The following is a 115,343-nucleotide window of genomic DNA, read 5'->3' on the forward strand; positions in this document are numbered from 1 at the left end:
GAACCGGGGAAATGCTACGCCAAATGTTTGATCCCGGATGAGTATGAAAATATTACGGAGGAAATTTTGGTCAAGCAAGCCACCCAAAGAATAGAAATTGTGCCCGCCACTTTTGAAGAAATAGAGGAGCGGGTTGAGGTTAAAGCTGCCTCTACTCGAATTGAGGTGATTCCGGCCGTATTTGAAAGCCAAGAGGAAAAGGTCGAAGTGAAGGCCGCTAGCATTCGCCTAGAGCCTGTTCCCGCTCGTTATGAACAGATTGAAGAAGAGGTGGAAATTCGCCCTTCTGAGGTGAAACTGGAAGAAGTGCCTGCGGAGTACGAAACCGTAACCGAGCAAATTCAAGTAGCCCCTGCCACTACCAAATGGGTGCGCAGAAAAGGAGATAAAAACTGTTTGTCGGCCAATCCTGAAGATTGTATGGTTTGGTGTTTGGTCGAGGTGCCCGCAGAGTACGAAACCCTGACCAAAACGGTGCTCAAAACACCCCCTACCACCAAAGAAACGGTGATTCCCGCCGAGTATAAAACCGTGAAAAAAACAGTGATGGTAGAAGGCCCTACCACCAAAGAAATTGAGGTGCCTGCCGAGTATGTGACCATCAAGAAAACGATTATGGTCAAACCACCAGAAACTCGAGTGATTGAGTTGCCCGCAGAGTACAAAACGATTAAGCGCCGACTCATGACCGCTCCCGCTCAGACCAAAGTAGTGGAAGTGCCCAGCGAGTTTAAGACGGTGACCAACCGCCGCCTAGTTACTCCCGGCGGTTACTCTGATTGGAGAGAGGTGCTTTGCCAAAATAAAATTGATGAGGTGAAAATTCAGGAAATCCAAACCGCTCTTCGTAGAAAGGGCTATGATCCTGGTCCCTCAGACAATATTTTTGGAATCAAAACCAAAACGGCCCTGATCCAATTCCAAAAAGATAATGGCTTGCCTGTAGGACAACTAGACTTTGAAACCCTCAAGGCCCTAGGCGTTTCTTATTAGGCCTTGGCGCTAGAGAAACAAAAAAAGCTCCCTCAGGGAGCTTTTTTTGGGCCATTAAGAAGAGTTTGCGATAAAATCCTTTTTAAGGACCAAGATAATCTCTTATATTTGTTTAGAATAGATCTAAATAAAATACAATATGAGCACTATAAAAGTAGAGCAAACGGTTTTAGAGAGTATTAAAAACCGTCGTTCCGTTTATCCCGAAGTATTTACAGATGAGTTAGTGACAAAAGAAGAGCTAGAGCAGCTGTTGGAGATGGCCAATTATGCGCCCAATCATAAATTGACGCAACCCTGGCGCTTTAAGGTAGCTGCGGGCGATCGAAAAACAGATTTTGCCGAGGCCATGGTGGCAGCCTATGAGGCTGCTGTTCCTGCAGAAAAGCAATTGCCCAAAAAACCAAGGACGATTCGTAAGCGGGCCCAAAAAAGTAGCTTTATGCTGGCTATTTGTATGCAGCGAGACCCCAAAGCCAGCTTGCCCGAATGGGAGGAGTTAGCGGCGATGTCTATGGCGGTTCAAAACATTTGGTTGGCTGGAGAAGCTATGGGGATCGGCATGTATTGGGGCAGCCCAGGCTTTATGGTTCGTCCCGAAATCCGAGAGTTTTTACAGTTGGCAGAAGGAGAAACTTGCTATGGTTTGCTTTTTATTGGCCGTAAGCCCGAGGGACTTGAGTTGGTCTCTAGCCGAACGCCAATTAGCGAAAAAGTTAGCTGGCTATAATCTGGTCCAGCTAAAACGGCCCAAAAGCACGCTTTTGGGCCGTTTTACTTTTCTCTTGGACTCGACAGAAAAAAATTGGCAGTTAAAAAGCAAAAACTTACCTTTATAAGGCACTACCACAGCTGATTTTTTCCTTCAGAATATCCACTATGAGAGCCTTTTATATCTTACTGCCCATTTTAGCTATTAGCCTAGCTAGTAGTTCTTGTATTTTTAGTGACCTTTTTGGAGCAGGCAAACAGGAGTTTGTTGCCGATACCGTGGTTGCTGTTCCTTCTATCAAAGACATTCGCGTTCAATTCTTATTGACCGATACGACCAATGATGTGGTTCGCTATTGGAGCGACCGCTCTGGCCGCCCAATCTATCAGCGATCAGAAGAAAGCTTTATTGGCCAAAAAAGAGATGGCTTTCAGCGAGAATGGAATGAAGACGGTATCCTTATTCTAGAGGCCCAATGGAATAAAGGCCTGCCCATTGAGTATCGTATCGAACGCTATGACGATGGCTCGCTCAAACGAAAGGTGCTCTACAATAGCCAAAAAGGTTATGCCCGCTATGAGGTGAATTTCCACCCCAATGGCCGCCTAAAAACAGATACGATCCTCTATAATGAGGGCGTAAAAGAAGGTAAAATCAATTATTATGATACGGCCGGCGTTTTGGTCGAACAACATATTTTTGCCGATAATGAATTGGTCGGTATCGAGATCTTTAGAGCAGAGTTCGAAAATGTCTTTAATAAGGTGGCTTATCTAGAACGCTCTTTGGTCCAAGATTCTATTGATGCCATTCGCCAAGATTCTGTCTTTAGAGCCGTTTTAGGCGATGTGGACCCCGCCGCCGCTAAGGCTGGTGCCGGAATCGCCTGGAAGAATGATTATAATGAACTGGAAAATCTCCGCTATCTAGAAGGCCTGATGAATCCCGAAAAACGCCTAGCCGATAGCGCTCGGGCAGATAGCCTAAGAAATATAAATTCAAAAGATGAAAAATAAACAAATTGCCATTATGGGCTGCGGCTGGCTGGGGGCTCCCTTGGCCGAAAAACTTTTGGCCGAAGGCTGGGAGGTTTATGGCAGCAGCCGCTCTTTGGCCAATTTAGAAGGGCTTCAGGCTTTGGGCCTGAAGCCCTTTCGTATGGAGCTACCCAAAACGCTTCCCGCTGCAGAGGATCCCATCTGGCAGCTGCCTTATTATATGGTCAATATGCCGCCTACACCTTTTATGGCGCTGGGTCCGCTGGCTTATGCCCAAAGTATGGCCCTTTTGGCCGAGCGAATACCGGTCGGCGCAACGCTATTTTTTGTCTCTAGCACTGGGGTCTATGGTCCTCAAAAAGGAGCTGTTTTGGAGACGAATGATTGCCAGCCAGCTCATGCTCGTTCTCAGGCTGTTTTGGCCGCAGAAAAGGCCCTGGCCCCTTATCGCGCTAAGCTCAATTTGAGTATTTTGCGCTTTGCTGGACTCATCGGCGGGCAACGGAAGGCCGGCCGCTTTTTGGCGGGAAAAAAGGAGGTTCCTCAGCCTTTTCGCCGCCTCAATTTGATTCACCGCAGCGATTGCCTGGGTATTTTATCGGCTCTTTTGGCCAAAGAAAATTGCCCTGCTTTGCTAAATGTTGCTGCGCCTAAACACCCTTTTGCCCAAGATTTTTATCCCAAACGGGCCAAAATGTTGGGTCTAGAGCCGCCTAGCTTTTTGCCGCCCGCTTCCCAAGAAAAAGAGCAGGCTAGTTATATTTCTACGGCTGCACTACAAGCTTTTTTGCCCGATTATATCTGGCAATATCCCGATCCCAACGATTTTCCTTAAGGTTTTTATTTGGGGCTGCCCCGTCCGCCGGGTTGAAACCCAGCGCAAAGCGGTATCGCTTTGCGAACTTATATAAAATGAGGGTTAAAACCCTCATGAGTTCTTGGGCGGGTCGCTCCCTCCGCAGCTCGCAGGTCTGCTCGGCCCTGCACGGGCTTCGCCCGCTAGGTCTGCCGCCTTTGGCGGCCCTGCTCTGGCAGCTCAGCCTGCGGCGGCTTCGCCGCCTGCAAAACCGCAAAAATGGTATTCGTCGCTGCGCTCCTCATGCCTACTGATTAACCCGCCCACCCTCCCCTCTGCGGGATTCCCTAAGGAATCCCTCGGGGGAGCTTGGGCCATTTTTTTACTGCCCCAAAGCCTGATAACAAGCATTCAACCGGCCCCTAATAGCGGGATTTTCTGGGGCCAGCTTTTTGGCTGCCTGAAAATACTGAATGGCCGCAGCATACTGCTTCTCTTCGGCCAAAAGTACTCCCAAACCAAAGAGCGACTCCAAGTTTTCGGGCGCTAGGGCTAGCGCTTGCTCAAAGGCTACTTTTCCTGTTTTAAAGGCCTGGGCCTTTTGCTCCGCTGTACTTTTGGGGTCCAAATATTGGCGGGCGGCCAAACGGCCCTGCACGCTATAAGCCATAGCCTTATCTGGATGTTGCAAGGCTTTTTCTAGGGCCTTTTGGGCCAATTCCTGCTCATTCAAAGCATAATAGAGATGAGCGCCAATGGCCCATTGATTGACTTCGGGATTCTCCTCATTTTTAAAAAATGGGTAAAGCATTTTGCTCAGGACCAAAGGAACCGCTGAAGAACTAGAACTCCCCCAAGCTTCAAAAACAGCCTTTTTAGCGGTCTTTGTCAAGCCCTTTTCGGCAATGAGCTGCTCATATTTGGGCAGGCGCTTTACATATACCATGGCCACGGGGTCGGCATAGACCAAAACGTAATTAGGACTATCATGCAAATGCACATAAAGAGTGGGAATCTGCTCAATTGGGCGGCGGAGCAAGACCACATACTCAAAATTGTATTTTTGGTCCTCGGCATCAAAGAGAGCGGGATTTTGCAGCAGCTTTTCGTATTGGGCAAAAAAATCGGCCGGAAAAATATCGAGGTCTCTAAGGTCAATATAAGTCTTGAAGTCGGGCTGTAGCCGCCAAAGCAAATAAGCAGAGCTCAGATAATCGGCAAAGCCGCGGCCATTGATGTTTTCTTGGACCATAAATTCGGCCGCTTTGATGGGGTTATGGCTATTAAGGACCTGCAAGCCAAATTGGTCGCGGCTCTCTATCCATTTATGATAGTTTCCAGAAACGATTAGGCCATAACAACTAGCCAAACTTAGAGCGAGCCCAAGACTGAGGGCCATTTTCCAGCTTTTTTGGACCAAAGGACGGAGCAGGCGCTCCAAGAGGGCCAAAAGAAAAGGAGCAGAGGCCAAAAGGAAGAAAGGAATATTTCTGTAGGCCGTCAAGCTAAGGTAAAAGAGTAGGGCGGGCAAGACCAAATTTGGCCAGCCGAGCAACTGCCCAAGTTTGGGCCGGCCCTCTTTGGAGCCAAAGAGCAAAAGGCCCAAAAACAGCAGGGCAGCGCCCAGAAAAAACAAATTGATATAGGCCTCTTTCATCCAGTAGCTGGCCTCTAAATAAGAATTGAGCTCACTGGTATATTTGTTATTCTGAAGTTGCCCAAAAATATTGAAGGGGTGGGCCCACATACTGATGCCTCTGGGGTTGATTGGAATCACTAGTAGGGCGCCTAAGATGGCCAGGGTTTGTTTTTTGGGCAGGGCTGTTTTTTTGCCCATTAAAAAGTATTGGGCCCAACTACTGCCCAAAACGGCAAACATCAGGACCATCCCGATACCAAAGGCTTCATGCAAATTGGTCCAAAGCAGTTGTAAAGGGATCAGCCAAAAGATGCCATTATGAGCTGTTTTTTGGCTTTGGCGCAAAAAGAGGAAAAGATAAACGGCCACCAAAAGGTGCGAGCTCATTTCGGGCCGACCAATAAGGCGAAAATCCAGCCCAAAAAGCAAGATCGGCAAGCCGATAGCAAAGGCCCAAGCCATACTTAATCCATTGCGCTTAGGCGCAAGTAGGCGAGCCGAAGCGGCAGAAAAATACATCAGGCCCAAACTTACTAGAGCTTGGAGTACAAAGACCATTTCTGGCCCTCCCATCTTTTTGAAGGCGACAATAATGACCTCAAACAGCCATTTGACGTTAATCCAGTCTCGGCCCTCTTGGGTATAGGAAAAAGGGTCGGAATAAGTCACGGCTCCATTTTCCCAGATCCATTCTCCGGTGCGGTACATCCACCACAAATCGGGTTCGCGGATAGATTTAAAAGAAAGGGCCATGCCCAATAAAAACAGAAGGAAAAAGAGTAGCCATTTGGGCCCATGCTGTTTCCAGTTCATTGTTCCATTAAGTTTAAGGTCTCAAAATAGTGGTAGAGGGGGGGACTTAGAGCAGAGAGGGACCCCAAGGCCCAGCGCTGCGGAGCGGGTGGCCGAAGGCCAGACCGAGTTTTTTTGAGCAAAGCGAAAAAAAACGAAGGGCCGAGCAGACTTGCGAGCCCCGCAGCATAGCGGCGGCCGAGCTAGGCGAAGCCTAGCCGGCCGCGGGCCCCCAAAATACAAGTTCGTGACAAAAACAAAGGAGATAAAAGGGCCAAATCTTTAATGTTTGTGTTCATCTTCTGGGGCAAAACGCTCTTCTAGCCATTCTTGCATGGCTTTTAGGACCTCGGGGGCAAAGGTTTCCTCCAGCAGTTGGTACTCGGCAATTGTGCAGCTCTCGCAATGCTGAAAAAGGTGGTTGAGGCGGGGTAGTAAAACCACCGCAGTGGGGTATTTTTCCTTTTGTAAAAGCAATTGAGAGATGCGCTCGAGGTTTTCGGGGCCTGCTACCTGAATATCTTCGCCGCCATTGAGGGCCAGCAAAGGGCAGCGCAGGCGCTTGAGGTACTTTTTGGGGTCTATGCGTAGAAAACTGCGAAACCAAGGGGCATAGAGGGCCTTTCCCAGTTGTTTTACGCCCGTTTCTACTAGGCCAATTTCGGCCAATTGCAGGCGTTCTTTTTTGGGGAGACCGCGCCAAATATCGAGAATATCAGCCACAAACTTATCCTCACTTTTGCGGTCTTTTTTGACCGCCCTAGCATAGCAACTGATCAAGAAATTGCGCTGCGTTTCTAGGGTTTTTTCGGCAATACCGGCCTGTTTGCCCAAATCGTAATTTTGCTGCAACATCAGCTCCTTGATAGGCAGGGCGGGCCCTGCTAGCGAGACCAGCGCGCCTAGTTTTTTGCCCCATTTGGCGCCAAGCATAAAGCCAATCAGGCCGCCTTCGCTATGGCCCATAACGACCAACTGCTCCTTATTGATTCTGGGGTCTTGGCTGAGGTATTTCAGGCAAGCATCGGCATCTTGGGCCAAATCATGGGTCGTACTGCCTGCAAATTGGCCTTCGGATTTTCCTGTGCCTCGCTCATCGTAGCGAAAAACGGCAAAGCCACGGCGGCTAAAATGGTCAGCAATCACGGCAAAAGGCTGATGGCCAAAAATCTCGGAATTTCGATCTTGTGGTCCACTGCCCGAAATGAGCAAAATGGCCGGGACCTGGCTGCTATCGGTGGCATTGGGCGGAAGCGTCAGCGTCCCTTCCAAGCGGATATTCGTTTTGGGCGTAATGACATAATGTTGCTCCTCGATATAGGGAAAAGGCGGTTGAGGCGTTTGGGGGCGCTTGGGTGCCTGCGGCAGCTCATCGGCCCCTACCTTTTTAAACTGCAGCGGAAGGCTAAGGCCGTTTTGCTTCCATTGGCCTTTGATGCCTTCAGCTGACCATTGACCCTCATAAACAATATTGGCCAAGGCCCAGCTCGCTTTGAGCTTAGGCCCATCAATCTCTATTTTATCAAATTTGAGATCAAACTGCCCCTGCTTGGGGCTATCCATCAAGAGCGCTAACTCCCCCGCTTCTAGGCGAATATGAAAAACAACCGGAATTTCCATGCCTTGCACCTCTAGCGTTCCGCTCCAATCCCCCAGCCAATCGGTTTGAGTTTGAGCAGTGAGCAAAAAAGGAAGAGACAGGCATAGAAGAAATAAGCCGATCTGTCTGAAAAAACTAAAAATATATGCGTGCATTTTTGTCAATTTTAAACAAAATAGTACTTTTTGAGCCCCTCGAGAAATAAAAAAAGGCAATCGCCTAGCAGCTCCAAACATAGAATGCAGTATCTTAAGCAGAGAAAGCAAAATTTAGGGAAAGGATCCCCAACAGTTCAGGATGGCCAAAGGCTATCCTTTCAATTTTATATAAACAACGGCTGGCATCCTCTTTTGGCCGCCCGTTAAAAAACGAAATTCTTAAAGAGTATGAGAAAATACGCCTTACTATTCCTCTTTGCCTTTTTGGCCCAGATGAGTATTGCGCAGCCTATGCAAAAAACGCTGGTAGATGAAGATACCGACATCTCCTTCTACCCCGTAGATAAGCAAATTGACCTGCGCTTTACGCCTACCTCCAACTTTATTCAGAGCATCGTTTTTGCCTCTTTTAAAGTGAAAAACCGCTACGATTATTACTCGCAAAAGGAGCGAGAGGATGGCAATAAGTACAAGTACTTTGTCAAAGTAGAAGATTCTACCAGCTACCACAGCCAAAAGGCAGAAGGGGGCGGAGGCTTCATCGAGATGTCGCCCGAAGGTAAGCAGTATTTTGTGGCCCTAGGCGGAAAAAAAGCCGCAGAGAAGTTTGCCGCCGCCAAAAAGGAAGGCAAAGAGGGCGTTCAGCAAATTAAGCGCAAACGCAGCTATATGGATCAGTCGCCTTATGAGGTGACCACCGAGCTAGCCGATGGTACCGAGTTTAGCATCAAGTACCTCAATGAAAATAGCTTTAATCTGAGCTATCAGCTAACGGAAAATGGCAAAACCTATAGCATTAGCCAGAATATGAATTTTGGCGAAACCTATAAGGTCAAAGTTATGGAAGATGATCCTGGTGCTGATTTTAGCCTAAAATTGACCAATAAAGAATTAGCCGCCCAACAAACAGAACCTATCGTTTTGGTCGCTAGTAGTATCAATATGCCTTTTGTGCTTTTGATTTTGCTCTTGGGGGCCCTCTTCTTTACGGTCTATTTTAAGTTTCCCAATATTACCCGCATTGGCTTGGCCATTAACACGGTAAGAGGAAAGTATTATAGCCCAGAAAATCATATGGATGAGGATAACCCCGATACCATCAAAGATGAGTCTGTAGATGGAGAGGTAACTCCTTTTCAAGCTCTTTCTGCCGCTCTTTCGGCTACGGTGGGGCTCGGAAATATCGCCGGGGTGGCTATTGCCATTTCTTTGGGTGGACCAGGCGCTACGCTCTGGATGATCGTCGCGGGCTTGCTCGGTATGGCTTCTAAGTTTACCGAATGTACGCTTGGTGTAAAATATAGAGAAATTGATGCCGAAGGGACCATCCATGGCGGACCTATGTATTATCTCTCTAAAGGACTAGCCGATAAGGGCCTTGCTGGCCTCGGAAAGGTATTCGCCGTTTTCTTCGCTATTATGTGCGTAGGCGGCTCTTTTGGTGGCGGAAATATGTTCCAGGCTAACCAAGCGGCTTCTCAGGTCTTGGGCACTTTTGGCATTGAAGGCGGTGCCGGTGGCTTTATCTTTGGCCTGATTACCGCCGTTTTGGTGGCAATCGTGATCATTGGTGGGATTAAGCGAATTGGTAAAGTGGCCGAAACAATCGTTCCTTTTATGGCGGTCCTTTATGTCGGTAGCGCTATTATCGTAATTGCAATGAATGCTGGCCAGATTCCTACCGCTTTCGGCCTTATTTTCGACGAGGCGCTCAATCCCCCCGCTATGTTTGGTGGTTTTGTTGGCGTTCTCATTACGGGTTTCCAACGAGCGGCTTTCTCTAATGAAGCTGGCGTAGGTTCTGCCGCAATTGCTCACTCTGCCGTAAAAACAGCTTATCCCGCTAGTGAAGGGGTGGTGGCTCTCCTCGAGCCTTTTATCGATACTGTGATTATTTGTACTATCACCGCTTTGGTCATTATCATTACAGGCCAATACGAAAACCTAGATGGCATAGATGGGGTGAGTATGACTTCTAACGCCTTTGCTACGGCCTTGCCTTGGTTCCCCTATGTACTTACTTTGGCGGTGGCTCTTTTTGCCTTTTCTACCATGCTCTCTTGGTCTTATTATGGCCTGCAAGCCTGGAAGTTCCTCTTTGGTAAGTCTAAGGCGATGGACCTTACCTATAAGGTGCTATTTTGCATTTTTGTTGTCATTGGCGCTTCTGCCAGCCTTGGCTCGGTGATCGGTTTTTCCGATGCCATGATTTTTGCCATGGTGTTCCCCAATATGATCGGCCTGATCATTTTGGCGCCCACGGTTCGCAAGGAGGTAAAACGCTATGTGGCCGATATTAAAGCTGGTAAATTGGGCTAAATCATTAGCTTGATGTTTACGGTAAACGTCTCTTTCCAATTTCGGGAAGAGACGTTTTTTTTGGGGCCTCCGCTGCGGCTTCGCCTTGCGGCGCTACGCTTTGGGGCTCGCAGGTCTGCTCGGCCCTTCGCAGGCTTCGCCTGCTCGGTCTGGCCTTCGGCCACCCCGCCGCATCGCTAGGCCAGTTTGGCCTGCGGCCAAAGGCGGCCAAGCCGCCTAGCGCTGCCCCAAATACAACCATTTGATTTAGCTGTTGTTTCTAAAGCATCAATAAGCTTAAAACAATCTATTATGCAAGGAAAATCAATACTCATTATTGGCGCTAGTCGTGGCATTGGCGCGGCCTTGGCCCAAAAACTCCAAGCCGCAGGGGCCCAAGTGTATAATGCCAGCCGCTCGGCAGAAGGCCTGGGCAAAAATATTAGCTACGATGCCCTACAGGATGATCCCAAGGCGCTTTTGGCCCAATTGCCCAGCCAACTAGATGGCCTGGTCTATTGCCCCGGAAGCATCAATTTACGGCCCTTCCACCGCATCAAAGAAGAACAGTTTAATCAAGAGTTTGAGCTGAATGTCATGGGGGCGGTTCGTCTGCTACAAGCGGCTTTGCCCCAACTCAAAAAGGCCGAAGCAGGCGCTTCTGTGGTCCTTTTTAGTACGGTGGCGGTAAAGCTGGGCATGCCCTTTCATAGCGCTATTGCTATGGCCAAAGGCGCCCTAGAGGGCCTCACCAAATCTTTGGCAGCAGAATGGGCCAGCCATAATATTCGCCTCAATGCAATTGCTCCTTCTCTAACTCATACCGATTTGGCCGAGCGCTTACTCAATACGGAGGCCAAGCAGGAGTCCGCCGCCAAACGCCACCCTTTGGGCCGCATCGGCCAGCCCCAAGATATTGCTAGCTTGGCCTATTATCTTCTGGACCAAAATAGCCAATGGATGACGGGCCAAATTTTAGGCTTAGATGGCGGCATGGGTAACCTAAAGGTCTAAAGTGGCTTAAAAATGCGATGAATTTTAATGGAGAGATCCAAAAAAAGAACCTTGGGATGAGCGTTCCGCTCAATAAAATACAGATGATCGTTAAAGAGCTGTTGCAGCTTATCAATAGCAGGTAAGGGAAGCAATTTTGCTAGGCCCTGGGCCGCCTTTTGGTCCTGCGCCGATAGGCGCAAACCACTAGGGGGGAAACCCGCCTGCAATAGGCTGAGCTCTCTAAGGAAAAATAGGCCGTATTCCAAAAAGAGCAGCTGCTCTTTACGGCCTGTTTTACTGCCCTTTTTGCCCTCTTTGGGGTGCTTGCCCGTTACAAATTGCTCTACCCAATAGACCATAGGGCCGCGGCCCTGATAACAGGCGCGGAGCCAGCCCGCAAAGGCTTGCCCCAGTTGCTGTTCTTCTTGGTTTTGGCCACTGGCCAGCTGTTTGGCTTTTCGGTAGTTGCCCTCCGAAAGATAGGCTACCTCTTTGGCCGTTTGTGTAGGAACGCCCTCTTGGACCAAGGCCTCGGCAATTAGCTCATCGTCTAAGGCGGGTAGTTTGAGCAACTGGCAGCGAGAGAGGATGGTGTTGAGAATAAGCTCGGCTCGTTCGGCCACTAAGAGAAAGACGGTATTGGGCTCGGGCTCTTCAATGAGTTTGAGCAGGCGGTTGCCCTCCTTGTCCAAATATTCGGGCATCCAGAGCAAAAGGATTTTAAAGCGGCCTTCTACCCGGGTAAAGCTAAATTTGCGCACAATATCTACACACTCCCGCTTATTGATATTGCCCCTTTGGTTATTGGCCCCCAAATAAAAAAGCCAATCGTTCATATTGACATAAGGGCCTTTTTCTTCTAGCATTTTGCGCCATTCCTTAATATGGTCGCTGCTGACGGCTTTACTATCAATATTGGGATAAGAAAAGTGGAGATCTGGATGAATATTTCTCTGCACCTTTTTGCAGGCATTACATTGCCCACAGGCATCGGCAATGCCAGACTCATTTTTCTCGCAAAGGAGGTATTGGCTATAGGCGAGGGCGAGGGCCAGGCCACCCGCCCCTTCTGGTCCCACAAAAATTTGGGCATGAGCGGTGCGCTCATGTTCATAAGAAACTTTGAGTTGCTCTATAGCGGCCTTCTGGCCCAATACATCCTTAAATTGCATAGTACAAATTTCTTTTTGGGCAATCGGCCCGCTTTATACGGCCGAAGGCCGTAAATGGCCTAGCGATGTGCAGCAGTGGCCGTTAGGCCAGACCGAGCCGCTGAAAGCGGCGAAGGGCCGAGCGAATAGCGAGCTGCGGAACGTAGCGCCTGCCGCAGGCAGGAGGCCCCAAAGCAGCAGCGAGCTGCGACAACAAGGACTTTAGTCCGCAGTTCGACGACCAAAGGGAGTAAACGTAGCGCCGAGGCGCGAAGCGAGGCGGAGGCCCAAAAACCATCTACTACTCCTTCTTCAATCGGATTTTATTGCCTGTTTGGGGAAGCGTTTTTCGGTAGATTTTATTCAGCTTTTCGAGTGATTTTAGGCGGATGCCATAATACTGAGAAACGGCCCGCAAATCTTGTCCTTTTCGGAGGATATGAAAATGCTGCTCGCCCTTATAGCGTTTCTTTTTGCGTTGGAGAAAGACATATTGTCCCGCCCTAGGGCGGCCCTGCTCGGCAAAATCGTTATAGCGCTCTAGCTTTTTGAGCTTAATATCGGCTCTTTGGGCCAGCTCGTGGAGGCTTTCGCCAACTTGTAGAACCATCGCTTTGCGGCCATTGACCTCAATAATGCCCTTGGGCAATTCGAGCTCTACGGTATCCTTAATTTCACCGAAGGGGTCGGGAATGCGAATCGCCAGCCGTTCTTCTGGTCCCTTGACGCTATCTTTGGGTGGTGGTTGCAGATTGAAAATACTGTCTAATTCGCCTGGGGCCAGTTGTAAATCCTGAAAAGAGAGGTGGTCCAAACGATAAAGCTCATAGCGCTCAATGATGCTAATGAGATTTTTGCTATAGGTTTTTGCTGTGGCATAACCCGCCTTTTGCAGCCCTTTGGCCCAGGCTTTATAATCCGTTTTATCGAGATCGAAGAGAAAGCCGTAGCGCCAAGCTTTTTTAGGGTTGCGCAAAAACTCGCTATGAGCGATATAAGATTTTTCGGCTTGGTCATAAACTCGAAAGCAAGACTTGACCGTCTCATCATCCCAGAGATAAAAACTGGGGCCATCCCAATGCTTTTTTCCGCCGCATTTGATTCCAAAATGGTTATTGGCCTGAATGGCCAGTTGGCTAGCGCCAGAGCCTGATTCTAGAATACCTTGGGCCATTTTGATACTGGCAGGAATACCCGCTCGGTCCATTTCTGCAATAGCGATATGCTGAAACTGCAAGATATAAGCCTGCGTTTTGGCGGGGTCCAAATCCTCTATAGAAAAAGGTTTGGCCCAACTACTGGCTAAGGAAAAAAGGCAGAGAAAAAAAGCAAGGGATTTCATGGCGCATTAGTGTTGGCGTTGCATGATGAAATTGAGAAACTGATAAAGAGGAGCTTTATCCGTTTGGTCTTTGGGGAGTTGGTCCAAGAAAGCAACCGCCTTGAGTCGGTAAGCCTCTACGGCTTGGCCAAGGGCGGCTTTGGCGCCAGAGCGCTCAAAAATAGCCTTAACGGTTTCGATTTTCTCCTCTTCTTTATCGGCTGGACAAGCTTGCTGATAAAGGGCCAATAACTGTTCTTTATCGGCGGCTGTACCTAGCTCTAGGGCCTTAATATAAAGGACCGTCTTTTTATTTTGCAGAATATCTCCGCCGATGCGTTTGCCAAAGGTGGCGGCATCGCCAAAGCTATCGAGATAATCGTCTTGGAGTTGGAAGGCGATGCCCATATTTCGGCCAAATTCGCCTAGTAGTTCGGCCTCTTCGGCTGGGGCTTGGCCAATGAGGGCGCCCATTTTCATGGCGCCATAGAGCAGCACTGAGGTTTTGAGCTCAATCATTTTGAGGTAGCTTTCTAGGGCTACGCTCTGCATTTGCTCAAAGTTCATATCCATTTGTTGGCCTTCACAAACGCCAATGGCCGTTTCATTGTAGCAATCGAGCAAGGCGGCTAAATTTCCGCTGGCCGATTGGGCCAGGTACTTATAGCTATAGACCAGCATCACATCTCCAGAGAGGATAGCGGTATTGGTATCAAACTTTTTGTGCACCGTGGCCTTTCCCCTGCGCAAATCGGCCTGGTCCATAATATCGTCATGCATAAGCGAGAAATTATGGAAAAGCTCTATGGCATAGGCGGCGGGCAGGGCCGTTTCAATATTTTGGCCCAGATAGAGTTCTGCGGCCATTAATAGCAAAATGGGCCGCATTTGCTTGCCGCCCAAAGAAAGAATATAATCTAGGGGCTGATAAAGCTCCTGAGGTTGACCTTGGCCAAATTGTTCTTGGGCTGCATAGGCCCGATAAGCATTTTGGAGGCGTTGAAAAGCCTGCATAAGCGATTGGATTGAGGAAAGCTGTTTAGTAATTGTCTAAGTTGGCGACCACTAGCCATTTGCCTTCTCTTTGGACCATTTCAATATCTACGGCCTCCTGATTGGCATTACAGCAGAGTTGGCAGCTGGTGCTGCCGTCTTTTTCTTGGCAGTCCAGTTGGCTAAAATCAAAACGGACCTTATCGAGCAGGGCCTCTTTTTGTGTGGGCTTAGCCGACTTAAACTGTAGCTCGGTGGCAAAGTAGCGCAATTGTTCTTGGCTAGAGGGCTCGCAGAAGGCCTCGGCTTTGGCAAAGTCTTCTGCGGCTACAGCCGTATAAAAGGCTTTGATTGCCGCTTGAGGAGTTTGTTGTTCTTGGCTATAATCTGGGCCTTCCCCCTGACAAGCGGTCAAGAGAGAAAGGCCCAAAATAAATAGCAACATAGGCGTCCAATTAGGCATTGAGCACAGGATTAAATTGCTTGAGAAAACGCTGATCGTTTTCAAAAAATAGGCGGATATCATCTACCTCATATTTGAAAAGGGCAATGCGCTCAATTCCAATACCAAAGGCAAAACCAGTATATTCTTCGGGATCAATGCCACAGTTTTCCAACACTTTGGGGTCTACCATACCACAACCCAACACTTCTAGCCAACCTGTGCCCTTAGTTAGGCGGCGGTCCCGCTCAGTCTCTAGGCCCAAATAAACGTCCATTTCGGCGCTAGGCTCTGTAAATGGAAAATAAGAGGGACGCAGGCGGATATTGGTGGCGCCAAACATTTCTTTGGCAAAATAGTAAAGCGTTTGGCGAAGGTCGGCAAAGCTGACATCCTTGGCCACATAAAGGCCCTCAATTTGGTGGAATTGGCAGTGTGAGCGAGCCGAAACAGTTTCGTTGCGGTACACTCGGCCGGGGGCCACAATGCGCAAAGGGGGCTTTTGCTTGAGCATGCTTCGGATCTGTACGGGCGAAGTATGCGTGCGCAAAACCATTTTTTCAGGATCTTTGACATAAAAAGTATCCTGCATATCGCGGGCGGGATGGTCCTCGGGGGTGCCCAAAGCCGTAAAGTTGGTCCAATCGTCCTCAATTTCACGTTCTTCGGCTACCGAAAAGCCAATGCGCTCAAAAATTTGCAACATTTCCTCCATGACCAAGGCCACAGGATGGCGGCTACCCCAGTTTTCTGGCTGGGCAGGAGCGGTCAGGTCAATGCGCTCATAGTTTTTCAATTCGGCTCGTTCTAGCGCTTCTTTTTTAGCATAAAACTTAGCTTCTGCGGCCTGCTTGATTTCATTGAGCAGTTGGCCATATTCTTTTTTGCGTTCGTTGGGGACATTTCGCATCTCGCCAAAAAGGGGCTTGAGTTGGTTTTTGGTCCCTAAAAATTTTAAACGAAACTGCTCTAGTTCTTCTTTATTTTGAGGCGCTGCTGCGGCCACTTCTTGGGCCAGCAGATTGGCCTTCTCAAAAGCCTCGATTTGCATTTTTTCTGGTATTTGGTTACTTCTTGCGAAGATAATGAACTTGTGTTAAAACTTGAGGGCCTTGGGGCTAAATCTAGTTTTTGCCTGTTTTTCTGGGCTGAAAACCAGGGAGCTTTTCTTTTTTATTAGGATTTGGGGCCCGCGGCCGGCTAGGCCTTTGGCCTAGGTCGGCCGCCGCTATGCTGCGCCGCTCGCAGCTCTGCTCGGCCCTTCACAAAACTTCGCTAACGCTCGTTTTGTTTGGTCTGGCCTGCGGCCACGGCTGCGCAGCGCTGGGCCAAGAAGCGGCTAGGGCCTGGGGGCATTTTGGGCGCTTCAGAAAAGTGCGGTTGTTGTTTAATCGGGCGGTTTGGGGGATTGGAGAGGGCCAAAACAACAACAACCGCCCTAGGGCGGTTGCTGTCCATAACAAACATCAAATAAACATTAAACAAAGCTAGCCTTGCTTAATTTTTTTAGAAATGATTTTTTTATCACCACAATTAAAAATACCTAAAATTCATTTTTCATTAATGATAGAGCCCGTAGCGCCTAGCATCCTTTAGGGGGATAAGCGGAAACTACCCCCAATTACTACAGCGAATAAAGCTAGGCGATAGGTCTCCAATTTTTTTATCGCTTAGTGCAAATCAAGAATATAGAAGAAATAAAAGGCCGCAATTCGCCATCTGGCTGCTCCTCGAGCATTGCCCACCTTGGAGCCTCTATAATAAACATCTCCGTCTGATTCTACTTCGCCAATTTTAGAGCCCTTGTAATAGACATCTCCATCCGACTCAATTTCTCCGATTTTGGAGCCTTTATAATAAACATCTCCGTCTGATTCCACTTCGCCAATTTTAGAGCCCTTATAATAGACGTCTCCATCCGACTCAAATTCAGCAATTTTAGAACCTTTGTAGTAGACATCTCCATCGGACTCAATAACGCCAATTTTGGAGCCTTTGTAGTAGACAGATTGGGCCTGTGTAGCCGTGAACGATAGGGCCAGCAAAAGGGCCATGAAAAAAATACGCTTGAGCATAAAATATGGGTTGATGAATGAATTGGTCCTGCCATTAAAGGAAAAAAGACCAAGGAAATAATTTATAATAAGATAGGGATTAAGCCGCAGCTTTGCTTAAAAAGTTGCTTCTATTTTGTTGTGTATTGTAAAGATAGTAAACTAAATAATAAACGCAAATATTTTTAAGCATTTTTCCTCCTTTTTATCTTATTGAGCAGTTAGTTTTGGATGTAGGGCAGGCGGCGAAGCCGCCTGCAAAGGGCCGAAGGCCCGCGGCCTAGGGGCCTGAAAGGGTGGCCGCAGGCCAGACCGAGCCGCTGAAAGCGGCGAAGGGCCGAGCAGCCCTGCGAGCCCTGCAAGGGCCCGGCCGCCGAAGGCGGCAGGCCCCAAAAAGGCATAAAAAAAGCCAGTCAAGCATAAAGCAGACTGGCGGAAGGGGGTTATTTTTTGGCCTTCGCCTCATTGAGTTGGAGTAAAAACTGCAGGAGGTCGGGATGTTTTTCTAGGTAATACTTCCAGTAATGGCTACGGATAAAAGAGACCGATTTGCCGAACTGGCCCTTTTCTTTAAAATGCAGCGTAACTCGGCTAAAGAGGAAGAGGTTGCTTTCCTCGAAATGTTCGAGACTGCCGTAGCTATACTTGACCGATTTGAAATAATTGGAGACATAGATATGTTCATTATCTAGGCCCACCCAGAGGTTGCGCATAAAAAAGAGGTAGAACAGCCCCAGCATAGAGATAAAAAAAGAGCTGAGGATAAGTTTTGCGCTTAGGGGGGAGAGGGGCTCTTGAATATCTTGGAGTGGCGAGAGCCAGACCACAAGGGTAAAGCCCCCGAAGAGGATCGTCCAGAGAAAGGGGAGAATAATTTTGGACAGGAAGGTCCAGCGAGAAGAAACAGTTTGTATAGCCATAATAGTGGGTAGTCTGCTAAATAGGGGGCAAAGATAAGAAGAATTGCATAAAAAAAGGCCAGCTACCAAAGTAGCCAACCTTTTAGTTGGGGGGAACTTATAGTCTGCGTCTTTCCAAGGCGCTAATTAGTATTGGACCGAGCCCGCAGGGCGGGGCAGCCCCAAAAAATGCGTATAATTACAGTCGTCTACAGATTATATATTAACAGCAACTGTAAAATGAAATTACCTCATCTCCCCCTATTAGTTGTTTGTCTTTGTTGTTTTGGGTCTAGTTTATTGGCTCAGAATGGATTAGACAGTTTGTATCGGGCCTATTACAGCTTATCTTTTGAGGAGGATCGGGCCATCAAGACGCAGATACTGGCTGATATTATTAATCAGGAAACCTATAGAAACCCTGATTTGGCGCTTCGGCAAATTGATAGTTTGACGGCAATACAGTGCAAGTATGGGAGTTATCAGCAGTGCATGGATGCCAATTATCGGATTCGGGGCAGCTATTATGCGGCCTTAGGGCAAAAACTGCAGGCCCTTAAATATTATCGGACCTATATTGATTCGGCTGAGATTAGTGGCTGGGGTGGGGGGTATTTCCTTATAGATGTGGGCAATATTTACTACAGCTTCAATTTGAATCCTTTGGCCAGAAAACTCTACCAAAGGGCCGAGCAAATATTTAGAAAAGAAAAGCATCTAAAGGGCTTATCTACCGTTTATGGCAACTATGGCTTATTGGCTCAGCGGCAAGATAGTTTGCAGGCGGCTATTGGCTATACCCAGCAAGCCATTTTTTATCAGTTGCAGGCCGATACGATTCCTATGCAGCTAGCTCATGCCTATACTATTTTGGGGAAGATGTATGAGAAAGCGGGGGATTATGAGCAGGCCGAAAAAGCCCTCGATAACGGCATTCAAACCTTTGAGAATCATCAGGATATTAGCGAGTACCAGCAGTTTAAGTCCTATCATTTGAGGGCCTATGCTTACCTGATGGGGGTTTATGAGCAGCAGGGTAAAAAGGAAAAGGCCCGCTATATTTTGGAGGAAGTGCTGCCGACTATGGAGCAAAAGATTGCAGGTGTAGAAAATATTGACTACTACCTTTCTATTGCGCAGACCCATATGCAGGCGAACAACTTGGCCAAGGCTCATTTAAGTTTGCAGCAGGCTGAAAGTCTGTTGAAGGGAGGGGAGAGCAATTCGGTACGCCTGAGTCTGGACCAAGCCTGGGCCAAATACTATAATCTTTCTGGCGAGGATAAGTTGGCGGCGAAAAAGTGGCAGGCCAACTTTAACCAACTGAAGGAGATGCGCAAACAAGATAGCCGCTCGCTTTCGCTAAGCGAGCTGCTGTTGCAGCAGGAAAAAGACCATATGATCCAGCTGCAAAAGCAAAGCCTAAGAAGTGCAGAAAAGCAGGGCTATTATTTGTTCCTTATTGTTATCATTAGTTTGTTGGCGCTTCTCTCTACTAGCCTTTTTTTATGGAAAATCAAGGCCAAAAACAAAATACTGAGCAATTACGCCCAAATCATTAGCCGCTCCAATGAGAATAAAAAAACCTTGCTGTCGGTCATTGGGCACGACCTGCGCAACCCCTTCAATTATTTGCTCCACCAAAGCCATATTCTGCTCGAACGCTTTCAGCATGAGGATGGCCTTGTTACTTATGCCGACCTACAACAGCTAGAACAAAGCAGTAAGCAAATTTACCTGATGATGGAGGAGCTGCTCCAATGGGTCCGCTTAGAAGACCGAGACCTCAGCGCCAATTACCAAAAAGAAAATCTCAGCCAGTTGCTGCATGAAGTCTTGGCGCAAGAAGAGGATCTGCTGCAGCAGTCGGTCCTCCATATAAATGTAGAGCTGCCCAAAGCGATTTATCTAGAAACAGATGCCAATCTGCTCAAAATTATTTTCCGAAATATGCTGATGAATGCCGCTAAGCATAGCCAGGCCCATGAGCAAATTCGCCTCAAGGCGACTATAGAGCAGAACCAGCTTGTAGTCTCTATCCAAAACCCTGGCTCACTGCCTAAGCAAACGGTAGAGAATCTGCGCAAAGAAGAACAGCTCGATCGAGTGTTTAAGGGCCAAGGCCTTGGCCTGAGAATCATTAAGCAGCTGAGCCAGCAATTAGGACTGAGCTTTGAAATTGGCCAAGGCGAAACGGGCTATGTGGCGGCTAGCCTCCTTTGGCCCCCGCATACCCCCATCAAATTAGAAGAGGCTGCCCGCCAAGCGCATCAACTTGAAGACCCCAAAGAAACCTACTCTCCAGGATTTTTAAGTACTTTGCAGCAGCAAAACCTCTTGCAATTCGAAATCTACGAGGCCCAACCGCTTTATGCCGCCTTGCAAAAGGTAGAGCAAGAACAAGCCAATCCCGCAGATCGACGATTGTTTCAACTCCTAGAAGATGCAGTCTATGAAGGCGATCGCCAAAAACTAGAAGAACTTTACGAAATTATCAATCATGCCCACTAACAATCACCAGATCTTAGCTGGAAAAACTATTCTGATTGCCGAAGATGACCCCCGAAATCGACGGGCAATTATTCAACTCTTTGCCAATTGGTGTCCCTCTACCGAAATCCTGATGGCCCTAGATGGCCAACAATGCCTCGATATTATGGCCCAAAGGTCCGTAGATCTCATTTTACTGGATTGGGATATGCCCCGAATGAATGGCCTCGACTTGCTAAAAGAACTCCAAAAAGAACAATATCTGCCCTATAAAAATATTCCAATTGTGGTCTATACCGGCGCCATGACCGATAGCCTCCATCTCGCTAAGGCCCTAGAGTATGGGGCCATTGATTTTCTCCGAAAACCCGCTCCTCCCATCGAGCTATTGGCCCGAATTAAGTCGATCCTCAAACAAAAAGAATGGCAGCAACAAATGAAGGCCGCCGAGGCCGAAGTCAAAGCCCTACAACTCAAACAACTCCAAAAAGATTTGCAACAGTCGCTGCTGGTCCTCGCGCACAAAAATGAATTATTGCTCGAACTTAAAGCTAAAATTGAAGATCCCAATACCCAACGCCAACGCCTCCTCCGAGAAATTAACCAACTCATTGAAGCCGAAGATTATTGGCTGCCCTTCCTCCAACAGTTCCAACAAATGGAACCCAATTATCAACAAAAATTGATGCAAATCGCCCCCGATATCTCTCCCGCCGAACTCCGTCTGGCGGTCCTGATTCGAGCCGACCTCGATAGCAAAAGTATCGCTCAATTACTCAATATTAGTTTGCATGGCGTGAAGAAAAGCCGCTACAGAATCCGAAAAAAATTAGATTTACAGACGAATGATAGCTTGGATAAGTTTCTGAAAAACATATAGTTATCCTTGTCCACTTCTTGTCCACCCCTTTTTTTTTGAAAAGCTGCGAAAAGGGCCGTTCTTGTGCTTGACAATAATCCAATTAGCTTTTGCTATGACGATTAGGGTGTAGTGTAATTTTGCTTGGCATTATCCGTTTACAAAAGGGGCGGATAATGCTATTTTTTTGCCCCTATAGGTGTTTTCCTTTTGTTTTTTTTTGGGGGCTGCCCACTCGCTTCGCTCGGGTCGGGCTGTTTCAGGGCTCGCAGGTCTGCTCGGCCCTTCGCAAAACTTCGCTAGCGCTCGTTTTGCTCGGTCTGGCCTTCGGCCACCCTTGTCCATCCCTCAGCCGCGTCGCTTCGCTCCTTTTTACTGTAGGTTGAAACCTACAGCAAGAGCGGTATTGCTTCGCAATAATATATGAATGAGGGTTAAAACCCTCATGAAATGAACTGGCCTGTCCCTAGGCGATGATTGGCCAAATCCTAACCAGCTAAAGGCCCAAAACCTAAGTTTTGGGCCTTTCCTTATGGGGGTCTACAGGCGGCGAAGCCGCCGCAGGCCTAGGGATGGTAACTGGTGCGGCGCAGCCGCAGACCCAGGGGCTGAAGCGCAGCGGAAGCCCCGCAGGGCCGAGCAGAGAGCGAGCCAGTGCACAGCCCGGCCGCCAAAGGCGGCAGGCCCCAAATCCTAATCCTTATGAATGGCCCGCAACATCACAGGAATGATAAAGACGTCGCAAATGAGGGCCGAAAAGAGGGTCGAGCTAATGAGTAGACCAATGGTGACCGCCGGCGGATTGGAAGAAAAGAGCAGAATCAAAAAGCCAAAAAATAATATGACCGAGGTTAAGGTGACCGCTTTTCCCGTCTCTCTTAAGGTCAGTTTTAAGGCTTCATCAGTACTTAAACCCCTCCTTTTCATTAGCTGATAACGGCCCAAAATATGAATGGTGTCATCGACCGCAATGCCGAAAATAATGGCAAAAACAATGGCCACGCCCGCCTCTAAAGGGATTTGCAAATAGCCCAAAATAGCCCCAGCAATCAATAAAGGCAAAATGTTGGGGACCAAGGCCACCACAATCATCTTGAGGTTGCGATACAATAAAGCCATCAATAAACTAATGACCAAAATGGCAAATCCTAAGCCCTTGAGTAAGGAATCGCGCACATAAACCGAGTTTTTGTCTACAATAACGCCCGTTCCCGTTTGCCGAAATTTAACCACATTCGTATCAATTTCTGTTTCCATAAAGTCTTGCATCTCGGCCATAAAGGCCCGAATGCTATCGGCGCCCAGATCAAGTAAGCGGGCCGAAATCCGACCGTATTTTTGGTCCTCACTGACCAACATGCCCAGATTGTTGTTGCTGCCCAGTTTGGCCGCCAACTGCTGGTATTTGAGAAAGTCTTTCTCTTTTTCAGGCAGCTTAAAATAAGCCGAGCGGCCCGAATGAAAGGCCTGATGTAGGCTCTTATACAACCAACTAATAGAAGAAGTGGAGCGAATGGCGGGAGATTCCATCAAGCGCTGCTCCACCTTGTCCATGGCCTGAATGACCTCAAAATCTTGCAGACTATGATCGCCCTGGGCCATTACGGCCAGCTCAAAAGGCCGAAACCCACTAAAGTTTTGCTCGAAAAAGTAAAAGTCTTGGGTCACCTGCGCACCCTTGGGCAAAATCTGCTTAATCTGGGTGTTGGTATTGACCTGCGCCACCCCAATTCCAGCCACAATGGCTATGGCCGAAATGCCCGCTACCACTCGCCAAGGGTAGTTTTTGCTGTAGGCATGCACCCAGTCAAAAAGGCCGTGCCACTGCTTGTTGCTCTGTCCCGCTGGCCGCAATTTAATGATCTGATCCTTATCAAAAAGGACCAAAAGCGTACAGCTAAAGAGCATGACGGTCCCATAGGCCAACATCACCCCAATGGCCGCATTGACCCCAAAATTCTGAATGGGCTCTAAGCGAGAACTGAGCAAGGACAAAAAGCCCACAGAGGTGGTAAAAGAGGTCAGAAAAACAGACATCCCAATCTCTTTAATGGTGGTTTGTATGGCTTCCATCTTGCCCCTACCCGCCGATAATTCATCGACATATTTAGACATGACGTGAATGACGTCGGAGGTCCCAACAATGATCATGATAATAGGATAGAGCAGGGCCATGGTGTCTAGCTCTCGGCCCAAAAATCCTAAAACGCCCACAAAGAGCAATAGCCCCAAGGCAATAGAAGAAAGAGAAATGACTACGCCCCAAAATCGGCGGAAAATGAGCCACATGATAATCAGCACCAAGAAAAAGGAAACCACCGTAGAGAGAATAAATTCCTTAATTTGCATTTGGACCAACTCGGTCTGAAAATTGGCCCGACCCAAAAAATGATAGTCCAAAAAGCCCATTTCATCTAGCTTGGCCCGCAAAGCAGCCATCAATTTTTCGGCTGGCGGCTGCTGAATATTATCTACCGTTTTTAGGACCACCACCAAGGTTTTGGCATCTGCCGAAATGAAGTTATTGACTAAACGAGGATCGGCCAAAACCTTCTTTTTATCTCCCGCATAACGAGCCGTATCCTCCAAATGAACGGCGGGAATACTACTAAAAGAAAATGGCGTTTTTAAGGGAAATTCTACCTGCAAAAGCGAGCTGCTCTCCACAATGGGCCGCACTTTATAGCTGCCGTCTTCCTGCTTGAATAGGGTTTTGCCCTCCTCCCAGCGACTCAAACCAATTTTGGAGAGCTCAAATTCTGTATCTCTGGCCGCCAGCGAAAACTCCCGCACTTTGGTCAAAAATTCTTGCTCAAATACCCCCTCTGGCCGATGCAAAGCCACCAATAAAAAGTTGTCGTCTGGCTCAAAACGCTGCTTAAATTCATTGTAAAACTCAAGGTCGGGGTCGCCCTTCGGAAAAAAATCCTCAAAGTTGAAGCTAAAGCCCAAACGACTGCTAGCTGCCCATGCCCCCAAAAGCGAAAGGACCAAAAAGCTGCCAATGATAATTTTTGGATAACGAATATACATAGAATAGTTGTTAGTGTTTTTTCTGAAGGATTTGGGGCCTCCTGCCTGCGGCAGGCGCTACGTTTCGCAGCTCGCTCTCTGCTCGGCCCTGCGCCAGCAAGCTGGCTTGGTCTGGCCTTCGGCCACTGCTGCACATCGCTAGGCCATTACCGCCCATCAGTTACTCCCTTCGGTCGTTGAGCTGCATCCTTTTTGGACCAAAAACAGCGGCCTCAAATCCGCAGTTTTAACAGCCTTTTAGGAGAAAAGTCAGGGCAAACAGAAATTTTTTTAAAAAAAACTGCTTTTGCAGGGTAACAAAATCAGAGAAACGGCCATAAACAAGCAGTAAAAGTTCTGATAAGTTAGTTAAGTTAGGTCTAAGGGGATTTCCAGAAAAAGTTTGGAAATTCCCTTTTTTTATGCCCTAGCTATAGCGCCCATACTGCGGGCAAAGCCCGCAGCATCGGCTGAGGGGCTGTAGCAGGGCCGCCGCAGGCGGCAGACCAAAGCGGCTTTGCCGCTGCAGGGCCGAGCAGACCTGCGAGCTGCGCAATGGCCCGACCCGCCCGCAGGGCGGGGCAGCCCCAAAAAACACTAGTTCAATTTGTAGAGAATCAGCCGTTCATTGCGATAAATGACTTGATAGTGCCTAGCTAGGCTATCGGCAATGGAGGGAGGGGCCTTATAGTCTTCTGTATCGAGCAAAACATAGGGAAAATGAGGACCAAAATTGGCCTGCTCCTGACTGCCAGCAAAGGGCATGGGGCAGGCCAATTTGCGTTTGGCCCGCAAAAAATAGTATTGTAAAAGGGGTTTGTCATAGCGGGCAAAACTATAGCAAACCTCGGCTTGAGGGTCGGCCAAAAGAAGCTGGGCAATCTTTTGGGCCTCGGCATCTAGGGGGCGGCTCCAATGCAAAAAATAATGTCCCCGACTAGCCCAAAACTGTAGGCCTAGAACTAAGCCAAGGGGGAGAATAAATGCTTTTTTAAAGGGCATTTTGGCCAAGGCCAAGCCCAAATAGGGCAAAAAGAATAAATAGAGGTAGCAAAAAATGCGGTAGGGCCATTGTTGGTCCAAAAAAGGCAGTAAAATGGGCCAAAGTAGAGAAAAAGCCAGCCAATAGCCTCTTTTGTTTACTAAGGGCAAAAGGCCCAAAACAAGCAGTAAATAGGGCCAAAAAAGGGGCAGGCGCCGCCCTAAAAACTGCCAATCAATGAGGCGGTAAAGATAGAAGTAGGTATTCCCCAAACTTTGGCCAGAATCCGCCGCGGCCCCCGCCAAAATCTGAGCCCCATTGGCCAAGATAAAAGGACTGTATAAAAGGAGGCTGCCCAGGGCAAAGAGGAGTTGTTGCCGCCAGTAATTGGCCTGCCCAAAGCGAGAAAGTGCCAGGCCCAAATAAGGCAAAACAAAAATGGGGTTGCTATAAATACCGCCCCAAGCCAAAAGGAGCAAAAGCGGCCAAAGTTGCCTGTTTTCTTGGCTATCGGCCCAAAGATAAGCTCCTAGAAAAAAGAGTAAAATGCCGTAACCTCGGCCCAAAATGCCATAAATATAAATTGGAGGCGCTAGGGCCAAAAGGGCTAAAATGGCCAGCCCCCAGCGCCAGCCCAACAAGCGTCGATAATACCAATAACTAAAGAACATCAGCCCAAAAATAGCCAAAAAAGAAGGCAGCCGAAGGTCCCAGGGACCAGCTACACCCAACTGATGCAAGAGGCTACTACAAAAAGTATAGAGAATGTGGTTATTGTGTGGGCTAATTAGGCTAAAGAGCGGCGAGCGGCTACTAAAATGCAAAAAGCTCCAGGCTTCATCGTATTCTATGGGCAGTTGCTGAATTTGGTAGAGCGTACTAATGGACCAAAAGCATAAAATAGGCAATAAAAAGGCCCATTCTATGGGCTTCGTTTGCCTAAACTCTTGGCCAATAAGTTGGACCCAAAGCCGCAACTGCTCTGCCGCAGCCGATAGCCAAAGGGCTCGTTTTTTATAGGCATAAGCCAAAAAAGCCAGATAGCCAAGGGCAAAAAAGGGTAAACTATAGCCTAAAAACAACCAGCGGCTTTTGGGGAAGTAATCTTGCTCAAAGCGGTCTAACCAATCACTTTTGCCAGCCCAAGCCAAAAGCAATTGAGCAAAGGACTCATAGTCTAGCCCCCAAAATAAATAGGCCAAAAGGGCAAATCCCCCTAGGCCTAATAGCGCCCCAAAAAGGGCCAAAGTAGTTAAGTGCTTTTGCATCTACCTCTTTTTAAGCTCATCTATTATAATGCGCAATTGGTCAATCTCCTGCTTGAGGGCAATGGGTTGTTTTGGCGCCCAATCCTGCTCACTAAAGCGCTCGTCCATGACAATATGCTCCAAATTGGCTAGGCGTTTTTCCTGCTCGTTTTGGGTTTTTTCTAGCTGTTCGAGCTTTTCTTCTAGGCGAGCAAGTAGGTCTGCTTGTTCTTCACGTTCTTCCTGTTTTTTTTCTCTCTTAGAAGCTGGGACCACAATAACGATGAAGACAAAAATAACGACCGCCACCACAAAGGCTAAAAGTAGAATAGTAGGCATAAGATTACTTTTTATCGGCTTTTCGCAAAATATCTAGCTCTTCTATAGAAAGCGCGATTTTGTCTTTTTCTCCAGCGCTTTCTAGCTCTGCAATGCGCTCTTCTAACAATTCTTGCTGCTGAAAAAGGTGGCCAATTTGCCGCTTGAGTTGGTCAATTTCTTCTTGCTTGCCGCCATTGTTCAGTTCCATTTTTCGCATTTTACTCCTATACGATAAAAAGATGGCCAATAGTGGAATGGAGAAAACCATCACAACAGCGACTAAGCCGATAAACTCATCCATAAAGCTATTCATTAAGAGATTTTACTAAAGGTTCTTTGCTTTTGGGCGTGCAAAAGCTCGCGTTTGAGCGGCAGGTTTTCGGGCTTTTCAAAGAGGGGGTCTTGGGCCACAATTTCTTTGGCTAAGTTTCTGGCCGTTTGCAAAATTCGGCCATCTTTGGCCAAATCGGCTAGGCGCAAACTCAAGATACCCGACTGCTGAGTGCCGTCGATACTTCCTGGTCCTCTCAATTTAAGGTCTGCTTCCGCAATTTCAAAACCATCTGTCGTTTTGCACATGGTTTTCATCCGAAAACGGCCCTCTTTAGACAATTTATAGCCCGTCATCAAAATACAATAGGCCTCTCCACCGCCTCGGCCCACTCTTCCCCGAAGCTGATGCAGCTGGGCCAAACCAAAACGCTCGGCATTTTCAATGACCATGAGGGTGGCATTGGGCACATTTACGCCTACCTCAATGACCGTAGTGGCCATGAGGATTTGGGTTTCTCCATTGGCAAAACGCTGCATCTCATAATCTTTGTCCTCCGCCTTTTGGCGGCCATGCACCACACTAATTTGATATTGGGGCTGTGGAAATTCTCTTAAAATGCTTTCATAGCCTTCCATCAGGTTTTTGATTTCGGCCAAGGCTTCTGATTCCGATTCTTCAATTAATGGATAGACAATATAGACCTGATGGCCCTTGGCTATTTGCTCTTTTATTTGGCCAAATACCCAAAGTCGACTACTCTCAAATTTGTGGGAGGTCTGAATGGGCAAACGGCCCGGAGGCATTTCATCAATGGCCGAAACCTCCAAATCGCCATAAACGGTCATGGCCAAGGTGCGGGGAATGGGCGTGGCGGTCATGACCAAAATATGAGGCGGGCCAGCCGCATTTTTCTTCCACATTTTGGCCCTTTGCATTACCCCAAAACGATGTTGCTCATCAATAATGACGAGGCCCAAGTTCTTAAATACTACCGCATCCTCAATTAATGCGTGGGTGCCAATGAGAATATGGATACGCCCCTCGGCCAAATCTTCTAGCAATTCTCTGCGCTGAACGCCCTTGATAGAACCCGTGAGTAGCTCAATCCGAATATCCAGTCCCTCGGCCATTTTGAGCAGGGACTCAAAATGTTGCTGGGCCAAAATTTCGGTAGGGGCCATTAATGCCGCCTGAAAGTCGTTGTCTAGGGCCATGAGCATAGACATAAAGCCGACCACCGTTTTTCCGCTCCCCACATCGCCCTGCAAAAGGCGGTTCATCTGCTGGCCCGAACCAAGGTCCTTGCGGATTTCTCGAAGGACTCGCTTTTGGGCGCCCGTTAGCTCAAATTTGAGGTTGTTTTGGTAAAAGCCATTGAAAAAGCCGCCAATATGCGGAAACAAATGCCCTTTGGTCTCTAGTTGCTTGAGGCTTTTGCGCTGCAAAATGCGCAATTGCAAAAAGAAGAGCTCCTCAAAAATAAAGCGTCGGCGGGCTTGGTCTTTTTGGGCCAAGGTTTTGGGAAAATGAATGCCAATTAGGGCCTCCAAACGGCTGGGCAGCTTCATGCTATCGAGCAAATATTGGGGCAGGGTTTCGGGCAAATGTTCAGGTTCCTTATAAATTGGAATCAGGGCATTTCGGATAATTCTATGCAGGTCCTTAGACTTAATCCGCTTGCTGGCCATTTTTTCCGTCACCCGATAAACGGCATCCATCCGGGGTTCTAGGCTACTATTTTTGGCCGTTAGCGGCTCCAGTTCTGGGTGAGTAATGCTCAGGTTGCGGCCAAACTGCTGCACCTTGCCATAAATCACGTATTCAATGCCCGTTTGCAGTTGTTTGACCCAATTAAGGCCCCTAAACCAAACCAGCTCAATTTGGCCCGTATCATCTCTAAAAATGCCGACCATCCGCTTTTTTGCGCCCTCGCCATGGCTGTCAATTCGGCGCAAAATTCCTCGAATTTGCACTGGGGTTTCATTGGCCTCTAGCTCCCCAATTTTATGAAAAACGCTACGGTCAATATAGCGAAAAGGGTAGTTCATCAGCAGTTGTTCTAGGGTAAAAATCCCCAGCTCCTTTTTGAGTAAATCGGCCTTTTGTGGCCCAACTCCCTTGACGTATTCTATAGATTTCTCTAACATAAAGCGCTGATTTTATGATTTTTTTTAGGGCCTCCTGCCTTCGGCAGGCGCTACGTTCCGCAGCTCGCTATTCGCTCGGCCCTGCGGCGGCTTTGCCACCTTGGTCTGGCCTTCGGCCACTGCTACACATCGCTAGGCCAGTCGCTTCGCTCCTTTGCCGCCTGCTAAGCGTCTTTGGACCAACTTGCTATGCTTCAAAAATAAGCCTACAATAAAATAAACGCAAGTTTTGAGTTGATTTTGTCTGCTGTTAGAATAAAAAAAGAGAGCAAAGTCCATCTTTTGCTCTCTAGAGAGGGGCGCGCCCAATTGGCCCAGCGCTGCGGAGGGGTGGCCCGAAGGGCCAGACCAAAGCCGCCGAAGGCGGCTGCAGGGCCGAACAGACCTGTGAGCCCCGCAGCATAGCGGCGGCCAGCTTTGCTGGCCGCGGGCCCCAAAAAAATTAAAGGTCCCAAAAAGATTTTGGGCGATTGATATAATCTTGAAGTTGGCGGATGCTGGTCCAGAAATAGCGGCCAGCAAAATAGAGGGCCACCAAGCAAATCACCCAATGCAAAACATGCAAACTGAAGATAAAGAAAGGGGCCAAAAAGCCAAAGCTAGCCAGCATCATAAACAGGCCAATACCAATTGTAATGAGGCTATAGGCCAGCAATTGCCGCATATTTTGCAAATATTGTTTGCGGTGCCAATCTTGGTGTTTTCGGACCACATAAAAGGCGTGCAACAGCTGCCAGGCCGTGAGTAAAAGAATAAAAATGCTGCTATAATACAGCAGCCCAAAATAGTTAAAATGGAGGGCAGCCTGTACCGCCCAAAGGATAAAGAGAATCAATTGGATCGAGAAATCGAGTAGTAGGCGATATTTGGTAATGCGAAGCATAAACTAGATCGTTTTGTAGACCGCAAAATAGAGGTCTCGGAAACAGAGGCCCAAATAGCCAAGGGCAATAATGCCCGCCAAAAATGGCAAAATGGCTACCGTAATTGGGATGGCGCTGCTAATGAGCGGGAGCAAAAAGGCCCCTACTCCAGGAATATGTAAGGCCATCCAGATACTGCCCCAAAAAACGGCAATGAGTATAATAGAATAAAAACTATACTTCAAAAAAGTTCGTCGGCTGCGCTGCTCAAAAAAGCGGTCGTAGATGAGGCCGTTGGGCAGTTGCCAAGCCAAAAAGATAAAGGGAATGATTGTTAAGAGCTCGAAAAAGTTTTCGGTCTTTCCGATTAAAAAGGCAAAATAGAGGAGTAAAACAAACTGAATAAAACAGTCGAGATAAAGATGTTGACGGGCATTCATAAGGCAAAAGGGATTGATTTGGGCCAAAGTTAGGCAGAAAGTTTAAGAGTTGGCTCTTCGGGCTCTTTGTCTTTCTTGAATCTCTAGCAAGCTGCGTTCATCTTCATCCAATTCATCTAAAACAAGGCTAGTTTTTTCAGGGAAAAAACTACTGCTTCCGCTATCTTCAAAGCGGCCAGTTAGCTGCAAATAAGTGAGGACATAATAGATGCTGGCAATAATCATGGGAGGTACAATAATGGTCCCAATAATTATGAAATCGCCATAAGCGGCATTGGCAATGGCAAAAAGGGCAGCAAAATAGACTCCGCAGGCCATCAAGTACTTTTTCCGCATCGCGCTGCCATGCCGGATACTGCGGACCAAGCCGCTAAGCAGCTGAGTACCTCCTAAGGGGACTTGCATTAGTAGGGCATAAATAAAGGCTTCATTGCTGCTGCCTATAAAGGGAAAGGTTTCACTGGCAATGGCTATGAGATAAAGCAAAACCGTGGGGAGGTAGACCAAAGACTGCACAATAAAGTCAAATTGGAGCATCCCTTTTGTGGGCGTTTTCATAAGCGTAGGATTAAGGTGGGGAAAGCATTTACTCTTAATAAGTTAAGTCTATATAAGTTAGCCCTTTTTAAAGATAATTAGCCTAAAGCATTTGTTATTTTTACGCAAGTTGGTCCAGATAGTTTCAAAACTTTCAATTTTTATTGAAAGTTTATTTTTGGGTCTAAAAAGGGCGCAGTCATCTGCGCCCTTTTGTTCATTATCTTTATTCAGGCGTTTCGCCCATCATAATTTCGCTCATGCCCATATTAGAGAAACCGCCATCATGGTAGAGGTTCTGTAGGGTAACATAGCGAGTATGATCGGAGAAGAGCGAGAGGCAATAATCTGCGCAAGCTTCTGCGGGGGCGTTGCCTAGGGGCGACATTTTGTCGGCATAGTCTAGGAATTGGTCAAAGCCTTTTACGCCAGTACCTGCGGTAGTGGGAGTAGGCGATTGTGAAATGGTATTCACACGGACCTTATTGCGGACGCCAAAGTGGTAGCCAAAGCTACGGGCAAAAGACTCGAGCAGGGCCTTAGACTCTGACATTTCGCTGTAGTGAGGAAATACTCTTTGGGCGCCGATATAGCTAAGGGCGAGAATAGAGCCCCATTCGGCCATAGCATCTTTTTGCCAAAGGGTTTGCATGAGTTTGTGAAAAGAGATGGCAGAGATATCAAAGGTTTTCTGCATCCAGTCATATTTGAGGTCGGTATAGGCTTTTTTCTTACGAATATTGACCGACATACCGATAGAGTGCAAAACGAAGTCAATTTTGCCACCCAAGATCTCTTGGCTTTTTTCTACCAAGGCTTCTAGGTCTTCCAATTTAGTGGCATCGGCTGGAATGGCCTGGCAGTCTAGTTCTTTGGCGAGTTCATCAATTTGGCCCATTCTGAATGCGATGGGCGCATTGGTCAATACAATATCTGCCCCGGCGGCCTTGGCCTGCTGGGCTACTTTCCAGGCAATCGATTGCTCATTGAGTGCGCCGAAAATGATTCCTTTTTTTCCTTTCAAAAGCATAGAATCAAGTTTGTTTTGTGTACAAATTTTGGCCTCTTGGCCTTTGGGGGTGATTCTGCCAGCAAAACTAGCAAACTTCAAGGGCTTTGCCTGTTTTTTGGGCTAAAATTTATTGCTAGGCCCCTTTGTTTGTTGAGGGTTTTAACCCTCATACTTATATTATTGCGAAGCAATACCATTATTGCTGTAGGTTTCAACCTACAGATAGCAGGCGGCGAAGCCGCCGCAAAGGAGCGAAGCGACGCGGCTGAGGGGCTGTAGCAGGGCCGCCGCAGGCGGCAGACCAAAGCCCGCAGGGCTGCAGGGCCGAGCAGGCTTGCGAGCTGCGCAATGGCCCGACCCAGCCGCAGGCTGGGGCAGCCCCAAAAAAAACGTCCCTTTCAGCAAACTGAAAAGGACGTTATATAAAAGCCGTTTAGGGCTTATTTAATGACCACATTGGCGGCATTGTTGGCGCGTTTACGCTCATGCTCTTTCAAGAAGATTTTGCGTAGGCGCAGGCTTTCGGGCGTAATTTCTAGGTACTCATCTTCCCCAACATACTCCATGTATTGCTCCAAAGAGAACTGCAAGGGGGGAGGCAACTTGGCCTTATCATCGGCACCAGAAGAGCGCATGTTGGTGAGCTTCTTCGTTTTGGTAATATTGATCACGAGGTCATTTTCACGGCTGTGCTCGCCAATGATTTGGCCTTCGTAGATATCTACACCGGGAGAGATGAAGAAAACACCGCGATCTTTGAGCTTGTCCATAGCGTAAGGAATAGACGTACCATTTTCCAAAACGATCAATGAACCCTTGTTACGAGAAGGCAATTCGCCTTTCCAAGGAGCGTATTCTACAAAGCGGTGGTTCATGATGGCTTGGCCAGCCGTAGAGTTGAGGACCAAGGTACGCAAACCGATAATTCCACGAGAAGGAATCATAAATTCGAGGTGCATCAAGTCGCCTTTGGGCTCCATGATGGTCATATCGCCTTTGCGCTGAGTAACCAACTCGATGATTTTACCAGAAAACTCATCGGGAACATCTACAGCAAGCAATTCGACGGGCTCCATTTTTTGGTCGTCAATCATTTTCACGATCACCTGAGGCTTACCTACTTGGAACTCATAACCTTCACGGCGCATGCTCTCAATCAATACAGAAAGGTGCATTACACCACGGCCAAAGACCATGTAAGAATCGGGGCTTTCGGTTTCCTGAACACGAAGGGCCAAGTTTTTCTCTAGCTCTTTGTGTAGACGGTCGCGAAGGTGGCGAGAAGTAACATATTTACCCTCCTTACCAAAGAAAGGCGAATCGTTAATCGTGAAAAGCATACTCATGGTAGGCTCATCAATTTTCATGGGCGTAAGGCCTTCGGGCGCTTCAAAATCAGCGATCGTATCCCCAATTTCAAAGTTTTCAATCCCTACAACGGCACAAAGGTCACCATTGATTACGGTTTCGGTTTCGGCCTTGCCCAAACCATCAAAAGTATAAAGTTTACGTACTCTTGACTTCTCGATGCTGCCATCGCGCTTCACTACAGAAACGGGCTGGTTTACCGAAAGCGTACCACGGTGAACGCGGCCAATCGCCATACGGCCAACATACTGAGAGTAGTCCAAGCTCGTAATTTGCATCTGCAAACTTCCCTCATTTTGGGCAGGAGCAGGAATATCTTCTAGTACACGATCGAGGAGGTAAGAAACGTCGGCTGTTTGCTCTTTCCAATCAGGACCCATCCAATCGTTCTTGGCCGATCCATAAACCGTATTAAAGTCAAGCTGCTCTTCGCTAGCATCCAAGTTGAACATCAAGTCAAAGACATCCTCTTGCACCTCATCGGGGCGGCAGTTGTCCTTATCTACTTTGTTCACCACTACCACAATCGCCTTACCGAGCTCAATAGCTTTGCTCAATACATAACGAGTTTGGGGCATAGGACCTTCAAAGGCATCTACCAAAAGCAGTACGCCATCGGCCATATTGAGCACTCGCTCTACCTCACCACCAAAGTCGGCGTGACCGGGAGTGTCAATAATGTTAATCTTGGTTCCTTTGTAATTGACCGAAACGTTTTTGGCCAAAATGGTAATTCCCCGCTCCCGCTCTTGGTCGTTATTGTCCAAAATCAGCTCTCCTGTTTCTTGATGAGCATGAAAAAGGCGGCAATGGTGAAGAATTTTGTCTACCAGGGTGGTTTTTCCGTGGTCTACGTGCGCAATGATAGCGATGTTCCGTAGGTTCTGCTTTTGCATACAGCTAAGTTGAAAAAGATCTGTAAGAACAAACTCATAAGACTATGGACCCGCTTATTTTTTTGGGGCCTCCGCAGCAAAGCTGCGGCGCTACGTTTCGGGGCTCGCTATTCGCTCGGCCCTGCGGCGCAAAGCGCCTTGGTCTGGCCCTGCGGGCCACCCCTGCACATCGCTAGGCCAATTGGAGGCCGCCAACTTTTGGCTTGCCCAATGACCTTTTCGTCATAAGTTGCTCTAAATGAATAAAAAAAGCAGCCCCTTGGGGAGCCGCCTAAGCTGCCGCAAAAGTACAGCTAAATCTTTGAGTAATAAAGTTTTTTAAAGTTATTTTTAGGCTATTTTTCTTTAATGGCCTCTATTTCATTGAGTTTTTCGACCGCTTTGCGCAGCTCGGCCAAATTATCTAGGGCCTTAAAGCTTAGTTTGTAGGGCAGTTTGTTGGCCCGCTCGGCCGATAGGTTGAGGTAAATTTTGCCCTCTTCCTCATAAAAGGCAAAGAGCCAAATGGGCGCTTCGGCCTGCAAATTCGGAAAATTGAGGTTTTCGATATCTGTGGTTTGGCTGCGCACCGCATATTGGCTGCCCCGATCTATGGCGATGCCTTGCATTTTGTAGGTGGGTAGCTCTTGCCCAAAGGTAAAGGCCTTGTAGGTCAGGGGCGTTTTGGGCGCTGCTTTTTGGCCCAAGGCCAATAGGCCCAAACGCTTGCTAGGGACCCATAAATAATGAAGCTCTTGCCCCAATAGATCGGGCGCAAAGGCCCGAGCCGCTAGTTTTGGCCTTAATGCGCTTAGGGCTTTGGCCAATTGCTTTTGCTCTTGGGGCGAGTACTGCTGCCAAGCTTGGCGCAAACGCTCCGCCTCGTAATTTTGGAGTTTAGGCAGGCTGTCTCGGGCATCTTGCCAACGCCGCAGGGCTTTGAGGTAGATCTGTTGCAAACTATCTCGCTCATCACTATAAGCCAGATATTGCTGCTCATAAGCCCCCTTGATTTGGGCCAAACTATCCGAGAAGCTTTGCAAAATGGCCGCTTGTTGGTCCTCGTTTTTCTTTAGGCGTTTGTGCAAAATCTCCAACTCCCTTTGAAACTCCATTTGCTCTCTGGCCTTTCTCTTTTTTCCTCGCCAACGCTTTTTTTCTTTTGCGGCATAACGCGCCTTACAATCGTTAATGAGGCCCAGATAAAAGTCGTTTTCCTTGAGCAAGGGTTGCAAGGCTTGGCTATCTAGTTTGGGGTATTGCGGTTTTGGGGGCGCTACTGGAAAAGGGGGAGGGCTGGGTTTGGCGGGCAAGGCCAAATCTCGATAAACAAAAAGGCTATCATTTTGGGCCAAATGCAAGGGCAGGCAAATGGCTTGGCTATTGGGCCAGCTGCCCAGCTCTAGGCGGCCCCACTTTAGGCCCTCTTCTTGGTCCCTAGCGGCATAAAGCCCCAAGTTTTCTTGATGTTGGACCGTGGGCAAGAAAAAGGAAATACTTTGGTTGGGGGCCAACTTAAGGGCTTGTCCAGCCCTTTCGGCCTGTATTTCTACAATTGGACCCAGGGCCAAGTCTTGGCTTTGGCTGGCCAACCAATAGGGCAGGAGCTCCGATTTGCGCAAAGCCACTTTTAGCTTAATCTGAATGGGGTCGCCAGTTGGACCAAAAGCTTGGGCCGGGATAAAAATCAGGGCGCCTTCAGGGCTTTTAAAGTAAGCGGCTTGTCCTGGATAAAACAAAAAGCTTTGGTCCTGAATACTGGCCATCCATTGGGCCAAAATAGCTCGGCGGCTCTGATAAAAGTTGGGAGCAGGTCCATCTTCTAAGCTGAGGGTATCGGTTTGCTCATTTTCTTGGTAGTGGCTGGCAATGCGCAACTGGATAATATGTCCTGCTGTTTTGGGTAAATCGGCCTGAGGCAAGGCCTTGCTCTCAAAGCGAATGCGCTCTTTGGGCCATTGACAGCGGTTTAAAATTTGCTGTAATAAATAGCTGCGCTTACGGACCAAATCATAGTAGGACTGCTTTTCTTCAAAGTAGTTCATTTGGCGCTCGACCACAATCCAGCTGCTATCTATAGCTTGGGCATTTTGGACCAATATGCGGATACTATCCACCCAAGCTTGCTCGGGCAGCGCATCGGATTTAGGCGCAAAGGGAATGCGCAAATCTTGGCCCCAAAGGCTGGGCGCCGAAAGCAGGAAAATAAAAAGCCAGCCCCAAAGAGGAGCTAGCTTGCAAAAAGGTAAATTCATTGATCAGATAGATTCATCATCGATTAGGCCTCGGCTTCTTCTGCGGGCCGGTTCTCGTTAATCTGCTGTAGCTCTTTGTCGATATAATAGAGGCTTTGTGGGCCATCGCCAATGAGCTTAATTTTATCTAGAATATCGCGGACCATAGCTTCTTCTTCTCTTTGCTCGGCCACATACCACTGCAAAAAGACCATAGTAGAGTGGTCCTTTTCTTCTTGGCTAAGGCTCATGAGTTCATTGATAGAAGCGGTAACCGCCTTTTCTTGTTTATAAGACTTTTTGAACACCTTTTGGACCGATTCGAATTCGGTTTCGGGTTGTTCGACGGCGGGCACGATAGCGTGACCATCCATTTCGTTTACATAATGAACAATCTTGAGCATATGCATACGCTCTTCATCAGATTGGGCATAGAAAAACTGGGCACAGTTGCCAAGGCCTTCACGGTCGCACCAAGAAGCCATCGCTAGATAGGCCGAAGAGGCGGCCGCTTCTTGAGCGATTTGAGCATTGAGTGCAGCAGTTATTTTTTTAGATAGCATAAGTGTCTAATTTTGAAGAATGATAACAAAGCGGGCCTGTAGGGGCCAGCTAAAAAAGAACAAATGATGCTCTTTGCGAGTTTACTCAAAAGTAAGACAGCGGGCGCAGAAGCCCAATAATAGGGCAAAGTTAGTTCTATTTTAGAATTTATCTAATTCTAAGTAGCCTTATCTAGGCTGATTTGGCTAGTTGCTCGATGAGCTCAAAATTTTCGACTAGGGCCAGGGTCAGCGAGTTGATAGAGCCCTCTAGCTCGTTGAGGTCCAAGTTTTCTAGTTCTAGAGTATCTCGATAAATGAGTTGTTGGCCCGATTCATCTAAGACAAAGGCGCCAAAAAGTAGGTAGCGGTTGGCTTTTAGGAGCTCTTGGCATTCTTGGGCCGACAACTGTTCTAGTTGGAGGAGCTTTTGCTCGATGATGAGTAGATTATCTTCACAATCTAAAATCATTTGGTGGATGCCTCTATCTTCATTGGAGATAATGAGGATTTCTTCTTCGGGAATTTCCTTGAGGATTTCGCAATCTAGTTCCTGGATAAGCCCTTTGAGCTGCTTATAGTGCGACATATTTATAGATTATTTTGAGTTTGCTGTTTAGCTTATTTTTGCTTGGCAACCAAAGCTAAGGATTTAATTGCGGTTATCAAATTTTGCTGATTCCTTGGCGGGAAAGAGGGGCAGATTTGGCCCAGCGCTGCGCAGCCGTGGCCCGAAGGGCCAGACCCAAGCCGCCGCAGGCGGCTGCAGGGCCGAGCAGACCTGCGAGCGGCGCAGCCTTGGGTTGACCCACTTTTTATAGCGGTGTCAATTTAGGGATCGATATCCATCATACATAAATATGAATCTCTCTAATCCTAGTCCTATTTTTTTGACGGATACGGCATGCCTAGTTTTCTTCACTGCGCCATTAAATCCGCCCAACCTCGCTATGATCCAATAGGCCCAAGCTATTGATTTAGAGGTGAATGGATTGCGCAAAGAAGGGCTTTGGCTTTCGCCTTTTAGATATTGTTTAAATATAAGATCTAAGACTTCTACTTCATCTTCTGTGAAAATAGAGGTTGCTGGAGTCTCATTATCTTGGTTAAGTCCAGCTTCTTTAAGCTTAAGGACCTTGTCAGATGCACTGATTGCCATAAGTATCATTTTGCGGATAGCTTTACCTGTTTTCAAACATATATTTTCAATATCAAAGCCATCTGATTTTAAATATTTAAAGTATGTTTCAATTAACCACCTCTTGCGGTAGCAAAGAACAAGCTCTAAGAGCTCTTCTTCGCTGTTGATTTCTTCATTTGTGAGTAAGCGCCAACTGATGGTTTTATCATCATGATCTTTTTTTGTTCGGCTTCTTTTTCTAGCGGCAGATTTTGAAAAACCTTTGCCCTTTTCAAAAACCTCAATAACATTGATGTCATTGACTTAGGCTTTGGTTCGCCAAGAACATACTTACAAGATTTGGGAACGGCAAAAGTCACTTTTTTAGATCGAATAACTAGCTTCTTCCCGTTAAGTTTTTTACGGCTACTCTTGACCGTTTCTGTCGTCTCAAAGTCTGCTGGATAATGTTCAAAGACATCACATAATGGAATCTTTTTGCCATCCTCCCAAATCGTTGCTCGTCTATCTGTTCGAGACCGAATCAAGAACTTAATATGCTGTCTGAAAAAACTTTCCATCATAGGATAAACATCTCCTTCTCGATCACAAACATGTAAAATATCAATTAGGTCGTTAATTATTTTTAACGCAGATTCTGTCTCTTCTACATTTATTTTCCACCTCGTAATTTCACCTCTAAAATGACCCGTATTTCTATTTTCAGCCTCCTTACAAGTTACTCTATTTTTATATCGATTATAAAGCTGAATACCTCCTAAGCCATGATAATGAAAGCTTTCTCGACCATATAGTAGAGCCATGTGAAGAAATACAGACAAATTTGTTTCCCGACCTCCAGGGCCTAAACCCTCTTTGTCGGTTAGTCTATTTCTTTGCTTGTTCAGTACAACTTCAGAGGTGTCGTGAAAGGCCAGAAGCTTTTCTTCAACCACCTTCATAGACTCCCTACTTTTGCCAATAAACTCAAATTGAATGTATTCCTCAGTAAGATTTTTGTTTGATAACAACCTCATGAAAGCCTTACGGTCTGCATCAGTTTTTGCTACATTTGTTAAATGTGGGTTAGGATTATTTTTTAGACTCTCTACTAATCTATAACATACTCTTACTGATTGCTTATTTAACATAAATGAAGATACATTTGTACTGTCCATATAAATCTTGATTTAGAGCTAATTTAAGCTTATTTTTAAAAGTGGGTCAACCCAAGCGGCGCAGCATAGCGGCGGCCGACCTAGGCAAAGCCTAGCCGGCCGCGGGCCCCAAAAAAAGAAAAACACCCTAGACTAAAAAATTAGCATAGGGTGTTTATATAGTACAGAAAATAGACCTACAAAGGCAAGATTTCTGCAGGAATTTGGTTAGCCTCAATCAAGCGTTTGGCAAAAGCCTTATGGCCATGAGGAGCAAAAATGAACAAACGACCTTGTTTGGCACTACTGAGGTAAGAAAGCAACTTCCATTTGTTAATGACTTGTCGCTTATCAGAAGATTTGAGTGCAATCTCAAAGTAACATTTGCGGCCCATCGAAACGGCGGTGATATCTGGGGCAATCGAGTCATTAGTAGAGCTTTGCGTGAATGACTTGGGGTCTTCATAGCCTTCTACAGCGGCTTTAATATTGCTATATCCCTTTTTTTCTACCCATTCTACGGCCTTCTCGATAAATGGAATTTTTTCTTCAGCTACGGTCATGATGCTTTTGCAGTTTTGGAGGCTAATCCTCTTGTGTACGAAACTTTTAGAAATACTTGTTGTCTATGAGTTAGATGGCTACAAAAAACAAAAGCCCCTTTGAAAGGGGTTGATTTTCATTTTTATAAGCAGAATCTGTCACTTTAAACTAAGACAAAGATACGCAGAGTTCCCTTATTTTGGAAATTCTTAAAGCGCTCAAAATAAAAAAAGGTCCTTGTGGACGAGACAAGGACCTTTAACAATCATAAAACTGACGATATTTTGCTCCTGTTATGAGCGAGAGGAGCATCATTTGGTATAGTAAACGCCCAAAAACAAATTTTGGATGAGTGCTTTGTGCAAATATTTTAAAAAAAAATGGAAAAGCCATTGATTTAACTGACTTTTCCATTTAAACAGAATTATTTTCCGCAATGCTTAGCTAAGCTGCAGTTGAACGGGGTTAAATTCTTCTAAGTGAATTTGTTCTTCGGGGATACCGGCTTGGCGGAGCTGCTTTCTTTGGGCTTGCATAAAGCCTGCTGGGCCACAGAGATAATAATTGGCGGCCAGGCCAAAGGGGGCTTTGAGGGCTTCATCTAGCTGCATTCGGCCATTTTGGTCCTCATAGAAATGCTGTAATTGGAGCTGATTTTCTAGGCTGCGGAGCTCTTCGGCAAAGAGTTGTTCGTCAGCAGATTTATAGGCATCCATCCAAAGAATGGGTTGTTCTGTTTGGCTATCGATCAGGGCCTGTAGCAGTCCCCAAAGGGGGCTGACCCCTACGCCGGCGCCTAAAAAGACGCTAGGGCTGGGCTTTTGCTCTAGGTGGAAATTACCGGCGGGCACCGTCAATTCTACCTCATCTCCAATTTTCATAGCCTGATGCAAGGCATTGCTCAAACGGCCCATGGGGCAGCCAGGCGCTCCTTTTTGGGCCTTTACCGTAATGCGGTAATAATTATTATTGGGCCGAGAGTTGAGGCTATATTGTCGAGCCTGATAAATGCCCAATTCCTTAAAGAATAGGCGCAAAGATAGATATTGGCCTGGGCGGTGCAAGGGAATTTCTCCGCCATCTGATGGCGATAAATAAAGATGATAGACATTGGGGGCTAGCTCCTCCTTTTTGATCAGCTTAAACTTGCGCCAATCGCTCCAAGCCGCATCGGGCGCTTCGGCGGCAGCATACATTTTAGCCTCCATCTCAATGAGAATATCGGCCAGCTGCTGGTAGGCCCGTCCCCAAGCGCCCAAAATAGGGGCATCATCGGGCAAATCGAGCAATTCTTGCAAAGCACCCAACAAGTACTTGCCCACAATGGGGTACTGATCGGCCTGCACCTGCAAACTGCGGTGTTTGTGCCCAATGAGCTCTAGGGCAGGCAACAAAACTTCCGGCTGCTCAATATGCTTGGCATAAGCCAAAACCGATAGGGCCAAGCTTTTTTGCTGCTGCCCCAAAGCCTGATTGGCTAGATTGAAGATGTTTTTGAGCTCGGGATGATTGCTCAGCATGTTTTTATAAAACAAACGCGTAAGGGTTTCAGCATGCTCTTCCAAAATAGGCACAGAGGCTTGTACAAGTCGGATGTCTTCCTGATTCATCATGTCTTTTACTTTTAAGATAAAAAGATACTTTTCTCTTTTATTCGAACTGGATCAAAAAAAACCGCTAGATAAGGCGGCTAATTTTTAGGTATCCAGAAAATAATCTACTTTTAATAGGTTATCTCGAAAATCGCCAATTGTTTGGCTCTCTAGCATTTTTGTAATTTTGGAGCGAATTAGTCCAAAATCATTGTGTAGGGGACAGGGTTTTTTGGCCGAGCACTTTTTGAGGCCCATCGCACAGCCCTCAAACAAACTGCGGCCGTCTATGGCTTCTACTACCTTGGCCAAACTGAGGTCTAAGGCCGATTTTTCAATGTAAAAACCGCCTCCAGGCCCCTTGCTCGAGGATAAAATGCCTTGTTTGCTTAGGTTTTGTAGGATTTTGGCCAAAAAATGAAGCGGAGAATCTATTTCTTCCGCCACCTCTTTTACCCCAACTTTCCGCCCCTCTGCAGAGGCATCTGCTACATAAACCACAGCCCGTAAACCATACTCACAACTTTTTGAAAAAATCCCCATTTTTAGCGTTTTAACTGCTCAAAGCTAAAACCTTTTTTAATAAAAGACAAATATATCCTTTATTTTTTTCTCATCTTTTCTATCTACTCTTCTAACTTCCTTATCTTAGGGGCCGTTAGGAGAATAATGAGGAGGGGCCTCCGCTGCGGCTTTGCCTTGCGGCGCTACGTTTCGGGGCTCGCAGGTCTGCTCGGCCCTTCGGCCTTCGGCCTCGGTCTGGCCTAGGGCCACCCCTACACATCGCTAGGCCAATTGCTCCTTTCTTTCCCCATTTTCCTTTATGGAGTTTAACAAAAAAGCTATTTCTAATTTATGAGTACAATAAAAATCCTTTGGGCCGATGATGAGCAGAAACTGCTCAAGCCCCAAATCATGTTTCTAGAGAAAAAAGGCTACGAGGTCGTGCCCGTAACCAACGGACATGATGCCATTGAAGAAGTATCTGAAAAGATGGGCCATTATGATATCGTCTTTTTAGATGAGAGTATGCCCGGGATTACGGGCCTAGAAACTCTAGACCGCATTAAGGAGCTAGCGCCCCATTTGCCCGTGGTCATGATTACCAAAAATGAGGCAGAGGATGTGATGGAGCAAGCCATTGGCTCTAAAATTAGCGACTATCTGCTCAAGCCAGTCAATCCCCTGCAGTTGCTCTCTACCCTGCGCAAATTAGTAGATGGCGACCGCCTGGTCCAAGAAGAAACCCGAATGAAATACCAGCAGGAGTTTCGCAATATCCTAATGGCCATCAATAATAGTATGGATGCCCACGAATGGGCCGAGGTCTACAAAAAAATTATCTATTGGGAGCTCAAATTAGATGCCTCTAAAACAGCTAGCATGGCCGATATTCTGGCCACCCAAAAAGATTCGGCCAATGCCGAGTTCGCTAAGTTTATCGACCGCAATTATGTAGATTGGCTCAACAATGAGCAAAGCCCCCCCGTGATGTCGCACGATTTGCTCCGCTCTATGGTGTTTCCTGATGTGGACCGCAACCGCCCCACGGTTTTTCTCCTACTCGATAATCTCCGCTTTGATCAATGGAAGATGATTGAGCCCATTATTTCTCGCTACTTTAAGGTAGAGGAGGAAGATTATTTTTATAGCATTTTGCCCACTACTACGCAGTATAGCCGCAATGCTATTTTTAGCGGAATGATGCCCGGCGAAATTGCCAAACGCTATCCTGAGCTTTGGCTCAATGATAATGAGAAGGGCGGCAAAAACTTACATGAAGCCGAACTTTTGGGCCGACAAATTAAGCGGGTGTTCCGCAAGCCAATTCAATATGGCTACTTCAAAGTGACAAATATGGACGGCGGCAAACAGCTGGTGGATAATATCCATAATTATATTCAAAATAATGACCTCTTCTGTATTGTCTATAACTTCATTGATATGCTCTCGCATGCACGGACCGAGATGGACATTCTCAAGGAGTTGGCCGCCGATGAAAAGGCTTATCGCTCGCTTACGGTCTCTTGGTTTGAGCATTCTCCGCTTTGGGAGGCCCTCAAGTCTATTGCCCAGCAAGATGTACAGCTCTTTATTGCTACCGACCACGGAAGTATTCGGGTGCATCAACCCTCTAAGGTAGTGGGTGACCGAGAAACAACCACCAACCTTCGCTATAAGGTGGGGCGCAATCTGCAATATGACCGCAAAGATGTCTTTGATATTCGCCGCCCCGAAGATGGAAAGTTGCCTCGCCCCAATGTGAGCTCTACCTTTATCTTTGCCAAGAATGACCGCTTTTTCCTATATCCCAACAATTATAATCATTACAATAATTACTATAGCAATACTTTTCAGCATGGAGGGATTTCTCTAGAAGAGATCATCTGCCCCATTATCAAGTTGCGCTCAAAATAAAGGAAGCATGGCCAAAAAGAAATATTATGTCGTTTGGGAGGGCCATGAAACGGGAATCTTTACTTCTTGGGCCGATTGCGAGGCCCAAACTAAGGGCTACCCCCAAGCGAAATACAAAAGCTATAAAAGCCTTAGCGAAGCCCAAGAGGCCCTAGCGGGCAATTATTGGGCAGCAGTAAATAGCAGTAAAAAGAAGAGCAGCAGTAAACCTTCGGCAGCTATGGAAAAAGAGGTGGTCTGGCATAGCCTTTCAGTAGATGCCGCCTGTAGTGGCAACCCTGGCGTTATGGAATACCAGGGGGTAGATACCCAAACAGGCCGCCGCATCTTTCATCAGAAGTTTTCTTTGGGGACAAACAACATTGGGGAGTTTTTGGCCCTAGTGCATGGTTTGGCCTATTTACAGCAGAAAAACTTGCCCAATCTGCCCATTTATACCGATTCTAGGACAGCCATGAGCTGGCTGAGAAAGCAAAAAGTGAAAACGAATTTGGTCCAAAATGCCCAAACTAAACCGCTTTTTGTCCTTATTCAGCGGGCAGAAAACTGGCTAAAGAACAATAGCTATGAAAATCCCATTTTGAAATGGGATACCGAAAACTGGGGCGAAATCCCCGCTGATTTTGGCCGAAAGTAAAGCGCTTGGTCCAGAAGGGCGCGAAGCGCCCGCCGGCCTAGCGATGCGGCGGGGTGGCCGTTAGGCCAGACCTAGCGGGCGCAGCCCGCGCAGGGCCGAGCAGACCTGCGAGCCCCAAAGCGTAGCGCCGCAGCTTTGCTGCGGAGGCCCCAAAAACAACAGAAAAAAAACATTCATGCAAAACAGAACATCATTAGCATGGCTCAGCTGGAGCTTGAGCCTCTTATTTTTATTGTCTACGGCTTGTAAAACAGCCGAAAAGGTACAAATTGACCCTAGTCAGCGCCTAGAAAACTCCTTGCTTTGGGAGATTAAGGGCAAGGGCATCAAAACCTCTTATTTGTTTGGGACCATTCATATGATTGGCGAGAAAGACTATAGCTTTAGCGAAAAAGCCGAGGCTGCACTGGATAAAAGCCAGCGTTTGGTCCTCGAAATCGATATGTCGAATATGATGCAAATGGGTATGCAAATGCTCACCTTAGCGCCCATGCAAGGCGGCAAAAAACTAAAAGATTTGTTGCCTGCAGAAGACTATGAACTGATCAAAACCTATTTTACCGAAGAGGCCACAAATCCAGAACTCAAGATGATGCCTTTTTCGATGATCGAGAACTGGAAACCCATGTTGCTGCAGTCTTTTCTGTATCAGGATATGATTGAGGGGCAGACCAAAGCCTATGAGGTGGAACTGATGGCCATGGCCAAAAAACGCAATATGAGTTTTGGGGGATTGGAGACGGTAGCCGACCAAATGAATGTCTTTGAGAAGATTCCGTATAAGGACCAAGCTCAGGCGCTGCTAGAAGGCGTAAAAGGCCTAAAAAATGGAGATCAATCGGGCAAAAAAGAGTTTGCCCAATTGGTAGAGCTCTACAAAAAAGCCGATGTTGATGGACTGATTGAAAGCAGCAGCGAACAGATGGAGGATATGGAAAACTCTGAAGAAGAGCTTTTGATCAAGCGAAACAATAACTGGATTCCCCTAATTAAGGAGTTTTCTAAAAAAGAGGCTTGTTTTTATGCCGTAGGGGCGGCCCATTTGGGCGGTCCGCATGGCGTGATTCGCCTTTTGCGCAAAGAGGGCTACCAGCTGACGCCTATTGATATTAAAGACTAATTTATGAGAATTATTAAGCCGCCTTTTCCCTACGAAAAAGCCCCAGAGGAAAAGTTGCTCTTTTTGGCTGGGAGCATAGATATGGGCAAGGCTCAAGACTGGCAGTCTTGGGTGGGCTATCAGCTGCTAAAAGAAGATTTGTTGATCCTAAATCCCCGCCGAGATGGCTGGGATAGTAGCTGGGAACAAAGCATTGATCATCCTGAGTTTAAGGCACAGGTAGATTGGGAACTAAAGGGCTTGGAAGAAGCCGATTTTAGGCTGTTTCACTTTGAACCTCAATCTCAATCGCCAATTACCCTCATGGAGCTGGGCTTATTTGGGCCCAAAAAAGGCAGCATTGTGCATTGCCCCAAAGATTTTTGGAGAAAAGGCAATGTAGATGTGGTCTGCCAACGCTATGGGATTCCACAAGCGGATAGTTTAGAGGCCGCCCTAGATCAAATTCGAGCTTGGATGTAGCTCTTAAAGGGAGGTTAAGCCTCCCTTTGGCCTTTTTTTAGCTCGCTAAAAGTTGTATTTTCTAAAAAACAATTGCTTATGCGTACTAGCATTTTTATTCTTTGCTTTTGGCTGACCGCCCTTGGCCTTCGGGCCCAAGGTTATATCCTCCTCCCCATGGATGAGGCCCAAACCAATCACCTGAAAGCCTATGGCATCACCTATAAAGTCCTAGAATTAAAACAGGAGGCCTGGTGGTTGCTCAATTACCGAGGCGGTAGCTTCGCTTTTCCCTACTCCGATGTCTTCAAAAAGGAGTGCATTACCCGAGGCGTCCGCTTTGAGGTTTTGGCCGAGGCCAAGTTCAATAATATCCTCAACCAAATTGCCGACCCCGAGGTCAATATGGAGGCCATGAAGCTAGAGGTCCCACCCAAAATTGCCGTTTATAGCCCTACGGTTAATGCCCGCGGAAAAGAAATTCAACCCTGGGATGATGCCGTGACCCTGGTCCTCACTTATGCCGAAATCCCCTACGATTTGGTCTATGATGATGAGGTCCTCAATATGAAGTTGCCCGAATACGATTGGCTGCATCTTCACCATGAAGATTTTACGGGCCAATACGGAAAGTTTTACGCCAGCTATAATAATCAACAATGGTACAGAGAGTATGTCCGAAATATGGAAAACCTAGCCGAAAAGCACGGCTTCAATAAGGTCTCTCAACTCAAATTGGCCGTAGTTAAACGCATCCAGGAGTTTGTGGCTGGTGGCGGATTTATGTTTGCCATGTGCTCGGCTACTGATACCTACGATATCGCACTAGCCGCCGAGGGCGTCGATATTTGCGACCATATGTATGATGGCGATCCCGCCGACCCGCAGGCCCAAGCTAAACTCGATTTTAGCAAAACTTTTGCCTTCAAGGATTTTCAATTGGTCCGAGATCCCTATAAATACGAGTATTCTACCATCGATGCCTCGCCCATGACGGCCCCCGCCCGCCGAGTGCAAGACAAACAAGATTACTTTAATCTCTTCGAGTTTTCGGCCAAATGGGACCCCGTGCCTAGCATGCTCACCCAATGCCACAACCGCACCGTTAGGGGCTTTATGGGCCAAACAACGGCCTTCAGAAAAACTCAGATTAAGTCCAATGTGCTGGTCCTTGGCGAAAATAAAGCCGCCAATGAGGCCCGCTACATCCATGGCACTTTCCAAAAGGGCTTTTTCAGCTTTTATGGGGGCCACGACCCCGAGGATTACCGCCATTTTGTGCACGATCCCGCCACCGACCTCAATCTGCACCCCAACTCAGAGGGCTATCGCCTGATCCTCAATAATGTGCTTTTTCCCGCCGCCAAAAAGAAAAAACGTAAAACTTAATGCTATAAGAATAGTCTGCTTTGCAGGCTATTTTTTTTGGGCCTCCCGCCTTCGGCGGGCGGTTACTCCCTTTGGTCGTCGAACTGCGGCCTAAAGGCCTTGTTGTCGTTTCGCAGCTCGCTGCTGTTCTGGGGCCTCCCGCCTTCGGCGGGCGCTACGTTTCGCAGCTCGCAGGTCTGCTCGGCCCTTCAGCGCTAAAGCGCTTCGGTCTGGCGCTTTGCGCCACTGCTCCACATCGCTAGGCCGGCTAAAGAAAACAGGCCCCAAGGGCCTGCCAAAAGGGCGCTCCGCGCCCAAGGCGGTCTCCTTTTGGGCCCAGAGCAACGGCCCTTTCTCTATTCCACAACAAAAATTGTCCTCGAATAGCTATCTTTGCCGCAAACCATTCTAAGCCCAACTTGCATCTACTGAGGTAATAGCACTTCATTCTCTGCATTAAAACAGACAGCTTTTAACTATGCGTATATTTTACTTTCTTAGCCTGCTTTCTATCCCGCTTTTCTTTTCGAGCGCTTGCACAGATGCACAACGCGAACGCCTAGAGGTAACCCCTATGGCCTACGGTAGTGTGGACCAAATGCATCTGGTTTGTGATGAATACCTTTGGGATAAGTCGCCTATCGGGGATAGCATCCGCCAATATTTTGAGGCCCTTTATCCTATTACCCCTCAGCCAGAGCCTATTTTGGACCTCCGTCATGTGGAGAGCCGAGAGTTTAATAAGGTGCTCAAAACACATCGCTCTATTGTCATTTTAGCTGATCTTTCTGAGGAGGAGGAGGCCGGAACGGCCCTGGTCCGCAAAGTGCTGGGCCCCAAAAAGGTGAAAAAAGCATTTACTGACCCCAGCTACCGAATTATGGTGCAAAAAAATCGCTGGGCCAAGGACCAAACGGTCATTTTTTGGTTCGCCCCCGATCGCCAAAGCTTGTTTGAAACCGTTTGCCGAGATTATCAAAAGGTGATTAACATTCTACATGAAAAGGATACCGAAAAACTGGTCAAACAGGTCTATTTTTCTGGCCAAACGGAAGAAGTAGAGGCCGATATTCGCCAAGGTTTAAACCTCAGCCTTTCGGTGCCCAAAGGCTATAAAATTGCCCATCAAGATTCGGTGGCCTGCTGGCTGCGCAAAGAAACCAATAAGGTGAGTAGCAATATTTTTATCTATAGCATTGAAAATCCTGGCCCCAATACCCTGAGCCCAGATAGCCTGAAGGCTATCCGTAACCGCCTGACCAAAGACTATTTTTCTAGCTGGCAAGAGGGCTCTTATATGCAAATTGACGATGTAAATTTGCCCACTTATTACGAAAAAATTGATTTTGGAGAAAGAGAAGCCCTGCAAGCAAGGGGCATTTGGTTTATGGCCAATGACTTTATGGGCGGTCCTTTTGTGACTTACCTTATCCCTGATCCCGATAGAAATAGAATCATTTTATTAGATGGCTTTATTCATGCCCCAGGCCAAAAGAAACGGCCCGAAATGCGCAAACTGGATGTGATATTTTCCACCTTTGCCCTAAAGACGAAAGAGTAAAGCTAAAGGCCCCAAAAACCTAAGTTTTTGGGGCCTTTCTGCGTCTAGCAGGCCCGATAGGGCCGCAGGCTGAGGGATGGATAGGGTGGCCGAAGGCCAGACCGAGCCGCTGAAAGCGGCGATGGGCCGAGCAGACCTGCGAGCCCGGAACAGCCCGACCCGAGGCCGAAGGCCGAAGGGGCAGCCCCAAAACCTAATGATCTTCCTCGCCTAGCATCTTTTTAATTTCCAGCAGCTTGAGCATAGACTCAATGGGGGTCATGCGGTTGAGGTCTAGGGCCTCCACATAATCCCGCATTTTCTCGAATCGGGGATCGGGAGCGGCATCAAAGATATTGAGCTGCATGGCCTGTACATTTTGGACCGCCTTGAGTTTGTCGCCTAGACTTTCGGCTTTTTCCTCTTGGGCCGAGCGTTGCTCTTCGAGTTGGGCCAAAATTTCGCTGGCGCGCAAAATGAGCTGCGGCGGCATGCCCGCCATTTTGGCCACATGAATCCCAAAGCTGTGCTCGGAGCCGCCCGCCTTGAGCTTGCGCAAAAAGATGACCTTTTTGCCCAGCTCTTTAGTGGCCACATGAAAATTCTTGATGCGGTCAAACTGTTGGGCCAGCTCATTGAGCTCGTGATAGTGGGTGGCAAAAAGCGTTTTGGGCCGAGCCGTGGGGTGGTTATGCAGATATTCGGCAATGGCCCAGGCAATAGAAATGCCGTCATAAGTACTCGTTCCCCGCCCAATTTCATCCAATAAAATGAGGCTGCGGTTCGAGATATTATTGAGAATGCTGGCCGTTTCGTTCATTTCCACCATAAAAGTAGACTCCCCCGATGAGATATTATCGGAGGCGCCCACCCGGGTGAAAATGCGGTCAATAAGGCCCAATTTAGCGCTATCGGCAGGGACAAAGGCACCCATTTGGGCCATTAAGGAAATTAGGGCCGTTTGTCGCAAAAGGGCGGATTTACCCGACATATTTGGGCCAGTAATCATCAAAATCTGCTGTCGCTCATTATCCAAAAAGATATCGTTGGGCACATACAGCTCTCCAGCCTTGAGCTGTTGCTCAATCACGGGATGTCGGCCCGCCTTAATCTCAATGTCGAGGCCCTCATGCATTTGGGGGCGGCAATAATTCTGCTCCAAGGCCAAAACATGATAGCTATGCAGGCAGTCGAGTTGGGCCACCAGTTGGGCATTGGTTTGTACGGGGCGGATATAATCATTGAGGAAAAGGACCAGCTCGCCAAAAAGCTTTTGCTCTAAGGCGATGATTTTCTCTTCGGCAGAAAGGATTTTGCCCTCCAATTGTTTCAGCTCCTCACTAATGTAGCGCTCAGAATTGGTGAGGGTTTGTTTGCGCACCCAATGATCGGGAATCAGGTCCTTATCTTTATAGCGATTCGTGACCTCTAGGTAGTAGCCAAAAACATTATTGAAGCCAATTTTGAGCTTATCAATGCCGGTTTCTTTGGCCTCTTTGACTCGGATGCGTTCTAGGTGTTCGCGGCTATTGGCAATCAGGTCGCGCAATTCGTCTAGCTCTTCTGATACTCCAGTTCCAATAAAGCCGCCTTTATCCGTCTTAACGGCGGGCTCTTCCTTCAGCCAATTATCTACTCTTTGGCAGAGTAGGGGACAAAGCTGCATGCGTTCGGCAATAGATTGTAGTTGGGGCTGTTTATCTTGGGCCAAAGCCTCCTTAATTGGGCCAAGGGCCAGAATAGAGCGTTGCAACTGGCGGACCTCTCTGGGGTTGATTTTCCCCAAAGGAATTTTGGCCACCAAGCGCTCTAAATCGCCCAATTGCTGCAATTGATCTGCAATTAGCAAGGCCAAGTTGGGTTGGTCAATAAAGGCTTGCACCACCTCATGTCGACTCTCTATAGACGTCAAGTCTTTGCGGGGCATCAGGACCCATTTGCGGAGCAAACGGCTGCCCATAGGCGAAATCGTCTTGTCCATGACATCCAACAAACTCACGCCAGAGCTGTAGGCGCTGCCCACTAGCTCTAGGTTGCGAATAGTAAAACTATCCATCCAAACATAGCGGTCGGTCGGAATCCGAGCAATTTGTACAATATGCTTGAGGTTTTTGTTCTCGGTGGTTTGTACATAATGCAGAATTGCTCCTGCAGCAATTTGGGCCATTTCCAATTGCTCAATGCCAAAGCCTTTTAGGGAGCTCACTTCAAATTGCTCCAGCAGTTTTTCTCGGCTATAATCAGGCATAAAGACCCAATCTTCAATACCATAGGTATAGTAGCGCTCTCCAAAGCGCTCCAAAAGTTCTTTCTTCTGGTTTTTGGCATAAATGATCTCGGCGGGCTGAAAATTTTGCAGCAATTTATCGATGCTAGCCGTATTGCCTTCTACCACCAAAAACTCGGCAGTAGAAATATCGAGGAGGGCCAAACCGAGCTGATCTTTGCGCCCAATATGCAGGGCGGCCAAAAAGTTGTTGCTCTTATGGTCCAGAATATTGTCATTGGTGGTAATGCCTGGGGTAACCAGCTCGACCACCCCTCTTTTTACAATTTTCTTTTGCTTAGAGGGCTTTTCTAGTTGGTCGCAAACGGCCACCCGATAACCCGCCCGCACCAATTTGGGCAAATAGGTATCTAAAGAATGATGTGGAAAACCCGCCAGCTCAATCTTAGAAGAGCCATTGTTTCGAGCAGTTAGCGTGATGCCCAAGACCTTGGAGGCCAGCACAGCATCACTCCCAAAGGTCTCATAAAAATCGCCGACTCGAAAGAGCAGGACAGCATCGGCATACTTTTGCTTAAAATCATTGTATTGCGCCATTAAAGGCGTCACTTTGGTCTTTTTCTTAGACTTGGCCAATTTCATTCGGCTTTAAGAGGTCATGATAATAAATAGGCCCTTTCAAAAAAGGTCCTTTTTGAAAGGCGGGGAATCTTCCTCCGTCAAAAATCGCCTTTTTTGAAGGAAGGGGGCTGTTTCTCCGTCAAAAATCGCCCTTTTTGAAGGAAGGGGGCTGTTTCTCCGTCAAAAATCGCCCTTTTTGAAGGAAGGGGGCTGAAAATAAGGTTTAAATCTTAGTGAGTAGGCTAAAAAGTCGGGGGTTAATATAAATATGGCTATTGGCATAGGCTCTTTTTTCAAGGAAGCCTAGCTCAAATAGTTGCTCTAAGTACCTACGAGCAGTAGATTCACTTTTACCAATGGCTAATTGTAAGTGCTCCACCCTAGTATAAACATGCTTAAATAAATGCTCTAATAGATCTTTGCTATATATTCTAGGTAGCCTGGCCTGAATTTGATCTTTATAGTCTTTCATCAGCCTTAATATGGCTTGAATATTTTGAATTGTACTCCTAGCGGTTTGAATCACCCCTTCTAAGATATAAAGCACCCAAGAGGTCCAGTCGCCATGATCCCGAACAGCTTGTATGCGTTCATAGTAGGCCGCTTTTGTGGCAATAATATATTTACTAAGGTAGAGAATAGGGTAATCTAGAAGTTTTTGGGTGCAGAGGTATAAAATGTTAATAATTCGCCCAGTTCTTCCATTGCCATCATAGAAAGGGTGAATACTTTCAAACTGAAAGTGAATCACGGCCATTTTTATTAGGGGGTCTAAATGATCCATTTCGGGCTCATTGATATAAGCCTCTAAGTTAGCCATCAGGTCCTTTATCTCTTTTGCATCTTGAGGGGGCATGTAGATTAAATTGCCGTAAGCATCTCTTAAGCTAGTCCCCGCCTGTGTCCGAAAACCTGCATTATTGGCTTCTAGTTCTTCCTGAATTTGTAGGATATGGCGGTTGAGCAATAAGCCCTGCTCTTGTATTAAAGCAAAACCCGTCTTTAGGGCCGAAGCATAATTTAATACCTCCTTAGTGCTCAAACTAGCTACTTCTTGTGTAGAACGAGCCGAGTAAAGTGCATCATGAGTGGTCACAATATTCTCTACGGCAGAGCTTTCTTTGGCCTCTGTTAAAATCAAGCTATCTACCAAAATGCTAGCATTGGGCAGTGTTCCAGTTACTCCCTTTAGTTCCGCTAACACACGGTTGGCCTCAATGGCTTTTTTCAATAAAGGAATGGTCTCTAGCTCTTCTCTAGGAGGTAATTTTAATACTTGATAGCTCATCTCTTGCTCTTTTTTTGATTTTTTTGGGGCCTCCTGCCTGCGGCAGGCGCTACGTTCCGCAGCTCGCTATTCGCTCGGCCCTTCGCCGCTTTCAGCGGCTCGGTCTGGCCCTTTGGGCCACTGCTGCACATCGCTAGGCCAGATAGCTAGAACTGTTTACGGTACCAAAAGCTATCTTTAGCTATGGGCGAGGCGCCCAATATTCTAAACTGATGCTGGGCCAGTAAGCGTTTAGAGCCTTCATTTTCTCTATGGGTATGGGCATGCACATAGCGCAATTGGAGCTCATTTTTGGCATAGTTCAGGACCAGTTCAACGGCCATTTTCATGAGGCCGCGGCGTTGCATATTGGGGTGGATCTCATAGCCAATTTCTGCTTCTTTGCGGTCCTCAGAAAAATTAAAGAGGCAAATAGAGCCAATCATTCTGGGGTGGCCAGGCAAAGAAATGGCCCAACTGATGCCTTCTCCGCTATCAATTTGTTCTTGCAGCATCTCGATATGCGCAAGGCTCTCGGCCTCTGTTTGATGTAGGGGCCGGTCAATGTAGCGCATTTGCTCGGCATCTGACCTGAGGCTAAAGAGTGCTCGGGCATCTTCTTCCTCCATATAACGCAAAAGTAGTTTGTCGTTTTGGAGCATTGGGAAGGGCTTAAAATAACTCATGGGCTAGCTGTTTTAGTGGAGCCAATAGAGGCATTACTGCAATTTGGCCACAGTTGAAATGGGCTTTGGGGCAGGCGGTATAGCCATGCGAGCCGCAGGGCCAGCAGGCCGGGGCCGGTTGTTGATGAATAATAAATTGCGTTTTAGACAAGGGGCCAAAGCCATAGCTAGGCGAGGTAGAGCAAAAAACGGCCGCTACAGGCGCATTTATGGCCGAGCAAATATGTAAGGGCGCCGAATCTAAGACATAATTGAGTATTGCGCCTTTCATGAGGGCTACATCTTGCAAAAAACTATGTTGGCCAGCCAAATTGTACAAATTGGGGCGGTTGGCTAATTGGACCAATGCCTGCGCATGTTCGCGGTCGGCTGGGCCACCCAAAACATAAATATAGAGCGATTTGGGCAATTGCTGAAGCAGTTCGGCCCAAACGGCTAAGGGCAGGCGCTTGGTTTCCCACAAAGAGGCGGGCGAAACCGTAATATAAGGCTTTTGGCCATAATTTTCTGCTACAAAATCCCAATCTTCTGCAGAGGGGTAGAGCTTGGGCATAGCCGCTTCTTTATCGGTAAAAGCGGCAATTAGACGATGGTTTCTATAAACCTCCTGTTCGGCCCAAATATGCTCTTCGGCTTGGCTAAAGGCCCAAGCAAAAGGATTTTTCTTAAAGCCCACTACTTTTTTCCCATTAGAGAGGCTGGCCAAGAGGCCGGCGGTAAAATGTCGGTGGCAATTGACCACCAAATCGTAGTTTTGGGGCCGAATATGGGCCAAAAGTTGCCGAATAGAGCGCCATTTATTGCTGCGGTCTAGTTCTAGCAATTGATGAATATGCGGATGCCCTTTGAGAATGCGGCCTTGGCCCTTGCGGATCAAGAGATCAATTTGGGCCGAAGGGTAATAGGCCTTGAGCTTTTCGATCAGGGCAGTGGCCAGAATAAGGTCACCTAAAAAGGCGGGTTGAATAATGAGTATTTTGTCCATAATCGTGTTGTGGTCCAGCAAGGCGCGCAGCGCCTTAATTTGACGACCGAAGGGAGGCAAATGGCCTAGCGATGTGCAAGGGTGGCCCTTGGGCCAGACCGAGTTTTTGAGCGTAGCGAAAAAACGAAGGGCCGAGCGAATAGCGAGCCCTGGAACGTAGCGCCCGCCCTAGGCGGGAGGCCCCAAAATAACAGCACAAAGTTAGCAAACTGTAGGGAGAAGAAAAGGAGTTTGGCTTGGATTTAAAAATTGGCCAAAAAAGGCGATATTTGCCCCAAAGCATTTTCCCCCAATAAATTGGACCCATTATGTCATCAGAAAATAAACCGACAGCGGCCGTTCCAGAACTGAGCTATCGTCAGCAACATAAAAAGAGCTTCAAGCGCATTTTGCGTTGGATTTGGGGCATTTTTATTTTGGGCTTTGTCTCTGTCTTTAGTCTTTTTGCCTATCTCTCTACTCAGCTGCCCTCTTTTGACCAGCTGGAGAATCCGCAGTTGCGTTTGGCCTCTGAGGTCTATAGTAGCGATGGAGAGCTTTTGGGTAAATATTATATTGAAAACCGGACCTTAGTCACTTATGATAGCATTGCGCCAGCGGTGGTTAATGCTTTGGTGTCTACTGAGGATGCTCGTTTTTATAGCCATTCGGGCATTGACCCAGAGGCTTTGGCGCGGGTGTTGGTGAAAACGATTGTTTTCCAGCAGCGGAATGCGGGAGGGGGAAGTACCATCTCGCAGCAGTTGGCCAAATTGCTAGTGGGTCGGCCCGATACTCGAGGCATGGGGTCGGTAGAGCGGCTTTGGACCATTTTGCAGGTGAAGCTCAAAGAGTGGTTGACGGCGGTAAAATTGGAGCGTTCTTATACCAAAAAAGAGATTATTACGAACTACCTCAATGAGTTTGACTTCTTGTATAACGCTCATGGTATTCGCTCGGCAGCCGAGACTTATTTTCAGAAAAAGCCCAGTGAATTGACAATTCCCGAGGCCGCCATGTTGGTCCGTATGCTAAAAAACCCCGCCTTGTTCAATTATCGCCGAGATATGAAAAAGGCCTTGAAAGGCCGAGAGGTGGTATTGAAAAATATGCAGATGGCGGGGCATATCACAGAGGCTGATTATCATAAATATCGCAAAGAAAAAATCAATAAGGGCAGCTTTCAGGTCTTGAACCACAATGAGGGCCAGGCCACATATTTCCGCGAATATTTGCGGGAGTACGTCAAGGAGGTCTTGAGTCGGCCCGAAAACCTCAAGCCCAATGGCGAGGCCTATGATGTCTATCGAGATGGCCTAAAAATTTACACCACCATTGATTCTAGAGCCCAGCGCAATGCGGAGCAGGCCGTTTGGGATCATCTTAGTGAGCATCAAGAAAAGTTATTTAAGCATTGGAAGGATTGGAACATGATTGATCCGCCCATTGGTTATAGCAAATATAATCCATGGACCTACAAAACGCATAAAAACACAGAGGCAGAAATCCAACTGCGTTTGCGGGCCTTGGATCGTTTGATTTGGAACTCTGAGCGCTATCAGGCGGTCCGTGAAGACTACCTCAAAACAGCCGCAAAATATGAACTGCGAGATGTTGATATTTCTCGCTTGCAAACCCTAGAACGGGCCAATAAAAAACGCAGCAAAAAAGAACAGGCCGAGGCCGTTCTTGCTGGCTGGGAAAAAGATGGCTATGCCACGAAAAAGCAGATCGTTCTTTATCGCGATTTGCTCAAATCGGGCAAATGGGAAACCATTAAAGGCGAGTATCAGGAACTGCTCAAGTATATGCAGACGCCTGTGGATATGCGCATTTTTGCCTATCAGAAAAATGGAGAACATTGGGGCCCCGGGACCAAAGATACCCTGATGAGCCCACTGGATTCTATTCGCTACCACCGGATGTTCTTGCAAACGGGCTCTGTGTCTATAGAGCCGCAAACGGGACATGTAAAAGCTTGGGTGGGCGGTATTGACCACCATTATTTCAAGCTCGATCACGTTAGTATGGGCGGCTTGTATGTGCACCCGAACAAACAACGTCCCGGACAAACTTATACCAAAGCTGGTCGTCAGGTGGGCTCTAGTATGAAGCCCTTCCTCTATGCACTCAATATTGATTTGAGAGGCTACTCGCCTTGCTATGAGGTGGAAGATGTGAAAATTACGATTGAAAAAGGCTATGGCGATTTTGGTCTAATTAAGAACTGGACCCCCAAAAATGCCAATGGCAAATATAGTGGGCAGCGCCTTACCCTAACGCAGGCCCTCCGCCAATCGCTCAACTCTGTTTCTGCTCAACTGATGAAAGATCTGGGTAGCACCGAGCGCTTTAGATCCTTTTTGCATGAGGCCGGAATTGATACCGCCAAGGTGCCCGCTTCTCCCACAATTTGTTTGGGAACTCCAGACCTTACGCCCCTAGAAATGGCCGCCGCTTATTGCATCTTTGCCAATAAAGGGATTTATAATGAACCCGTTTTTGTAGAGCGAATTGAGGACCGACATGGCAACCTCATCTATAATTCAGCCGATCAAATTACGCAGCAAGTATTATCTGAAAGTAGCGCCTATGTGATGAGCCAAATGCTCAAAAGTGTGCAAGCTGGCGCTCCTGGCTTCCAAGGTATAAAAAGTACTTATGGCGGAAAAACGGGAACCACCAACTTCCAAGCCGATGGCTGGTTTATGGGAGTTACCCCAAATCTAGTGGTGGGAACTTGGGTAGGTTGCGATGACCGCTTTATCCGCTTCCGTAGTCTGCGCTATGGCCAAGGAGGAAGCATGGCTCGCCCCATTTTCCAAAATGTACTCCGCTACCTAGAGGCCGATGAAGCCTTTGAACTAGATACCAAGGCCAAATTTCCCGAACCCGAAAGAATTGACCGCGAAATGAACTGCCTCAAATATGCACAGTTTGGCCGTGGCGATACCTTTGATGAAGAAGGAGAGGATATGACCAACCAAGATGAAATTTATAATCAAGATTATGATGACTTAGAGGCCGCAGAAGCCCCTAAGAAACAGCCCAAGAAGAAACCACAGCAGCCGCCTAGCAATGAGGAAGGCAGCCGGTAGATTATTGGCTGTAGACAAGCTTCCAAAACGGGCGGTTTCCATGAGTATGGAGATCGCCCGTTTTGTTTTTTATCACTTTTTATTTCTAACCCTATGCAATGGAATGATGCGCAAGAGCGCTATGAATTGGGCCAACTTGGCCTAGAAGAACTGGTCCAAGAGTTTGGCAGCCCGCTATTTGTTTATGATAGCGCCAAAATCAAATCGCAGTACCTCAAAATGGAGCAGGCCTTATCTGCCTGCCCTTCGGTCAAAATTAACTATGCCTGCAAGGCCCTGAGCAACCTGACGATCCTTAAACTATTGCGCAGCCTTGGCGCTGGCCTAGATGCCGTTTCTTATCAAGAAATTAAGCTGGGATTAGCGGCTGGTTTTGCCCCTGAAGATATTATTTATACCCCCAATTCGGTGGGGGCCGAGGAGCTAGAAGCGGCCCTTGCCCTAGGCGTCAAACTCAATATTGATAATATCGAAATGCTAGAGTATTTGGGCCATAAATACCCCGGCCAAGGCTTTTGTATCCGCATCAATCCGCATATTATGGCGGGCGGAAATGCAAAGATTTCGGTGGGCCATATCGATTCTAAATTTGGTATTTCTATCCACCAAATGCCCTTGGTCGAACGGATTGTGAGTAGCCTCAAACTCAATATTGAAGGGGTGCATATGCATACCGGCTCCGACATTCTCAATGTGGAGGTCTTTTCTATGGCGGCCGATATTCTCTTCAATATTGCCCGCAAATTCGATACGGTCCGCTATGTCGATTTGGGCAGTGGCTTTAAGGTGAAATACAAGGAGAGCGATATCGAAACCGATATGCAGGAGTTTGGCCAAGAGATTTCTCAACGCTTTAATGCCCTTTGCGAGGAGTTGGGCCGAGAGCTGACACTAATGTTTGAACCCGGCAAGTATTTGGTTAGCGAAGCGGGCTGCTTTTTGGCCCAAGCCAATGTGATCAAACAAACCATTTCGACCATTTTTGTTGGCATCGATAGCGGTTTTAACCACCTCATCCGCCCCATGTTTTACGATGCTCATCACGAGATCGTCAATGTCTCAAATCCAGCGGGCAAACCCAAGATTTATACGGTGGTGGGCTACATTTGCGAGACCGATACTTTTGGCTATAACCGCAAACTGGCGGAGGTCCGAGAAGGCGATATCTTGGCCTTCAAAAATGCGGGGGCCTACTGCTTTTCGATGGCGTCCAACTACAATTCTCGCTACCGCCCCGCCGAGGTTCTTTTGCATGAGGGCCAGGCCTATCTCATCCGAGAGCGAGAAACGTTTGAGGATCTGATTCGCCTGCAAGCTGATCTAGCTATTTTTTAGGGGCCCGCGGCCAGCAAGCTGGCCGCCGCTATGCTGCGCCGCTCGCAGGTCTGCTCGGCCCTGCGTCGCCTGCGGCTCCTGGGTCTGGCCCTGCGGGCCACGGCTGCGCAGCGCTGGGCCTTTTGGACCATCTTCGCCCAGTTTGTAGGGCCCTGCCGCTGGGCTAAAAAAAAGGGGAGTCGCTGAAGCGACTCCCCTTTCCTATTACATATTGAGGTAGCGCATTAGCCCCTCATAACGATCTCGAAGATCATCCAAATATTCCGATTCATAAAAAGATTCTACCTCATAACCAAAACGCTCTAAGGTGGCCACCACATGCTTAAGGTCTTGGCGGCTTAGCTTGAGCGTGAGCTCTAAATGAGCATCTGTTGGGGCCGAAGAGATAAAGCAACTCAAAATCTTGCAGTTTTCGCCTTCAATCAAACGGGCAATTTCGGCCAAAGAATAATCGCGGGCGGGCATCCGAATGAGGAGCATGCCTCCAGGATGCGAAATGGCCCCCGTTTCGGCAAAATGCCGCAGCAAATTCTCTAGGGTGATGAGGCCCAAATAATTTTGTTCTTGGTCCAAAACAGGCACTACCGTCAAATTGGTATCTACAATCAGTTTCATGACCTCAAAAAGGTGTTGGCCAGGCTCTACACTCTTATGCAGCAAAATGGGCTCATTTTCCAAAATGCTTTCTTCTGGCGCATTAAAGTTGAGCAACTCATCTTCGGAGAGAATGCCCAAAAGCTGTCGGTCCTCTACAATAGGGAGGTGGCGAACATGGAAGTCGCTCATCCAATTGAGGGCCTTTTCACCGCTATCGCTAGCCCGTAGGGGCGGAACGGCATAAGAAATCAAATTGGCTGCAAGCATAAGCATATTATTTTATGAGGGCCAAACTGTGGAGCCAGTTGGCCAAAAGTGAGAGCCCTTCAGGGCTCAGAATGGATTCGGGATGAAATTGTACTCCCCAAACTGGGGCCAATTTATCCCTAAGGGCCATAATTTCGCCTTGGGGACCAAAGGCCGTCGCTTCTAGGCGGCTAGGCAAATCGTCTAAAATGAGCGAATGGTAGCGCATGACTTGCATGGGCTGCGCCAAACCCTCAAAGAGGTCCTTGGCCTGATGTTGAATCAGAGAGGTTTTGCCGTGCATGGGCTGCGCTGCCCGATGAAGAACCGCTCCCCATTTTAGGCCAATGGCCTGATGGCCCAAACAGATGCCCAGGCTGGGCAGGCCCAACTCATAGGCGAGATCTAGGGCGGCCATGAGCTGCCCCGCCTTTTCGGGCCGTTCTGGACCAGGAGAGAGCAAGAGCCCGTCCCAGCCTCCTTGGGCCAATTGCGAGAGCAAATCTGCCGCATCATTTCGAATGACGACTACCTTACAATCTAAACGTAAGAAATAATCATAAAGATTAAAGGTAAAGGAATCATAATTATCTATTAGCAATAAACGCATAGCCGTTGTCTAGTCTTCTTCTGTACTTAAGTCTGTACTATCTGCGGTTGGGGGAGGAGGGGGCGGCGCCTTTTTAAGGCTGTCTAAACTATAATCTTCCTCCATAAATAAATCATCTAGCCGAGGGCCTTCTTCTTTGTAGGCTCCTCCTTCTCGCAGCTGGTCCAATGACTTTTTCATGTATTTGGTAAAGCTGCCCACATAGGGCGCAATTCGTTCTAGAACGGCGGTGCCCACATTGGGTATTTTTTGTACATAGGGATAGAAAAAAGAACTATGTTCTAGTTTTTCGGGAGTTAGTACATGCGCTTGGCTAAAAAAGGTGACCAAAACCGAAAACAAAAAGCTAAACATGCCCGACATCATAAAGCCGCCAATAGCGCGGGTAAACTGATTGACCCTTTTGCTGGTTACGTTTTTATCAAAGAGCAAGAAAATAATTCGAGCAATGGCCATAATGCCAAAAACAGAGACCAAAAAGGCCACAAAGGGCAAAAAGGCGGAGTCGATCTCGATGGTCAGGCTAATCAAGTCGCTCAAGGCGGGGGTAATATACATAGATACGCCTAGGGCCAAAATTAAGGAGATGATAAAAACCACCACTTTAATTAGGCCATAGGCGTAGCCAAAGTAAAAGCCATAGGCTACCATGATAATAAAAACGATATCAACGCCCATGCTTTTTTATTTATCCGAGTAGTTGCTTAACGGTAGCCGAAATGCTTTTGCCGTCGGCTTTGCCCAACAATTTTTTGCTGGCCATGCCCATTACTCGGCCCATATCTTTCATGCTGCTTGCGCCAGCTTCTTCAATGATGGCCTTAATTTCAGCCACCAAAGCTTCGCCTTCTAGTTGAGCGGGCAAAAACTCTTTGATGATGGCGATTTCCTCTGCTTCTACTTGGGCCAATTCTTCGCGGCCTTGTTCTTGATAAGTAGTGAGCGAGTCTTCTCTTTGCTTTACCATGGTTTGTAGCATCTTGAGCTCGCGCTCTTCGGTAATTTCGGCACCTGTGCCGTCAGTTTGCATCAGGAGAAGTTGGGCCTTAATGGCGCGGATGGTCCGTTTGCGGGCCTCATCTTTGTTCTTCATGGCCGTTTTTAGGCCCTCTTTGATGCGTTCACTCAGTGACATAAATTTATTTTTTGCAGATTAAAAATTACTTGGGCTAACTAGCTAAAGCGCTGAATAGTTCAAGCCTTCAGCAAAGTTCGGCTAAACTAGCCCAACAAACTAATAGATTTCTGCTTAAATTTGTAATAGTTCTTCTATGGATTTTGGGGAAGTAGACGCTCGGTCCGAATGGCCTAGCGATGTGCAGCAGTGGCCCGCAGGGCCAGACCGAGGCCGAAGGCCGAAGGGCCGAGCAGACCTGCGAGCTGCGAAACGTAGCGCCTGCCGTAGGCAGGAGGCCCCAAAAAATAAAAAATAATCAAATCGTATGTACAGACTAGTTTCCACCTTTGTTTGTTTGGCTGTTTTGTTTTTGCAGCAATCGGCTTTTGGGCAAATTGAGTTTTTTCATGGCAGCTTTGCCGAGGCCCGAGAGTTGGCCAAAAAAGAGCATAAAATCATTTTTTTGGATGCCTATGCCAGCTGGTGCGGCCCTTGTAAGCGGATGGCCAAAACGGTTTTTTCGCAGGCAGAAGCGGGCGATTTTTACAATAAGCATTTTGTCAATTTGAAGATTGACATGGAGAAAGGGGAGGGGCCTGCTTTGGCCAGAAAGTACCAGGTTTCGGCTTATCCGACCTTGCTTTTTATTGATGCAGAAGGCGAGTTGGTGCATTATCAAAGAGGGGGTTTGCCGATTGATCGTTTTTTGCAGTTGGGCCAAACGGCCTTATCAAAAATTGACCATAGTGAGGAGTTTGTGGCTCGTTATGAGGAGGGCGATCGCAGTCCAGAACTGCTGCGGGCCTATGCTTATGCCCTTTTGATGGGGGGCAAGCCGAGCCTTAAAATTGCCAATGAATATATTCGGACGCAGGAGGATTGGACGACAAAAGAGAACCTAGATTTCCTCTTTGATTTTGCCTTAGAAGCGGATTGTACGGCCTTTGAACTCTTGTTGGAGCAGCAGCAAAAGGCCAGGGCAGAAAAAGGGGAGCAGGTCTTTTTAGATCAGTTGTTAGTGGCTGCCCGGGCAACGGCCAAAAAGGCCCAAGAATTTCAGGCTCCGGCCCTAATTAAGGAGGCCAGCAAAAAGCTAAAAAAGGCCGATGCCAAGCTGGCTAAATCCTTTGAGGCCCAGGCTTGGGTAGATTATTATATTGCCCTAAAAGATTGGCCCAATGCGCTAAAGTATAGCAAAAAACAGCTCAAAAAATATGGCGATGCTCAAATGCAGCATAAGTATGCCCGCATTTTTGGAGAGGCGCAACTGCAAGAAAAATACTATAAGGAGGCTTTAAAATGGGCCAAATCGGCCTTTGAGGCCAAGCCTTCGCAGGAGTATGGTCAAACCTATTTGTATTTGTTGCGCAAACTAAAGCAAGAAGAAGCGGCCAAAAAATTGGTTAAAGAGCTGCATGAAATTGGGCATTAAGGGGCTGGGAAATTGTTAAAAAACCCCCTTTTGGGGGATAGGAGTTGAATTGGAACAATAGTTGGCTTATGTTCGCTGTTCTGAAGCAAGAACATAAAAAAAGAATAATGAAACAATTTCTCCCCCTCAGTTTGCTACTGAGCCTAGTTTTTATGGGCCAACAGCTTTTTGCCCAAGATGTTAGTGGCATGCACTTTCAGTCTTTTCGTCCTTCTATGGCCTGCGAAATTCTCAATTTGGAGCTGCCAGCAGGAGCCAAGATCTCGGTAAAATATGCCCAAGGCACTCGTTTGCGTGTTGATCAAGTGATTACTTTAGGCGATGGCGGCAGCCTTCGTGTGCTAGAGTTTTTGATCAAAAAAGGGCGCTATGAGCTTGTTGGTGAAGAGCAGACGCAAGAGCAGGTTTTTTTGGTCAAAATGGCTAAAGAACCCAGCGATTTGGTACTGGCCAAAAAGAGCTGTAGCGAAAAATACAGCTATCAAATAACCCTTCCCCCGCACATCAAGTATGTGCAATATAATGGAGCGCAGCTAGACCTAGAGCTTTCGGCTGCTAAGCAGTAGCGCCTCCAAACTTTCCTAACTTTGCTAACGGCTGTTTCTCTTTTTTAGAGAGGCAGCTTTTTTTATTTTTGGGGATGAAGAACAGAATACCTAGAAAACATGTCTATTGTTTTTTGCCCTACAACCTTTCCTGCCCTAGCGCTCGCTATCGGGCCTACTTTCCTTTGCGCAATTTGGCCAAATCGGGCCAGATTACGGTAGATTTTATACAGCCCTCTGCTCGTTGGCAAAAGCGCTTTAGATTTCTGTGGATTTACAGCCAATTGTTATTTTGGCCCAAGAAAAATAGTCGGATTTTCATTCAGAAGGTCTGCTCTACCCGTTACTATGGCTACCTGCTTCGCTTTTTGGTTTTTTGTCGTCCCAATATTAGTTTTTTTGATTTGGACGATGCTGAGAACTACCGACAGCCTAGTCAAAATATGCACTTTTTTTTGCGTAAGGCCAAAGCCTGTAGCCTAGGGAGCCAAGCCCTTAAAGAGTATGCGCAAGCCTTTAATTCCAATTGCCGCATTCATACTTCTGCTGTGCCTCGGCAGCAAGAACAAACTGGGCCCAAACATCAGCCTTTGCGTTTGATTTGGTTGGGTGATTTTGGCGATGGACGCAAAAAGTCAAAGCTGTTTTCGCATAAAACAAATGTTTATAGCTTGCTTTTTCCAGCCCTCAAAAAACTCCAATTTCCAGTAGAGTTACATCTTTTGGGCATAAAGAAAAAGAGCGACATTCCCGAAATTCAAGCGTATTTTGCCCCATCTCCTCATATTCAATTAGTGATTCCTCAACATTTAAATTGGGTAGAAGATGACTGGGTTTATCCCTACCTAGCCAAGATGGATCTGGGCCTGGCTCCTCTAGTTGATCATCCTTTCAATCAGGCCAAATCTGCCTTTAAAGCAAAGCAATACCTTTCGGTGGGCTTGCCTGTTTTAGCTAGCGATATTGGCGAAAATAGCCGCTTTGTTCAGCATGGACGAAATGGCTTTCTTTTTCGGACGGAGGCCGACTTACTCCAACAATTGAATTTTTTTCAAGCCATAGACACTCAGCAACTCAAGGGCTTTCAATTGGCCGCCAAAGCAACTGCTGAGCAGTTTAGTATGGCCAATTATGAGCAGCAGCTGCTACAACTGTTGTTTGAGGAGGATTAGGGGCTGCCCCTTCGGCCCTCTGGGCCTGCGGGTCGGGCTGTGCCGCAGCTCGCAAGTCTGCTCGGCCCTGCAGCGCTAAAGCGCTTTGGTCTGGCCCTGCGGGCCACTGCTATCCATCCCTCAGCCGAGGCGCTGCGCGCCTTGGCGGCGGCTGCGCCGCCTTCTTGGACCAAAAAAAGAGCGGCCTAGCTTAGTTTTAAAGAGGAAAGTAAACATCTTAAAAAAAAAACCCTATTTTATCAATTACTCTCTAGTAATAGATTTGAATCCTCCCTATGTCTAAGCGATCTTTATACCTCCTTTTGGGCCTCTTGGCCGTTTTTGGCCTTAGTTTTTTGCCTTTGGGCATTGCGGCTCCTTTGCTTTATGCCCTTCGTTTGGCGCTCATTGTTGCCGCTAGCCAATTGGCCCTAAAGCCCTTGCATCTTCCCCGACGGTTTTTTATCGTTTTGGGGAGCTTAGTGGTCTTTTTGGCCTTGGGCATGGCCGCTAGCTGGTTGTTGGTTATGGCTCAGGTAGCGCTTTTCCTCTTTTTGGCCTTGGTTGTTGTCGATGCTATCTTGCTTTTTCATCCTAAGATTAAGCTCAAAGCAGCGCGAAAACTGCCCAAGTTGTTCTCGCTTAGCGACCCCAACTCTATTAAATTAGAGCTAGACAATCAGTCGCCTGTTGCTTTATCGCTTGAAATCATTGACGAGCTCCCCTTACAGTTTCAAAAGCGAGATTTTCAGTTGTTTCATCAGCTGCAAAAAGGGGAAAAAGATACCTTGGTCTATGAGCTCAAGCCTTTGGAGCGGGGAGAGTATGTGTTTAGAAATATCAACATCTTTTTGCGGTCTAAATTGGGCCTGATTGAGCGGCATATTATTGTAGAGCAGGAGCAAACGATTCCCGTTTATCCCTCTATTATTCAAATGCGCAAATATGAGCTTTTGGCCCTTGCTCGAATCTCTATTTTTCCAGGTGTCAAGAAAATGAGACGGCTAGGGAACAGCTATGAGTTTGAGCAAATCCGAAACTATGTAAAAGGCGATGACTTTAGGAGCATCAACTGGAAGGCCACTAGCCGCCGCAATGAGTTGATGGTTAACCAATATGAAGATGAGCGTTCGCAGCAGGTCTTTTGTGTGATAGACAAAGGCCGCTCGATGAAAATGCCTTTTGAGGGCCTCAGCTTGATGGATTATGCCATTAACAGTAGCTTGGTCATTTTGAATATTGCTCTACAAAAGCACGATAAGGCGGGCTTGATGAGTTTTTCGGATAAAATTGGAAGCACGGTAAAGGCAGAAAGTGGGCCCAAGCATTTGCGGACCATCTTGGAGGCGCTTTATCGAGAGAAAGAGCGAAACTTTGAGGCCAACTATGAATTGTTGTTTCAGGCCTCTCGTCGCTTTATTCGCCGCCGCAGTTTGATTTTTCTCTACACCAACTTTGAGAGTTTTTCGGCCATGCAGCGGGTTTTGCCCATTTTGCGGCGCATTAACCATTTGCATTTGTTGGTGGTTGTCTTTTTTGAGAATACCGAAATTCAGGATTATGCCAAGCAAGAGGCTTATGATACTGAAATGATTTACAATTGGACCATTGCGCAAAAGTTTGTAGAGGAAAAGCAGCGAATTGTTCGGGAGTTGCGGCAATATGGCATTCAGTCTATTTTAACTCGGCCCGAGGATTTGTCTATCAATACTGTAAATAAATATTTGGAGCTCAAGGCTAGGGGCTTAATTTAAGAAAAAGGGATATCGCTTATGCGATATCCCTTTTTTGATGGCCAAGGGGCTACAACTCTAGTTTTAGGAAGCGGCCAGTATGGCTATTGGGGCAGGCGGCAATTTCTTCTGGGCTACCTTGGGCAATAATTTGCCCGCCTTTGGCCCCTCCTTCTGGACCAATATCAACCAGATAGTCGGCTACCTTAATGACATCCATATTATGTTCGATCACCAGGACCGTATTGCCTCTTTCCACCAACATATTGAGGACATTGAGCAGCAGGCGAATATCGGCAAAATGTAATCCGGTGGTGGGTTCATCTAGAATATAGAAGGTGTTGCCCGTATCTCGTTTAGACAGCTCCTTGGCTAGTTTGATGCGTTGGGCTTCCCCACCAGAGAGCGTCGTCGCCGATTGTCCGAGCGTAATATAGCCTAGGCCTACATCTTGGAGGGTAGCAATTTTGCGATGAATTTTGGGCAGGTCGGCAAAGAAGTCACTAGCTTCATCTACCGACATCTGTAGCACATCGCTAATACTTTTCTTCTTATAAATAATCTCGAGGGTTTCGCGATTATAGCGTTTGCCTTTACAGCTTTCGCATTCTACCTCTACATTGGGTAAAAACTGCATTTCGATTAGGCGGTAGCCGCTGCCTCCGCAATCTTCGCAGCGTCCGCCAGAGACATTAAAGGAAAAGCGGCCGGGTTTGTAACCTCGGATTTTAGCTTCGGGGATAGCAGCAAAGAGCTTGCGAATTTCGTCAAAAACGCCAATATAAGTAGCGGGATTAGAGCGGGGTGTTCGGCCAATGGGCTGTTGGTCAATTTCGATGACCTTATCAATATGTTCTATTCCTTCGATACTGTCGTAGGCAAGGGGTTTTTGGATCGAATTATAGAAATGTTGGCGGAGAATAGGGTAGAGGGTTTCATTGACTAGGGTTGATTTTCCGCTACCCGATACGCCAGTGACACAGATGAGTGTTCCTAGCGGCAGTTCTAAATCGACGGACTTGAGGTTATTGCCTTTTGCTCCTTTTAGCTGAAGTTGTTTGCCATGGCCTTTTCTGCGGGCTGTAGGGGTAAGGATTTTGAGTCGGTTAGCCAGATAATCGGCAGTAATGCCCGATTGAGAGAGGAAGTCATGGGGTTTTCCTTCAGCGACAATTTCGCCACCGAGTTTACCGGCTTTTGGTCCCAAATCGATCAGATAATCGGAGGCCAGCATAATATCTTTATCATGTTCTACCACCAAGACCGAATTGCCGATATCGGTTAATTCTCGGAGGGCTACAATAAGCTGTTCATTATCTCTTTGGTGCAGGCCGATACTAGGTTCATCTAAGACATAAGTAATACCGGTCAGTTGAGAGCCAATTTGGGTAGCTAGGCGGATGCGTTGAGATTCTCCGCCGGAGAGGGTTCTGGCGGGGCGGTTGAGTTGCAGATAATCGAGGCCCACCTCTAGGAGGAAGCCTAGTCGGAGGCGTAATTCCTTAATAATATCGGTACCAATTAGCTGTTGGCGTTTACTCAACTGGCTGGGGAGTTCTTCTAGCCAATCATAGAGGCTACGAATATCCATTTGGGCTAATTCGGCGATATTTTTTTCGGCCAATTTAAAATAGAGTGATTCTTTGCGCAGGCGGCTGCCTTCACATTGGGGGCAATCGATGACCCGCATAAACTCCTCGGCCCAGGAGCGGATTTTTTCTGAGCTAGAGCTTTTATAATAATGTTTGAGCATACGCACCAGGCCTTCATCGGCTAGATTGTGCGACAATTCTTCTCGGCCAAAATTGCGGGCATCAAAGCTACCGTCTCCGCCATAGAGAATGGTCCGGAGAGCTTCTTCGGGAATTTCCTTGACGGGAGTAGAGAAGCTAAACTTATATTTTTTGGATAGGGCGCGCAGTTGTTTGAAGGTCAGGTTTTTTCGGACCTCTCCTAGGGGGACAATAGCTTGTTCATTAATACTTTTGCTATCATCTGGAATGACCAGTTCTAGGTCCACCTCATGTAGTTCGCCTAAGCCTTTACAGTGGGGGCAGGCGCCATAAGGAGAGTTAAAAGAGAAGCTATTGGGGGAGGGTTCTTCATAAGAAATGCCAGAATCGGTACACATCAGATACTTACTATACTGATGAATTGTTTCGCTTTCGTGTTCCATAAACATGACAAAGCCGTTGCCATGTTTGAGGGCTGTTTTTAGAGAAAGTTCGAAGCGGTCGCGGCGTTTTTCGCTCACCTTGAGGCGGTCTACTACCAACTCAATATCATGAGTTTTATAGCGGTCGATTTGCATACCTGCTTCAAGATCGATCATATAGCCATCTATGCGCATTTTGGTAAAGCCCTGTTTGCGCATTTGTTCAAAGAGTTCGCGGTAGTGTCCTTTACGGGCGCGGACCAAGGGGGCCAGCAAGATGCCCTTTTTCCCTTCAAAATGTTGGAAGATATGCTCGATAATTTGCTCCTCGCTATAGCGTTGCATTTTTTTGCCTGTTTTATAGGAATAGGCATCGCTAGCGCGGGCATAGAGTAGGCGGAGAAAATCGTAAATTTCGGTAACGGTACCTACGGTAGAGCGGGGATTTTTGCTGGTTGTTTTTTGTTCGATAGCGATAACGGGGCTAAGGCCTTCAATTTTTTCGACATCGGGTCGTTCCATATTTCCGATAAACTGTCGGGCATAAGAGGAGAAGGTCTCCATATAGCGTCTTTGGCCCTCTGCGTAGATAGTATCGAAGGCCAGCGATGATTTGCCGCTACCACTTACCCCAGTAATGACGACCAATTGGTTGCGGGGAATACGCAAGTTAATTTTTTTGAGGTTATGCTCGGAGGCGCCCCAAATTTCCATAAATTCTTGCTCTTTTGACTCTTGCTGGCTCATGATAGGCATTTCTAATTGAGAATGAAGTGGCAAAGATAATAAGTCTTCCTTGCTCCGAACAAAGCCGTCTTAAAAAAGATTGGAACTTTATTAAAGATTTGCGTTGGGGGAGGCGGCGCAGCCGCCTTCAAGGCGCGGAGCGCCTCGGCTGAGGGATGGACAGCAGTGGCCGAAGGCCAGACCAAAGCGCGAAGCGCTGCAGGGCCGAGCAGGCCTGCGAGCTGCGAAACAGCCCGACCCGAGCGGAGCGAGGGGCAGCCCCAAATAAAAAAAGGACTAGCTTTGAAAAAAGTTGGAAAAATTACTTTTGGTGGATTTGTGTTTTTGGGGATAAAGCTTTGGGTTAGGTTTATTTTGGGAAGTAATTATTTTAGATCCTTCATTTTGTTCCCTGCTAGCTGGCTTGTTTTTGTGGGGAAGGGCCTTATTTTCTTAGAAAGTTGTTAAATTTAGAGCCAAGACCTAGAGTTCCAAGCCAATCAAAAAAAAGCCTTATGATTAAAGTTATACCTGCCTTAGATATCCTGAATGGTAAATGTGTTCGTTTGACCAAGGGAAGTTTTGAAGAAGCCAAAGTTTACGATGAAGACCCGGTAGCGGTGGCCAAGCGTTTTGCGGCGGCTGGAGTAAAGCAGTTACATTTGGTAGATTTGGATGGGGCCAAAGCGGGGCGGGTGGTCAACTATGAGATTTTGCGGGCGATCACGGAAGAGACGGATTTGGAGGTAGAATTTGGTGGTGGGATCAAGTCGGATCAGGATTTGGCTCAGGTATTTGCGGCTGGTGCGCAAAAAGTGACGATTGGGACCTTGGCGGTAAAGAACCCGAAACTGCTTTTATCTTGGTTGCAAAAATATGGGAAAGACCGCATTATTTTGGGGGCAGATGTATTGGATGGGCTCATTCGGATTGAGGGTTGGGAGCGAGAGACAGAATTTAAGCTCTTTGACTTCATTACGAACTATCAGTGGCATGGGATTCAGTATATTTTGTGCACAGACATTGATAAAGACGGGATGATGCAGGGGAGTTCTTTGGACTTATATGAGTCCTTGTTGGCTCAATTTCCGGATTTGAAGTTTATTGCCAATGGGGGAATTTCTTCTATTGAGGAGTTGCAGGAGTTGGATAAAATGGGCTGTTATGCGGCTGTAGTGGGCAAGGCGCTTTATGAGGAAAAGATCAGTTTGGAAGAGCTTGCCCAGTTTTTGAGTGAATAAAATAAAATAGCGAAAGTCTTGAACAAAATGGTCCATGGGCTGTTGTGCTGTGTGTGATTCAAATTTCTGGGCTTGTTCCAGGATTTTGTCGAGAAACCAAGCTTTCAACTTAAAGGCCGTCCCGCAATTGCGGGACGGCCTTTTTTTGGTTTTGGCGAAGAAAAAAGAGATATGTAAAATATAGAATAGATATAAATTACAAATGTTTATTTATACTGTCTTGAATACTAGTAGAATAGCTGCTTGTTGTTTGCAAGGGCTATTTTTGGGTTTAGGCTCGTCGTTTACAGTAGATTACCCAATATTATAATAGAATTATATTCTATATTTTTGTACTTAATAGTTATTTAATTTGGTTAGGCTTCCTATTTAGAGTTGTTAAAAAATACTTAGCATTTGGGGGCTTTAGATTTTGTTTCCTAATAAAATTTGAATAAAAAGGAGTAAAGCTTTAGTTTTATTGGGTGAAATCTGCAAAAGCATAGCTAAATAGTTGTTTGATGTTGGCCTTGGATTTAAAAAAACCTTAAAATGGTTTTGTTGGGTCAAAGACAACCGCTAGCTTTATGTTGTTAAGGATTACGTTTAACCAAAAAAAGTTTTCTATGAAGTACCTTAATCTAATTACATTAGCCTTGCTGATGACTATTAGTACCGTCTATGCCCAAACTACGGTGACAGGGGCGGTAACTACAGAAGCAGGCGACCCTATTATTGGGGCTAACGTCTTAGTCAAGGGTTCCTCCCCGATTATTGGAGCCATTACTGATTTTGACGGAAACTATCAGATCACGGTCCCTGAGGGCTATGAAGTTTTGTCTTATAGCTATGTAGGCTATGCCAGTCAGGACATTGAAGTAGCGGGTCAGACGACCATCAATGTTACTTTGGTAGAGGGAGTAGAAGTCAATAAGGTGGTGGTAACTGCTTTGGGGCTATCTAGAGAAGAGAAAGCTTTGGGTTATGCGACCCAGGAGGTTTCTGGAGATGATCTCAACAAGGCTCGTGAGGTCAATGTCGTTAACTCTTTGCAAGGTAAAGTAGCTGGTGTGCAGATTACTGGATCATCTAACTTGGGAGGATCTTCTCGCATTGTGATTCGTGGTGCGGGTTCTATTACTGGAAACAACCAGCCTTTGTTTGTCGTTGATGGAGTACCTTTGGACAATGCCAACCACACGGATGCCGACCAAGAGCGTGGTGCTGGTGGATATGACTACGGTAATGCCATTCAGGATCTTAACCCCGATGACATTGAGAGCATCAACGTATTGAAGGGCCCTACTGCTGCGGCACTTTATGGTAACCGTGCTGCCAATGGTGTAGTTATCATTACGACCAAAAAGGGAAAGAACATGTCTGTAAAGAATGCCCCTATTGGTGTATCGGTCAACTCTTCTATCCAATTTAATAATGTATATGTATTGCCCAACTACCAAAACCAATATGGTGGAGGAGCGGGTGTAGCCTGCCCAAAAAAGCAACCATTAGTTATAGAAAATAATTATCTTAAAGAACAAAAACTAAAAGGATGCGAAAAAGTAAATTCACGGAAAAGCAGAAGTTATCAATTTTAGCTGAGCACGACAGCGGCCTTAGCGTGGCAGATTTGTGTAGAAAGCACCAAATAAGCCCAGCCACTTTCTATAAATGGAAAAGATCCAAAGAGCAAGAAGTTGACGATAAAGAGCGTTTAATCAAGGGATTAGAGGCCCAAAATGCTCGTTTAAAAAAGATGTATGCAGACTTAAGCATGAATTATGAAATTTTAGAAGAGGGCTATGCAATGGCAAAAAAGCACTTAACCCCAAAAGACAAGAAAGAGTCATAGACGAGCTGTCCAAGAAGTACAGTGTGCGTCGAATCTGTGTCGTTTTGGGGTTTCGTCGTCAAACATACTATAAACGAAAGTCAGGTCATCGGCCAGAAGTAGTCGATGATCAAATCGCTAAATTACTGCATGAAGTCACGAAAGAATATTTAGCTTGGGGCTTTTGGAAAGTTTTTCATTACATTAGAAATCAAGGTGTTACCTTCAACCACAAGAAGGTGTATAGAATCTGGAAGAGAGAAAAATTAAACTTGAGACAGCGCCCAAAGCGTCAGCGTATTCGCAGAAAATTTGAACCTATCTCTTTGCCCAAGGAGGTAAATAAGGGTTGGTCTATGGATTTTTTGAGCGATTGGGTCATGAGCTCAGATAAGAAATCGGTCCGAATTATCAACATTATGGATGAGACCTCAAGGCGAGCTTTGTGGACAGAAGCCCATCAAAGTATCTCTGCAAAAAAGCTTACTGATGTACTTGATAAAGTACTGGATTACAGAGGTAAACCTGACTATATTCGTTGCGATAATGGGCCAGAATTCATCTCTAAAAAGTTAGCTGCTTGGGCCCAAAAACATGATATTGAATTAAAGTTCATCCAGCCAGGAAAACCTACCCAAAATGCATTTATTGAGCGATTAAATAAAACTTTGAGAACAGAGTGTTTAAACTTATCTTGGTTCCACTCTTTAGAAGAACTAAATGAGGAAATTCAAAATTGGTTTCAGCACTACAATTTTAATCGTCCCCACCAAAGTCTGGGAAATATTAGCCTATATGACTTTGAAAGGACGATGTTAGATGTATAGTATTTTTTGGTTGCACCTTACGGGTAGGCTACACGGGTTCTTCTTTTGCCAATAGCGTAATTGATACCAACCAACTAGTAGCCGATATGGCTTATGATGGAAGCTGGGGCCCTGCCTATAATGGTCAGCAAGTTCGTCAGTGGGACTCTTATGATGAGTGGGATACTGAAAACTTTGGCCAAACTAGAGAGTGGAAAGCCAACCCTGATAACGTAAAGGATTTCTTCCGCACTGGAATTACCGCTACCAATAGCGTTTCTTTGGGTGGTGCTAGCGAAAAAGGATCTTTCCGCTTAGGATTTACCAATACACAGCAAAAAGGAACACAAGAAAACTCTAGCCTCAACCGTAATAATATCTCATTCAACTCTAGCCTCAACCTTAGCGATAAGTTGACCGCTTCTGCCAATGTAAATATTGTTAACTCTAAGGCTAATGGCCGTCCGCTTACTGGATATGGCGAGTCAGTCATGTCTCAGTTTAATCAGTGGTTCCAGCGCCAATTGGATATGGACCGCCTACGCGATTATCAGAATCCTGATGGAACAATGCGCCCTTGGAACCGTACCTCTGAGCTAGATGGTAGCGCCAAGTACTGGGATAACCCCTTCTGGGAGCGCTATGAAAATGGCCAAAAAGATAGCCGTAACCGTGTATTCGGTAATGTAGCTCTATCTTATACCTTTAATGACAAGTTCTCTGTAACTGGTCGCGCTATGACCGATTTCTACACGGACCGCCGTGAAGAATGGGTGGCTGTAGGTGGCGTTCGCGTACCTATGTACTCTGAAGATGTTCGCTTCTTCCAAGAAAATAACTACGACCTTATCGGTAACTATAAGGATCGCTTCGGTGATTTCTCTGTTTCTGGAATGCTGGGTATGAATTACCGCCGCACTACCGCAGAACGCAACTATGCTTCTACTCAAGGTGGTCTTAATACCCCCGGCTTGTACAACTTGAGCAACTCTGCCTCTGAACTAACAAGCACCGACGCTACTTCTGAGTTGGCTATCTTCTCTATCTTTGAGCAAGCTACTGTAGGATACAAAGATTTTGTATACCTCGATTTGACCAACCGTACAGATATTAACTCTACGCTTCCTCTAGACAGAAATACTTATAACTATTATTCTGCTAGCGCAAGTTTGGTGTTCTCTGAGCTTATTCCCGCTAACGAAATCCTTTCTTTCGGTAAGTTCCGCGCAGGTTATGCTGTGGTAGGTAATGGTACTACTCCTTACAACCTACAAAATACTTATATCAGTAATGCCAACTTTAATGGCAACGGTACAGCTACTGTACCCAACTCTTTGCTCAATGAAGATCTTAAGCCCGAGCGTACTTCTGGCTTTGAAGCAGGTCTTGACCTTCGCTTCCTTAAAGATCGTCTAGGTGTAGATTTCACTTACTATAGCAATGTAACTAAAGACCAGATCTTTAATGTATCTCAGTCTGGCGCTACGGGCTATACTTCTCGCTCAATCAATGCCGGTAAAGTAGCTAACCGCGGTATCGAATTGATGCTTTATGCTACTCCTGTAAAAACTAAGGACTTCAAATGGGACCTTAGCCTCAACTTGGGTAAAAACAATAACGAAGTACTCGAATTGGCTACCGGTACCGATAATATCCGCCTAACTTCGCTATTTGGTGTGGCCCTAGACGCTCGCGTTGGTGAGCCTTATGGTACACTCATGGGTACAGATTATGTCTATGATGCCAATGGTAACAAAATCGTTGAAGATGGTGTCTATATGGTTTCTGATGTGAAGCCACTTGGCTCTGTTCTTCCCGACTTTACTGGTGGTTTCTCTTCTACCTTTAGCTATAAAGGCGTTTCTCTTTTCCTTTTGTTTGATTTCCAGAAAGGTGGTAAGCTCTTCTCTCTATCTAACCAATGGGGTAAGTACTCTGGTACGCTAGAGGAAACGGTAATCGAAACCGATGTTAATGGCGTAACCGACAATATCCGTAACCAAGGAATTATTGTAGAAGGAACTAACGTTTTGCGCGATGGCAATGGCGATTATGTTCTAGATGCTGACGGTAACTACCAGTCTGATGGAACCGAAAACACTACTGTTCTAGACGCTCAGTCTCACTTCTTCCTCAACCAAGGCTATGTCATCAATGCCGCCGATGTATATGATGCTAGCTTTATCAAGTTCCGTGAAGCACGTATTAGCTATACCTTCTCTAACAAATTATTTGAAGGTAGCCGCTTCAGAGATCTTTCGCTCTCTCTAGTTGGCCGTAACCTCGCTATCCTACACAGAAATATTCCCAATGTTGATCCCGAAGCAGCGATCAACTCTGGTAATGTTCAAGGTTTTGAAGGTGGTCAGCTACCTACCGAGCGCTCTATCGGAGTTAACTTGAACGTGAAGTTCTAAGCCTTTAACTCCTAAAAAATTTCTCCCAAATCTGTGGGGAGCTTCGGCTCCCCAAACAGTTTGCAAATTTAAATTATCATATTATGACTATAAATTGGCTAAGAAAAAATGGCTTGATGGCCGCTATGGGCCTTGGACTAGCGCTCTCGATAACTAGCTGCGATAAGCAGTTTGAAGAGCTGAATACCAACCCCAATCAGTCTTCTTCTACCGCTACTTCTTTTCTGCTCACTAATGCAGAAAAAACCATGATGGACCTCACCTGGGACGAATGGTTCAATAGCCGCCGCGGTAACCAACTCGCTCAGTATTGGGCCTCTAACCAATATTCTAATGAGTCTCGCTATCAGTTCCGCGTAGGAATTACCAACGATTATTGGAGCCTTTTCTACGCCCGTAGCCTACAAGATCTTCAGGAAATTATTGACCTCAACTCCGGAGAGGATGCCGCCGATTATGCCGGCTTTGGTAAAAACGCAAACCAAATCGCTATCGCCCAAATTCTCCAAACTTGGTTGTTCCAAAATATGACCGACTGCTGGGGACCCATCCCTTATTCTCAAGCCCTAAAAGGTGCCGAGTTCCCCTTGCCTAACTATGATAGCCAAGAGGATGTGTATATGGGTATGCTCGCTACCCTAGATGCCGCTATCGCCGCTATCGATGAGGCCGATAATAGCGTCCAAGGAGATGTAATCTATAATGGCAATATGACGCAATGGAAGAAGTTTGCCAATGCGCTCAAAATGCGTGTGGCGCTCCGTATGGCCGATACCAACCGTGGCGCAGAAGCTCAAGCCGCTTTTGAGGCCGCCGCCCCCAATAGCTTTACCTCTAACGCCGATAACGCTCTCTTCCCTTACCAAGCTAGCGACCCCAATATTAACCCCCAAGCCGAGGATTATCGCACCCGTAACGATTTCGCCGCCTCTAATACTATGGTCGACGAATTGCTCCGCCTAAATGATCCCCGCGTCGCTTTCTATTATGAACCCGCTAGCGCTACAGGTACTTTTGTCGGTGAGGTCTATGGCCTTTCCGAGTCTAATGCCGCCCTCACTACCGATGCCGAGGTGTCGCAACGTAGCCAAGATGTTCTAGCCAATGATGCTCCCGGCATCTTCCTAGATTATGCACAGCTTCGCTTTATGATGGCCGAGGCCGCCGCTCGCGGTTGGGGCGTTTCGGGTACTGCCGAAGATCACTATAATGCAGCGATCGAAGCGTCTATGAATTACTGGAATGATGGCTCACTAACAGCTACCGATATTAGCAATTATATCGCTCAGCCCGAGGTAGATTATAATACGCTTATCGGCAATGGCGAAAGCTGGCAGCAGGTCATCGGCCGCCAAAAATGGATCGCGCTCTATATGCAGGGCGTACAAGGTTGGGCCGAATGGAGACGCCTCGATTTTGGTATCCTCCAAGCTCCCGCCGATGGCACGCTCGATGGTACCGCTATCCCCACTCGCATGAAGTATCCCCTAGATGAACAAACCCTCAATGCCGAAAGTTACGCCGATGGGCTAACTAAGTTGGGCGGTGCAGACAACCAAGACACTAAACTCTGGTGGGATGTAAACTAATCCTTTCCCTTTTCTGATTTTACCCTGATCCCTAGGCCCGCTAGCTTGCTAGTGGGCCTTTTTTGCCAATAGTAAGCTGTTTTGGGGCCTCCGCTACGGCCTCCGGCCTTGCGGCGCTACGCTTCAGGGCTCGCAGGTCTGCTCGGCCCTGCGGGCATCACTTCGTTCTGCCCTTGGTCTGCGGCTTCGCCGCCCCCTTTCGCATCGCTAGGCCGATCCTGTAGGTTGAAACCTACAGCAAGAATGATATTGCTTCGCAATGATTTATAAATGAGGGTTGAAACCCTCATGAAGTTAAATCGTCGCTTCGCTCCTCTAGGTCCAAAAAAATTACGCTTCTTCCAAAAAGGCCAAGTTGCGCATTAAGCCCTTGTATTTGGTCCGCTTTACCGCCGATTTCTTAAATACTTTCCGAAAGACTTCTTCCGTCAATTCCATCCAATCTTCCCGCCGCATTTCTAATAGGTTTTCTTTGGGCCTAAAGGCCTCCTCCTGATGAGGCCGAGAAAATCGATTCCATGGACAAACATCCTGGCAAATGTCACAGCCAAACATCCAATCCGCAAATTGCCCTTTGTATTCCGCCGGCAACTCATCCCGCAACTCAATCGTAAAATAGGAGATGCATTTGGAGCCATCCATGATATACCCTTTTTCAGAAATGGCTTGGGTGGGACAAGCATCTATGCAGCGCCGACAACGACCACAGTAGTCTTTGATTGGCCCATCATAGACCAAGTCTACATCTATGATCAATTCGGCCAAAAAGAAAAATGACCCCCGCTGCTTACTGATTAATAAGGTGTTTTTACCAATCCAACCCAATCCCGAATGCTTGGCCCAGTCACGCTCCAATACTGGCGCAGAGTCTACAAAGGCCCGCCCATTAATGGGCCGACCCAATTCAGTCTCCAATAGGGCCAGTAAATGACGCAGCTTGGCCTTTAAAACATAGTGGTAGTCTTCGCCATAGGCGTACTTGGCCAGTTTGGGCGCTCCTTCTACTTGCTGCTCTTCCGGAAAATAATTAAAGCTTAAACTCACTACCGATTTGGCCCCATCTACCAACTTCCGAGGGTCTATCCGCTTCTCAAAGTGGTTTTCTAAGTATTGCATTTTCCCCTGATAGCCTTTATTTAACCAAGCTTCTAAACGACGGCCCTCTTCGGTCAGTTCTCGGGCCTGGGCAATGCGCAAATTATCAAAACCTTCTGCTAAGGCAGCCGCTCTAAGTTTGGCCGTAAGTTCGTATTTGTCCATTAATTATATTTCTTCTAAGCGTCTATGATGAGGCCTTTGAGCCAAGAAAGTATCGGCTGAGGGATGGTAGTGGGTGGCCGAAGGCCAGACCAAGGAGCGCAGCGACGCAGGGCCGAGCAGACCTGCGAGCCCACGAACAGCCCGACCCGCCCGATAATTCATGAGGGTTTTAACCCTCATTTTGCATAAGTTCGCAAAGCGATACCGCTTTGCGCTGGGTTTCAACCCAGCGGAAGGGGCAGCCCCAAAAATAAAATAAATTAATCCGCCTCCCAATATAAGGCCACCTCATCCAATGATTTTCGGCGCAAATCAGGCACCTCACAGCCCTCTGCAGCATAGCCGATAGGCAAAAGCAAAAAAGGCTTTTCATTTTTGGGCCGCTGCAAAATCTCCTGCAAAAAATTCATGGGACTAGGCGTATGCGTCAAGGTCACCAAACCCGCCTGATGAATGGCCGAAATCAGAAAACCCGCCGCCAAACCTACCGATTCGTTCACATAGTAGTTTTTGCTGCGGCTGCCATCGGGCAAAATATCGTAGCTCTTCTTAAAGATGACGATGAGGTAAGGCGCCCGCTCCAAAAACGGCTTTTCCCAATTGGTGCCAAAAGGTTTTAGGGCTTCTAGCCACTCCTCCGACATTCGGTTGCTGTAGCTTTCATATTCTTCTTTTTCGGCCGCTTGGCGAATCTGCTGTTTAATTTCTGGATCAGAAATAATGCAGAAGGTCCATGGCTGCTTATGCGCCCCCGAAGGGGCCGAGCTAGCCGTTCGGACCAAGCTTTGGACCAATTCTTTGGCCACTGGCCGCTCCGAAAATAAGCGAATCGAGCGGCGCTTTTCCATTAAGGCCTCTAGCTCAAGGGCTTTTTTTAGGCTCTCTTCTGCCGATAAGTTTTGCGCTTGAAAAGGGATAAATTTAGGCATCGGACTGGGCATATTGAGCAAGCAAAGCCAAGGACTCATTCTCTTTCTGACGCATGAGCTCCGCCTCTTCCTTGCTTTTGTCTTTATAGCCCAAAAGGTGCAATAATCCATGAGCCATTACTCTATGGATTTCATTTTGGGCCGAAACTTCAAACTTCTCGGCATTTTCTCGGCAGCGTTCTACCGAAATAAAAATGTCTCCGCTCACAGGCTCTCCCTCTTCCTGATACTGAAAGGTAATCACATCAGTTAGGGTATCATGCTGCAAATACTCTTGGTTCATAGGCAGCAAATAGGCATCGGAGCAAAAAATAAAAGAAAGGGCCTCAATATCGAGACCCTCTCTTTTTGCGATCGCTTGCAGCCAGCTTTCCATTTGTTCAGCCTGCGGCAGCTTATAATCAATATCTTCCGTATAAAATTCAATCATCAACTTAGTGCAAGTTAAATTGTAGTTCAATCATGCGGCCTCCTTCCTTAAAGTCTACATGATCACTGAGGTTTTGCATCAAAAAAACGCCTCGTCCACCAGGAGTCATCAGATTTTCTGGTGCGGTGGGGTCGGGCAGCTGTGAGGGGTCAAAACCAGGCCCCTCATCTTCTACGGTAAAGGTAATGCAATTTTGCTGGATAGCGCTAGCAATATGGACCTTTTTATGGGCCTTGGCCTGGTTGCCATGCAAAATAGCATTGCTCACGGCCTCCGTCAAAGTGATGAGAATATTGCCAAAAAGCAACTCATCCAACTCATATTGCTGCAAAACCTGATTCACATAGGGTTCTACTTCTGCTATGTTTTTTGGGTGAGAATCTAGAGTAAGTTTTAGTGCAGTTCCGGTCATCAGCCATCGTTTTGCGAGTGATAAAATTGTTGTCTTTGAGCTAGTTATATAGCTACATATTTATAGTGTGTGTGCCCAGGAAGCGGGGAAGTAGAGGGAAGGGATGCTTCCGAGGGCCTTTCAAGCTGTCCATTTACGGAACTTTCCCGCAAAGGGTTTCATTTTATGGGGTTTATCTCAAATCTTTTTTCCTTTCGGTCCAATTTTGCTGCTTTTGAGCCCAAAAAGGGGATAAAAAGCCTAATTTTGAGCTGCTTACAGTTCTAAAACCTCTCTTTTTACGTTAAATATATAGATAGGTTTTACCGGCATTTTTTTGAACCGAAAACAATGATTATGCAGCGATTAATCTGGGGAGCCCTCATTTTATGCTTCTTTGGCCCAACTTTAACGGCCCAAAAATACAGTAACGAATTTTTATCTATTGGCCTGGGCGCCCGCGCCCAAGCGATGGGCGGGGCCATGGTGGCCCATGTCAATGATGCAAGCAGCAGCTTTTGGAACCCCGCAGGTTTGCAGGGCATAGAAACGGATTTGCAAGTCGGCTTATTGCATGCCGAATGGTTTGGCGGCATCGGCAAATATGATTATGCCGGCTTTGGTATGCCGATTAAAGGCCAAAATAAGTACTTGGGCTTTTCTTTTATCCGCTTTGGTATTGACGGAATCCCCAACACCCTTTCGCTCTATGAGGATGATGGCAGCATTAACTACAATAACGTTACCGAGTTTTCGGCGGCCGATTATGCCTTTATCTTTAATTATGCCCAAAAGTTTGGCAAATTGGCGGTTGGGGCCAGCCCAAAAGTGGTCCGAAGAGTGGTGGGTCCTTTTGCCTCTTCTTGGGGCTTTGGCGTAGATTTGGGGGCCCAATATCAATATTCTAAAAACTGGGCCTTTGGCGCTCAACTCAAAGATATTACGACCACTTTTAATGCCTGGCAATTTAGCTTTACCGAAGAGGAAAAACAGACGCTGGGCCTCACGGGCAACGAGATCCCTATCCAGTCGTTTGAAATTACCAAACCCCAAATTATCCTTGGGGCGGCCTACAAAAAAACTTTTAACCTCCCTACGCCCGAAGGCAAAAAAGCCCGCAGTATTGGCCTTTTGGCCGAGCTAGATATGGTGGCCACCACCGACGGGCAGCGCAATACCCTAATTTCTGCTAGCCCTTTTAGCATTGACCCCGCCCTGGGCCTAGAGCTCAACTATAACCGCATTGCCTATTTGCGGATGGGCCTCAATAATTTTCAGCGATTTGAGAATTTTTCTGGCGAAAAAGAACTGACCCTCCAACCCAACTTTGGTCTGGGCTTCCGCATTTCTCGTTTCTATATTGATTATGCCTTGGCCAATTTGAGCGCTAGCGCGGGCGGCTTGCGTTCTCATATTATCTCGATCAAACTGGATATTGATTACGATTACATTAAACAAGCAATTCAAAAAGAGATTTAATTGTTTTTGGGGCTTGCCGCCTTTGGCGGCCGTTCCCTTTCGGGGCTCGCAGGTCTGCTCGGCCCTGCAGCCCTGCGGGCTTTGGTCGGCGGCTGCGCCGCCCCCCTACAGGCAACTAAGCCTGCGGCGGCTAAAGCCGCCTGTAGGACGCCCTATTGGTCCAGAAAAGCGAGCGCAGCGAGCTTGGCTTAGGGATGGATAGTGGTGGCCGTAGGCCAGACCCAGGGCTTTGAAGCCTAGCGAAAAGCCCGCAGGGCCGAGCGAATAGCGAGCCACGACACAGCCCGACCCGCCCGATAACTCATGAGGGTGTTAACCCTCATTTTGTATAAGTTGGGGCTGTTGAGGAAGTCAAAAGTCATTTTTAGGACTAAAAAAATAAAAAATGTTAATAAGTGTCCATTTTTTTACAAAAAGGCAATACTTGCCCCTTAATTACCCTCTTTTTGCGGCAATACTTTTGTTATTTCTGTTAAAAAGAGTCGTTTTTGATGTTTTTGGACAGACTTCGTCCATAGTTCGAGCTTTATGCTTTGCTAGTTTGGCAATATTCATACTCATAGCAAGCAAGCCGACCTCTATATTCACCTTCTTTAATCCTCGAAGCATCAGTCGCCGAAAGCCTTTGTTTTGTTTTAGCTCTCCAAAACAGCCTTCAACATCTACTGATCTTTGTTTTCGTTTTCTAATCCCCTCTTCACTTAAAAGTAATTTTCTTGCTTTGGCTCTTAATCGCTCTAGATTAGGCGTTCTATGGATTCTTCGATTTGTAGAGGTTTTTTTATTTGAGTTCTGTTTTAAGCAGGGCTCCATCAGCGCACAGCCCTTACAGTCTGCTGCTTCATATATATTTGTTTCTTTAATGTAGCCTGACCGAAGTGTCTTTTTAGTCTCTCCTATTCGGTTTATTTTTTTCCCAACAGGACAAATATAAAAGTCACCTTTTTCATCATAGTGAAGGTTTCTAGCATTCGCAAACTCTTTTGTTTTAAAATTTCTTCGATGCTCTCTGTAAAAAGAGCCATACTTTACAAAACCCTCTATTCCTTTTTCTTCTAAAAAAAGATAATTTTCTTCGCTTCCATAGCCAGCATCTGCGGTGACTTGCTTGGGATAAAAATTATAACGCTCTTTAAATCCCTCTAAATGACGGATATAGGTGGCCATATCAGAAGATGTTCGCTCTACTGAATAATGAGTAATTACTCTATTGGATGTCGAAAATTGAATATTGTAATTTGCTTTAAGCTGGCCATTTTTTAAATGATCATCCTTAGTTTGCATAAAGGTGGCATCATGATCCGTTTTACTATAACTTCCACGGCCATCTATAATAGCTTCCTGATCTTCATAACGTTTATAGCGATCTGCAAATTTATTTATCGCCCTTAAGTTTTTTTTTTCTTCCTTGGCGATCTTTGCTTTTATTTCCTTATCTGACACTAACTGATTGATTCTATCAACAGTCTCTTGTATCTTTTCTGAGCTAGCCTTTTTTCCTAAATTTAAGGGCTCAATCTCTTGTTCCTCAGACTTATAAAGGCCTTCTAAATAAGCCCAGAAACCTTCCAGGCGCTCTCTGATTTTTTCTTTACTACTAGATAAACGATTCGCCCAAACATAAGTATAGCGATTTGCATTAGCCTCTAATTTTGTCCCATCTGTATAAACATCTTGCAAATCAACTAGACCTGCTTCTGCAAGTAGCAAAACGATATCTGTAAAAATATCTTTAAACATCTCTCCCTCAAATCCTTGTAGGCGCTTTGAGCGAAATATACTAATCGTAGAATGATCTGGAGTAGAACGGCCACTCAACCAAATAAAAGGAATACTCTCTTTTAAGGCTTTTTCTATTTTTCGAGAAGAGTAAGTGTTGTCTAAATACGCATAAATCAACACTTTAATCATCATTTTCGGGTCGTAAGATGAGCTTCCTCCACCTTTATAACTATCATATAGGCGTTTCAAGTTGACTTGTTCAATCACTTGATTGACAACTCGAACAGGGTGATCTGCTGGAATCCATGCTCCTAAATCCTCAGGAAACATGCTCATCTGATTTTGTTGGCTATTGCGAAATACAGCTTTTCTTTTCATCCTTAAATTTACAAAAAATAGACAACTTATACAACTATATACCTATATAGTTTTTCGGTAAAAGTAATTAGCTAATGTCTTTTTCAACAGCCCCTTGGGTTTCAACCCAGCGGAAGGGGAAGCCCCAAAAAAATCCCCATATTAACCTTTGAAAAATAAGATTATGCGATACCTCTACTTCTTATTCCTACTTTTTGCTGTTGGCGCTTTGCAGGCCCAAATGCATGACGGAAATTTTGGTCCAGAATGGATCAATTACAACCAATCCTATTATAAAATGAAAGTGGCCCAAGATGGCCTCTACCGACTTAGTGCGCAGGCTTTGCAAAATGCAGGCATCAATACGGCTAGTTTGCCCCTCAATGGCCTTTCGGTTTATCATATGGGCCAAGAAGTGCCGATTCAGGTAGAAAGTAGTGGTGGTCAACTGCAGTATATTCAGTTTTATGGCGAAAAACATCGGGGCGAACTGGATAAGGAGCTGTATAACAACCCCAACCATCATTTTAACCCCACTTATAGTGTTATTACTGATACCTCGGCCTATTTTCTGACCTGGAGCAATACGGGCCAAGGGCGCCGCTATGCCGATCAGGCGGCCAACCTCTCTAATTTGCCGGCTAAGGAGGATTACTTTATGTACAAAAGCGTTCGGCCCATTACTACGGCTTGGCAAAAAGGGAAAAGCTACAGCATTGCCAGCGAAGAACTGAGCAAATCGAGCTTTGAATTTGGCGAAGGTTGGGGCGGAAACCCCTTCTTGGACCAAAGTCATGCCGTGGGGATTTCTAACCTCTACGCTTCGGGCCCCGCCGCTCAAGGAGAAGTTCGTCTTTATGCTTCGGGGGCTGTCAATCACAATATTGAGGTGCAAGTGGGCGGCCAAAGTCGTTTTAATACGACTTTTGCTGGCGACAGTGTAGGGACGCACAGTTTTTCAGTGCCCTTGAGCAATCTTTTGCCCACTACTATTATGCGGATTCGGGGTTTGGCTAGTAGCAGCGACTACCTTTCGGCCAGTTATGTAGCTATTAGCTACCCTAGGACCTTTGATTTTGGTGGAGCCAATAACTTTGCCTTTGAGTTGGCGGCTAGTAATAGCCGGCAGTACTTAGAAATTACCAACTTTGATGGGGGGAGTGGTCAGAATATTTACCTCTATGATTTGACCAACGGCTTGCGCATTCGCTGCTTTTGGGATGGGAGCCGGGTCTTGACTGATCTGCCCGCCTCGGCTGTAGACCGCAAGCTGCTGCTGATCAATGAAGGCAGTACCGCTATTCAAACTATGGGCCGCTTGGAAGAGGCCAATTTTGTAGACTATAGCAACCTCAATGCAGATTATATTATTGTTACGCATGCTAGCTTGCGTCAAAATAGCCTAGGCAATGACCCCGTTTTGGAGTATGCCGCCTATCGGGCCAGTACGGGCTATAATCCCGTGATTATTGAGGTGGATGACATCTTTGACCAGTTTGGTTATGGGATCAATAAGCATCCTGTGGCCCTACGCAACTTGGCCAACTACTGCAAGCAAAATTGGAGCGATCCACAATATATATTTCTCATTGGGAAGGGCCGAACCTACACCCAAATGCGAAACTTTCATACCTACGACCATCTGATTCCCACCTTTGGCTATCCCCCTTCCGATAATTTGCTGATGGCGCCAATTGGTAGCGATGTGCCCGCTATTCCCGTAGGCCGCTTGGCCGCATTGACGGGGGACCAAGTGAGTCTTTATTTGAACAAAGTTAGAGATTATGAAAATGAACGTTTAAATGCAACTTCTGACCTCCTTGGCCGAGGCTGGACCAAAAATGTCATTCACTTAGGTGGGGGCCAAAATAGCACGGAGCAAAACATTATCCGACAGAACTTGAATAATATGGGGACCACCATTTCTGCTAGCCGATTTGGCGGAAATGTCACTTCTTTTTTCAAAACTTCTACCAACCCCATTCAGGCCGCTCAGTCAGCCTACCTAGATTCTTTGATCAATAGTGGGGTGAGTTTGATTACCTTCTTTGGCCACTCTTCAGCCAATAGTTTTGACTTTAACCTAGACCGGCCCGAAAACTACAGCAATGCCCGCCGCTATCCTATGTTTATGTCTTTGGGTTGTTATGCTGGAACTGTCTTTGAAGACGGAGCCCGAATTAGTGAGTCTTTTATTTTTGAGGAAAATGCGGGAGCTAGTGTCTTTCTTGCCTCTGTAGGGGCAGCTTCGCTCTCGGCCCTCAATGTGTTTGCTGGCCAGTACTATTATCAGGCGAGCCAAAACCAATACGGCCAAGGAGGAGCTAAGATTACTCAAAAAACGATTGAGGCTTTAGAGAATGGGACCTTTTACTCCACTACGGTTCAAATGGCTAGCCATTATATGGTCTATCATGGCGACCCCGCTATCCCCCTGAGCATCTCGGAGCGGCCTGATTATTATGTCGATAATAACTTAGTCAGCCACAGCCCCAATACGGTCACTACACAAATGGCAGACTTTGAGTTGGTGGTGGACCTCTATAATCTAGGAACTGCCATTGATACCTCTTTCTGGATCGAGATTAACCGGGAATATCCCAATGGCAACCGGGCCTTTGTGAGTCGAGAGTATATCACGGCCCCCAATTTTTATAAGGAGTTGCGCCTGACGGTTCCCGTAGAAGGGCAGCCCGCTTTAGGCATCAACTATTTTGATATTAGTATAGATGTAGATAGTGAAATTGATGAGCGACCACAACCCAGCGCAGAACAAAATAACCAGGTCCTACGCTATCCGGTCCAAATTCTTTCCGATGCCATTCTCCCCGTTTACCCTAGGGAGTTTGCTATTGTGCCGCAGCAAAATATTAGTCTAAAGGCCTCTACGGGAAATACCATGGCCCAACGCCAGACTTATGTCCTGCAAATAGATACTACCGCCTATTTTAATAGCCCTTTGATGCAGCAAACAAGTATCAGTCAGGGCGGAGGGCTTGTGGAGTGGCAGCCCAATATGAGCTATACCGATAGCAGCGTTTATTATTGGCGAGTGAGCCCCGATTCTATTGATCCGACTATTGGCTACAGCTGGGCGACTAGCTCTTTCATTTATATGGATGGTAGTTATCCGGGCTGGAACCAATCGCATTTTTTTCAGTTCAAAAGAGATCAGTTTAATAACTTAGAGCTAGAGGAACCCCAAAGAAATTTTGAGTTCATTACTTCTTTGCAGGAAATTACCCTAGCCAATGGCTTTACGCCCTCACCCCTACACCCTGAACAACTAGCCACTTACCTCAATGGTAATTTGGTCGATAAATGCCGCTGCCATAATAATAGAGGGGTTTATGTGCAGGTCATTGATTCTTCTGACCTGACGATTTGGACCCTAGGCGGTGGCCAAAGCCAATATGGGGCGGTTAACTGTGATGGGGCTGGACGAACGGCCTCGGTATTCTTATTTGAAACCCAGCAAACTAGCGCAGCCCTAGACCTAGAGCGCTTTTTGGCCGATTCTATTCCAGATGGCTATTATGTATTAGTCTATACCTTGAATGATGCTAATGCCGATAACTGGCCCGCTAGCCTAATTGGCGAGTTGCAAAACCAAGGCGCCCAACAATTGCCTGGCCTGACGGCTGCCGTAGGTGGCCTACCTTGGGCCTTTTTCTACCAGAAAAATAATGCAAGTTTTCCCTACCGAAGCGAAGCCCTAGGGGCCAGCCAAAACGATATTATTGGCCTCTCTTGCCTGATGCCTGGCAACTGGGATAAAGGTAGTTTGCTCTCTACCCAAATTGGGCCCGCCCAAAATTGGTATTCTTTCCATTGGGAGCCGGCCAATCTCGACAGTAATGATGTAGTAGGGGTAGACCTCTATGGCATTGAGGCCAACGGAAGCCGCCAATTGCTCCTGTCCAATATTGTGGCCCAAAATACTAGCCTGAATAGTATTGATGCCAATCAGTATCCCAAATTGGAGTTGGTCTGGAAAACCGAGGACGAACTAAGCCGAAGCTCTGGCCAGCTCGCCTATTGGCGCATTTTGGCCGATTTGGTGCCAGAGGCCGCTCTGCGACCCGAACGCTTTAGTGTTATTCAATATGATACGGTGGACCAAGGGCAGCCTTTTGACTTTAATGTCCAAATGGAGAATATTAGCCCGCTAGATATGGATAGCATTTTGGTCAAATACCAGCTGCTAGAAAATGGCAGTACGATCAATTATAAACGCTTGGCCCCCTTGCCCGCCGGCGATAGCCTGCGCACGGGCCTACTTACGGTCTCTACCGATAATCTATCGGGGCCCCAGCAATTGTTGGTCGAAATCAATCCCGATAATGATCAAGCCGAGCAATATCACTTTAATAATTTGGCCCTGGTCAATTTCTTTGTGCGCCAAGACCGCATCAACCCGCTACTAGATGTGACCTTTGATGGGCTGCGCATCATGAATGGCGATCTCGTTTCAGGCAAATCTCAGGTGGTGGTTTCTTTGTCTGATGAAAATAAATGGTTGGGCCTAGATGAGGTGGAGGACTTCCAGCTTACGCTGCGCCACCCTAGCCTGCCCAATGGCGAAACCCAACTCACGCTCAACAGTCCCTTGGTCCAAAACCTAGAGTTTCTGCCCGCCGATGCCCAAAATTTAGTAGTCGAAAATAAGGCGCAGCTCGTTCTGGACCTCGATCTAGAGTTTGATGGAACCTACACGCTCTTTGTTTCGGCTGCCGACCGCAGCGGAAATAATTCTGGAGAGCTAGATTACAGTATTGATTTTGAGGTGGTCAACCGCCCCATGATTTCCGATTTCCTCAATTATCCCAATCCTTTTACCTCGCAAACGCAGTTTGTCTTTACCCTCACGGGCCGAGAATTGCCTTCTTACCTCAAGATCCAAATCATGACGGTAACGGGCAAGATTGTCCGCGAAATTAGTATGGATGAGCTCGGCCCCTTGCATATTGGTGTCAATAGAACCGAATTTGCCTGGGATGGCACCGACCAATTTGGCGACCGCCTAGCTAATGGGGTCTATCTTTACCGCATTTTGGCCAAAACTGCCGATGGCGAATCTTATGAACGTTACCTTAATAAGGCCAGTAGCTTTACAGAACAGGGCTTTGGCAAAATGTACCTGATGCGATAAGCCTTTTTTTATTTTCTTTAGGGTCTCTAGCCTGATGGCTAGGGGCCTTTTTTTATGGTTTTGGGGCCCGCGGCCGGCTAGGCTTCGCCTAGCTCGGCCGCCGCTATGCTGCGCCGCTTGGGTTGACCCACTTTTAAAAATAAGCTTAACTTAGCTCTAAATCAAGATTTATATGGACAGTACAAAGGTATCTTCATTTATGCTAAATAAGCAATCAGTGAGAGTATGTTATAGATTAGCAGAGAGTCTAAAAAATAATCCTAACCCACATTTAACAAATGTAGCAAAAACTGATGCAGACCGTAAGGCTTTCATGAGGTTGTTATCAAACAAAAATCTTACTGAGGAATACATTCAATTTGAGTTTATTGGCAAAAGTAGGGAGTCTATGAAGGTGGTTGAAGAAAAGCTTCTGGCCTTTCACGACACCTCTGAAGTTGTACTGAATAAGCAAAGAAATAGACTAACGGACAAAGAGGGTTTAGGCCCTGGAGGTCGGGAAACAAATTTGTCTGTATTTCTTCACATGGCTCTACTATATGGTCGAGAAAGCTTTCATTATCATGGCTTAGGAGGTGTTCAGCTTTATAATCGATATAAAAATAGAGTAACTTGTAAGGAGGCTGAAAATAGAAATACGGGTCATTTTAGAGGTGAAATTACGAGATGGAAAGTAAATGTAGAAGAGACAGAATCTGCGTTAAAAGTAATTAACGACCTAATTGATATTTTACATGTTTGTGATCGAGAAGGAGATGTTTATCCCATGATGGAAAGTTTTTTCAGACAGCATATTAAGTTCTTGATTCGGTCTCGAACAGATAGACGAGCAACGATTTGGGAGGATGGCAAAAAGATTCCATTATGTGATGTCTTTGAACATTATCCAGCAGACTTTGAGACGACAGAAACGGTCAAGAGTAGCCGTAAAAAACTTAACGGGAAGAAGCTAGTTGTTCGATCTAAAAAAGTGACTTTTGCCGTTCCCAAATCTTGTAAGTATGTTCTTGGCGAACCAAGGCCTAAACCAATGACAATCAATGTTATTGAGGTCTTTGAAAAGGGCAAAGGTTTTTCAAAATCTGCCGCTAGAAAAAGAAGCCGAACAAAAAAAGATCATGATGATGAAACCATCAGTTGGCGCTTACTCACAAATGAAGAAATCAACAGCGAAGAAGAGCTCTTAGAGCTTGTTCTTTGCTACCGCAAGAGGTGGTTAATTGAAACATACTTTAAATATTTAAAATCAGATGGCTTTGATATTGAAAACATATGTTTAAAAACAGGTAAAGCTATCCGCAAAATGATACTTATGGCAATCAGTGCATCTGACAAGGTCCTTAAGCTTAAAGAAGCTGGACTTAACCAAGATAATGAGACTCCAGCAACCTCTATTTTCACAGAAGATGAAGTAGAAGTCTTAGATCTTATATTTAAACAATATCTAAAAGGCGAAAGCCAAAGCCCTTCTTTGCGTAACCCATTTACCTCTAAATCAATAGCTTGGGCCTATTGGATCATAGCAAGGTTGGGCGGATTTAATGGCGCAGTGAAGAAAACTAGGCATGCCGTATCCGTCAAGAAAATAGGACTAGGGTTAGAGAGATTCATATTTATGTATGATGGATATCGATCCCTAAATTGACACCGCTATAAAAAGTGGGTCAACCCAAGGCTGCGCCGCTCGCAGGTCTGCTCGGCCCTGCGTCGCTTCGCTCCTGGGTCTGGCCCTGCGGGCCACGGCTGCGCAGCGCTGGGCCGCTCAGCGGTCTTTTTTCTTTTGGCGGTTTTCTTCGGCGGTGGGGCGCTTCTTGGTTTTTGCTGCTTTTGAGTTTGCCGCTAAAGCCTTCAATTAACGCAGACCCTCGGAAGGGGTAGCGCACACCCTCGGAGCAATTGGCTAAACCCTCTGGGAGACAGAAAACAAAGGCCCAAAACCAGCTTAGTTTTGGGCCTTATTGCTTCTTTATTCTTTTTGGGCTTCCTTTTGGGCTCGTTCGTAGAGGCGTTGGAGTCGTCTTTGGATTTCGGGAACAGCTCGGCGGAGGCGGGGGAGGCTTTGGTTGTGCACCCAAGACTTTCGGATAATAGTTTGGCTAGGGAAGGGGGGGCGCAATTGGCCCTTGAGGGGGCGAAGTTGGAGCGAATTAAAGGTATTGGCTCCTCCTGCGGGTTCATAGTAGAGCCAATAAATAGCGAGCGAGTCGGGCATGCTTATACTAGGGTCTTTTTCTCCTTGGGCATTGAGCAAGACCTGGCTGCGGCCGCCCTTACGGATATATTGGGCAGAGGTATCGTAGCAAAAATAGAGGGGACAAAAATCAAAAGTATCTTGAAGGGCTCGAATAATGGTTTGGTTAATGGCTTGAGTTTCCGCTTGCATATTTTGGAGCAGGCGTTCTACTTTTTTGCGTTTTTTGGCCTTGAGGTTTTTATTGGCCAAGAGTTTTTGGTAGTGCGCTGTTTTGAGGTGGTTACTTTCTAGGCGGAAAACAAGCAGGCCATTTTCTTTTAGTTCTTGGCTAGCTTGGAGGGCCGCCTGAAAATCGGCTTTGCTGTTGATGAGCTGGGCCGAAAGGCCAGCGGGGCCAAGCAGCAGGCCCAAACAAATAAAAAGACGAAATAGATAAGACATATAGTAAATAAATTTTGCTCCAAGATAAGGAGAATTTGGCGTATGCCTGCTGCGGTTGCTGGCCCGTTAGAAGGGCGAAGCCCTTGGCCTAGCGATGTGCAGCAGTGGCCCGCAGGGCCAGACCAAAGCGCGAAGCGCTGCAGGGCCGAGCGAAGAGCGAGCTGCGAAACGTAGCGCCGACGACCGAAGGGAGGCGGAGGCCCCAAAAAAACAGCAGCGAGCTGCGACAACAAGGACTTTAGTCCGCAGTTCGACGACCGAAGGGAGTAAACGTAGCGCCGACGACCGAAGGGAGGCGGAGGCCCCAAAACAGCAGTGAATAGATAAATTAACTAACAGTTCATTCTATTTTAAGCTATAAATTGTGAAAAGCGCTAAGGATCAGCTACTTTTGTGGGCATTTTAGGGGATCAAAAAAACAATATGCAAGAAAGAGTTGTTTGGACCAAAGATGCAGACTACTACAAAGAGCAATATTTAATTTCGGCAGAAGAACTGGCGGTATTGCGGGCGGCTGGCGAGCAAATTTCGGCAGAGCGGCGGCTGGTATACGATGCCCTTTATGACTGGATGCGGAAATCGGAGCGCTATGCGGCATGCTTTAATGAGGAGTTGATTAGAGCTATTTCTTTGGATGAAGAGGTTTTTTGGGATGATGTGGTATTGGGGCGTTTGACCGATACCTATGTGAATACACAGCGGAATTATGGGGAACATTTTTCGATGGCGGGCTTGAGTTTAGAGTCTTTCATTGGCATATTGACCTGTTTTCATGAGCATATTCGTTTTGCTTTTATGCGCAATGGTTTGGCGACTTTTGAGCTAATGACGGCCTTTAAGAAATTTGCTCAGGTGGCGGTAGACATTGTGACGGAGGTCTATAATCATAAAATGGCCTGCACCTTACAGGAGCAGAATGACAGCTTGCGAGAATTATCGACCCCTGTAGCTCAGATTTGGGAAGGCGTTCTTCTATTGCCTTTGGTGGGGTTTATAGATTCTAAGCGGGCCCAAGACATTATGCAAAGGATGTTGGCTGAAGTAGGAGAAACTCAGTCGAAATTTTTTATCTTGGATATCAGTGGGGTAGCGATAGTAGACACTGCTGTAGCCAATCACTTAATCAAGATGAGCAAGGCGGCCAAACTGATGGGATGTAATTGTATTATCTCTGGAATATCGGGGCCTATTGCGCAAACCATTGTAGAGCTAGGGATAGACATTGATGAAATACGGACGACAAGCAGTATGCGAGATGCCTTGCGCCTAGCAATTCAAGAGCAGAAAGAATAAATATATGGCCATAGTAAAAATTAACAAACAGCGGTATTGGAGCATCTTTATGCTAGAGGAAGAGGATCTATTGCTTGTTCGGCGGGCGGGAGAAGCGATTATGTCTCGGCAAGAAGCTGTTTTTGAGGAATTTTATGCTTGGTTGGAGTTTCAGCCAGAGTATAGCGCAGACTATACCGAAGAAATTATTGAGCGCTTTGATCAGCAGTCGGCAATATTCTGGAAGCATATTTTATCGGCTCAGGTCGATGAGGAGTCGGTCCATTATCGGGAGCGTCTGGTGCAGGACCTGCTTAAATTGGGTTTGCCTTTTGAGGCTTATTTGTCGGCTACTTTTGCCTTTCATGAGCTGATTGAAAAAGCCTTTGTGCAAGAGGGGGTGGCTAGCTTTGAGCTAATGCAAGCCTTTAAGAAAGTGAGTAGTGTGGGGGTCTTTATTGCCATAGACACCTTTAATAATGAGATGAACAAACAGCTGCAAGAGCAAAATGATATGCTGATGCAGCTCTCTACTCCAGTGACCCCAATTTGGGAGCAAATTTTACTTTTGCCCGTGGTGGGGATTGTCGATTCTTTTCGGGCGCAGAACATTATGACCGCCGTCCTGCAGGAGATTGCCGACTATCAGGCCAAGGTCTTTATTTTAGACATTTCTGGAGTGGGCGTAGTGGATACTGCCGTTGCCAACTACTTTATCAAAGTGAGCAAAGCGGCGAATTTGATGGGCTGTGAATGTATTATTTCGGGGGTAACGCCAGCCGTGGCCCAAACCCTAGTGGAGTTAGGGATAGATATAGAAAACATACAGACCAATGTAAATATTAAGGAGGCCCTTAAGACGGCAATTGGACAAATATAATTTTTTTCACTATCTTGTTTGCCCATAAATTTCCCGAAAATTGTTTGATATATGAAGAAAGGCGAAATTTCCTATAGCCGCTATGCTCCTATGTATATGTTTACGGAAGAGCGCTTGGAGCTAATTCGTCAGGCCGGGCGGGAAATTGCAGAAGCAAAGGAAGAAATCTTTGAGCTTTTTTATGACTCCTTGCGCCTACACCCTACCTTTTCTGAGCAGTATAACGAAATTGTTATTGAGCGATTTGCTCAGGACCAAGAGGGCTTATGGCAGCACATTTTAGAGGCCAAGATGGATGATGAGTTTGTGCGTTATCGCAGTCAGTTGGTTCGTGACTTACTACAGATAGGTTTGGCTTTTGAGGCTTGCTTTACGGCCATTTTTGCTTTGCATGAGTTTATTGAATTGAAGTTCATGGAGTACAATTTGGCTAGCCTAGATTTGCTCCAAACCTTTAAGCGAATTTGTAGCCTAGGAGCATTAATTGCCATTGACACCTTCAACCAAGAAATCAATCAGCAGCTAGCAGATCAAAATGAGATGTTGATGCAGCTGTCTACTCCCGTAACGCCAATCTGGGAAGATATTTTGCTCTTGCCCATTGTGGGGATCGTGGATTCTATTCGGGCCCAAACCATCATGTCGGCGGTGCTTCAAGAAATTGCCGAGCGGCAGGCCAAGGTCTTTATTCTTGATATTTCTGGAGTGGCCATTGTAGACACAGCCGTGGCCAATTACTTTATTCGGGTGAGCAAGGCGGCCTGGCTAATGGGCTGCAAAACGATTCTATCGGGTATTTCGCCAGCCATTGCCCAAACATTGGTAGAGCTAGGCGTAGATACGGGCCGCCTGAGCACCAGAAGCAATATGCAGGATGCTCTAGAACGGGCCTTTAGTTGGACGGGCCGGGCGGTTCTGGAAAAAAGAAAGCAAAAAGGCTAGGGCTTTAATTCTTTTTAAGTAATTTAAACTATCCCCTCAAACTACTTAATTGGAATATTATGGCAGAATTTAAAGCTTTTACAGAGCATATCGAAGTGAATGCGACCACCGTACTCTCTTTTATTTATTCTATGAAAAGAGGGCAAGACAAACGTTTGGCCTTACTAGAAAAGCATGGGATCAAGCCCGAAGAAGGCGGCTGGTACCCACAGCAAAAATGGCTAGATGCTTTTGAGGAGCTCAGCCAAACGGTGGGCGATATGAATCTCCTCTTAATCGGAATGGCCATTATCGAAAATGCCAACTTCCCCCCCTTCAACTCGCTAAAAGAAGGCCTAGAGGTTATTGATGTGGCTTATCATATGAACCACAGAGACCAAAACGGTCAGCCGCTTTTTAATCCAGAGACTGGCCAAAAAACGGAGGGTATTGGCTGCTATGATTTGCAATACTATAACGAAGAAGAGCAAACAGCTATCATGTATTGCCGCAATCCCTACCCCAGTAAATTTGATCAAGGCATTATCACGGCCCTTTGTCGTCGTGTTCGCCCCGACAGCATCAAAACAATTGATGTCCGTCCAGATTTGGATAAGGAAAGAAGACCTAAAGGGGGCGATTCTTGCACCTTTATTATCAACTGGTGATTAATTTGGGGCTGCCCCGCCCTGCGGGCGGGTCGGGCTGTCTCGCAGCTCGCTGTTCGCTCGGCCCTGCAGCGGCAAAGCCGCTTTGGTCTGCCGCCTTCGGCGGCCCTGCTGCCCATCCCTCAGCCAGATTTAATTGCACTGCTTTGGCCATAGTTTGCTATGAATTTTTGGCTAGGCTAGCTATTTTTTAAGAGCATAGCCTTCGCTATGGTCGAGAAAAATAGGGACGACTAGCAGGAAATTGCTGCAAACTATAAAAGTGAGTGCGTTTAAATCTGGCTATTGCCGAGGCGCTGCGCGCCTTTGCGGGCGACTTGGCCGCCCTGCCTAACGCAATTAGGGCCAGTAATTCACCTCCGGAACCAAGTTAACCCCAAATTTTTGAGCAATATCTTGCTGCACCGCTTCCGCCAACTGAACAATTTCTTGGCCCCTAGCCTCGGCATATTTGACCAAAACCAAGGCTTGCCGCTCATGTACGCCTACGGCTCCCATTCGCTTGCCTTTCCAACCCGCCTGATCAATCAACCAGCCCGCTGCCAGCTTTAGCCGTCCATCCGCCTGCAGATAATGGGGCATCTTCGGATATTGGGCCAACAGTTGCTCTAGCTTTTCTGCAGCCACCAAAGGATTTTTGAAAAAAGAACCCGCATTGGGCAGCTCTTTAGGATCTGGCAATTTAGATCTCCGAATCCGCATTACAGCCTCCGCCACCGCCCGAATACTCAAAGGCTGATCGCCTATCTCTTCCCGAATATTGCCATAGTCTAAACGATAGGAGGGCTGCCTGCGCAGCTTCAAGACCAAAGAACAGATGATAAACCGCCCCGGATAAAGCGATTTGAAGATGCTGTCTCTGTAGGCAAATTGACAGTCTGTAGACTCAAATTTGCAAAAGCGCTGCTGCTGCATATCCCAGGCTTGTATCAAATGACAAACTTCCGAAAATTCTACCCCATAAGCCCCAATGTTTTGCACAGGGGCCGCCCCTACAGAACCCGGAATCAAGGCTAGGTTTTCTAGGCCCGCCCAATTGTTGGCCAAAGAATATAAAACCAACTCCTGCCAGTTCTCTCCAGCAGCTACTTCTAGGTAAACAAACTCTTGGTCTTGCCCCACTAAACGCTTCCCCTTGAGCTGGTTGTGAATAACTAGACCCGGCAAATCTCCAGCTAGCAAAATATTAGAACCCCCACCCAAAATGTAGTTGGGCCGATTCCGCCAATCAGATAATAAGGCCAATTGGTCCAAACGCTCAAGGGCCAAATAGGCCTCGGCCTTGGCCGAAATCCTAAAGCTATTGAGCTCCTCTAAGGAATGTTGATACTGAATCATCGCTTTAGGTATACATTAAGATAAGTACGCAAATTGTCGCAATAGTCGTCAATACTGTCGACATGCGAACCGTGAATCGAATCCCCCCGCAAAATTGCCGAATCGCCTTTTCTTGCTCCGGATACTTAGGAATAATTTCCTCCTCTAGCTTTTTTACACTAAAAATATGACTAGCCCCAAACTCTACCCGGTTTTTAACCAATACCCCATAGGCCTTCACAACCTTAACCCTCGAGTAAATCACCAAGGTCAAAATGGCAAAAAAGCAAATGATCGTAATACTGATGAGTATATTCTCCATTTTGTAATTCTCTGTTTTAAGGGCCAAATATACATATATTCTGAAAGCTAAAAGGACTTAAGCACCCTCTAAAGCTGCTCGCCAAAGACAAAATAAAAACAGAGGCTCCCCTTTTTTATTTTAGCAAAAAAAAGCGAAAAGAATCAATACCATTCTTCTTTCTTATTTTAAGTAAATAACTTAGACCAATAAATCCCCTCAAGAAATGCTAGCTATAAAACGAGATCTACTATACTACAAACGACAGTACTTTATTACTGCCCTAGATTTGGCCCATCTTGCCAATGCCGCAGAACAAATGCAGGCAGAACGCCGCAAAGTCTTTGATGAACTCTATGACTGGATGCGCAAACATGAAGATTTTGCCCCTTATTACCCAGAAGACCTCATTGCCGCCCTAGCCGCCAATGAAAAACTGTTTTGGGATAATACGATTGAAGGCCGATTCAATGAAGACTATATCGCTACCGAAAAAGCCTACGGACAAAAGTTTGCCCAAACAGGTATTCCCCTAGAAGCCTATATCGCAGTCCTCTTAGCCTTTCATGAGTTCCTCTATCAAGCTTATCAGCGACAAGGCCTAGCCTCTGTAGAACGAATGATGGCTTTCAAAAAGTTGTCGCAGGCTTCTATCGAGATTATTACTAGCCTCTACTCAGATACTAACTTAAAACAACTGGAAGAACAAAATGAAGCCCTCAGAGAACTCTCTACTCCCGTAGCCGAAATCTGGAACGGAATCCTCCTGCTCCCTCTTGTCGGCTTTATCGACTCTAAACGAGCTAAGGATATGATGGAGTCTATGCTCTCCAATGTCTCCGAAAAACAAGCTAAGGTTTTTATTCTCGATATCTCCGGTGTCGCTATTATCGATACCGCAGTAGCTAACCACCTCATCAAAATGACTAAGGCCAGCCGCCTAATGGGCTGCAATTGTATTATTTCAGGAATCTCAGGCTCTATCGCCCAAACTATTGTCGAACTAGGTATCCAAATTGACGAAATCCAAACTACTGGCAGTATGCGCGACGCCCTAGCATTGGCCATGAAACAAACCCAATCCTAAATAATTCGCCCTACCCACACTTTTTATTTTTCCTACTGAGCTGTTTTTAAGCCTTTTACTAGAAAAAAAGAAGAGAATATTTTACATTAAATGTAAATATAAATAATGCTAAGAGTAGAAAGTTATGGAACTGAAAAAATGGGAGAAATCAGTAGACTTTTATAAGCAACAGTACTTCATCTCAGATGAAGACTTAAATTGCATCCGCCAAGCCGGAGAACAGATTATGGACCAGATGCGCTGGGCCTATGATCAGCTCTACCATTGGATGCGCCAACATAAACGCTACGAAAAGTATTATACTGAAGAGCTCATTAGCTTACTCGCCGAAGAAGAGGAACTCTTCTGGACCGATATCGTCCTTGGTCGCCTCTCCGATGAGTATATTCATACCGAAGCAGTCTATGGCCTAGAGTTCGCCAAAATGAATATTCCCCTAGAAGGCTATGTGGGCACTCTGGTGGCTTTCCATGAGTTTATCCGACAAGCCTATGTCCGAAAAGGTATCCAGAGCTTTGAACTGATGTCGGCCTTCAAAAAGTTTACGCAGGTGTCTATTGATGTGGTGACCGAGGTCTACCAAGATATTATTAGCCACCAACTCGAAGAACAAAATGAAGCCCTCCGAGAACTCTCTACTCCCGTAGCCCAAATTGCCGAAAATGTGCTGCTGCTTCCCCTAGTCGGTTTTATCGATTCTAAACGGGCCAAGGATATGATGGAGTCTATGCTCTCCAATATTGCCGAACAACAAGCCAAGGTCTTTATTCTCGATATCTCCGGGGTGGCTATTGTCGATACCGCCGTGGCCAATCACCTGATCAAAATGACCAAGGCTAGCCGCCTGATGGGCTGCCATTGTATTATCTCTGGCGTTTCTGGCCCCATCGCCCAAACGATTGTCGAACTGGGCATCCAAATTGACGAAATTGATACCCGAGGCAGTATGCGCGACGCCCTAGCCGCCGCCCTTAAACAATTACAATCTGCAAATTAAAAATGAAGGAAATTAATATCCAGCACTATAAAAAAAAGTACTTTATTAAAGAGGAGGACCTAGAAGACCTTAGAGCTGTAGGCTCTCAACTCGAAACAGAGTTTAGAACTACTTTTGATAGTTTTTATGCCTATGTAGATGAGGCAATTCCTCTAGATTTAGGCTATAAGAACCAAACGATGGGCCTTATTCGCCAAGTAGAAAAAGAGCTCTGGCTGGATATCGTAGCCGCTAGATATAATGAGCAGTTTATTAGTTCTTCCTATAATTTTGGACACTACTTTGCCCAAACTGGAGTCCCCCTAGAGGTTCACAATGAACTCCTGTTTAGGTTATTTGAAGCCTTTTATCAAGCTTACAAACGAAAAGGACTAAACACTGGAGCTAGAGTGCAAACAATCAGTCGGATGTCTCGAACTGTCCTCGATATTATTTCTGAGGTCCATAATAGTTTTATGCAGTCTCAACTCGAAGAACAAAATGAAGCCCTCCGAGAACTCTCTACTCCCGTAGCCCAAATTGCCGAAAATGTGCTGCTGCTCCCTCTAGTCGGTTTTATCGATTCTAAACGGGCCAAGGATATGATGGAGTCTATGCTCTCCAATATTGCCGAACAACAAGCCAAGGTCTTTATTCTCGATATCTCCGGGGTGGCTATTGTCGATACCGCCGTGGCCAATCACCTGATCAAAATGACCAAGGCTAGCCGCCTGATGGGCTGCCATTGTATTATCTCTGGCGTTTCTGGCCCCATCGCCCAAACGATTGTCGAACTGGGCATCCAAATTGACGAAATTGATACCCGAGGCAGTATGCGCGACGCCCTAGCCGCCGCCCTTAATCGCAATCTTTAAATTGGGCATAAAGAGCCTCTATTTTAGCCGCCAAACGATGGTCCCGCTCTGTAATCGTATTGCCCGCATCATGGCTGCATAAACGAATCTCCAAACGGTTGTAGACATTGTACCAGTTCGGATGATGATCCCATTTTTCAGCCCAAAAAGCTACCTGCGTCATAAAACCAAAGGCCGCTACAAAGTCCTCAAATATAAATTCAGCCACTAGCTGCTGCTGCTCTTCTCTAAAGTGTTGGTAGTCCATTTTTTTGTTTTTTTTGGGGCCTCCCGCCTTCGGCGGGCGCTACGTTTCAGGGCTCGCAGGCTTGCTCGGCCCTTCAGCCGCCAAAGGCGGCTTCGGTCTGGCCTTCGGCCACCCTTTCACATCGCTAGGCCACTCAACAGACTTCTTTGCGCCTATTGTTTTTCTTCGGCCGCATTGCTGCACATCGGTTACTCCCTTTGGTCGTCGAAGACGCCCTGAAGGGCTTGTTGTGGCCGCTGAATAAAGGTTTTTGCGCCCATTGTTTTTCTTCGGCCCCAAAATAATAAAGCCCAGTTTGTTTTAATAGAAATAGCAGAACAAGATAGGTCCAATAGGCGGCAAAGCCGCGCAGCGCGATTAAATCTGGCTGAGGGATGGAAAGTGGTGCGGCAAAGCCGCAGACCCAGGCGCTGAAAGCGCCGCAGGGCCGAGCAGACCTGCGAGCCACGATACAGCCCGACCCGCCCGCAGGGCGGGGCAGCCCCAAAAAAGAAGCAGCAACACTCATTTTTTCCTCCTCTCCAAATGACTGCAAAAATTAAAATCTCTTCTGTATCTTTAGAGGCTCAACGGCAAAAGAGCGCTTTAACGAAAATCTGAAAAAGAGAGCCTTGAAAAATCGCGAACAGCAACATATTATCGAAACCCAAAACCTCAATATTGAGGTGAAGGGCTACTTGGACGACTATCAACTTCGATTGGTGCAAACAACGCTCATTCATCTGTTTAAGAATGAGTTGGGGAATTATTTGGACCGCCTTTTTAGCGAGATGGTCCCCCCAGATGTGCATCTGGTCATTGATCGTTTAGATATTGATTTACCCCCCATTGATTTGCGTGGAGCCGAGGCCGTTAAGGATTTTCGACCTGCCGTAGAACGCTATTTTAAAAAAGTGGCCCGAGAAACGGTCCAAAAAACAATTATTAAAAGCTCAGGCGGCCGATTTGAACAAGAAGGAACTCGTGTTCGAGTCAGTAAATGGACTCTCTTTAAGGATTTTTTGGAAAAAGGCCATTATCCCAGTTGGGCCGGCCCCAAAAACCTGCCCATTAGCTCGGTGATTGAGGAGCTCATGAGAAAGTCGCCCAGCAAAATGGCCGAACTGCTCTTGGATATTGGCCGCAGAAATCCCCAATTGGCCAACCGCCTGATTTTTCAGTTTAGCCCCCGACAACTAGAGCAAATGCTCCAACTCATTTATCAGCAGTCGGGCCCCAATATGCTTCGCCAACTTCAGCTTATCCTAAAGCGATTGGGCCAAAGATATCGAGCCCTGCGCGGACAGCGATCGGTCCAAAAAGCCGCCTATACCGTCGCCTTTGAGTACATTTTTGAAAAAGTGCGCTCTGGGCGGAAATTTGTGTATAAGGAGCAAGAATTGGTGCAAAAAATTGTGGAACGCATCCAGAAAAATTATCAACATGTCTCGGCCCAAGAGTTGGGCGAACTGGATAGTGGGGTGCGCCAAGAACATAGCCAAAATTATGGCGATTTGGACCTACTAGAGTATTTTCTGCAGTATGGTTCTATTCCCTATTGGGCCAAAACCGATAGTCTGGCTTCTATGCGCCAACTCTTTGATCGCCTGATCCATAAACGACTTAGCGCCCTACAACGACTGATTATTCGCCAAAAAGATGCCCCCAATTTTTGGCAACGCCTCTTTTTGCAGTTTGAAGAAGAACAACTCTTGCAGTTGCTAGAACCACTAACAGAGGACCGTATGCGAATGGTCCGCAGCCTGCTAGAACAGTTTCATCATTGGGGCCAAAAGGAGGGCATTAGCCGCCACCGCCTAGCTCCAGCCCTTATGGGCCAACTCTTTGAACAGCTCTTGCTGAACCGCTCGAGCTTCTCGGAAAAAACATTGATTGAAGCCTTTCTGAAGGAGGCAAGCCAACTCTCTACAAAAACAAAGAATAAGGAAGATTTGGCCCAAGCACTTTTTAAGGTGTTGGAGCAGGAAAATAATGAGCGCTTCGATCTCTCTCGCCAAGAGTTGCTCAAGCAGCTCGGGCAAATGCTGCCCAAAACACAGGCTGCTGCCCATAGCGAATTGCTCAAAGAGGAACAATTAAAGCGTAGAAGTTTGGCCGTAGAATTAGCCCTACAGGCCCTAGAGGAAGAGTTGGCTCAGGAGGATCTAGACCAAGAGCAAATGGCCCGCCTCCAAAAGAAAAAAGGCCGCTTGCAACGCCAAGAACGACAGTTGCAAAGAGAACTGCAAGCCATTTCTGGCCTGGCCCCTAGCTCTATTCGTGCCCTTTTGGACCGAAAAAAATGGCTGAAAAAACGCCTCATCCAATTAGAAAAAGAACTAAAGGCCGAGGATAAACGCATTAAGGCCGAGGATAAAGCAGCCGAAAAAGAACGTAAGGCCAAACAAGATGAGGCCCGCCAACTTCGCCGTATTATTCGCAATATGCGCCGAGAAACAAAGGCGATTGCCCGAGAGTTGGGCAAATCTTATAAAAAGGTGGATAAAGAAGACCGCTCGGCCCTTCGAGAGCTAAAATTAGAGTATGCCGCAGCGGTTTCAGACCTCTATAATGAGCGCTCAGAATTGCAACTGCAGTTGGGCCAATTGGAAGAGCTTTTTGCCTTAGGCGAACTGAGTAGAGCCGAAAAAAATCAATTGCAAAGCCAAATTCGCCTGCTCAACCGCCAGCTCAAGCAGCTCGACCGAGAGCTGCAGCAACTGGACCAAATGCTGGCCCGAGTCAATGCCGATTTGCGCAAGCTCGAACAAGATGAAACAGCCGAAGAACCTAGCGCTAGCTCCCAAATCGATTTTCTGGTTTTTTTCCTTCAGTATGGCTCTATTCCTTGGTGGGCCGAAGAATACCGAGACTACTCGATTGAGGCGATCTTTAAGCAGTTTGCCGAAAAAGAGGCAGATAAATTGCGCAAGGCGGTGGCGCGCCTGGGCAAAAACCCCATCGTTTGGCAACGGATGGTCAACCAACTTTCAGAGGAAGTCTTGGAGCTGGTCCTGATTGCGCTCTTTCCCCGCTTTGCGGGTTTTGCCATTTCTACGGCCATTATGCTAGAGAAAATTAAGGCGGCTCAGGTCTTTGATAAAATTAAGTCGATTTCGCTTAAGGACTTTAAGTGGAATAAAATTCTGGAGTATCTGTTTCTCCACCCTAGCCAAAGCAATCCCCAGCAATTTCTTAAGGATTTGGCCCTAGAACTTGGCCGAAGTTATGAGATTTCGCCCCGAGAGTTATTGATGTACATGACCAATCTCTCGCATAATAATCCCGAAACTCGCTTGGCCTATTTTGCCGATGTAATTGGCGATTTAGGGGAGGACCCCAGCATTTTGGCCGCCGAAGAAGCATTGGTCCAAGAGCTATTGCTTCGCCAGCGCCAAGCCGATGGCCTCATCCTGAGCCTAGAGAAGAAAAAAGAGGCCTTAGAGCAGTATTTGCTCAAAGGCTTGTTTACCGAAGCCGCTATTCGGGCCAAAACAGATACCCTAGCGGGAATGGAGGCGATCATCAAAGAACTATTGGTCCAGGATCGGCAGTTTTTGCGCAAACTCTTGTTCGATGCCATTGGCCGAGCGCCCGCTAGAGAGCGTCTAGTGACCAATTTTGACAATAAAATATTTTGGGAGTTGGTCCTTTTGCTGAACAAATCAGCCATGCCGCTCACTCAAAATTATGTGCAGGAGCTAGGCCGTGCCCTCAATGACCAAAAACTGTTTATGGTTAAGGATACGGTATATCGCTATCTGCTAGAGCTGAGCCAAGGCGGACAGTTCTCGGTCCGCAGTCTGGTCCAACAACTGCTCAAGGCCATTAGCCGAAATACCCAGCGAGACCCCATGCTCTTGCTCAATGATTGGAAGGCCAAATTGCGGAACTTGCCCGCTCAACGCTCGGGCTTAGTTTTGCAGCTTTTGGAAACCGAAATTGCGCTTTTACGGGCGCAAAGACGCTCGACTGAAGACCCGAGTTTGTTAGAAAGTTTGGCCCAGCAATTAGGAAGTTTAGAGCTAGAACAACAGCATTTTAGCCGCCAGCTTTTGCAGGTCCTCAACCGAGAAAGATTAGAAAAAGAAGGCCTAGAAATCGTTCCAGAGGATCTAGAAGAGCTGTATAGCCGCCTAGATGCCATCGAAAAGGAAATTGAGGAGCTGAAAAGCGATATCGATGAGGCCCAAGCCATGCAGAAGATTTTGCGCTGGCGCCGCATTGCCGAGCTAGAGGCCCAACGCAATTTGTTGAGGCAAGAAGAGCCCTTTGCTATCCGTCAGCTACAACAAGATATGCTGAACCTCAAGGCCGAAATGGAGCGCTTAGATGCCCGCATAAATCGACTCGGAGATTATGCTAAACAAGGCCTTTCTGCAGAGGAGATCAGAGCTGAAATTGCTCAGTTAGAGCAGCAGCGCCGCGCTTTGCAAGAACGCTTTAAGGAGCTGCAAGACCAAGGTAAAGATGCCACCAAAGAGGAGCTGGACCTGATTCGCCTGCGCCAAGAATTAGAGCGACTCCAAAGAGATTTGGAGAGTGAATTAGAGGCTTTGCCCGAGCCAGAATTACTCGAAAGGATGTTGGTGGATGAATGGGAACAACCCCATCTCCCCATAGAGGAAATTCGCCAAGCGCCAGAGGTGCAGGAGTTTTTGAGCTATTTGATGGAGCTGCCCTGGAAACAGGCCGAGGCCGACCGGATTCGCCAGCGCTATTTGCAAGAACTTCAAGACCATTGGGAGGATTTGGCCCAAGGCTTTCAGGCTAATCGAGAATTATTGGAGCTTTTGCGCTCTAAAATGCGGCAGCTCTTGCTGCCTAGCTTGCAGCGAATGAGCCAAAAACGCCTAGATTGGCGCCGAGAAATTGAGGCCTTGCCCGATATGGATAGCGCCAAAAAATGGGAACAACGCCTGAGCGGAAGAGAGGAAGAACAAATTGAGTGGTTGGAACGCCTAGAAGCCGAGCAATGGGATGACCAAATGGCCAAGGAATTGGCCAGCCTACGCAAAAAGGTTCGCATTTATTTCCGGAAAATGCGCCTGATGTTCCGCCGCCAATTACGCAAACTCGCCCAGGCCGAAGCCGCCCGCCTAAAAGAAATACAAAGGGCCCAAGAGGAGGAAGAAAAACGCCTAGAAGCCGAGCGCATCAAGCGAATCAATGAGTTGAAACGCTTGGAAAAAGCACCAGAGCTGGAAGCCGCAGAGGAGGAAACAAAGGTTAAACCCAAAAAGGAACAACCCAAGCCCGCCGATCCCCCCGTAGATGAACCTCTTTATATCCGAAATGCCGGATTGGTCCTTTTACAGCCCTATTATACCCGCCTTTTTATGGCCCTAAAAATGGTCAGTAAAGGCAAGTTTGTCAATGAGGAAGCCCAAATTAGGGCGACGCATATGCTACAATATATTGCTACTCGGCAAACGGAAACCCCTGAAAATGAACTGGTCCTGAATAAAATTATGTGCGGCCTGCCGCTCTCCACCCCAGTCCCTATGGATGTGGGCCTGACGGAGCAAGAGCTGGGCACCTGTGATAGCCTTTTGCAAGGGGCAATCAATAACTGGAGCCGCATGCGGACCATGACGCCAGACGCTCTGCGGGGTACCTTCCTCATCCGAGATGGAAATATCAAGGAGGAGGCCGACCGCTGGAAACTCAAGGTGGAAAAAGGCTCTTTTGATATGCTTTTGCGCACCCTGCCCTGGGGCTTTACTTTTGTCCGTTATGGCTGGTTGCCCAAGTTTATTGCCGTAGAATGGGATATTCCGGGTACCTAATATTGGGGGCTTCCCGCAGCCCTTTTATTTGGGGCTGCGGGCGCTATGCTGCGGGGCTCGCAGGTCTGCTCGGCCCTTCATTTTTTTCGCTGCGCTCAAAAAACTCGGTCTGGCCTGACGGCCACCCGCTCCGCAGCGCTAAGCCATTTTGGCCCAAGGGCCAAGGCGGCTTCGCCGCCCCAACTAGCCGCATTTATTTGGGCCAAAGGCCCTTTCTCTGCCCGATTAGGGCAGCTTTTTTGGCCTAGCGATGTGGAGCAGTGGCCCAGAGGGCCAGACCAAGGCGGCTTTGCCGCCGCAGGGCCGAGCGAGTAGCGAGCTGCGCAACGTAGCGCCGACGAGCGAAGCGAGGCGGAGGCCCCAAAATAGCAGCGAGCTGCGGAACGACAACAAGAACTTTAGTTCGCAGTTCGACGACCGAAGGGAGTAACCGCCGCAAGGCGAAGCCGCAGCGGAGGCCCCAAAAAACAAAATGCCCATTCCACAAAAGCGGGAATAGGCATTTTAGGTATAGTGCAAAACGAGATTACTTTTGTTGGCGCATGATTTCGTAGAGCGTAATGCCCGTGGCCACCGAAACATTAAAAGAGTCGGTTTGGCCACGCATAGGCAAAAGGAAATGCTCATCAACCTTCTCGAGCAAAACGCGATTGACGCCCTTATGCTCATCGCCCATAATGAGGGCTAGGGGGAGATTGAGTTCTAGATCATAAAGCATTTTTTTGCCCTCTAGGTCGGCGGCAATCAGTTGCAGGCCATTCATTTGAAGGTATTCGGCCGTTTGGATCAGGCTATTTACTCGGCAGACGGGCAAATGATTGAGTGCGCCAGCAGAGCTCTTCATGGCCGAATCGTTAATTTGGGCCGAGCCTTTTTTTGGAATAATCAGGGCATCGGCTCCGGCGGCTTCTGCAGAGCGGGCGATAGCGCCAATATTGCGGACATCCGTCACGCCATCTAGCAAAACAAAAAGCGGGTGCTTGCCTTTTTCATAGGCCAATAAGAGCAAATCTTCTACCTGATAATAGGGGATAGGAGAGAGCAGGGCCACCACCCCTTGGTGGTTTTTGCGTGTATAATTATTGAGGCGTTCTTTGGGGACCGTTTGCAGGGGGACGTCTAGTTCCTTACAAGCCTTGCGCAAATCCTTTTCGAAAGGGCCACGGACATTAGCGGCCAGGATAATTTTTTCAAAATTGCGTTTAGCTTCAAGGGCGTCCATTACAGGATGACGGCCGAAAATCATTTCTTGATCGGGCGTCTTTTTTGGTCTGCGGTGCTGCATGAAAAGCGATTAGATTATTGAGAATTGGCCCATTTAAAGCTATTGATCATTCCCATAACATCCGTTTTGACAAAGTCAATAACAGGGGCCATAGAGTCAGCTTCTGGGCGGGTATTAAAATAGAGAGAGGCCCGAACAGCATGTTGGCTACTATCGGTGAGTAGGAGCTGAAAGGGCGAGGCCACATGGCCTTCAATGTTAAATAAAACGCCATAGACCTTATCTTCTGGGCGGTTGATGACATAATCATCGAGGCTAGCGGCCTTGGCAGTATGCTCTTCGGCTAGGCGATAAGCATCGCTATACATTTTATAGAGTTCCTCTTCAATAGGGCCTTTAGAAAGGTCGGTATAGGTGAAGTGTAGGCGGCCATTTAGGCTTTTAAAATTGAGGTCGAACCAGCAGGGGTGAAGTGCTTGGCGGTTGCCCAAGGTAGTATCTTGGACAAACTCCATATAGTCGGGATAATCAAAATGGAAGGCACAGAAATTTGTATCTAATGCCTGGTAGTTGCGCTCTGGATAAACGACCTTAGGGTAAATGCGTTTTTTGGGAATATACACCTCTTCTTCTTGGCAAGAAAGCAAAGAAAGACAGAGACCCAAAAAGAGCCAAAAGAAAGAAGTCTTCATAAAGAATAGTCATTTTTAGGCCAAAACCTGCTCGCCGGCACTCTCTGCCAAAGTGACCTTAATGGTCTCTATACGGCGTTTTGTGGTGCTAAGGACCTGAAACTTGATCCCTTGAAAGAGCAGTTGGCTATTTTTCTTGGGCATACTTCCATGAATCATCAAAAGTAGGCCAGCTAGCGTTTCTGCAGAAGAGCGAGCTTCTTCAAAAAGTTCGGGCTCAATATCCATAATTTTGCAAGCTTCTTGGATAGAAGTCTTGGCCTCAAAAATATAGATATGCTCGCTTATTTTGGTGTAACCTTGCGATTCGGGCTCGTCAAATTCATCATTGATTTCGCCCACAATTTCTTCTAGAACATCCTCTAAGGTAACAATTCCCGAGCTGCCCCCATATTCATCAACCACAATGGCCATATGCGTCCGACGATGCTGAAACTCATTAAATAAGTCGTCGATTTTTTTGTTCTCTGGGATAAAAAAAGCCGGGCGGATCAAGCTGTGCCAGTCAAAGCTGTCATCTTTATCAAAGTGCTCTATCAAGTCTTTTGTATGCACAATCCCCAACACCTTATCAAAGGTTTCTTCATAAACGGGAATTCTAGAGTAGTTGGAGTTTTGCAAAACGGCCAAGAGCTCACTAAAGTTGATGCTGCTATCTACAGCTTCTACATCTACTCGGGCACACATAATGTTTTTGACCGTCGTATTGCCAAATTTAACAATCCCCTTGAGAATGTCAATGTCTTGCTCGGCATATTTGGTATCGCCTACGGTAAGCTCAATGGCTTGTTCAATGTCTTTATCGGTCACGACATTCATGCCCGAATGCTTGGCCAAACGGCGCTCAATAATGCGGGTGGCATTAACCAAAACCCAACTTAGCGGCCAAAATAAACGACGCAAGAGGAGTAGGGGCTGGGCCATCAATTTGCTTAGCCGCATGTTGTTGCTGGTCGCATAAACCTTGGGCGCTACCTCTCCAAATAAAACCAATAAAAAGGTAACAAGCACCACGGTTACCAAAAAAGATAACCAAGCTGGAGTGCTTTCTGGAAGCAACTGCGCAAAAAGAAAATTGGAGGTGAGAATAATGCCAATATTGACAAAATTATTGCTGATCAGAATCGTAGACAATAAATAATGAGGCTTCTCCAAAAGACGTAGAATACGCCCTCTTGGTCCACCCTTATTTACCGCCTGCTTCTGCAATTCTTCAATATCATTATGCGTAATAGAAAAAAAAGCGACTTCCGAGCCAGATAGCAAGGCCGAACAGGCTAAAAGAAGAATAATGCTGCCGAGAGAAATCCATGTGGCGGGCCCCAAATCAGTTAAAAATAAAAAGCTGAGGCCCAGTTCGGATGGAATAAGGTCTGTGTCCAAAATAATACGCTTAGATGAAGAATATAAGGGCGCTGCCCCCAAAGAGCAACTACTCAAAACCCTCTTTTAGAATGCTATTCTACTAGAGGCTTTAGCCAATATACTAAGTAGTTAGCTAATATAGAACTATCTGCTATTTATTTCAAGAGCAGATAAATAAATGAAGGCCAAGAAGAAAAAAAAGCCCCAAAAAGAAAGGACCAATAGCCCGCAGGCTATTGGTCCTTTTAAACTCCAAAAACTAAGGTCTAGAAGGGAAGATCATCTGCATCACCTTCACTATCATAGCTTTCTTTTTGTGTCGTATCTCCTCCAGAGTTAGTTGAGCCGCTAGCTGTGGGCTGCTGCTTTTCTCCATTCATATCTACAGGCTCTTCAGGGGGAGGGGGGCTGGTATATCCTCCTCCGCTGTTCTCGCGTTTTTCTAAAGAACGGAAAAGATTAGCCGCAATTTCTGTCATATAACGAGTATTTCCATTTTCATCCTCCCAGCTACGGCTTGTAATTTTGCCTTCCACATAAACGAGGCTTCCTTTTTTGAGCTGCTGAGCCGCACGCTCGGCCGCTTGGCGCCAAATAATGATATTGTGCCATTCCGTTTTGGTCTGCCACTCCCCATTCACTTGGTAGTTTTCATTGGTGGCCATCGTAAAACGAGTGTAAACAGCGCCACTAGGCAATGTTTTCATTTCTGGGTCCTTCCCCAGATTTCCAATTAAGGTCACTTTGTTGATCATAGTCTATAAATATTTAGTATATCTAAGTTTTACAAATGTAGGCCTAATTTTTTGGATTCGCAACTGTTATTAAAGTTTTTATTAAAAAAAGGCCAATTGTTTTTTCTCCCAATATTGGGCAATGAGCCGAGGCAGGGGGTAGTTGGGCCAGCTTTGGGCATCTACTAGCTCCCAATCTGCCGCTAGGGCCTGAGCTAAAGGCTGTTTGGGCCAAAGAAAACGAGCAATAATTTTCTGATGAGAGAGCTGCTGTTGTTCTTGGCCAGAAATTAAGGCCCAGTCTTGCTCTTCTAGCTCCCAATGCGCCCAAAGTGTTTTTAGTTCGCTGGTTTTTAGGGGCTTGTCGAGCTCTATCATCGGAAATTCATATAAGCCCTGCCAAATGTCTTTTTCTTGCCGCTTCCTGAGGTAGTAGGCCCCGCTAGGGCTCTGCCAAATGAAGTAGTAAAAATAACGCTTTTTGATCTTTAGTTTTTTGCCTTTTTTGGGCAGTTCTAGCTGCTGTTTGTTGGCTTTGGCTTGGCAGTTTTTGGCCAAGGGACAGTCTCCACAACTAGGGTTCTTGGGCCGACAATGCAGGGCCCCAAAATCCATCATGGCTTGGTTGTAATTGGCCGGATCGTCTTCCCATAAAAGGGCCTGCGCTTTGGCCTTAAACCACTTTTTGCCCGCACTGCTGTCTATGGGCAATGCTTGCCCAAAATACCGACTCAATACCCGATATACATTGCCATCCACTACTGCATAGGGCAAGTCATAGGCAAAAGAGGCTATGGCCGCCGCCGTGTATTCGCCCACGCCTTTTAGGTCCAAAATAGCCTTGTAGTTGTCTGGAAAAACACCGCCATATTCTGCCACTATTCGCTTTGCCGTCGCCTGAAGGTTTCTGGCCCGAGCATAATAACCCAAGCCCTGCCAAAGTTTCATCAGCTTCTGCTCTTCAGTCTCCGCCAGTTCTTTTATGCTCGGATAGGCCGCTATAAATCGCTCATAATAGGGTAGGCCCTGCTCCAAACGAGTTTGCTGCATGATGATTTCCGCCAACCAGATTTTATAGGGATCTTGGCCCTCTTTCCAAGGCAAATAACGCCCCTCCCGCTGCTCAAACCATTGCCTCAGCTGCTTTGAAAAGTAAAGGTCTATATCCATTTTGCTTTCCTTTTTTTCAAAGGTACAATTTTTTTTGGGGGCCTCCTGCCTGCGGCAGGCGCTACGTTTCGCAGCTCGCAAGTCTGCTCGGCCCTGCGGCCTGACGGCCTTGGTCTGCGGCTGCGCCGCACTGCTCCACATCGCTAGGCCGCTCAACAGTTATCTTTTAGCTAAACTTCCCGCTTCGGCCCCTTAAAAAGGTCCAATTGTTACCAATAAGTTAAAGTACTGACTTAATGAACTTGTTTCTAAAGGCTAATGAGCTAGCTTTTTGTTAGCTCGAGCTAGGACTTAAGTAGCTCGACCTAAGGTTTTGTTAGCTCGAGCTAGGACTTTATTAGCTCGACCTAAGGTTTTGTTAGCTCGAGCTAGGACTTAAGTAGCTCGACCTAAGGTTTTGTTAGCTCGAGCTAGGACTTAAGTAGCTCGACCTAAGGTTTTGTTAGCTCGAGCTAGGACTTGAGTAGCTCGACCTAGGGTTTTGCTTGCTCGAGCTAGGACTTAAGTAGCTCGACCTAAGGTTTTGTTAGCTCAAGCTAGGACTTGAGTAGCTCGACCTAAGGTTTTGCTTGCTCAAGCTAGGGTTTTATGCGTCTAGAGGCGGCGAAGCCGCCGGCTGAGGGATGGATAAGGGTGGCCCGAAGGGCCAGACCAAGGGCGAAATAAAATGAGCCCGCAGGGCCGAGCAGCCCTGCGAGCCCTGACACAGCCCGACCCGGCCAAAGGCCGGGGCAGCCCCAAATCATTATAATTTTACTACAGGAAGAAGTTGGTAAACTCCATTTTCCCCCTCAATCAATAGGCGATATTGCCCCGCAGGCCAGGGACTCAAATCATATTCTAACCTTTGATTTTGGCTGAACTCTAGCTTATTTTGCTCTAGCAATTGGCCCAAATTATTGTAGAGTTTGAGCGTATAGCGGCCAGCCGGCCATGCCGCCTGAATAGAGATATTTGCAGGGCTAGGGTTGGGCCAGCACTGAATGTTGCCCCAGACTAGCTCCGCTTTTTGTTGGACCAAAATAGGCGAGTAGTACCATTGGCCATTTCTGCTTTGCCAAGCCAAACGGAAGTAGCGCTCTCCTTGAACATTGGGCGAAAATTGCTGGGGAAAATCTGGAGCAGCCCATTGGGCCAAGGGGCTAAAATCTATCCCATTAGGACTAATTTCTAGTTGTAAATTAGCCAGCTCATCTAAACTAGAAAAAGCCCAGACGAGCTGCTGCTCCTCCCAGCGGAAAAAGCGAAGTTGATCTTCAGAAAGGAGGGTCTCTTCTAGGGTGTAACTGGGTTCTAGTTCAATAAACTGCCCCACCGCCATATAATCAAAAAAGTAATCTCGACCCCCACGAAGGGCAATGCGGTCCACGCCACAATAGGTATTATCAATGCGGTCTTCTAGGCCAATACTGACCTTATCATTATTAAAAAGCTCGGCTTGAATACGGCCAGTGCTACAATCTCTACGGATTTCTGTGCGGTACCAAACCCCTCTAGGTTGGTTTAGTGTGGGACCAGTGGCATTGGAGGCCGTTCCTGCATTTCTGCGTTCAATACCAAACTCAGAAGAGCCCGTTACATCGGCATTTCGGCGGAGGCTATAGCCATTGAAGCTGGCATTTTCTAGGCCGTAGCGGTTCCAGTTGCAATCGGGGAAATTGCTGGCTCGAATTTCTCGGCCAATAAAGCGATAATTATTGAGGCTACTGCCAATAGCCTTCCAGCCTCCCTGAGGGTCACAGGCGGCTGTTTTTCGGAGAACGACATTGGGGGCAAAAGTGCTTGCATCCTGCTGGATCTGCCCGCCCGAAATGCTGTTCCAGCCCGAAAAGCTGCTAAAGTCATCAAAGAAAATAAAGGTGGCTGCTCCATTACTCGCTGAACTAGCACTAGGGTTATCGTAGTAGGCATAAATATCTGTGCTGCCATTGGCGGCCAAGTTGGGCAATTCTACCCAGACCACCGCGCCAGAGGCATTCTGAAAGGTTTCTATCCAAAAATCAATAAGCGTAGTCCCATCTTGAGTAGTAAAACGAAGGTCGTTAAACTGTGGATCCATGCCCGTTTGATAGAGCAGGTCGATACGGATTTGGTAACTGTTAAGAGCATTGCCTGAGTTTTCTTGGATAGCAATGCGCTGCCGCTGGTTCCAGCCTGTTAGCCATTGGGCCGATAAAGAAGAACTGAATAAAAGGAGTAGTAGGGTAAATGGAATAAATCGCATACATTTTAGGTTTGTGATAAAGAAAATCGTACTTGTCTTGTCACAAAGCTATAAAAATGTGTGGATTATATTTAGTGGCTTAAAGTAAATTAAGGTTTAGTTTAAATCTTAAAAGTCCCAAATAACCTCCTCTATTGTTCCTATTGCGGCCTGGATTTTAGCCTGCCATTGTTGTTCGTCATGGGGTTGGATGCCCGTACCAAATAGGGACAGCGCCCGCAGATTTTTCCAGCCCGCCAAGTTTTTAGGCAAGCCGTTTAGGGGCGTATCATTGAGGTTGAGGGCCTGTAGTTGGGGGAGCTCGCAAAGAAATTCGGGCAGTTGGCCAAGACGATAGAGCCCCACCAAATGTAGGCTATGCAGTTGGGGCAATTGGCCCAAACTGGGCGGTAGTTCTTCTAGAGGCGCCTCTCTGAGGGCCAGAAAATGAAGGTTTTGGAGTTGGCCAATCTCTTGGGGCAAGAGCTGCAAGCCTGCCCCCTGTAAAATGAGGCGCTCCAAATTGCGCAGCTCAAAAATGACCATGGGAAAGCCATCGAGGCTATCCAACTGAATAAATAGGCCCTTGAGCGCTTGTAGTTGGGCCAAACTAGCGGGAAGTTTAGAGGCCCGCTGAAAAGAAATAGATAGCTCTTCTAGTTGGCTCAGCCGCTCTATGCGCTCGGGCAAGCGGATGAGGAGGTTGTTTTCTAGATGAAGAGCCTTAATTTGTTTGAGCGACCAAAAATGCTCGGGTAGTTGGACCAATTGATTATGGGCCAAGTTAAAGGTTTCGGCTTGCTGAAAATGCAGCAAAAAGAGCGGGAACTTCCGCAACTTATTGCGGCTAATATCTACCGATTTGGCCAAAGGGGCCAGGGCCAGTAAGCAATCGGGCAGCTCAAAGAGGCCCAAACCCGATAATTGCAGGCCCTTTTCTCGAATCTGATCAAAGAGCTTGGGAAAACTATAGAGGGCCCGATATTGCTCTTCATAAAAGGCAAGGCAATCTTGCAGTTGCTGAAAACGGGGCCGAAGGTCTTTGCCTTCTCCCTTGGCTAGCAAAAGGGCCAATTCCATGTTTTCGGCCTGCCCCGAATACAAGAGGGCTTCTATGTTTTCCCAATCACTCATCTCATTCTCTATTTTTCTGCGCTAGGGCGCTGTTCAATGGCTTTGTACATGTCCATAATGGCCTCTTGGCTATATTGGGTAACGGTGCTAGAGGTCATGCGAAACTGTTGGTCGCCTTGAATATATAGGTACTCAAAGTTGTAGAATTTGGTGCTGTCGCCTTCGTATTGCATACTAAAGACGTAGCCGTTATCGTCTTCGCTGATGATTTCAAAGCCTTTTTTGCTGGCCTTGGTCTCTTCTTTTTGTTCTTCCTTTAGGGTTTTCACATCTTCGGTTTCGGCCCCTTGGCCATAGAGATAGACCTGAAACTCTTCTCCTTGCATCGTAATTTCATGGGGCAAAATTCCACCCGTCACTTTATTGATCTTGAGGCCTTCTGGTCCACGCACTTTGAGCATGACGCCAAAAGGAGCCAAATCATATTCTTTGGTAAATTTTTCTTCTGGGGCAGTTTCTCCACCACAGGCTGTCAGTACCGCTAGGCCTAAAAAAAGGAGGGCGGCATAAAGGCTATTTTTCATTGAGATTTTATGTTTGTTTCTAATAAATAAAAGGACCTTTAAAGGTAGAAAAAAAGCCGCTCTTAGTAAACCTAAGAACGGCATAATTAGATCACGGCCTTTAGTCGTCTAGCATAGAAGAGGCTTCCTCTTTTATGAGGCTAAATTATTTTTTATTCTAAACTAAAGGCAAGATGCAAGGAAGCAATAAAGGCTTCTAGGCCCGTGCTTCTTTGGTAGTAGGCCAATCTGGCCGAAATAGATTTGAAGAGGACCACTCTTTTGCTTTTCAAAAA

93 protein-coding genes and 1 pseudogene (2 of these 94 running past the window's edge) are annotated in these 115,343 nt (G+C 46.8%); 37 read left to right on the plus strand and 57 right to left on the minus strand.

Annotation, left to right across the window (positions count from 1 at the left end):
- The 4 genes from SGRA_RS09360 to SGRA_RS09375 all read left to right on the plus strand — a co-directional run.
- Nucleotides 1-993, plus strand: partial view of a peptidoglycan-binding domain-containing protein gene (locus SGRA_RS09360; protein WP_015692420.1) — the 3' portion only. Its footprint begins 87 nt before the window's first position; 993 of the gene's 1,080 nt are visible here — the last part of the coding sequence; its start codon lies beyond the left edge, outside the window; it ends in the stop codon at nt 991-993.
- Nucleotides 994-1,132: 139 nt separating this feature from the next.
- Nucleotides 1,133-1,723, plus strand: coding sequence for a nitroreductase family protein (locus SGRA_RS09365; protein WP_015692421.1), 591 nt, complete (start codon nt 1,133-1,135; stop codon nt 1,721-1,723).
- Between the two features lie 149 nt (nt 1,724-1,872).
- Nucleotides 1,873-2,721, plus strand: a complete 849-nt coding sequence (locus SGRA_RS09370) for a toxin-antitoxin system YwqK family antitoxin (protein WP_015692423.1) — start codon at nt 1,873-1,875, stop codon at nt 2,719-2,721.
- Nucleotides 2,711-3,538: a Rossmann-fold NAD(P)-binding domain-containing protein gene (locus SGRA_RS09375; RefSeq protein WP_015692424.1), complete on the plus strand. Its 828-nt coding sequence runs from the start codon at nt 2,711-2,713 to the stop codon at nt 3,536-3,538. Before SGRA_RS09370 ends, SGRA_RS09375 begins: the two co-directional genes overlap by 11 nt.
- Before the next feature lie 343 nt (nt 3,539-3,881).
- Here SGRA_RS09375 and SGRA_RS09385 read toward each other — a convergent pair whose 3' ends face one another.
- Nucleotides 3,882-5,951, minus strand: coding sequence for a tetratricopeptide repeat protein (locus SGRA_RS09385; RefSeq protein WP_015692426.1), 2,070 nt, complete (start codon nt 5,949-5,951; stop codon nt 3,882-3,884).
- A 261-nt stretch (nt 5,952-6,212) separates the two neighbouring features.
- Nucleotides 6,213-7,685 carry an alpha/beta hydrolase family protein gene (locus SGRA_RS09390; protein WP_041329891.1) on the minus strand — a complete coding sequence of 491 codons (1,473 nt, stop codon included), beginning with the start codon at nt 7,683-7,685 and terminating at the stop codon, nt 6,213-6,215.
- 231 nt (nt 7,686-7,916) lie between these two features.
- Here SGRA_RS09390 and SGRA_RS09395 point away from each other — a divergent pair, with 231 nt between their 5' ends.
- Nucleotides 7,917-10,007, plus strand: coding sequence for an alanine/glycine:cation symporter family protein (locus SGRA_RS09395; protein ID WP_015692428.1), 2,091 nt, complete (start codon nt 7,917-7,919; stop codon nt 10,005-10,007).
- A 291-nt stretch (nt 10,008-10,298) separates the two neighbouring features.
- Nucleotides 10,299-11,000 carry an SDR family NAD(P)-dependent oxidoreductase gene (locus tag SGRA_RS09405; RefSeq protein ID WP_015692430.1) on the plus strand — a complete coding sequence of 234 codons (702 nt, stop codon included), beginning with the start codon at nt 10,299-10,301 and terminating at the stop codon, nt 10,998-11,000.
- Here the strand turns inward: SGRA_RS09405 and SGRA_RS09410 are convergent.
- From SGRA_RS09410 to SGRA_RS09450, 8 genes are all read right to left on the minus strand, one after another.
- Nucleotides 10,997-12,154, minus strand: coding sequence for a DNA polymerase III subunit (locus tag SGRA_RS09410; RefSeq protein ID WP_015692431.1), 1,158 nt, complete (start codon nt 12,152-12,154; stop codon nt 10,997-10,999). The two genes, SGRA_RS09405 and SGRA_RS09410, sit on opposite strands and share 4 nt — an antisense overlap.
- Nucleotides 12,155-12,434: 280 nt before the next feature.
- On the minus strand, nt 12,435-13,475 hold the full coding sequence (locus SGRA_RS09415; RefSeq protein ID WP_015692432.1) for a glycoside hydrolase family 73 protein: 1,041 nt from the start codon (nt 13,473-13,475) through the stop codon (nt 12,435-12,437).
- A gap of 6 nt (nt 13,476-13,481) precedes the next feature.
- Nucleotides 13,482-14,468, minus strand: coding sequence for a polyprenyl synthetase family protein (locus SGRA_RS09420; protein ID WP_015692433.1), 987 nt, complete (start codon nt 14,466-14,468; stop codon nt 13,482-13,484).
- Nucleotides 14,469-14,493: 25 nt separating this feature from the next.
- The gene (locus tag SGRA_RS09425; protein WP_015692434.1) at nt 14,494-14,910 is read right to left on the minus strand and encodes a hypothetical protein; all 417 of its coding nucleotides are present in this window, start codon (nt 14,908-14,910) and stop codon (nt 14,494-14,496) included.
- The gene (pheS, locus tag SGRA_RS09430; protein ID WP_015692435.1) at nt 14,903-15,940 is read right to left on the minus strand and encodes a phenylalanine--tRNA ligase subunit alpha; all 1,038 of its coding nucleotides are present in this window, start codon (nt 15,938-15,940) and stop codon (nt 14,903-14,905) included. The genes SGRA_RS09425 and pheS overlap by 8 nt, the downstream gene beginning before the upstream one ends.
- A gap of 224 nt (nt 15,941-16,164) precedes the next feature.
- Nucleotides 16,165-16,374, minus strand: coding sequence for a hypothetical protein (locus SGRA_RS23815; RefSeq protein WP_015692437.1), 210 nt, complete (start codon nt 16,372-16,374; stop codon nt 16,165-16,167).
- 185 nt (nt 16,375-16,559) lie between these two features.
- Nucleotides 16,560-16,964, minus strand: a complete 405-nt coding sequence (locus tag SGRA_RS09440; RefSeq protein ID WP_015692438.1) for a hypothetical protein — start codon at nt 16,962-16,964, stop codon at nt 16,560-16,562.
- A gap of 422 nt (nt 16,965-17,386) precedes the next feature.
- Nucleotides 17,387-17,863 (minus strand): hypothetical protein, encoded by a 477-nt coding sequence (locus tag SGRA_RS09450; protein ID WP_148268317.1) that lies wholly within the window; start codon nt 17,861-17,863, stop codon nt 17,387-17,389.
- Between the two features lie 219 nt (nt 17,864-18,082).
- Between SGRA_RS09450 and SGRA_RS09455 the strand changes: the two genes are divergently transcribed.
- Entirely contained in the window at nt 18,083-20,353 is a 2,271-nt protein-coding gene (locus SGRA_RS09455; RefSeq protein ID WP_071823153.1) for an ATP-binding protein, read from the plus strand.
- Nucleotides 20,343-21,212, plus strand: a complete 870-nt coding sequence (locus SGRA_RS09460) for a response regulator (RefSeq protein WP_015692443.1) — start codon at nt 20,343-20,345, stop codon at nt 21,210-21,212. The genes SGRA_RS09455 and SGRA_RS09460 overlap by 11 nt, the downstream gene beginning before the upstream one ends.
- 672 nt (nt 21,213-21,884) lie before the next feature.
- On the opposite strand, the gene SGRA_RS09470 is transcribed toward SGRA_RS09460, so the two are convergent.
- From SGRA_RS09470 to SGRA_RS09560, 19 genes and pseudogenes are all read right to left on the minus strand, one after another.
- On the minus strand, nt 21,885-24,224 hold the full coding sequence (locus SGRA_RS09470) for an efflux RND transporter permease subunit (protein ID WP_015692444.1): 2,340 nt from the start codon (nt 24,222-24,224) through the stop codon (nt 21,885-21,887).
- A 576-nt stretch (nt 24,225-24,800) separates the two neighbouring features.
- The gene (locus SGRA_RS09475; protein WP_015692445.1) at nt 24,801-26,453 is read right to left on the minus strand and encodes a hypothetical protein; all 1,653 of its coding nucleotides are present in this window, start codon (nt 26,451-26,453) and stop codon (nt 24,801-24,803) included.
- Nucleotides 26,454-26,771, minus strand: coding sequence for a hypothetical protein (locus SGRA_RS09480; RefSeq protein WP_015692446.1), 318 nt, complete (start codon nt 26,769-26,771; stop codon nt 26,454-26,456).
- A 4-nt stretch (nt 26,772-26,775) separates the two neighbouring features.
- Nucleotides 26,776-27,066, minus strand: coding sequence for a hypothetical protein (locus SGRA_RS09485; RefSeq protein ID WP_015692447.1), 291 nt, complete (start codon nt 27,064-27,066; stop codon nt 26,776-26,778).
- Nucleotides 27,066-29,174: an ATP-dependent DNA helicase RecG gene (recG, locus tag SGRA_RS09490; RefSeq protein ID WP_015692448.1), complete on the minus strand. Its 2,109-nt coding sequence runs from the start codon at nt 29,172-29,174 to the stop codon at nt 27,066-27,068. Before recG ends, SGRA_RS09485 begins: the two co-directional genes overlap by 1 nt.
- A 442-nt stretch (nt 29,175-29,616) precedes the next feature.
- Nucleotides 29,617-30,057 carry a hypothetical protein gene (locus SGRA_RS09500; RefSeq protein WP_015692450.1) on the minus strand — a complete coding sequence of 147 codons (441 nt, stop codon included), beginning with the start codon at nt 30,055-30,057 and terminating at the stop codon, nt 29,617-29,619.
- Nucleotides 30,058-30,060: 3 nt separating this feature from the next.
- Nucleotides 30,061-30,477 carry a hypothetical protein gene (locus SGRA_RS09505; protein WP_041329594.1) on the minus strand — a complete coding sequence of 139 codons (417 nt, stop codon included), beginning with the start codon at nt 30,475-30,477 and terminating at the stop codon, nt 30,061-30,063.
- Nucleotides 30,478-30,519: 42 nt separating this feature from the next.
- The gene (locus SGRA_RS09510; protein WP_245538670.1) at nt 30,520-31,035 is read right to left on the minus strand and encodes a hypothetical protein; all 516 of its coding nucleotides are present in this window, start codon (nt 31,033-31,035) and stop codon (nt 30,520-30,522) included.
- 205 nt (nt 31,036-31,240) lie between these two features.
- A complete protein-coding gene (locus SGRA_RS09515; protein WP_041329892.1) occupies nt 31,241-32,044 on the minus strand; it encodes an SDR family oxidoreductase in 804 nt (267 codons plus the stop codon).
- Between the two features lie 422 nt (nt 32,045-32,466).
- Nucleotides 32,467-34,290, minus strand: coding sequence for a translational GTPase TypA (gene typA, locus SGRA_RS09525; RefSeq protein ID WP_015692455.1), 1,824 nt, complete (start codon nt 34,288-34,290; stop codon nt 32,467-32,469).
- Between the two features lie 335 nt (nt 34,291-34,625).
- On the minus strand, nt 34,626-36,524 hold the full coding sequence (locus tag SGRA_RS09530) for a hypothetical protein (protein ID WP_015692456.1): 1,899 nt from the start codon (nt 36,522-36,524) through the stop codon (nt 34,626-34,628).
- Nucleotides 36,525-36,547: 23 nt separating this feature from the next.
- On the minus strand, nt 36,548-37,066 hold the full coding sequence (locus tag SGRA_RS09535; RefSeq protein WP_015692457.1) for a ferritin: 519 nt from the start codon (nt 37,064-37,066) through the stop codon (nt 36,548-36,550).
- A gap of 172 nt (nt 37,067-37,238) precedes the next feature.
- Nucleotides 37,239-37,634: a YbjN domain-containing protein gene (locus SGRA_RS09540; RefSeq protein ID WP_015692458.1), complete on the minus strand. Its 396-nt coding sequence runs from the start codon at nt 37,632-37,634 to the stop codon at nt 37,239-37,241.
- 237 nt (nt 37,635-37,871) lie between these two features.
- Nucleotides 37,872-38,204 carry a transposase gene (locus tag SGRA_RS24090; protein ID WP_015692460.1) on the minus strand — a complete coding sequence of 111 codons (333 nt, stop codon included), beginning with the start codon at nt 38,202-38,204 and terminating at the stop codon, nt 37,872-37,874.
- A gap of 45 nt (nt 38,205-38,249) precedes the next feature.
- Nucleotides 38,250-38,384: pseudogene (locus SGRA_RS24095) on the minus strand (transposase); the annotation flags it as partial.
- Entirely contained in the window at nt 38,330-39,343 is a 1,014-nt protein-coding gene (locus SGRA_RS09545) for a hypothetical protein (protein ID WP_245538671.1), read from the minus strand. The pseudogene SGRA_RS24095 and the gene SGRA_RS09545, both read right to left, overlap by 55 nt.
- A gap of 176 nt (nt 39,344-39,519) precedes the next feature.
- Nucleotides 39,520-39,885 carry a hypothetical protein gene (locus tag SGRA_RS09550; RefSeq protein ID WP_002658631.1) on the minus strand — a complete coding sequence of 122 codons (366 nt, stop codon included), beginning with the start codon at nt 39,883-39,885 and terminating at the stop codon, nt 39,520-39,522.
- A 420-nt stretch (nt 39,886-40,305) separates the two neighbouring features.
- Nucleotides 40,306-41,478, minus strand: coding sequence for a globin domain-containing protein (locus tag SGRA_RS09555; RefSeq protein WP_245538672.1), 1,173 nt, complete (start codon nt 41,476-41,478; stop codon nt 40,306-40,308).
- 84 nt (nt 41,479-41,562) lie between these two features.
- Entirely contained in the window at nt 41,563-42,000 is a 438-nt protein-coding gene (locus SGRA_RS09560) for an RrF2 family transcriptional regulator (RefSeq protein ID WP_015692463.1), read from the minus strand.
- A gap of 312 nt (nt 42,001-42,312) precedes the next feature.
- On the opposite strand from SGRA_RS09560, the gene porX reads away from it, so the two are divergent.
- The 6 genes from porX (at nt 42,313) to SGRA_RS09595 (ending at nt 49,002) form a co-directional block, all read left to right on the plus strand.
- Nucleotides 42,313-43,875 (plus strand): T9SS response regulator signal transducer PorX, encoded by a 1,563-nt coding sequence (porX, locus tag SGRA_RS09565; protein ID WP_015692464.1) that lies wholly within the window; start codon nt 42,313-42,315, stop codon nt 43,873-43,875.
- Between the two features lie 7 nt (nt 43,876-43,882).
- On the plus strand, nt 43,883-44,512 hold the full coding sequence (locus tag SGRA_RS09570) for a ribonuclease H1 domain-containing protein (RefSeq protein WP_015692465.1): 630 nt from the start codon (nt 43,883-43,885) through the stop codon (nt 44,510-44,512).
- 175 nt (nt 44,513-44,687) lie between these two features.
- Nucleotides 44,688-45,632: a TraB/GumN family protein gene (locus tag SGRA_RS09575; RefSeq protein WP_015692467.1), complete on the plus strand. Its 945-nt coding sequence runs from the start codon at nt 44,688-44,690 to the stop codon at nt 45,630-45,632.
- A 3-nt stretch (nt 45,633-45,635) separates the two neighbouring features.
- Nucleotides 45,636-46,094: a nucleoside 2-deoxyribosyltransferase domain-containing protein gene (locus tag SGRA_RS09580; protein ID WP_015692468.1), complete on the plus strand. Its 459-nt coding sequence runs from the start codon at nt 45,636-45,638 to the stop codon at nt 46,092-46,094.
- Nucleotides 46,095-46,172: 78 nt separating this feature from the next.
- Nucleotides 46,173-47,462: a hypothetical protein gene (locus SGRA_RS09585; protein WP_015692469.1), complete on the plus strand. Its 1,290-nt coding sequence runs from the start codon at nt 46,173-46,175 to the stop codon at nt 47,460-47,462.
- A 457-nt stretch (nt 47,463-47,919) separates the two neighbouring features.
- On the plus strand, nt 47,920-49,002 hold the full coding sequence (locus tag SGRA_RS09595) for a DUF4837 family protein (protein WP_015692471.1): 1,083 nt from the start codon (nt 47,920-47,922) through the stop codon (nt 49,000-49,002).
- A 193-nt stretch (nt 49,003-49,195) separates the two neighbouring features.
- On the opposite strand, the gene mutS is transcribed toward SGRA_RS09595, so the two are convergent.
- The 4 genes from mutS to SGRA_RS09615 all read right to left on the minus strand — a co-directional run bounded on the left by mutS (nt 49,196) and on the right by SGRA_RS09615 (nt 54,767).
- The gene (mutS, locus tag SGRA_RS09600; protein WP_015692472.1) at nt 49,196-51,850 is read right to left on the minus strand and encodes a DNA mismatch repair protein MutS; all 2,655 of its coding nucleotides are present in this window, start codon (nt 51,848-51,850) and stop codon (nt 49,196-49,198) included.
- Nucleotides 51,851-52,052: 202 nt separating this feature from the next.
- On the minus strand, nt 52,053-53,117 hold the full coding sequence (locus SGRA_RS09605; RefSeq protein ID WP_015692473.1) for a Fic family protein: 1,065 nt from the start codon (nt 53,115-53,117) through the stop codon (nt 52,053-52,055).
- 146 nt (nt 53,118-53,263) lie between these two features.
- Nucleotides 53,264-53,782, minus strand: a complete 519-nt coding sequence (locus SGRA_RS09610) for a GNAT family N-acetyltransferase (protein WP_015692475.1) — start codon at nt 53,780-53,782, stop codon at nt 53,264-53,266.
- Nucleotides 53,769-54,767, minus strand: a complete 999-nt coding sequence (locus SGRA_RS09615) for a glycosyltransferase family 9 protein (protein WP_015692476.1) — start codon at nt 54,765-54,767, stop codon at nt 53,769-53,771. Before SGRA_RS09615 ends, SGRA_RS09610 begins: the two co-directional genes overlap by 14 nt.
- A gap of 308 nt (nt 54,768-55,075) precedes the next feature.
- On the opposite strand from SGRA_RS09615, the gene SGRA_RS09620 reads away from it, so the two are divergent.
- Together SGRA_RS09620 and lysA are read left to right on the plus strand one after the other, a co-directional pair.
- On the plus strand, nt 55,076-57,844 hold the full coding sequence (locus tag SGRA_RS09620) for a transglycosylase domain-containing protein (RefSeq protein ID WP_015692477.1): 2,769 nt from the start codon (nt 55,076-55,078) through the stop codon (nt 57,842-57,844).
- A 93-nt stretch (nt 57,845-57,937) separates the two neighbouring features.
- The gene (gene lysA, locus SGRA_RS09625) at nt 57,938-59,179 is read left to right on the plus strand and encodes a diaminopimelate decarboxylase (RefSeq protein WP_015692478.1); all 1,242 of its coding nucleotides are present in this window, start codon (nt 57,938-57,940) and stop codon (nt 59,177-59,179) included.
- Nucleotides 59,180-59,383: 204 nt separating this feature from the next.
- On the opposite strand, the gene SGRA_RS09630 is transcribed toward lysA, so the two are convergent.
- From SGRA_RS09630 to SGRA_RS09645, 4 genes are read right to left on the minus strand one after another with little or no spacing between them, the layout of a single operon-like run.
- The gene (locus tag SGRA_RS09630) at nt 59,384-60,043 is read right to left on the minus strand and encodes a CBS domain-containing protein (RefSeq protein WP_015692480.1); all 660 of its coding nucleotides are present in this window, start codon (nt 60,041-60,043) and stop codon (nt 59,384-59,386) included.
- A gap of 7 nt (nt 60,044-60,050) precedes the next feature.
- Entirely contained in the window at nt 60,051-60,632 is a 582-nt protein-coding gene (locus SGRA_RS09635) for an anthranilate synthase component II (RefSeq protein WP_015692481.1), read from the minus strand.
- 9 nt (nt 60,633-60,641) lie between these two features.
- Nucleotides 60,642-61,310 carry a CvpA family protein gene (locus SGRA_RS09640; protein ID WP_015692482.1) on the minus strand — a complete coding sequence of 223 codons (669 nt, stop codon included), beginning with the start codon at nt 61,308-61,310 and terminating at the stop codon, nt 60,642-60,644.
- Nucleotides 61,311-61,320: 10 nt separating this feature from the next.
- Nucleotides 61,321-61,767, minus strand: coding sequence for a GatB/YqeY domain-containing protein (locus tag SGRA_RS09645; RefSeq protein WP_015692483.1), 447 nt, complete (start codon nt 61,765-61,767; stop codon nt 61,321-61,323).
- A gap of 307 nt (nt 61,768-62,074) precedes the next feature.
- On the opposite strand from SGRA_RS09645, the gene SGRA_RS09650 reads away from it, so the two are divergent.
- The 4 genes from SGRA_RS09650 to SGRA_RS09665 all read left to right on the plus strand — a co-directional run bounded on the left by SGRA_RS09650 (nt 62,075) and on the right by SGRA_RS09665 (nt 66,631).
- Nucleotides 62,075-63,181, plus strand: a complete 1,107-nt coding sequence (locus SGRA_RS09650) for a thioredoxin family protein (RefSeq protein ID WP_015692484.1) — start codon at nt 62,075-62,077, stop codon at nt 63,179-63,181.
- A gap of 107 nt (nt 63,182-63,288) precedes the next feature.
- Nucleotides 63,289-63,747: a hypothetical protein gene (locus tag SGRA_RS09655; protein ID WP_015692485.1), complete on the plus strand. Its 459-nt coding sequence runs from the start codon at nt 63,289-63,291 to the stop codon at nt 63,745-63,747.
- A 74-nt stretch (nt 63,748-63,821) separates the two neighbouring features.
- Nucleotides 63,822-64,898 carry a glycosyltransferase gene (locus tag SGRA_RS09660; protein ID WP_081477705.1) on the plus strand — a complete coding sequence of 359 codons (1,077 nt, stop codon included), beginning with the start codon at nt 63,822-63,824 and terminating at the stop codon, nt 64,896-64,898.
- A gap of 275 nt (nt 64,899-65,173) precedes the next feature.
- Nucleotides 65,174-66,631: a DUF58 domain-containing protein gene (locus SGRA_RS09665; protein WP_015692488.1), complete on the plus strand. Its 1,458-nt coding sequence runs from the start codon at nt 65,174-65,176 to the stop codon at nt 66,629-66,631.
- 49 nt (nt 66,632-66,680) lie between these two features.
- On the opposite strand, the gene uvrA is transcribed toward SGRA_RS09665, so the two are convergent.
- Nucleotides 66,681-69,512, minus strand: a complete 2,832-nt coding sequence (gene uvrA, locus SGRA_RS09670; protein ID WP_015692489.1) for an excinuclease ABC subunit UvrA — start codon at nt 69,510-69,512, stop codon at nt 66,681-66,683.
- Nucleotides 69,513-70,006: 494 nt separating this feature from the next.
- Here uvrA and hisA point away from each other — a divergent pair, with 494 nt between their 5' ends.
- The 6 genes from hisA (at nt 70,007) to SGRA_RS09705 (ending at nt 77,354) form a co-directional block, all read left to right on the plus strand.
- Nucleotides 70,007-70,732 carry a 1-(5-phosphoribosyl)-5-[(5-phosphoribosylamino)methylideneamino]imidazole-4-carboxamide isomerase gene (hisA, locus tag SGRA_RS09680; RefSeq protein ID WP_015692491.1) on the plus strand — a complete coding sequence of 242 codons (726 nt, stop codon included), beginning with the start codon at nt 70,007-70,009 and terminating at the stop codon, nt 70,730-70,732.
- Between the two features lie 605 nt (nt 70,733-71,337).
- Nucleotides 71,338-72,309 carry a TonB-dependent receptor plug domain-containing protein gene (locus SGRA_RS09685; protein ID WP_041329599.1) on the plus strand — a complete coding sequence of 324 codons (972 nt, stop codon included), beginning with the start codon at nt 71,338-71,340 and terminating at the stop codon, nt 72,307-72,309.
- Nucleotides 72,264-72,563 carry an IS66 family insertion sequence element accessory protein TnpA gene (gene tnpA / locus SGRA_RS09690; RefSeq protein ID WP_015692493.1) on the plus strand — a complete coding sequence of 100 codons (300 nt, stop codon included), beginning with the start codon at nt 72,264-72,266 and terminating at the stop codon, nt 72,561-72,563. Before SGRA_RS09685 ends, tnpA begins: the two co-directional genes overlap by 46 nt.
- A gap of 5 nt (nt 72,564-72,568) precedes the next feature.
- Nucleotides 72,569-73,369, plus strand: a complete 801-nt coding sequence (locus tag SGRA_RS09695; RefSeq protein WP_245538686.1) for an IS3 family transposase — start codon at nt 72,569-72,571, stop codon at nt 73,367-73,369.
- A gap of 86 nt (nt 73,370-73,455) precedes the next feature.
- Nucleotides 73,456-75,765 (plus strand): TonB-dependent receptor domain-containing protein, encoded by a 2,310-nt coding sequence (locus tag SGRA_RS09700; protein ID WP_050981171.1) that lies wholly within the window; start codon nt 73,456-73,458, stop codon nt 75,763-75,765.
- An 83-nt stretch (nt 75,766-75,848) separates the two neighbouring features.
- Nucleotides 75,849-77,354 carry a SusD/RagB family nutrient-binding outer membrane lipoprotein gene (locus SGRA_RS09705; protein ID WP_050981172.1) on the plus strand — a complete coding sequence of 502 codons (1,506 nt, stop codon included), beginning with the start codon at nt 75,849-75,851 and terminating at the stop codon, nt 77,352-77,354.
- A gap of 330 nt (nt 77,355-77,684) precedes the next feature.
- Here the strand turns inward: SGRA_RS09705 and queG are convergent, their stop codons facing one another.
- From queG to SGRA_RS09725, 4 genes are all read right to left on the minus strand, one after another.
- Complete coding sequence (gene queG, locus SGRA_RS09710) at nt 77,685-78,614, minus strand: tRNA epoxyqueuosine(34) reductase QueG (RefSeq protein WP_015692496.1); 930 nt, start codon at nt 78,612-78,614, stop codon at nt 77,685-77,687.
- Between the two features lie 260 nt (nt 78,615-78,874).
- Complete coding sequence (locus SGRA_RS09715; protein ID WP_015692497.1) at nt 78,875-79,543, minus strand: nitroreductase family protein; 669 nt, start codon at nt 79,541-79,543, stop codon at nt 78,875-78,877.
- Nucleotides 79,536-79,973 (minus strand): rRNA maturation RNase YbeY, encoded by a 438-nt coding sequence (ybeY, locus tag SGRA_RS09720; RefSeq protein WP_015692498.1) that lies wholly within the window; start codon nt 79,971-79,973, stop codon nt 79,536-79,538. Before ybeY ends, SGRA_RS09715 begins: the two co-directional genes overlap by 8 nt.
- A 4-nt stretch (nt 79,974-79,977) precedes the next feature.
- The gene (locus tag SGRA_RS09725) at nt 79,978-80,385 is read right to left on the minus strand and encodes an ATP-binding protein (protein ID WP_015692499.1); all 408 of its coding nucleotides are present in this window, start codon (nt 80,383-80,385) and stop codon (nt 79,978-79,980) included.
- 336 nt (nt 80,386-80,721) lie between these two features.
- Between SGRA_RS09725 and SGRA_RS09730 the strand changes: the two genes are divergently transcribed.
- A complete protein-coding gene (locus SGRA_RS09730) occupies nt 80,722-81,843 on the plus strand; it encodes a putative type IX sorting system protein PorV2 (protein ID WP_015692500.1) in 1,122 nt (373 codons plus the stop codon).
- Between the two features lie 435 nt (nt 81,844-82,278).
- Here the strand turns inward: SGRA_RS09730 and SGRA_RS09740 are convergent, their stop codons facing one another.
- Entirely contained in the window at nt 82,279-83,943 is a 1,665-nt protein-coding gene (locus SGRA_RS09740) for an IS1182 family transposase (RefSeq protein ID WP_015691278.1), read from the minus strand.
- 163 nt (nt 83,944-84,106) lie between these two features.
- Between SGRA_RS09740 and porU2 the strand changes: the two genes are divergently transcribed.
- Both porU2 and SGRA_RS09750 read left to right on the plus strand, forming a co-directional pair.
- Entirely contained in the window at nt 84,107-89,074 is a 4,968-nt protein-coding gene (gene porU2 / locus SGRA_RS09745) for a putative type IX secretion system sortase PorU2 (RefSeq protein WP_041329600.1), read from the plus strand.
- A gap of 199 nt (nt 89,075-89,273) precedes the next feature.
- Nucleotides 89,274-90,719, plus strand: a complete 1,446-nt coding sequence (locus SGRA_RS09750; RefSeq protein ID WP_014373165.1) for an IS4 family transposase — start codon at nt 89,274-89,276, stop codon at nt 90,717-90,719.
- A 321-nt stretch (nt 90,720-91,040) separates the two neighbouring features.
- Here the strand turns inward: SGRA_RS09750 and SGRA_RS09755 are convergent, their stop codons facing one another.
- On the minus strand, nt 91,041-91,709 hold the full coding sequence (locus SGRA_RS09755) for a hypothetical protein (protein WP_015692503.1): 669 nt from the start codon (nt 91,707-91,709) through the stop codon (nt 91,041-91,043).
- A gap of 423 nt (nt 91,710-92,132) precedes the next feature.
- Between SGRA_RS09755 and SGRA_RS09765 the strand changes: the two genes are divergently transcribed.
- Genes SGRA_RS09765 through SGRA_RS09780 form a run of 4 tightly spaced genes read left to right on the plus strand, consistent with a single transcriptional unit; the run spans nt 92,133 to nt 95,450 of the window.
- Nucleotides 92,133-93,002 carry an STAS domain-containing protein gene (locus tag SGRA_RS09765; protein ID WP_015692505.1) on the plus strand — a complete coding sequence of 290 codons (870 nt, stop codon included), beginning with the start codon at nt 92,133-92,135 and terminating at the stop codon, nt 93,000-93,002.
- A 4-nt stretch (nt 93,003-93,006) separates the two neighbouring features.
- Entirely contained in the window at nt 93,007-93,861 is an 855-nt protein-coding gene (locus tag SGRA_RS09770) for an STAS domain-containing protein (protein ID WP_015692506.1), read from the plus strand.
- A 51-nt stretch (nt 93,862-93,912) separates the two neighbouring features.
- Nucleotides 93,913-94,803, plus strand: coding sequence for an STAS domain-containing protein (locus SGRA_RS09775; RefSeq protein WP_015692507.1), 891 nt, complete (start codon nt 93,913-93,915; stop codon nt 94,801-94,803).
- A 59-nt stretch (nt 94,804-94,862) separates the two neighbouring features.
- Nucleotides 94,863-95,450: a hypothetical protein gene (locus SGRA_RS09780; protein WP_015692508.1), complete on the plus strand. Its 588-nt coding sequence runs from the start codon at nt 94,863-94,865 to the stop codon at nt 95,448-95,450.
- A 339-nt stretch (nt 95,451-95,789) separates the two neighbouring features.
- Here the strand turns inward: SGRA_RS09780 and murB are convergent, their stop codons facing one another.
- Both murB and SGRA_RS09790 read right to left on the minus strand, forming a co-directional pair.
- Entirely contained in the window at nt 95,790-96,788 is a 999-nt protein-coding gene (gene murB, locus SGRA_RS09785; RefSeq protein WP_015692510.1) for a UDP-N-acetylmuramate dehydrogenase, read from the minus strand.
- A 4-nt stretch (nt 96,789-96,792) separates the two neighbouring features.
- Entirely contained in the window at nt 96,793-97,089 is a 297-nt protein-coding gene (locus SGRA_RS09790) for a hypothetical protein (protein WP_015692511.1), read from the minus strand.
- A gap of 205 nt (nt 97,090-97,294) precedes the next feature.
- Between SGRA_RS09790 and SGRA_RS09795 the strand changes: the two genes are divergently transcribed.
- The 3 genes from SGRA_RS09795 to SGRA_RS09805 all read left to right on the plus strand — a co-directional run bounded on the left by SGRA_RS09795 (nt 97,295) and on the right by SGRA_RS09805 (nt 100,006).
- On the plus strand, nt 97,295-98,155 hold the full coding sequence (locus SGRA_RS09795; RefSeq protein WP_015692512.1) for an STAS domain-containing protein: 861 nt from the start codon (nt 97,295-97,297) through the stop codon (nt 98,153-98,155).
- 124 nt (nt 98,156-98,279) lie between these two features.
- Nucleotides 98,280-99,152, plus strand: a complete 873-nt coding sequence (locus SGRA_RS09800; RefSeq protein ID WP_015692513.1) for an STAS domain-containing protein — start codon at nt 98,280-98,282, stop codon at nt 99,150-99,152.
- Nucleotides 99,153-99,154: 2 nt separating this feature from the next.
- On the plus strand, nt 99,155-100,006 hold the full coding sequence (locus tag SGRA_RS09805) for an STAS domain-containing protein (protein ID WP_015692514.1): 852 nt from the start codon (nt 99,155-99,157) through the stop codon (nt 100,004-100,006).
- Here the strand turns inward: SGRA_RS09805 and SGRA_RS09810 are convergent.
- The gene (locus tag SGRA_RS09810) at nt 99,990-100,253 is read right to left on the minus strand and encodes a 4a-hydroxytetrahydrobiopterin dehydratase (RefSeq protein ID WP_015692515.1); all 264 of its coding nucleotides are present in this window, start codon (nt 100,251-100,253) and stop codon (nt 99,990-99,992) included. The genes SGRA_RS09805 and SGRA_RS09810 overlap by 17 nt on opposite strands.
- A gap of 133 nt (nt 100,254-100,386) precedes the next feature.
- Complete coding sequence (locus SGRA_RS23820) at nt 100,387-100,788, minus strand: hypothetical protein (protein WP_015692516.1); 402 nt, start codon at nt 100,786-100,788, stop codon at nt 100,387-100,389.
- A 76-nt stretch (nt 100,789-100,864) separates the two neighbouring features.
- Between SGRA_RS23820 and SGRA_RS09820 the strand changes: the two genes are divergently transcribed.
- Nucleotides 100,865-106,021, plus strand: a complete 5,157-nt coding sequence (locus tag SGRA_RS09820; RefSeq protein WP_015692517.1) for a contractile injection system tape measure protein — start codon at nt 100,865-100,867, stop codon at nt 106,019-106,021.
- 526 nt (nt 106,022-106,547) lie between these two features.
- Here SGRA_RS09820 and rlmB read toward each other — a convergent pair.
- The 9 genes from rlmB to SGRA_RS09870 all read right to left on the minus strand — a co-directional run.
- Nucleotides 106,548-107,306, minus strand: coding sequence for a 23S rRNA (guanosine(2251)-2'-O)-methyltransferase RlmB (rlmB, locus tag SGRA_RS09830; protein ID WP_041329601.1), 759 nt, complete (start codon nt 107,304-107,306; stop codon nt 106,548-106,550).
- A gap of 14 nt (nt 107,307-107,320) precedes the next feature.
- The gene (gldD, locus tag SGRA_RS09835) at nt 107,321-107,938 is read right to left on the minus strand and encodes a gliding motility lipoprotein GldD (RefSeq protein WP_015692520.1); all 618 of its coding nucleotides are present in this window, start codon (nt 107,936-107,938) and stop codon (nt 107,321-107,323) included.
- Between the two features lie 15 nt (nt 107,939-107,953).
- The gene (gene gldE / locus SGRA_RS09840; protein ID WP_041329898.1) at nt 107,954-109,321 is read right to left on the minus strand and encodes a gliding motility-associated protein GldE; all 1,368 of its coding nucleotides are present in this window, start codon (nt 109,319-109,321) and stop codon (nt 107,954-107,956) included.
- 248 nt (nt 109,322-109,569) lie between these two features.
- Nucleotides 109,570-110,058, minus strand: coding sequence for a single-stranded DNA-binding protein (locus SGRA_RS09845; RefSeq protein ID WP_015692522.1), 489 nt, complete (start codon nt 110,056-110,058; stop codon nt 109,570-109,572).
- 81 nt (nt 110,059-110,139) lie between these two features.
- Nucleotides 110,140-111,207: an A/G-specific adenine glycosylase gene (gene mutY, locus SGRA_RS09850; protein WP_041329900.1), complete on the minus strand. Its 1,068-nt coding sequence runs from the start codon at nt 111,205-111,207 to the stop codon at nt 110,140-110,142.
- 745 nt (nt 111,208-111,952) lie between these two features.
- Nucleotides 111,953-113,431, minus strand: a complete 1,479-nt coding sequence (locus tag SGRA_RS09855) for a DUF2341 domain-containing protein (RefSeq protein ID WP_015692524.1) — start codon at nt 113,429-113,431, stop codon at nt 111,953-111,955.
- A 108-nt stretch (nt 113,432-113,539) separates the two neighbouring features.
- Nucleotides 113,540-114,544 (minus strand): leucine-rich repeat domain-containing protein, encoded by a 1,005-nt coding sequence (locus SGRA_RS09860; RefSeq protein WP_015692525.1) that lies wholly within the window; start codon nt 114,542-114,544, stop codon nt 113,540-113,542.
- A gap of 8 nt (nt 114,545-114,552) precedes the next feature.
- Nucleotides 114,553-115,068 carry a hypothetical protein gene (locus SGRA_RS09865; protein ID WP_015692526.1) on the minus strand — a complete coding sequence of 172 codons (516 nt, stop codon included), beginning with the start codon at nt 115,066-115,068 and terminating at the stop codon, nt 114,553-114,555.
- 152 nt (nt 115,069-115,220) lie between these two features.
- Nucleotides 115,221-115,343, minus strand: the final stretch of a protein-coding gene (locus SGRA_RS09870) for a DUF3570 domain-containing protein (protein WP_015692527.1). Its footprint extends 1,077 nt past the window's final position; 123 of the gene's 1,200 nt are visible here — the last part of the coding sequence; its start codon lies off the right edge, out of view — the gene reads right to left on this strand; it ends in the stop codon at nt 115,221-115,223.

The organism is Saprospira grandis str. Lewin (genome assembly GCF_000250635.1).
GTDB classification, from domain to species: Bacteria; Bacteroidota; Bacteroidia; order Chitinophagales; family Saprospiraceae; genus Saprospira; species Saprospira grandis.

Excerpts from the sequence above, each read along its gene's own strand:
- SGRA_RS09365 (WP_015692421.1), top strand. The coding sequence starts at position 1,133 with ATGAGCACTATAAAAGTAGAGCAAACGGTTTTAGAGAGTATTAAAAAC.
- SGRA_RS09370 (WP_015692423.1), top strand. The coding sequence starts at position 1,873 with ATGAGAGCCTTTTATATCTTACTGCCCATTTTAGCTATTAGCCTAGCT.
- SGRA_RS09375 (WP_015692424.1), top strand. The coding sequence starts at position 2,711 with ATGAAAAATAAACAAATTGCCATTATGGGCTGCGGCTGGCTGGGGGCT.
- SGRA_RS09385 (WP_015692426.1), bottom strand. The coding sequence starts at position 5,951 with ATGAACTGGAAACAGCATGGGCCCAAATGGCTACTCTTTTTCCTTCTG.
- SGRA_RS09390 (WP_041329891.1), bottom strand. The coding sequence starts at position 7,685 with ATGCACGCATATATTTTTAGTTTTTTCAGACAGATCGGCTTATTTCTT.
- SGRA_RS09395 (WP_015692428.1), top strand. The coding sequence starts at position 7,917 with ATGAGAAAATACGCCTTACTATTCCTCTTTGCCTTTTTGGCCCAGATG.
- SGRA_RS09405 (WP_015692430.1), top strand. The coding sequence starts at position 10,299 with ATGCAAGGAAAATCAATACTCATTATTGGCGCTAGTCGTGGCATTGGC.
- SGRA_RS09410 (WP_015692431.1), bottom strand. The coding sequence starts at position 12,154 with ATGCAATTTAAGGATGTATTGGGCCAGAAGGCCGCTATAGAGCAACTC.
- SGRA_RS09415 (WP_015692432.1), bottom strand. The coding sequence starts at position 13,475 with ATGAAATCCCTTGCTTTTTTTCTCTGCCTTTTTTCCTTAGCCAGTAGT.
- SGRA_RS09420 (WP_015692433.1), bottom strand. The coding sequence starts at position 14,468 with ATGCAGGCTTTTCAACGCCTCCAAAATGCTTATCGGGCCTATGCAGCC.
- SGRA_RS09425 (WP_015692434.1), bottom strand. The coding sequence starts at position 14,910 with ATGCCTAATTGGACGCCTATGTTGCTATTTATTTTGGGCCTTTCTCTC.
- pheS (WP_015692435.1), bottom strand. The coding sequence starts at position 15,940 with ATGCAAATCGAGGCTTTTGAGAAGGCCAATCTGCTGGCCCAAGAAGTG.
- SGRA_RS09440 (WP_015692438.1), bottom strand. The coding sequence starts at position 16,964 with ATGCTCAAGCGTATTTTTTTCATGGCCCTTTTGCTGGCCCTATCGTTC.
- SGRA_RS09450 (WP_148268317.1), bottom strand. The coding sequence starts at position 17,863 with ATGGCTATACAAACTGTTTCTTCTCGCTGGACCTTCCTGTCCAAAATT.
- SGRA_RS09455 (WP_071823153.1), top strand. The coding sequence starts at position 18,083 with ATGAAATTACCTCATCTCCCCCTATTAGTTGTTTGTCTTTGTTGTTTT.
- SGRA_RS09460 (WP_015692443.1), top strand. The coding sequence starts at position 20,343 with ATGCCCACTAACAATCACCAGATCTTAGCTGGAAAAACTATTCTGATT.
- SGRA_RS09470 (WP_015692444.1), bottom strand. The coding sequence starts at position 24,224 with ATGTATATTCGTTATCCAAAAATTATCATTGGCAGCTTTTTGGTCCTT.
- SGRA_RS09475 (WP_015692445.1), bottom strand. The coding sequence starts at position 26,453 with ATGCAAAAGCACTTAACTACTTTGGCCCTTTTTGGGGCGCTATTAGGC.
- SGRA_RS09480 (WP_015692446.1), bottom strand. The coding sequence starts at position 26,771 with ATGCCTACTATTCTACTTTTAGCCTTTGTGGTGGCGGTCGTTATTTTT.
- SGRA_RS09485 (WP_015692447.1), bottom strand. The coding sequence starts at position 27,066 with ATGAATAGCTTTATGGATGAGTTTATCGGCTTAGTCGCTGTTGTGATG.
- recG (WP_015692448.1), bottom strand. The coding sequence starts at position 29,174 with ATGTTAGAGAAATCTATAGAATACGTCAAGGGAGTTGGGCCACAAAAG.
- SGRA_RS09500 (WP_015692450.1), bottom strand. The coding sequence starts at position 30,057 with ATGCTTCGCATTACCAAATATCGCCTACTACTCGATTTCTCGATCCAA.
- SGRA_RS09505 (WP_041329594.1), bottom strand. The coding sequence starts at position 30,477 with ATGAATGCCCGTCAACATCTTTATCTCGACTGTTTTATTCAGTTTGTT.
- SGRA_RS09510 (WP_245538670.1), bottom strand. The coding sequence starts at position 31,035 with ATGAAAACGCCCACAAAAGGGATGCTCCAATTTGACTTTATTGTGCAG.
- SGRA_RS09515 (WP_041329892.1), bottom strand. The coding sequence starts at position 32,044 with ATGCTTTTGAAAGGAAAAAAAGGAATCATTTTCGGCGCACTCAATGAG.
- typA (WP_015692455.1), bottom strand. The coding sequence starts at position 34,290 with ATGCAAAAGCAGAACCTACGGAACATCGCTATCATTGCGCACGTAGAC.
- SGRA_RS09530 (WP_015692456.1), bottom strand. The coding sequence starts at position 36,524 with ATGAATTTACCTTTTTGCAAGCTAGCTCCTCTTTGGGGCTGGCTTTTT.
- SGRA_RS09535 (WP_015692457.1), bottom strand. The coding sequence starts at position 37,066 with ATGCTATCTAAAAAAATAACTGCTGCACTCAATGCTCAAATCGCTCAA.
- SGRA_RS09540 (WP_015692458.1), bottom strand. The coding sequence starts at position 37,634 with ATGTCGCACTATAAGCAGCTCAAAGGGCTTATCCAGGAACTAGATTGC.
- SGRA_RS24090 (WP_015692460.1), bottom strand. The coding sequence starts at position 38,204 with ATGGCAATCAGTGCATCTGACAAGGTCCTTAAGCTTAAAGAAGCTGGA.
- SGRA_RS09545 (WP_245538671.1), bottom strand. The coding sequence starts at position 39,343 with ATGGACAGTACAAATGTATCTTCATTTATGTTAAATAAGCAATCAGTA.
- SGRA_RS09550 (WP_002658631.1), bottom strand. The coding sequence starts at position 39,885 with ATGACCGTAGCTGAAGAAAAAATTCCATTTATCGAGAAGGCCGTAGAA.
- SGRA_RS09555 (WP_245538672.1), bottom strand. The coding sequence starts at position 41,478 with ATGATGAATCAGGAAGACATCCGACTTGTACAAGCCTCTGTGCCTATT.
- SGRA_RS09560 (WP_015692463.1), bottom strand. The coding sequence starts at position 42,000 with ATGGGGATTTTTTCAAAAAGTTGTGAGTATGGTTTACGGGCTGTGGTT.
- porX (WP_015692464.1), top strand. The coding sequence starts at position 42,313 with ATGAGTACAATAAAAATCCTTTGGGCCGATGATGAGCAGAAACTGCTC.
- SGRA_RS09570 (WP_015692465.1), top strand. The coding sequence starts at position 43,883 with ATGGCCAAAAAGAAATATTATGTCGTTTGGGAGGGCCATGAAACGGGA.
- SGRA_RS09575 (WP_015692467.1), top strand. The coding sequence starts at position 44,688 with ATGCAAAACAGAACATCATTAGCATGGCTCAGCTGGAGCTTGAGCCTC.
- SGRA_RS09580 (WP_015692468.1), top strand. The coding sequence starts at position 45,636 with ATGAGAATTATTAAGCCGCCTTTTCCCTACGAAAAAGCCCCAGAGGAA.
- SGRA_RS09585 (WP_015692469.1), top strand. The coding sequence starts at position 46,173 with ATGCGTACTAGCATTTTTATTCTTTGCTTTTGGCTGACCGCCCTTGGC.
- SGRA_RS09595 (WP_015692471.1), top strand. The coding sequence starts at position 47,920 with ATGCGTATATTTTACTTTCTTAGCCTGCTTTCTATCCCGCTTTTCTTT.
- mutS (WP_015692472.1), bottom strand. The coding sequence starts at position 51,850 with ATGAAATTGGCCAAGTCTAAGAAAAAGACCAAAGTGACGCCTTTAATG.
- SGRA_RS09605 (WP_015692473.1), bottom strand. The coding sequence starts at position 53,117 with ATGAGCTATCAAGTATTAAAATTACCTCCTAGAGAAGAGCTAGAGACC.
- SGRA_RS09610 (WP_015692475.1), bottom strand. The coding sequence starts at position 53,782 with ATGAGTTATTTTAAGCCCTTCCCAATGCTCCAAAACGACAAACTACTT.
- SGRA_RS09615 (WP_015692476.1), bottom strand. The coding sequence starts at position 54,767 with ATGGACAAAATACTCATTATTCAACCCGCCTTTTTAGGTGACCTTATT.
- SGRA_RS09620 (WP_015692477.1), top strand. The coding sequence starts at position 55,076 with ATGTCATCAGAAAATAAACCGACAGCGGCCGTTCCAGAACTGAGCTAT.
- lysA (WP_015692478.1), top strand. The coding sequence starts at position 57,938 with ATGCAATGGAATGATGCGCAAGAGCGCTATGAATTGGGCCAACTTGGC.
- SGRA_RS09630 (WP_015692480.1), bottom strand. The coding sequence starts at position 60,043 with ATGCTTGCAGCCAATTTGATTTCTTATGCCGTTCCGCCCCTACGGGCT.
- SGRA_RS09635 (WP_015692481.1), bottom strand. The coding sequence starts at position 60,632 with ATGCGTTTATTGCTAATAGATAATTATGATTCCTTTACCTTTAATCTT.
- SGRA_RS09640 (WP_015692482.1), bottom strand. The coding sequence starts at position 61,310 with ATGGGCGTTGATATCGTTTTTATTATCATGGTAGCCTATGGCTTTTAC.
- SGRA_RS09645 (WP_015692483.1), bottom strand. The coding sequence starts at position 61,767 with ATGTCACTGAGTGAACGCATCAAAGAGGGCCTAAAAACGGCCATGAAG.
- SGRA_RS09650 (WP_015692484.1), top strand. The coding sequence starts at position 62,075 with ATGTACAGACTAGTTTCCACCTTTGTTTGTTTGGCTGTTTTGTTTTTG.
- SGRA_RS09655 (WP_015692485.1), top strand. The coding sequence starts at position 63,289 with ATGAAACAATTTCTCCCCCTCAGTTTGCTACTGAGCCTAGTTTTTATG.
- SGRA_RS09660 (WP_081477705.1), top strand. The coding sequence starts at position 63,822 with ATGAAGAACAGAATACCTAGAAAACATGTCTATTGTTTTTTGCCCTAC.
- SGRA_RS09665 (WP_015692488.1), top strand. The coding sequence starts at position 65,174 with ATGTCTAAGCGATCTTTATACCTCCTTTTGGGCCTCTTGGCCGTTTTT.
- uvrA (WP_015692489.1), bottom strand. The coding sequence starts at position 69,512 with ATGAGCCAGCAAGAGTCAAAAGAGCAAGAATTTATGGAAATTTGGGGC.
- hisA (WP_015692491.1), top strand. The coding sequence starts at position 70,007 with ATGATTAAAGTTATACCTGCCTTAGATATCCTGAATGGTAAATGTGTT.
- SGRA_RS09685 (WP_041329599.1), top strand. The coding sequence starts at position 71,338 with ATGAAGTACCTTAATCTAATTACATTAGCCTTGCTGATGACTATTAGT.
- tnpA (WP_015692493.1), top strand. The coding sequence starts at position 72,264 with ATGCGAAAAAGTAAATTCACGGAAAAGCAGAAGTTATCAATTTTAGCT.
- SGRA_RS09700 (WP_050981171.1), top strand. The coding sequence starts at position 73,456 with ATGGCTTATGATGGAAGCTGGGGCCCTGCCTATAATGGTCAGCAAGTT.
- SGRA_RS09705 (WP_050981172.1), top strand. The coding sequence starts at position 75,849 with ATGACTATAAATTGGCTAAGAAAAAATGGCTTGATGGCCGCTATGGGC.
- queG (WP_015692496.1), bottom strand. The coding sequence starts at position 78,614 with ATGGACAAATACGAACTTACGGCCAAACTTAGAGCGGCTGCCTTAGCA.
- SGRA_RS09715 (WP_015692497.1), bottom strand. The coding sequence starts at position 79,543 with ATGCCTAAATTTATCCCTTTTCAAGCGCAAAACTTATCGGCAGAAGAG.
- ybeY (WP_015692498.1), bottom strand. The coding sequence starts at position 79,973 with ATGATTGAATTTTATACGGAAGATATTGATTATAAGCTGCCGCAGGCT.
- SGRA_RS09725 (WP_015692499.1), bottom strand. The coding sequence starts at position 80,385 with ATGACCGGAACTGCACTAAAACTTACTCTAGATTCTCACCCAAAAAAC.
- SGRA_RS09730 (WP_015692500.1), top strand. The coding sequence starts at position 80,722 with ATGCAGCGATTAATCTGGGGAGCCCTCATTTTATGCTTCTTTGGCCCA.
- SGRA_RS09740 (WP_015691278.1), bottom strand. The coding sequence starts at position 83,943 with ATGAAAAGAAAAGCTGTATTTCGCAATAGCCAACAAAATCAGATGAGC.
- porU2 (WP_041329600.1), top strand. The coding sequence starts at position 84,107 with ATGCGATACCTCTACTTCTTATTCCTACTTTTTGCTGTTGGCGCTTTG.
- SGRA_RS09750 (WP_014373165.1), top strand. The coding sequence starts at position 89,274 with ATGCTAAATAAGCAATCAGTGAGAGTATGTTATAGATTAGCAGAGAGT.
- SGRA_RS09755 (WP_015692503.1), bottom strand. The coding sequence starts at position 91,709 with ATGTCTTATCTATTTCGTCTTTTTATTTGTTTGGGCCTGCTGCTTGGC.
- SGRA_RS09765 (WP_015692505.1), top strand. The coding sequence starts at position 92,133 with ATGCAAGAAAGAGTTGTTTGGACCAAAGATGCAGACTACTACAAAGAG.
- SGRA_RS09770 (WP_015692506.1), top strand. The coding sequence starts at position 93,007 with ATGGCCATAGTAAAAATTAACAAACAGCGGTATTGGAGCATCTTTATG.
- SGRA_RS09775 (WP_015692507.1), top strand. The coding sequence starts at position 93,913 with ATGAAGAAAGGCGAAATTTCCTATAGCCGCTATGCTCCTATGTATATG.
- SGRA_RS09780 (WP_015692508.1), top strand. The coding sequence starts at position 94,863 with ATGGCAGAATTTAAAGCTTTTACAGAGCATATCGAAGTGAATGCGACC.
- murB (WP_015692510.1), bottom strand. The coding sequence starts at position 96,788 with ATGATTCAGTATCAACATTCCTTAGAGGAGCTCAATAGCTTTAGGATT.
- SGRA_RS09790 (WP_015692511.1), bottom strand. The coding sequence starts at position 97,089 with ATGGAGAATATACTCATCAGTATTACGATCATTTGCTTTTTTGCCATT.
- SGRA_RS09795 (WP_015692512.1), top strand. The coding sequence starts at position 97,295 with ATGCTAGCTATAAAACGAGATCTACTATACTACAAACGACAGTACTTT.
- SGRA_RS09800 (WP_015692513.1), top strand. The coding sequence starts at position 98,280 with ATGGAACTGAAAAAATGGGAGAAATCAGTAGACTTTTATAAGCAACAG.
- SGRA_RS09805 (WP_015692514.1), top strand. The coding sequence starts at position 99,155 with ATGAAGGAAATTAATATCCAGCACTATAAAAAAAAGTACTTTATTAAA.
- SGRA_RS09810 (WP_015692515.1), bottom strand. The coding sequence starts at position 100,253 with ATGGACTACCAACACTTTAGAGAAGAGCAGCAGCAGCTAGTGGCTGAA.
- rlmB (WP_041329601.1), bottom strand. The coding sequence starts at position 107,306 with ATGCAGCACCGCAGACCAAAAAAGACGCCCGATCAAGAAATGATTTTC.
- gldD (WP_015692520.1), bottom strand. The coding sequence starts at position 107,938 with ATGAAGACTTCTTTCTTTTGGCTCTTTTTGGGTCTCTGTCTTTCTTTG.
- SGRA_RS09845 (WP_015692522.1), bottom strand. The coding sequence starts at position 110,058 with ATGATCAACAAAGTGACCTTAATTGGAAATCTGGGGAAGGACCCAGAA.
- mutY (WP_041329900.1), bottom strand. The coding sequence starts at position 111,207 with ATGGATATAGACCTTTACTTTTCAAAGCAGCTGAGGCAATGGTTTGAG.
- SGRA_RS09855 (WP_015692524.1), bottom strand. The coding sequence starts at position 113,431 with ATGCGATTTATTCCATTTACCCTACTACTCCTTTTATTCAGTTCTTCT.
- SGRA_RS09860 (WP_015692525.1), bottom strand. The coding sequence starts at position 114,544 with ATGAGTGATTGGGAAAACATAGAAGCCCTCTTGTATTCGGGGCAGGCC.
- SGRA_RS09865 (WP_015692526.1), bottom strand. The coding sequence starts at position 115,068 with ATGAAAAATAGCCTTTATGCCGCCCTCCTTTTTTTAGGCCTAGCGGTA.